This window comes from Crossiella sp. CA198, from assembly GCF_052078295.1.
GTDB lineage: Bacteria > Actinomycetota > Actinomycetes > Mycobacteriales > Pseudonocardiaceae > Crossiella.
In genome coordinates this window covers 1-115,343 of record NZ_JBQJIM010000009.1, presented here as the reverse complement: position 1 = coordinate 115,343, position 115,343 = coordinate 1, and the positions used below count along the sequence as shown (strand labels likewise).

Sequence of the window (115,343 nt, the reverse complement as noted above, 5' to 3'; positions counted from 1 at the left end):
AACACCGCGATCTGGCTGGTGCTCTTCGGCGGGATCTCGGCCGCGGGTGGGCTCGCCCTGGCCATGCTGCTGCAACGGGAACGCAAGGGCGTCGGCTTCTACCGCGCCGCCCTGTTCACCCCGGTGGTGTTCTCCCTGGTCGCGACTTCGCTGATCTGGCAAGGATTGTACCAGCCGGACGGCCTGGTCAACTCGCTACTGGACACCGTCGGCCTCGGCGAATGGCAGCGGTCCTGGCTGGCCGATCCGGACACCGCGCTGTACGCGCTGCTCGCCCCGGCGCTGTGGCGGCAGCTCGGGTACGTGATGGTGCTGTACCTGGCCGGGCTCAAGGGGATCGACCCGGCGCTGTACGAGGCGGCCAAGCTGGACGGGGCCAGTCCGTGGCAGCAGTTCCGCTACGTCACCTGGCCGCGGTTGCGCCCGGTCAACTCGGTGATCCTGTCCGTGATCGTGATCGACTCACTGCGCTCCTTCGACGTGGTGTGGTCGATGACCAAGGGCGGGCCCTACCACTCCTCCGAACTGCTCAGCACCTACATGTACAGCACCGCTTTCCAGACCCTGCGGCTCGGTTACGCCTCCGCGCTGGCCGTGGTGATCTTCCTGCTGGCCTTCGGCGTGATCGTCACCTACCTGGTCCGAGTGCTGCGCGAGGAGGAATCGTGATCTCCCGCCGGGTAAGGACATTCCTCTTCCACGCGGGCGCGGGCACGCTGTCCGTGCTGTGGCTGTTGCCGATCGCGCTGGTGCTGGTGACCAGCATCCGCACCTTCGACGACGTGGCCACCAACGGCCTGGGCAGCCTGCCCGGCTCGTTCACCCTCGAACCCTTCGCGCAGGCTTGGGGCGAGGGCGGGGTGGGCGGCGCGATGCTGAACAGCCTCCTAGTAACCGTGCCCACCGTGGTGCTGTCCCTGGCACTGAGCGCGGCGGCGGCCTTCGCGCTGAGCCGGTACGAGATCCCGTTCCGGCGCAGCATCCTCCTGGTCATGCTGGCCGGGAACCTGTTGCCGCCGCAGATCCTGCTGGTGCCGGTGGCCAAACTGACCGAGGTGCTGGGCATCTACGACACGCTGACCGCGCTGGTCATCGTGCAGGTCGGGTTCGGGCTGGGCTTCTACACCTTTGTGCTGCAAGGGTTCCTGCGCGCGATCCCGAACGAGATCCAGCAGGCCGCGGTGATCGACGGGGCCGGGCCGATCCGGATCTTCTGGTCGGTCATCCTGCCGCTGGCCCGGCCCGCGCTGGCCGCGTTGAGCGCACTGGCCTTCACCTGGGTGTTCAACGACCTGCTGTGGGCGATCACGGTGTTGCGCTCCGGCACGGTGATGCCGGTGACGCCCGCGCTGCTCGGCCTGCAGGGGCAGTACGTGTCGACCTGGAACGTGATCGCGGCCGGGTCGGTGCTGGCGGCCATCCCGACGGTGGCGGTATTCCTGCGCTTCCAGAAGCACTTCATCTCCGGACTGGCGATCGGCGCGGTGAAATGACGACCTGGACACTCCGGCTGGCAACGACCTCCTACACGGTCGCACTGGCCGCCGACGGACGCTGGGCGGAACTGCATTCCTGGGGCCCGCACGGCATCGAGGACGGGCCGTCGCCGTTGCGCAATACCGGTGCGGTGCACTTCATCACCGAGGCCGACGCCGCGCCGATCGAGTACGCGCCACGCGGACTGCGCGCCTTCGGCGGCGCGGACCTGGAGGTGGCGGGGGAGACCTGGTGGGCCCTGGTCGAGGCCGAGTCCACTTCGGACACTCTGCGGCTGACCTTCGCCGACGAGCTGTCGGGGCTGTGGGCCGAGCTGTGTTACCAGGCGGTGCCCGGCCAGGACGTGCTGCTGCGCTGGGTCGAGTTCACCAACACCGGTCAGGACGAACTCGAACTCACCCGCCTCGACTCGGCCGGAGTCTGCATCCCGACCGGATCCGCCGGGGCCAGGCTGACCTACCTGACCGGCCAGTGGTCCCAGGAGTTCCAGCGCCGCGAACTCCTCCTGCCCGCCGGGCGGTTCGGCCTGCACAGCCGCTTCGGCGTGCCTGGACACGCCGCCGTGCCCTGGCTCGCCGTGCAGGACGCCGCCGAACCCGACGGCCCGGCCTGGGGGATTTCCCTTGCCTGGTCCGGTTCCTGGCAACTGGAAGCGGAGATCGAACCGGCCGGGTGGACCCGGGTGCACGCCGGACGGCTGCCACACCCCGGCCCGATCCGACTCGCTCCCGGTCAACGGCTGTCGACGCCCGAGCTGGCGCTGGCGTCCAGTGTGGACGGTCTGGACGGGCTGTCCCGGGTCTGGCACGCCTACGACCGCAGCCTGTCCCGGCCATGCACCCGCCCGGTGCTCTACAACTCCTGGGAGGCCACCGGATTCGACGTCGAAGGGCCGGGTCAGCTGGCCCTGGCCAAGGTCGCCGCGGACCTCGGGGTCGAGCTGTTCGTGGTCGACGACGGCTGGTTCACCGGCCGCCACGACGACACCGGCGGCCTCGGTGACTGGACCCCCGACGAATCAGCTTTCCCTGAAGGCTTCGGCGCGTTCGTCCAGCAGATCCGGGCCCTGGGCCTGGAGTTCGGGCTGTGGGTGGAACCGGAATCGGTCAGCCCCAAGTCCAAGCTCTACGCCGAACACCCGGACTGGGTCTACCGGATCGACGGCCGCCCGGCCGCCCTGATCCGCAACCAGCTCCTGCTCGACCTGGGCCGCGAGGAGGTCTACCAGTTCCTCCGGGACACCCTCGGCAAGCTCCTGGACGACTACCCGATCAGCTACCTCAAGTGGGACATGAACCGGCCGCCCACCGAACGCGGCGGCCCGGCCGGTGACCTGGACGCCGCGCACGTGGCCAACTACCACCGCCTGCTCGACCACCTGCGCGCGACCTACCCGCACGTCACCATCGAGGCCTGCGCCGGTGGTGGCGCGCGCACCGACCTGGCCACCGTCGCCCGCGCCGACGTGCTCTGGCCCAGCGACAACACCGGACCCCTGGACCGACTGTCCATTCAGGACGGTTTCCTGCTGGCGCACGCCCCGCACCTGCTCAGCTCTTGGGTCACCGACGCCCCCGGAATATTTGACCCGCGCCCGCGCTCACTCAAGTTCCGCTTCGTCACCGCCATGGCCGGGGTGCTCGGCATCGGCGCCGACCTCGGCGAGTGGACCGCCGGACAACGTGCCGAAGCCACCGAACTCATCGCGCAGTACAAGAAGATCCGCGGCATCATCCACACCGGCGTGGTGCACCGGCCGCGCGCCGACCGGGACACCGAGGCCGTGCAGTACACCGCCGGTGACACGGTAGTCGTGCTGGCCTGGAATACCGGCCGCCTGGACGGCGCACCCCTGGTGCCCGGCCGCTCCGCCCGCGTCCGCCTGCGCGGGCTGAACCCCCAAGCGTCCTATGTGGACCGGAACACCGGCGCCCGCTACTCGGGCGCGCACCTGCTGTACGCCGGGCTCCCCTTCGACTGGACCCCGGCCGACGACGCCGCCGTCACCGTGCTGGACACCCACCAACAACGAGAGGTGACCCTGCCATGAGAACCCTGTTACGGCGCGGCACGGCACTGGCCGCCCTGGCCATGCTCGCCGCGACGCTGCCCGCCGCCGCGTCGCCCGAGGAGGCCGCGCACACCAGTGCCGCGGTCGACCAGGGCGCGCCCGAGTACTACGACAGCGGCCTGGCCGACACCCCGTACATGGGCTGGAACACCTACTACGGCACCGGCGCGCCCACCGAGGCCAGCATCCGCGGGGTCGCCGAGCACCTGGCGACCAGCGGCCTGCGCGACGCCGGATACAAGATCATCTGGATTGACGGTGGCTGGACCGCGCCGCAGGCCCGCAACGCCGCCGGTGACCTGGTGATCGACCCGGTCAAGTTCCCCAACGGCTTCGACCAGCTGGTGGAAGACCTGCACCGCAAGGGGTTCAAGGCCGGGATCTACACCGACGCGGGCGCCTGGGACGGCAAGAACTGCGGCGTCGGCAGCGGTGGGTACTACGAACGCGACACCAAGCAGTTCGCCCGCTGGAAGTTCGACGCGATCAAAATCGACTTCCTCTGCGGCATCAACCAGAACATGAAGCCCGCCAAGGCCTTCGCCGAGTTCTCCGCCGCGGTGCGCAAGGCCGGGCGGCCGATGCTGCTCAACCTGTGCAACCCGGTCACCGACGCCTGGAGCGTGCCGCACGGCCCGGACCAGGTGGCGGGCATCTCCTACAGCTTCGGCCCCACCGTGGCCGACTCCTGGCGGTCCTCCACCGATGTCGCCTTCGGCACCCCGTATGAGGGGATCTGGCGGGACATGCTGCGCAACATGGACGACAACGCCGCGCACCCGGAGGCCACCGGACCCGGTCACTTCAACGACCCGGACTATCTGATCCCGATGCGCCGCACCGAGAAGGGCACCCTCGAACTCAACGAGGAGGAGTCCACCACCCAGTTCGTGATGTGGGCGCAGATGGCCGCGCCACTGATCATCGGCTCCGATCCGCGCACCCTGCCCGAGTCGATGATCCGCACCCTGCGCAACCCGGAGATCCTCGCGGTCAACCAGGACCGCCGGGCCATCCAGGGCGTGCGGATCGCCAACAACGGCAGCACCGACGTCTACAGCAAGGTGCTCTCCCGCCCCGGTGAACGCTCGGTCGTGCTGCTCAACCGCGGTGATCAGCCCGCCGAGATCACGGTGAAGTTCGCCGACGCCGGACTTCAGGGCGAGGTCGCCATCCGCGATCTGCGGGCCCGCGCCGACCGCGGCAAAGCCACCGGCTCGTACACCGCCACCGTGCCCGCGCACGGCACCGCCATGCTCAAGCTGCGTGGCGCCGAACTGGCCCCCGGCGAGTCCCTCGCTGGCTCGGCCTCGGCCAGCCCCGCCCTGGTCCGCTTCGATGACACCACCGCGGTCGCCTTCCAGCGCAACGAACACGGCGTCCTGGAACAGCAGCTCCGCACCGGCGACAAGTGGTCGCAGCGCTGGATCCCGCTCGGCGGCCCCACCGGCGGCCGTTTCCTCGGCCAGCCCGCCGCCTACGCCAGCGCGGGCAATCGGATCGACGTGTTCGTGCGCGGTCTGGACAACGCCGCCTACCGCCGCACCTCCCGCGCGGGAGTGTGGGGGCCGTGGCAGCGACTCGGCGGCAGCCTCACCGACTCGCCCAGCGTGGCCTTCACCAGCCCGGACAACTGGAGCCTGTTTGGCCGCGGCGCCGACGGCAAGATCTGGACCCGCACGGCCGACTCCGCGTGGACCAGCATCGGCGCCCCCGGCGACAAGCCCACCTACGGCCGCCCCGGCGCGGCCGTGGTCTCCGACGGCACCTTCGTCGCGGTGCGCACCGCCGAGGACGCCGTCTGGGTCCGCCAGCGCGACACCGCGGGCAACTGGGGCGCGTGGACCGGCCTGGGTGGCGTGATCAGCGGCAGTCCGACGCTACTGTCCACACAGGACAGGATCTACCTGTTCGCCAGGGCAGGCGACTACACGCTGTGGCAGGTCAACCGGACCGACGGCAACTGGGGCGGCTGGTTCAAGCGAACCGAGTTCGCCAGCAACACCGTTGTCGGCGCGGTCGGCGCCGCCCCTGGCGCGAACGGCTCGGCCTGGCTGGTGCACCGCGGACCGGACAACCGCGTGTCCCAGTCCAGGCTGTGAAAGGGGAGTAGCCATGTCGGGACGGTCGCGGTGCGCGGTGGTCACCGGAGCGGCGGCGGGCATCGGCGCCGCGACCGCCCGACGTCTGGCGGCAGCGGACTACCAGGTCATCGGCGTCGACCTGGTCGCGTCCACAATGGACAACGGCACCCACCCGCTGGTCGGCGACGTGGCCGCCGAGGACACCTGGCGGCGGGTGCTGGAACTGGCCGATGACCTGGCCGGTGGGGTGGACGCGCTGGTGTGCAACGCCTTCACCGTCACCGTGCGCCCACTGCACGAGCAGAGCAGGGCCGAGTGGACCCGGCAGCTGGAGGTCAACCTCACCGGCGCCTACCTGGCCGCGCACACCTGCCTGCCCACGCTGATGCCCCGGCGCGGCGCGGTGGTGCTGGTGTCCTCGGTGCACGCGCACTTCGGCATTCCCGGCCACCCCGGCTACGCCGCCAGCAAGGGCGGACTGGTGTCACTGGCCCGGCAGCTCGCGGTGGAGTACGCGCCGGAGGTGCGGGTCAACGCGGTGCTGCCCGGCCCGGTGCTCACCGCCGCCTGGGACCGGATCAGCCAGGCCGACCGGGAACGCAGTGCCAGGGCCACCCCGGCCCGGCGGCTGGGCGAGCCCGCCGAGGTGGCGGAGGTGGTCAACTTCCTGCTCTCCCCGGCGGCCAGCTTCGTCACCGGGGCGGAACTGGTGGTCGACGGCGGCTGGTCAGCGGCCAAGGATTCATCATGAGGGGGATAGAGTGAAGATCACCGGGATCGAGACCTTCCTGGTCGCGCCGCGCTGGCTGTTCCTCAAGATCAGCACCGATGAGGGCCTCGTGGGCTGGGGCGAGCCGGTGGTGGAGGGCAGGGCGGAGACCGTGCGCGCGGCCGTGCACGAGCTGTCCGAACTGGTGCTCGGCCAGGATCCGCTGCGCATCGAGGACCACTGGCAGGTGTTGCGGCGCAGTGGTTTCTACCGCGGCGGCCCGGTGCTCTCCAGTGCGCTGTCCGGCTACGACCAGGCGCTGTGGGACATCGCGGGCAAGGCCAGGGACTGCCCGGTGCACGAACTGCTCGGCGGCCCGGTGCGTGACCGGGTGCGGGTCTACTCCTGGGTGGGCGGCGACCGGCCGGACGGCATTTTCGACGCCGTGACCCGGCAGGTCGAGGCCGGGTACACCGCGGTGAAGATGAACGTGGCCGGACCGCTCACCGCGATCGACACCCCAGCCCAGGCCAACGCCGCCCTCGACCGCGCCCGGCAGGCACGAGAAGCCCTTGGCCCGCACGGGGATCTGGCCATCGACTTCCACGGCCGCACCAGCCCGGCGATGGCCCGGCGACTGGTGCGGATGCTGGAGGAGGTGCAGCCGATGTTCGTCGAGGAGCCCGTTCTGCCTGAGCTGCAAGGCAATGCGCTGGCCTCGGTGGTGCAGGCCAGCACGGTGCCGGTGGCGGTGGGGGAGCGGCTGTACTCGCGCTGGGAGGTCAAACCCGCGCTGGACGCCGGAGTCGCGGTCCTGCAACCGGATCCCTCGCACGCTGGCGGCATCTCCGAGTTACGCCGGATCGGCGCGCTGGCCGAGATCTACGGCGCCAGCATCGCCCCGCACTGCCCGCTCGGCCCGATCGCACTGGCCGCCAGCCTGCAGATCGCCTTCGCCACCCCCAACTTCCTCATCCAGGAACAAAGCCTGCGCCTGCACTACAACACCGGCGGCGAACTCCTGGACTACCTCCTGGACACCACCCCGTTCGACTTCGTCGACGGCCACGCCCGCCGCCCGCTCGGCCCCGGCCTGGGCATCGAGATCGACGAGACCGCGGTCCGCCGCGCCGCCGAGACCGGCCACCAGTGGCGCAACCCGGTGTGGCGGCACGAGGACGGCAGCCTGGCCGAATGGTGACCGAGGCGATCTGGCTGGACAACGGCTTGCTGCGGCTGGGTTTCCTGCCCGCACTCGGTGGCCGCCTGCTCTCCCTGCGGCATGAGGGCGTCGAGGTGCTGTGGCGCAACCCGAGGCTGCTCGACGACGAGCTGCGACCCGTTGGCGGGCACCGGTTCGCGCCCAACTCCGGGGAGATGGGCGACTGGGTCAACTACGGCGGTGACAAGACCTGGCCCGCCCCGCAGGGCTGGTCCGGCGCGCACGAATGGCCCGGCCCACCCGACCCGGTGCTGGACTCCGGCCCGTACACCGCCGCCGTTGACGGCCTGTCCATCACTCTGGCCAGCGGCCACGACCCGCACACCGGCCTGCGCCTGACCCGCCGCTTCACCCTGCACCCCAAGGATTCCGGCTACTGCCTCGACCTCACCGCCACCAATTCCGGCGCGCACCCGGTCCGCTGGTCGCTGTGGAACGTCACCCAGCTCCCGGCCGGAACCGTCCACATCGGACTCACCGGCCACCCGGAACCCCGGGTCCGCGACCTGATCACCACCACCCACCCGGTCGAACACCGGATTGACGGCGACCTGGTGACCGTGCCCAGTCAGGCCACCGTCGGCAAACTCGGCTTCCCCGGCAGCGCGGGCTGGGTGACTCACCACGGCCGCCGCTCGCTCACCCAGCGGTTCACTGTGGACAGTGCAGCCGAGTACCCGGACGGCGGCTCACCCCTGGAAGTGTGGCTGGAATCCCCGCTGCCCGAACCGATCGCCGCCCTGGGCAACCTCAACCCACCGGATGAGATCGTGGAATGCGAGATCCTCGGCCCGCTCACCACCCTGGCGCCGGGCGCGTCCACCGGGTTGCGGATCGAGGTCAGCGTGGCGGATCCAGCCTGAAGCACACCATCCCGTCCCGCAGGGGGTGCGCACCGCCGCCTACCGCTGAGGTGACCTGGTTCACAGCGCGTGTCCGATGAGTTCTGCGCCGCAAACCCGTCCATGCTGGTGAAGGCGTCGAACAAGGAGATGGACCATGACCGGCACCACTGGCTACGCCCCGCTGTCCGACCTGGCCGTGTACTACGAGATCCACGGCGCGGGTAGCCCGCTGGTCCTGCTGCACGGCGGGGCGCTCACCATCGACCTGTCCTTCGGGTCGCTCGTGGGCTCCCTCGCGCAGCAGCACCAGGTGATCGCGATCGAGCTGCAGGGCCACGGCCACACCGCCGACCGGGAGGTCGCGGGCAGCATCGCAGGCTTCGCCGCCGACGTGATCGGTGTGCTGGACCACCTGGGCGTCGAGCAGGCAGACCTGTTCGGTTACAGCCTCGGCGGCCTGGTCGCCGCCCAGGTCGGCCTGGACTACCCGGACCGGGTGGGCAAGCTGGCGCTGGCCGCCACCCACTTCCACCCGGACGGGTACAAGCCGGAGATCACCGATCCGGCGCAGACCTCCGACCTGCTGCCCACCGAGGCGGACTTCGCCGCGATGGTCACCGCCTACCGAGCGGTCGCCCCCGACCCGGATCACTTCAACAAGTTCCTGGAGAAGCTCCAGGTCACCGTGCACGGCTGGGCGGGCTGGACGCCGGAGCAGCTCGGCCGGATCACCGCGGAGTCGCTGCTCATCGTGGGCGACAACGACTTCATCCGGCTGGACCACGCGCTCGAGTTCCACCGGCACCTGCCGAACGCGCAGCTGGCGGTGCTGCCGGGGACCACGCACATGGAGGTGGTGCGCCGGGTGGACCTGGTGCTGCCGATGCTGACCCGCTTCCTGGGCTGAGCGCGCAGGTCGCTCTCCTGAGCTTGCAGAAACGGACCGTGGTCCGCTACCTTCGGAATCAAGCGGACCACGGTCCGAATATCTGAGGGAGCGAACCATGACCGCATTGATCACCCGGGACGAGCTGCGGGCCGCGATCGAACACCGGTCCGTGCTCGTGCTGGACACCCTGGGCGGCGAGTACTACGCCCAGCAGCACCTGCCGGGCGCGCTCGAACTGGTGCTGGCCGACGTGGAGGCGAAGGCGGCCGGGCTGCTGCCGGACCGGGACGCGCCGATCGTCACCTACTGCACCGGTCCGACCTGCCCGAACAGCGGCCAGGTCGCCGACCGGCTGACCGCGCTGGGCTACACCAACGTGCGCAAGTACCGCGAGGGCATCCAGGACTGGGTGCGGGCCGGCCTGCCCGTGGCGAGCACCCGCGGCTGAGCCGTCCGCGCCCTGGCCGGGATTCGGACTAAGGTCCCCTTGCTATGGGAGAGCAACCGGAAACCGAACTGCTGCAGATCGGCCAGAGCCCGCCAAGGGAGCGCGCCGACGCCGCCCGGAACCGGCTGAAGATCCTGGCGGCCGCGGCCGAGTTGTTCGAGCGGCACGGCGTGCACGGCGTGTCCATGGACCAGATCGCCGCGGCCGCCAAGGTCGGCAAGGGCACCCTGTTCCGCCGCTTCGGCGACAAGGCCGGGATGGCGGCGGCCCTGCTGGACGCCAGGGAACGCGACCTCCAGGGCGCGATCATCAGCGGCCCGCCGCCGCTGGGGCCGGGTGCGGCGGCGGGTGATCGCCTGCTCGCCTTCCACCGCGCCTACGCCGAGTTCCTGGAGATCAACCTGGACCTGGTGCACCTGTCCGAGACCGCCAGTCCGGGCGCGCGCTACCGGGTCGGCGCCTACCGGTTCTGGCACCGGCACGTCGTCATCCTGCTGACCGAGGCCCGGCCGGCGCTGGATGCCGACTACCTCGCGCACGCCCTGCTCGCGCCGCTGGCGGCCGACCTGCGTCAGGCGACCAGGGCCGAGTTCGACCTGGCGCGGGTGCTCGCCGGTGGCGAGCGGTTGGTGCGGGCGGTGCTCGACGGCACGGTGTGACGACCCCACACCGTGTTGGCCGTTGTCGTACGGTGTGTTGGCCGTTATGGGCGGTGTGTTGGCCGATTGGTGTGCCAGTTCGGCCAAGACTGGGTACGACAACGGCCAACACGCCGGCGGGTTGCGGGCCGGGACTTGCTGTCCGGGCGGATTCGCCTAGCCCGTCCGGGCGGTCGGTAGGCGTGCTTGACCGGGAACGGCCACCGGGACGGACCGTTCGGGTAGGGGCGTATGACCGTTCGGACAGCCTCGTCCGCCGCGGGCCCGGGGCCGGGTTCGCCGGGACTAGGGTGGGGTTCGTGGGCGGCCACCCCACACGCCCGTCACCCGTGGTGGCCGCCTGCTTTTCCGCCGCGGGCCGGGATTCCCGCTCAGTCCACGATCGCGCCGCAGCTGATGTTGATCGGCGATCCGGTGATCGTGCGCGCGTGTTCCGAGGCCGCGAACGCCGCCACCCGCCCCACATCCTCCCGGGTGGCCGCCCGCTTGAGCATCGTCCCGTCCACCATGCCTTGCAGGATCTCGGCCATCGCGGGGTCGCCCGCCGGGACGGAGTCGATGATCCCCGAGGTCAGCAGGGTGACCGCGCGGATGCCGTATTTGCCCCACTCGTTGGCCATCGCCCGGCGCAGCGAGTCCACCGCGTCGAAGGCGACCTGCAGCCCGCCCAGGTGGTAGCCGGGCACCGGGTCGCCCTTGCCGCCGAAGGTGAGGATCACGCCGGAGCGTTGCCGGATCATGTGGCGGGCGGCGGCGCGGGAGGTGATGAAGGTGGTGCGCACCGCGGTGTCCACCACCGTCATGACGTCCACTGTGGACATCTGTTCCAGGGGGATGCCCTGGACGTCGCCGTGGGTGATCAGGTTGAAGGAGATGTCCAGGCTGCCGAACCGTGCGGCGACCTCGGCGGCGTGCGCGTCCACCGCGGGCTCGTCCAGCGCGTTGACCACGGCGGTCTCCGCCCGGCCGCCCTCGGCGCGGATGGTCTCCGCGAGCGCGTCCAGGCGGGACTGGGTGCGGCCGGTGAGGTGCACGGTGGCGCCCTGGCGGGCGAATTCGGCGGCCACCGCGCTGCCGATCTGGCCCGCGGCGCCGTAGATGACTGCCTGCTTGCGTTCCAGCAACATCAGGCCAACCTACCGCGCTGGCGGGCGAATGCCCCGGAACTCCCAGTCCCCGCCCAGCGCGGTCGAGCGCACTTCCTCGGACTCGGTCGGCTGCGCGCCCACATCGGCGCGTACCGGCTCCGGCCCGGTGACGATCCGGTTGCGCAGCACGCCGAGCCCCTCCACCTCGACCTCCACCACATCTCCCGGTTCGACCGGGCGGGAGTTGGCCGGGGTGCCGGTGAGCAGCACATCGCCGGGGATCAGGGTGATGGTGCGGGCGATGTCGGCGACCAGGTAGTGCATGTCCCACCGCATCTCGTCGGTGTTCCCCTCCTGCACCACCTCGTCGTTGACCAGGGTGCGGATCCGCTTGCCGTGGAAGTCCCAGTCCGGCACCACCCCCGGTCCGATCGGCGCCAGGGTGTCGGATCCCTTGACCCGCAACATGGATCCGGCGTCGGTGTCCCGGAAGTCGTGCAGCCCGTAGTCATTGGCCACGGTGTACCCGGCGATGTAGTGCCCGGCGTCGGCAGGCGCGATGTTGCGGCAGGTGCGGCCGATCACCACCGCGATCTCGCCTTCGTAGTTGAGGAATTTGCAGCCCGCCGGTCGCACCACATCGCCGCCGTGCGCGTTGAGCGCGGACACCGGTTTGTGGAAATACGTTGGCGCGTCAGGCAATCGGGTGCCGAACTCCTCGACCCGGCTGCGGTAGTTGAGGTGCACCGCGACGATTTTGCTCGGCTGTACCGGGGCCAGGTGCGCGGCCTCGGTGACGCTGATCGCGCGGCCGTCCCTGGACACCAGGCGGTCACCGATCCGGTGCACCTCGGTGACCACGCCGTCGAGCAGGATGCGGCGGTACTCCACGGTGCTCACCCTTCCGCTCCGTCGCCGGTCCAGCCGCCGGCCGGCCGGTCGAACCAGATGTGCGCCTGTCCGGTGCCGATGGCGTTCTCGTAGGCGGAGAACAGCCTGCCGGGCGCGGTCCACCGGTGCTCGCCGAGTGCCCCGGCCAGCATCAGATAGTGCGCGAAACCCGCCTCCGGCTTGAACTTGCGGAACTCGGCCATGGTGTCCAGCACCCGGGCGTGATCACCCGCGCCGAACCAGTCGATGCGCTCCAGATCGGCCTTGGCCGCCTCGGGGGTGAAGATGTGCTCGACCCCGGAGGCTTCATGATCGCGGAGTTGCCGCAGTGGCCAGAACCGGTGCGAGAGCGCGCCGGAGGCCAGTAGCAGCACCTTGCGGTCGGTGGCCGCGATGCCGTCGGCCAGCGCCCGGCCCAGCCGCAGGTTGTCCTCCTCCTCCGCGGTCTGGCAAACCCCGATGGAGATCCAGCGTTTCCCTGGCGCGCCAAGGTAATGCCACAGGTTGACGGTGGCGTAGTAGATCGGCAGGTAGTGGTCGGCGATCGGGGTGATCCAGGTGCCCCTGGACTCGCCGTGCGCCGCGATCGCCTGCGCCAGCTCGGGATCGCCGGGAAAGTCGTAGGGGATCCGGCACATGCCGCGGGGCAGTTCCTCGGAGGTGAACAGCCCGGCGCGGTGGTCCTGCGCGGTGACCACGAACTCCACCGTGGTCGCCCAGTGCGAGTCCAGCACCACCACGGTGTCGTAGTCGAGCACGTCGAAGACCTCGGCGCGCAGCCGGTGCAACCCGGCGACCAGCGTGGTGTCCTTGCCGTTGTTCAACTCCCGCCGGATGCTCTCCGCCAGCATGATCGTCGGCACGTGCGAGAGCAGGCCCGCGCCCACCACCTCACCCACTACTTCCCCCAGCCACTCGGTGCGAACACGGTGTTCTTGACATCGCAGAAGAAGTCGAAGCTCCAGTCGCCGCCCTCGCGCCCGATCCCGGACTCGCGGCTGCCACCGAAGGGCGCGCGCAGATCACGCACGAAAAAGCAGTTCACCCACACCGTCCCGGCGACCAGGTCGTGGGTGAGGCGTTCGGCGCGTTCCGGATCACCGGTGACCACGGCCGCGGCCAGGCCGAAGCGGGTGTTGTTGGCCAGCGCCACCGCCTCCGCCTCGGTCCGGAACCGTTGCAGCGTCAGGACGGGACCGAACACCTCCTCGGTGAGGATCTCGCTGCCGGGCGCCGCGCCGGTGAGCAGGGTGGGCCGGTAGTAGAGGCCGCCGAGGTCGGTGTTGGGGCCGCCGCCGAGCAACGCGGTCGCGCCCTCGGCCAGTGCGCGCTGGACGAAGCCGTCGATCCGGTCGAACTGCCGCTGGTGGATCTGCGGGCCGAGATCGGTCTCCGGCAACCGCGGATCGCCCTGCTTGAGCTGACCGGCCTTGGCCAGGAACCGGTGCAGGAACTCGTCGTGGATCTCCTCGGCGACCAGCAGCCGGACCGCGGACAGGCACACCTGACCGGCGTTGTCGTACTGGCCGACCGCGAGGTCCACGGCCAGGTCCAGGTCGGCGTCGGCGAAGACCAGCAGCGGCGATTTCCCGCCCAGCTCCAGCGACACCGGGGTCAGCGTGGCGGCCGCGTTGGCCGCGATGTCGCGCGCGGTGGGCACCGAGCCGGTGAAGCTGATCCGCCGCACGCCAGGGTGCCGGGTCAGCGCGTCACCGGCCTCCGCGCCCAGGCCCTGCACCACGTTGAACACGCCCGCGGGCAGTCCGGCCGCGGCGGTGATGTCGGCCAGCAGTGAGGCGGTGACCGGGGACCATTCGGCGGGCTTGTGCACCACGGTGTTCCCGGCGGCCAGCGCGGGCGCGATCTTCCAGGTGGCCAGCATCAGCGGCGCGTTCCACGGGGTGATCAGCGCGCACACCCCGGCCGGGTCCCAGCTGATCCGGTTGCGGTGGCCGCGGGTGTCCAGATCGTCCCGGTGCAGGCCGTCGGTGAGCCAGTCGGCGAAAAAGCGGAAGTTGTGCGCGGCCCGGGGGATCACCCCGCGCAGGTGCGAGCGCAGCAGTGCGCCGTTGTCCAGGGTCTCGGCCGCGGCCAGTTCATCGAGGCGGGCCTCGATGCCGTCGGCGATGGCGTGCAGCAGCCGGGCGCGCTCGGCCCTCGGCGTCCTCGCCCAGCCGGGGAAGGCCTGCTGGGCGGCCTGGACCGCCGCGTCGACCTGCGCGGCCCCGCCCCGGTCGAACTCGCCGATCAGCGTGCCGTCGATGGGGGAGCGGTCGGTGAAGGTCGCCGCGGAGCGTTGCCTGCGGCCGCCGATCCAGTGTCCCGGGTCCACCGCGAGCCCGGTCTGCTGTGGCATTTCGCTGCCTCCCGGAATATCGTTTGGATCCAAACGATACGGAGTGTGGCCGGGCCGGTCAAGAGTGGGAGGACGCGGTGCTGACACGGGATCGGTGGATCGAACGGGCCAGCGGGGTGCGGCATCCGGCGGGGGTGTTCCTCGGCGGGGAGTTCGTCCAGGCGGAGGAGTCGTTGCCGGTGTTCTCGCCGCGGGCGAACGGGTTGGTGGCCGAGGTCGGCGCGGCCGGAGCGTCCCAAGTGGACAGAGCAGTGCTGGCGGCACGCGCGGCCTTCGAGCGCTGGTCCCGATCGGGGCCCAAGGTGCGCGCAGCCTACCTGTTCCGCCTGGCGGAACTCATCGAACGGGACGCCGAGCCACTGGCCCTGCTGATCTCCCTGGAGATGGGCAAGCCGATCCGGGAGGCCCTGGACATCGAGATCCCGGCGGTGGCCCGGACTTTCCGCTGGTACGCCGAACTCGCGGGCAAGGAACCGGGCGAGGTCGCCGACACGGATCCGAGTGCGCTGGCCCTGGTCACCCGCCGTCCGGCCGGGGTGGTGGCCGCGGTGACCCCGTGGAACTTCCCACTCACCATGGCCGCCTGGAAACTCGCCCCCGCCCTGGCCGCCGGCAACACGGTGCTGCTCAAACCCGCCGAACAGTCCCCGCTCTCCGCCCTGCGCCTGGCCTCCCTGATCGCCGAGGCCGGTTTCCCGGACGGCGTGGTCAGCATCCTCAACGGCCCCGGCCCGGTCACCGGCGCCGCCCTGGGCCGCCACCCCCGCGTCGACGTGCTCACCTTCACCGGCTCCACCGCCGTCGGCCGGGAATTCCTGCGCTACGCCGCCGACTCCAACCTCAAACGGGTCTGGCTGGAACTCGGTGGCAAATCCCCGAACCTGATCTTCGCCGACGCCCCCGACCTGGCCGCCGCCGCGGACACCGCCGCCTGGGCGATCTTCTTCAACGCCGGCCAGATGTGCACCGCGGGCTCCCGCCTGCTGCTGCACCGCCCCATCGCCGAGGAAGTCCTGACCCGCATCGCCGAACGCGCCACCGACTACACCCCGGGCGACCCCCTGGACCCGGCGACCCGGATGGGCCCACTGGTCAGTGCGAAACAGCGGGACGCGGTCCTGGCCCACGTCGACCAGGCCGTCGCCGAGGGCGCGGAACTCGCCCTGGGCGGCACCCCGGACGGCCTGCACTTCCCGCCGACCGTGCTCACCGGTCTCCGCCCGGACCAGCGGATCGTGCGCGAGGAGGTCTTCGGCCCGGTGCTGTCCGTGCTCACCTTCGACACCGAGGACCAGGCCGTCGAACTGGCCAACGACACCGGCTACGGCCTGGCCGCCGCGGTCTGGACGGCCGATCTCGGAGTGGCGCACCGGGTGTCCCGGCGGCTGCGCGCGGGCACGGTATGGGTGAACTGTTATGAGGAAGGGGACGAAAGTGTGCCGTTCGGTGGGATAGGACTTTCCGGGCACGGCCGCGACAAATCCCGCCACGCCCTGGACAAGTTCACCGACCTGACCACCACCTGGATCTCTCTGCCATGAACCGACCGCGCGTGATCATCCCCGCTCGCTTCGCCGCGAGAGCCTCGGCGCTGCGCTACGCCGCCCTGGTCACCGCTCGCGCGCTGTCCGCCGCGGTGCTCCGGGCGGGCGCGGAACCCCTTGCCGTGCACCCGGATTCGCCGGATGACCTGGAGCAGCGGTTCGGTTTCGCCGACGGTGTGCTGCTGCCCGGCGGCGGTGATCTGGACCCGGGTTGCTACGGCCAGCGGGTGGTCAGCGACACCGTGTACGACGTGGACGCCGAACAGGACCTGTTCGACCTCGCCTTGGCCGAGTGGGCGCTGGCCAGCGGACGCCCGCTGTTCGCGGTCTGCCGCGGCCTGCACGTGGTCAACGTGGCCCTGGGCGGCACCCTGGAACAGGACATGGGACCCGGCGCGCACCGCAACCTGGTGCACGGCATCACCACCTGCGAGGGCCCGATGACGGTGTCCTGCTTTCACCACCAGCGCATCGCCACCCTGGGCCGCGGACTCTCACCGATCGCCTTCGCCAAGGACCGCACCATCGAGGCGGTGCGCGCGGTGTCGGCACGCGGCTGGTTCCTTGGTGTGCAATGGCATCCGGAGGACACCGCGCACACCGACCCGGCCCAGCAACGGCTCTTCGCCGAGTTCGCCGCGGCCTGTCAGACCCGCTCGGCCAGCACGCTGCCGCCGTCCCAGGTCGCGCCGAGCTGGTTGTAGTAGGCGCCGATCGGCTCCTCCACGGTCAGGTCGGCCAGTTCCTCGGTCGGGGCCTCGAACAACCGCAACTCCGCGGTGCCCCGCCAGGGCTGCCCGGCCTCGCCCGAGGCGGCCCCGGAGGCGACCAGCTGAGCCAGCGCGTCCGGCGTGCCGCGTTCGATCCCGGGCAGCCAGCGGTGGTGCGCCATCGGGTGGCCGTTGACAAAACCGTTGCGCTGCGCCGGTTCCACCAGTTCCACCACGGCCTCGGCCAGTCGCCGGTCCGCCGCGGCCAGCGTCGCGCCGAAGCGGGCCCCGGCCTCGATCCGCGGCGCCGGACCGTGCGGGTGCGGGCGGGTCTGGTGGATGCTGCCCAGCTTCTTCGGATAGCCCTGGTGCAGGCCGCGGGCGATGGCGAAGTCCTTGTCCACCCAGATGTAGACGCACCGCGAGTAGATCCGGCCGCCGAACTCGCAGCGCACCACCACGAAGCATTCCTTGTACTGACTGCGCACCGGGTCCAGCAGCTCGGCCCGACCGTCCGAACAGGACTGCCAGTCCGCCCAGATCACCGCCACCGCACCGGGATCCACCGGCGCTGGGTTCAGCGGCGGCGGGAGCAGGGCGGCGACCTTGGCCGGATCGGTGCGGTACTCCACGGTGAGCAGATCGCCGGAGTAGTGCCACGGCGGCGGCGGCACCAGCGCGGCCCGGCCGCTCGGCGTCCGCGGGTAGAGGAATCCCTGCATACCCCCGTTATATCGTTTGGACCCAAACGACACAACGGGGGTAAATGCGCGGACGCGGTGTCAGGGATGGGCGAGAATGCGACCATGACCACGGTGTCGATCACCAGCGGCGCTCTGCGCGGCGTCCTGAGCAGCGGCGTCCGCGCCTATCTCGGCATCCCGTACGCCGCCCCGCCGCTCGGCGAGCTGCGCTTCGCCGCGCCCGCGCCGGTGCTGCCGTGGACCGGTGTCCGGGACGCCACCGCCCCCGGCCTGGCCGCGGTGCAGGACCCGGCGCCGAGCAGGCTGGTGCCCAAGGCAGTGCCCGGCTTCGGCGAGGACTGCCTCACCGTCAACGTCTGGGCCCCGGAGCACGCCGAGGGCTTGCCGGTGCTGGTCTGGCTGCACGGCGGCCTGTTCCAGCTCGGCTCGGCCTCGGCCGCCTGCTACTCCGGCGAGCACCTGGCCCGCCGCGGCGTCGTCGTGGTCGGCGTGAACTACCGCCTCGGCGCGCTCGGTTACCTGCGCACGCCCAAAGGAGAGGGCAACTTCGGTCTCCAGGACCAGCTGGCCGCGCTGGAGTGGGTCCGGGCCAACATCGACGCCTTCGGCGGCGACCCGGACCAGGTCACCGTCGCAGGGCAGTCCGCGGGCGCCTACTCGATCCTCGCCCTGGCCACCCTGCCCCGGGCGAGGAGTCTGTTCCGGCGGGCGATCCTGCAGAGCACCCCGTTCGACGTGGACACCGGCCACGAGGACCGCGCCATCCTCACCGCCGGGTTGTTCCGCACCGCGGCGGGCATCCCGGACGGCGACCTGGCCGCGCTGCGCGCGCTCACCACCGACCAGGTCCTGGCCGCGCAACTCGCCGCCGCGCGGGAGTGGCGCACGATCGCACCCGGCAGCCCGACGTTCATCCCCCACGTCGACGGCCGGGTGCTGACCACGGCGCCGGGCGCGGCGGCCATCGCGGGCGGCCTGGACCACCTGGACCTGATGATCGGCTGCACCGCGGGCGAACGGGTCGAGGGCCTGCCGCCGCACATCCCGCCGGATGCCTTCGCCGCGCACTTCGTCACGGGCAGCCTCCGTCTGGCGGAGCATCGCGCCGAGGTCGGCAGGCCGGTCCCGTTCTTCTGGTGGCGCTGGCCGGAGGACAACGGCGTGTACCACTGCGCCGAGCTGCCGTATGTCTTCGGCACCCTGGCCGAGTTCGCCGGTTCGCCGCTGCTCGCGGGCACCCCGGACCAGCAGGCCCGCCTGGTCGAGGCGGCGCAGACCGCGTGGACCGGCTTCGTCCGCACCGGCGATCCCGGCTGGCCCGGCTACACCCTGGCCGACCGCCAGGCCATGGCCTTCGACCTGCCCGCCGAACTCGTGACCCTGCCCGCAGTGGCGGAGTCGTGACAAATTCACGACTGGTGCGAGCGTAACTCCACTGTTGCCGAAGTCGGGCTGTGGTCATGCTCAGTGGTGTGGCCAGGGGATCAACAGCGTCAAAAGCAGGAAATTTCCGTCGATGGTTGCCAAGGTTGTCTCTTGTCGCGGCCTTGATGGCGTTGAGTGGAGTGGTGACCTATTCGGAGGCGTCGGCGGGCGTCACTGTCAGCATCACTCCGCCGCCGGCCATCCCGCCCCCGGTATGCAAACCCGAGTCTCAGTTCGCCGGTCCGTTTCAGTGGGCCTACCGCACAACAACCGTCTGGCAGAAGAAGGGGAAAGCTCCTCGCCGGACGCACAAGTTCTGGATCTCCTACAGCAGCAACCTGAATCCGCTCGCCCTCTCTCGCGAGGTGACCTGCGCGGCCTGAACGGGTGTGGCCGGAGCGACCGGCCACACCCGCGTTCAGCGCTCAGCCCAGGCGATAGGCCCGGACAATCGTGTGCTCGATCGACTCACCGGCCTGGTCGACGGCCTTGGCCCGCAGTGAGACGAACCCATTTCCGTGTGGGTGCCGGACCCGGACGATGGCGTTCCCGTCATGTCCGACGATCTTCTCGGCGGTCGTCCAGGTGACCCCGTCGTCATAGGAGACCTCCGTCGTCAACTGGCGGATGGTCCGGGCCGGGGCGCCCAGTTGCTGTTCCACCCGCACCGGAATGAGGAAGTCCCGGTCCGCGGGCGCCCGGTTGTGCTCGTCCAGTCTCGGCGCGAATTTGATCAGGTGCAGCGGCAGTTTCGCCGGTTCGGTTCCCGGCACGTGTTCGGAACGGAATGTCCACGTGCTCAGCACCTTGGTGGAGAATCCGGTCATGCCCGTGCCGATGTGCTCGCTCTGCAGCCGGTAGTTCCCGGCCGAGGGCGGAACCCGCATCCGGAAGTTCCCGATCGAATGCCCCTCGCCGATCTCCTTGCCGTCCCGGAACAGGGTGGCGCGCTGGTGCGGCCCCGCGTAGTAGCCGTTGTGCCCGTCCTGATCGCTGTGCGGGTCAATACTGATCGTGAGGTTGTCGCCCTGCCGGGTCGCTCCCGCATACCAACGGTAGGAGGGCGAGAACGGCGCGCCATTCCAGGTCGTGACGTAGTTCTGGGCCCGATGGCGGGTGATCCCGGTCTGCAGGCTGTGCAGCGGATAGCCGGTCGGATCCGCGGCCCGGACCACATCGACGTAGTCGAGCGTCTCGAACTCCGCGTTGCGGTACTCGATCCGCTTGTGCGGCAATGGCAGGGTCAGCTTCAGGCCCAGGGTGTGCCTGCCGTTGGGCAGCACCTCCCACAGCAGTGCCCTGGCCGCCTGGCCGTCGCCGGTGGCCCGGTAGTTGGCCTCGAACCTGGCCAGCCCGGCGTGGTCGACCTTCCGGGTGAAACCGGTGGGCATGCGGCCGTTTTCCTGCCAGGACAGCGAATAGAAGTACGGAGCCCGCTCACCGCGCCCCGGCGTTTCCGGCTCCGCCCACTGGCCGTGCACGTTCATGGAGAACTCCGTCGCCGCGGCGGGCGGCCCGACGTGCCCGGTGTGCACACCGTCGAAGGTCGGCCCGACCCAGGCGTTCCACCACGGCCACTGCTGGGTTGCGCGGGCAGTGGCGATCTCGGCGTGCAGCAGCTTCGCGTTATCGGGCGGCACGGTCACCCGCACCGGTTTGCTGATGGCCGCGTCCAGGACCACCGTGGTGTCGCCGGTGAGATCGACGGTGGGCTGGGTGAGCAACGCGATGTCCCGGGCGGCCGGTGTTCGCGCCGGGCTCTCGATCATGGTCTCGACCAGGTACCGCCCCTGGGGCAACCTGACCTTCACGACCCCGTCCGCGCTGGTCGGCGAGCGATAGTCGTTGTGGGACAGGAACACCACGTGGGTCGAGTGCTTGGCGGTGTTCGCGCCGGCGCGGTCCCGGTGCACGATCGTGAGGTCGTAGCTGGGGACCTCCTGCTCGATCACGAACGGCGTCTGCACGGTCAGCGCACCGGCCTTGGCCACGAGCCGGCCGGTGTACTGGCCGTCCGGGCCGCCCTTCCTGGTGTCCGCGGTGATCGTCACCGGCGCTGACCCGCCGGCCGGCACCGTCACGGTCGCGGGCGAGACGGTGAACATGCCCGTCGGCGGCTGGACCCCACCCGGGCCGCGGACCTCGAACCCGGGAGTCAGCGTCACCGGCGTGGACCCGGCGTTGTGATAGGTCACGGCGCGCACCACGGGCTCGTCGTCGTGATGCGGGAACCGCTGGGTACCCAGGTTCAGCGCGGTCGGGGCGGAGGTGACCGAGGTGGTCACCGCGGCCGCCACGTCGACCCGCCCTGCGCCCTGCTCGAACACGGTCCGCTCCGGGTGCGGCCTGGCCGAGGCCATCAGCACCGACTTGATCCGGTCCGCGCGCCAGTCCGGGTGCTGACCGGCCAGGATCGCGGCCGCACCGGCCACGTGCGGAGTGGCCATCGAGGTGCCGGACATGGCGACGTGGCGCTCCTCCGGCTTGCCCTCACTGTGCTGGGACCGCGCCGCGACGATGTCCACGCCAGGAGCGGTGAGGTCGGGCTTGATCGCCCCGTCACCGGCCCGGGGTCCGATGCAGGAGAAGTCGGCCACCTGATCGGCGCGATCCACCGCGCCCACCGCGAGCGCGGCGTCGGCACTGGCCGGGGAGTTCACCGTGCAGCGGCCGTCGGCGTTGCCCGCGGCGGCCACGAACAACGTGCCGTGCCGCTCGGTGAGGGTGTTGACGGCCTGCTCCACCGGGTCCAGCCCCGGTGCGTCATCCCCACCAACACTGAAGTTGACCACCTTGGCCGCCTTTTCGGCCGCGGCCCACTCCATCCCGCGCAGGATCCCGTCCTCCGCGCACCCGTCCCGATCGCAGATCTTGCCGTCGAGCAGCGTGGCCTCCGGCGCGACACCCCGGTACTTCTCGCCACGCCCGGCCAGGATCGAGGCCACGTGCGTCCCGTGCCCGACGAAGTCCTTGGCCTCCTCAGCGGTGAAGTTCTTCGCCGCGGCCACCCGCCCGGCGAGGTCGGGATGGCCGGTGTCGATCCCGGTGTCCAGCACCGCGACCGTGACACCTTTGCCGGTGTGCCCGCCCTGCCAGGCAGCCGGCGCGCCGATCTGCGCGGTGCTCTTGTCCAGCAGTGGTGTGCGCTTGCCGTTCAACCACACCTTGGCCACGCCGGCGCCTAGCCCGGTGCCCCCGGTCAGCGCGGCCCACAGCGTGCTCGCGTCCCGTTTGGCGACACCGACGCTCAGCCCGGTGACACTGGACAGTTCGCTGTGCACGGTGACCCCGGCGACCCCAGGGAAGGTGCGTGCCCTGGCTCGTGGCCCGCTGCCCTGATAGCCGAGGATCAGCGGCAGGTCGGCGCGCTTGTCGTCGGTGTAGCCGAACCCGGCCAGCGCGGTCACGTCGAAGAGCCGCTGGTCGAGCTTGCCCTCGGCCAGCAGTGCTCGCGCGTCCGCCGGGATGACGTGGTGTCGTCCGTGCCGCCGCTGCACGCTGAAGGACATCTGTTCCCGGCCCGGCCCTCGGCGCACCTCGCGTGGTTCACCGTTGGGTTCGAGCAGCACCTGGTCCCCGGTCACCAGCGTCACCGATCGGCGCTCCGCCGACCGTTCCGCCAGCCGCTCGGCTGACAGTCCCGCTGCCGTTGCCGCCGGCAGTCCCGCAGCCGTTGTCGCCGACCTTTCCGCAGGCAGTCCCGCTGCCCCTGCCGCCAGCCGCCCCGCCGCCGCATCCGTCTGCAGCTCCGGTGGCCCTTCCGCTGGCTGGCCCGTTGGGTGCCCCGGTGCCCGTGCCACCGCCCGCTCTGCTGCCCGCCCCGTCGGGTGCTCCGGTGCCTGCCCGGCCAGCGCCGTGCCCGGCAATCCCGCGCTGACCAGCAGCGCGATGCCCGCGACCACTCCTGCCGACTGTCTGCGTTTCCGCATCGAGTCCCTCCCTGACGTCCACTGACCTTCAGCGGACGTACAGAACTACTCCAGCGTGGCCCGGAAAAGTTCGCGCCGGATCAACTGAACTTTTCGAGGGGTCAGGCGGGTAGTACGGGCAGCCGGAAGACGAGGAGCGAATGTGGCCATCCCAGCCTGGGAGCGGGACTACGCCGAGTACTTCAGCGCGCGTGCACCCTCACTCCGGCGGCTCGCATACGCGATGTGCGGCGACTGGCACCTGGCCGAGGATCTGGTGCAGGCCGCCTTCATCCGGCTGTACCGGTCCTGGCGCAAGATCCGCAAGGAGACCGTCGACGCCTACGCCCGCCGGGTGCTGATCAACGTCTTCCTCAGCGGAACCCGCACCAAGGGCAGGGAACACAGTGTCGCGGACGTGCCGGACCGGCCGACGCCACCAGCCCACGACAGCAACATCCGGCTCGACCTGGCCACCGCCCTGGCCGGCTTACCGCCCCAGCAACGGGCGATGGTGGTGTTGCGCTATCTGGAAGACCTGCCGATCGCCGAGGTCGCGGAATTGCTCAAGGTGGCCCAGGGCACGGTCAAGAGCCAGACGGCCCGCGGCGTCGCGGCCCTGCGCGCGGGTTTCGCCGAGTCGGCCCGCGCCGAGTCGGCCCTGGCCGCGGTGACGGAGGAGTGAAGGACGTGGAAGACCAGACCCTGCGCGAGGAGCTGCGCGCCTACGTGTTCACCGCCGAACCGCCACTGCGCCTGGACTTCCAGGAAACCCTGCGGGCCGCACGCCGGTCCCGGCGGCGCAGACTGATCGGCGCCGCGACCGCGACAGTGGCCGGGGTGGCCGCGATCGCGCTGGCCGCCGCGGTGCTGCCCGGGGTTCTTGGGGGCGGTAACGGGGTCACCCCCGCGAGCCGGTGCGGCACTCCCGGCAAGGACTGGGGCCCGCCCCAGCCACGCTGGGAGGAGCGCCTCAAGGAGAACTGGCTGATCCCAGCCGAGCCCACCCAACACGCCGAGAAGCGCCTCACCTGTGTGCTGGCCGAGGTGCTGCTCCCCAATCTGCCCGCGGGCGCGAAGCTCGCCCGCCCCAAACCAACCGATGCGCTGCGCGTCCCAGCAGAGGGTGCGGCAACCGATGTGTTCAGCTCCAACCAGACCTCCACGGTCTACTACCAGCTCCCGCTGGACGTGACCGATGCCAAGGGAACCGGCAGTGTGTCGGTGAACATCGGCCTGACCACCAAGAACTACACCGAACAACTGACCAAGAACTGCACGAACACCAGCACGATCCCCGTCCCATCCTGTGAGGTGCGCAAAGGCCCTCGGGGGGAGACCATCCTCGTGCGCACCGGCAGCGACAAGGGCCCCGGGGTGATCAGCTACGGCGTCGAGGTCTACCACCTCGGCACCAGGATCGTGCTGTACACCTCGAACACCGCTCACGAGCTGAAGCACGTCAGACCACCAACGGATGAGGACAAGGACCCCCCGGTGATCCCAGAACGGCCAGCCCCACCGATCACCCTGGACGACCTGATCGCCGCAGCCACCGCTCCGGAACTGACGCTGTTCCCTGCCCCGTGACCGGACGCCGCTGCCTGGCCGGGCGCGGCCACTGGCAACCCCAGCCACTGCGCGGGTTTTCCGCTGTGCCAGTTGGCCTTGCCTGCTAGGCCCGGCGTAGCCCAGCCCGGCGTCGCCCAACCCCGCCCAACCCAGACTGGCGTTGCCCAACCCAGACCGGCTCGGCCCGGCATCGCCCGACCCGGCCTAGCACCGCGGCTGGCTGTGACCAGCCGGATTCACAGGCATGCGATGGCGATCTGGGTAGCAACGTCGCCCATGCGGGTCAGTCGGTCATGCAGCGCGTCGGAGTACAGCCAGTCCCGGATACGGCTGCCGAGGTGTTCGGCCCAATGGCGTGCCAGGTGCTCGACCCCAGCCACCAGGGTGTTCAGATAGTTACGTCTTCATGTTCACTCCAATTCCGTTCTGCTCGATACCGTTCTGTCCGATCACCGGCCACCACGCCTCAACCCGAAGGCGCCAGGTCCCATCTAGCACCTGCCAGGTCGCGTCTGGCTTTTGCCGCCGGGCTCGGTCCTGGATGGCGTCCGAGACCGTGGGCAGGCAGCCGCCGGGCAGTTTTGGCAGGTCAGTTAGGCGATTCCGGGGCGGGTTGGGCACGTCGTCGGGTCGGCCATCCGCCAGCCGGCTCGTGCTGACGCACCACCAGCGGTGATCAACGCCAGAGCGCGACTGCCATCCTGCCCACGTCCGCTAGACCCCGCCTACCGCTCCGGCAGTGCACGCCTAGCGATCGCTAGAACTGTCCTGGCGCCTTCGGGCTGAGCGTCGACGGACGGCGTGGTGATGCGAAGAGGTGGCGAAGAATGACGATCCTGGTGGCTGGGGCGACTGGCACGGTGGGCCGACAGGTGGTGCGGCAGCTGCTGGCCGGGGGGCACCGGGTGCGGGCGCTGACTCGGAACCCGGAGCAGGCTGGGCTGCCCGCCGAGGTCGAGCTGGCCCGTGGCGATCTGAGCAACCCGGCGAGCGTGGAGCCCGCGCTGGAGGGTGTCACCGGTCTGCACATGATCACGGTGGCTGGGCACGGGACGGTGGAGACCGGGCACGAGCTGGTGGCGCTGGCGGCGCGGGCCGGTGTCCAGCGGGTCAGCGTGCTCGGTGGCTGGGAGGAGACCAGCGTCGAGCAGGCGCTCTCCGCCAGCGACCTGGGGTGGACCTGGCTGCGGCCGGTGGAGTTCATGGCCAATGCCACCGAGTGGGCCGAGGAGATCCGCACCGAGGGCCTGGTCCGGGTGTTCGGCAACGCGCCGAGCGCGGCCGTGCACGAGGCCGACATCGCCGCCGTGGCGGTGGCCGCCCTTACCCAGGACGGGCACGCTGGCCAGAGCTACCTGCTGACCGGGCCCGAGGCACTGACCGCGGCCGAGCGGATCGCCTTACTGTCCGCGGCGACCGGGCATGAGATCAAGGTCGTGCAGCAGACCGAGGAGGAGCTGCGGGCCGGGATGGCCGCGGCGGGCATGGACGCCGACTACATCGACTTCGCGGTCGAACTGGGTGCCAACCCGCCGGACATCGGCAAGCACCCGGTGCCCACCGTCGGCGAGGTCGTCGGGCGGCCCGCGCTGACCTTCGCCCAGTGGGCCACCGAGAACGCCGACCTGTTCCGGCCTGACAAGGGAAGTCAGTGACGATCTCCCCGTTCCGGATCGCCATCCCCGAGGTGGATCTGGTCGACCTGCGCGTCCGGCTGGCGGCCACCCGCTGGCCGGACGCGTTACCCGGCGTCGGCTGGAGCCGAGGAGTGCCGCCGGACTACCTGCGTGCGCTGGTCGAGTACTGGCGCACCACCTACGACTGGCGCGCGCAGGAGGCAGCGCTCAACGAGTTCCCGCAGTTCACCACGGAGATCGACGGGCAGACCGTGCATTTCCTGCACGTCACCTCCGCCGAGCCCGGGGCGACTCCGCTGATCCTCTTACACGGCTGGCCAGGCTCGTTCGTGGAGTTCCAGGACGTCATCGGTCCGCTGACCGATCCGGTCGCCCACGGCGGCGACCCGGCTGACGCCTTCCACCTGGTGATCCCGTCCCTGCCCGGCTTCGCCTTCTCCGCTCCGCTGGCCGAACCCGGCTGGAACAGCAAGCGGATGGCGGCCGCGATGGTCGAGCTGATGGCCCGGCTGGGCTATGCGCGATACGGGGTGCAGGGTGGCGACACGGGTTCCTGGGTCGGGCCGGACATCGGGCGGCTGGTCCCGGACCGAGTCGTCGGCGTGCACGTGAACGCCCTGATGTCCTTCCAGATCGGGGCCGAAGGCGAACTGGACGAGCTGACCGAGCCCGACGCGGACCGCTGGGCGAGGATGCAGATCTTCAACGACGGCTACCTCCAGATCCAGGCCCAGCGTCCGCAGACCCTGGCCTATGCCCTGCACGACTCACCGGTGGGGCAGCTGGCCTGGATCATGGAGAAGTTCAAGGAGCTGACCTTCCCGGAGAAAGGGCTGCCGGAGGAGTCGATCTCCCGGGACCGGATGCTGACCGACATCAGCCTCTACTGGCTGACCGGCACCGCGGGATCGGCGTCCCAGATCTACTACGAGAGCATCACCGCGGCCGCCTGGTCCGATGAGGACTCCGGGCACAGCACCACATCCAGTGCGGTGCCGACCGGGGTACTGGTGGGGCCCATGGATGTCACCGTCCGCCGGTTCGCCGAACGAGACCACAACATCGTCCGCTGGACCGAGTACGACCGTGGCGGTCACTTCTTCGCCATGGAAGCGCCGGAGCTGTTCAGCGCGGATGTGCGCGACTTCTTCCGCGGCCTGCTCCGGCCGTAAGCCGGGCGCAGTCCGGGCGTTCGGCACCAGTACGGGCGGACAGTCACAGCCGCCACTTCACCGGCGTCACCGGCCGATACCGGCAGGTGGCGCCGGTGAACACGGCCTCCCGGAGATGCCGGGCCAGCTCCGGATGCCGGGTGTCCAAGCGGCGCAGCGTGTCCCGGATGCGGTTGGTCACGGCCTTGCGTGCGCGTTCCGCCTCATCGCCCAGGCGGCGGGACCGTCCCAGCAGACCGGTGGCCGCGCGCAGCTCGTCGATCAACGCCTGTCGTTCCCGATCCAGCGCCATGGCCCGCCGATCGTCCACGGCATCCTCGATCTCCTCCTCCAACGCCACCAGCCGCCGCCGATAGGCCGCCTTGGCCGCGTCATCAAGCACGTCATCCCCGCCGAAACCGCGAGCAGCGGCCACCACCTCGCCACCCTCCGGCGCCAGCAACCGCACCGCGGACGCCTCCCCATCCGGTGCACTCAGCAGGAAGTGCAGATCCCGAAGCCCCTTGGTATCGGCGAGGTGGATGGTTCGGCCACCGAAGCTGAGCGTCCACACCCCGTCCTCGGGCCGGAACACGTTCTCCCCCAGCGGGGCAACGTTGGAAGGCTCAGCCGGCGTGCCGACAGGCTGTTCGCCCGGCGCGGCAAGGGTAGGGGCAGTGGGAGAGTTGTGGTCGGTGGTGGGGTTGCCGGTGCCCGGTGCAGCGGTGTGCCCGGCACCGGTTGGGTCTGGCATCGGGGACTGGTCAGCGCGGGGCGCGACTGGCGAAGCCGACGGTGCAGGGCCGCCTGCGTGCGGTGCGACGGGGTGACCACCCGGAGGTGTGGCGGGAGTGGCTGGGCTGCTGCCCGGAGACGGGGCTGCCGGTGTGGTTGGCTCGTTCTCGGCGGCGGGCGGCGGCGACACCTGAGCGGCGCCGGACGCCGCGGGCGGCCGATCGCGGTCGGCGGTCATCGCCCGCGTGGCCGTGATCGCCCGCGTGGCCGTGATCGCCCGCGTGGCCGTCGCCGCCTGTCCGGGCGGCACCGCCTGGCCCGGAAGCACTGCCTGCCCCGGAAGCACCGCCCGGCTGGGAAGTGCCGCTTGGCTGGGCAGCACTGCCTGGCCGGGCAGTGCTGCCCAGCTGGGAAGCGCTGCCTGCCCGGGAAGTGCCGCCTGGCCGGGCAGCACCGCCTGCCTTGGCAGCACCATCTCCATCCGCGCGGCCTCCTCCTCCGCGACCGCGAGCAGCGCCCGGCCCGTCTCGTCCTCGGCGTCCCTGGCCAGCAGGACCCGCGCGAGGTTGGCGCGGGCCTCCGCGACCCAGGGATGGGCGTTCAGGTGGGTGGCGGCTTCGATCACGGCGGTGTAGCCGGTGATGGCGGCCGGCCAGTTGCCCTCGGCAGCGTCCAGGGCGGCCAGCCAGCCGCGGACGGGGCCTTCGACCACCACGGTGCCGGTGAGTGCCCACTGGTCGGCGTAGGGGAGCAGGTCGGCGCGGATGGCGGCGATCTGGGCCGGGTTGGCGGACAGGATGGCGATTTGTGTGCGTAGGCGGAGCCAGAGGGCCTTGAACCAGCGGGACGGGGTGCCTTCCTCGGCCAGCAGGCGGGTGGCGGTGTCCAGGTCGCCGTGGTGGGTGGCGAGCACCGCGTCCAGCAGCGGCAGGAAGTGGGGGTCGCGGTGGGACAGGATGCGGAGCAGTTCCTCGGGGCGGCCCTGGCGCAGCGCGATGGCGGTGCGTTGCAGGGTCCAGAGGTCGTGGGCGTTGAAGTAGGGCTGGTCGCCGGTGTCCCTGGCCCGGTCGGCCTGGCTGCGGGCGGCGGCGAACTCGCCGCGCAGGGTGGCCAGCAGGGCGCCGCTGACTTCGGCTTCGTGGCGGTGGACCGGGAGGTTGGTGCGGGCGGCCATGACCTGGACTGCCTGGTGGGCGTCCTGGTGGGCGGGATCGCCCAGTTCCAGCAGGGTGCTGGCGCGCCAGGCGGTGGCCTCGAAGGTCAGGTTGCCGTCCTGGGTGCGGTGGGCCAGGTCCAGGAGTTCGACGGTCAGGTCGGCGCGGGCCTGGACGGTGTCCATGGCCCAGAGCGAGCCCAGGCGGGCCAGCAGCGCGAAGCGCAGCGAGCTGTCATCGCCGACCTGGCGGGCCAGGTTGGCGGCGTGGCGGCTGAGGTCGTTGCCGGTTTGCTCGTGATCGGCCGCGGCGTCCGGGACCAGCCGGTTGTGCACAGCCCGGATGAAGACCAGGTGCTCGGGGTCGGCGCGGTCCTGGCGGCTCAGCCAGAACAGGGTCAGGGCGGTGCGGGCCAGGAGTTCGGGGTCGTTCAGGTCGCGGGCGGTGGCCATGGCGGCGGTGAAGGCGGCACGGGCGGTGGCCCGGTCGCCCGCGAGGTGCGCGGACTCGCCGAGATGCAGCTGGATGCGGGCCCGGGAGAGCTGGCCGAGGGGCTGGGGCGACCGTGCGTGGCCGGTGTGGGACAGGGCGTTGCGGTAGTGGCGGGCGGCTTCGTCGAAGGCGAAGCGGGCGGTGGCTTCTTCGGCGGCGGCGAGTTGGTGGCGCAGGACTTCCGCCGTGGGTAGGGCGGCGGCGCCGTGGTGGGCGTGGTGGGCCAGTTCGGCGGGGAGCAGCAGCGCCGCCAGGGCTGGGTTGGTGGCGGCGTTGACCACTGCGGCATGGCGGGTGGCGGGAGTGGACAGTCCATTTCGGACTGTGTCGCGGAGCAGGTCGTGCTGGAAGCGGATGTGGTTGCCGTCGTGGCGGATCAGGCGGGCGGCCTGGGCCTGGTCGAGCAGGCGGGGTACGGGGGCGGTGGGGTGCAGGGCGGTCAGCAGGTCCCGGTGGGCGGTGTGGCCCAGGATCGCCACGGTGCCGAGCAGGTCCACGACCTGGTCCGGGAGGCGGGAAAGCCTGCGGTGCAGTAGGGCGCTGATGCCTGGGTCCAGGGTGTCCAGGGGGCTGCCGCCCTGCCAGAGGCGGGCGGTTTGTTCCACGAAGAAGGGGTTTCCCGCGGTGCGGTGGTGGATGTGGGTCACCAGGTCCGCGTCGGGGGTCACGCCGGTGGTGCGGAGGATGAGTTCGCCGACCGCCTTTTCGTCCAGGCCGCCGAGGGGGAGCTGGATTGCCTTGGCGGACAGGGCGGGCAGGGTGGCGGCCAGGGGATGCCCGGGGTCGTTGACCTCGCCGTCGCGGTAGGTGGCGACGATGACCAGGGTGCTGTGGCGGGTGTGCTGGACCACGAATTCGAGCAGGGTGATCGAGGCCGTGTCGGCCCAGTGCAGGTCTTCCAGGACCAGCAGCACCGGGCGGCGGGCGGCCAGGGTGGTCAGGAGTTCGGTGAGGGCGTCGGCCAGCGGGAATTCGGCTGGTTCGCGTTCGCCGAGCAGGGCTTCCAGGGTGGGGGCCGCGGCGGACCATTCGGCGGGGGTGGCGGCGGCGCGCAGGGCCCGGGTGATCTGCACCCAGGGCCAGCGGTCGGGCACGCCGGCATCGCCCCAGCAGGCGCCGGTGAGCACCAGGGCGTCGGTCTGCGCGGACACGGCGGTGACCAGGCTGGTCTTGCCGATCCCGGCCTCGCCGGTGACCAGCACGAAGCCACCTCGGCCCACGGCGGCACGCAGGGTGGCGATGGCCTCGGTGCGACCGAGTAGCTCTGGCACGAACACGCTTCGCAGTATTCCGGCGCGGGCCGACAAGCGCACTTGACCCCCTCGGCGGCGATGCGGGGGCGCTCGGGACGATCAGGTCTGCCTTCTCGGACGTTGTCAGCGGCGCGGGGACCTAGTTCACTCGGCCGGGCTGTCCTGGCGTCGTCCCATGGCTGGGCCTTCGCTGACCTGGAGGGGACGTGGTCGTGGGTAGGGCTGGAGGCGCGCGGTCGTTCGAGGGCAGGCACGTGGTGATCACCGGCGGGTCCAGCGGGATCGGACTGGCCACCGCCCGGCTGCTGGCCGCCAGGGGCGCGCGGTTGTCCTTGCTGGCCCGGACGCCGGAGCGGTTGGACGCGGCGGTCGCGGAGTTGCGGGAGCTGGGCGCGCGGGCACTGGCGGTGCCGGTCGATGTCCGCGATCAGGTGGCGGTGCAGGAGGCGATCAGGCTGGCGGGGGCCGAGTTCGGGCCGTGCGATGTCTTGATCACCTGTGCCGGGATTGCCCGGCCGGGGCACTTCGGCGAGCTGGCGGATCAGGTTTTCCGGGAGACCGTGGACGTGGACTACTTCGGCACGCTGTGGCCGATCCGGGCGGTGGCGCCGGAGATGGTGCGGCGGGGTTCGGGGTCGATCGTCGGGGTGTCCTCGATGCTGGGGATGATCGGGATTTTCGGGTACACCGCTTACGCCCCGGCCAAGTTCGCGGTGCGTGGCCTGCTGGAGACGCTGGGCACCGAGTTGCGGCCGCACGGGGTGCACGTGGGGTGCGTTTATCCGCCGGATGTGGACACGCCGCAGCTGGCGGATGAGAACCGGTTCAAGCCCGCGGAGACGCACGCGATCAGCGGCACGGTGCGCCCGATGACCGCCGAGGCGGTGGCCAGGGCGATGGTGCGCGGGATCGAGCGGCGGTCGGTCACGATCGTGCCGGATCGGCAGGCCGGGCTGCTGACCTACCTGGCCGCGGTGTGCCCGCCGCTGATCCGGTACCTGATCGATCGCAAGGTGCGCCGGGCTCGTCGGGGCTGACGGTGGCGCCGCCGGTCCACAGTGGAGCGGCAGCGTGTGCTGGATCGCGGGACAGCGCTGGCGGGCATCGACAATCCTGATCCAGTCCGGGTGGCCGATCTCACCGCACATCCCCGCGCCTGGCTGGTGCGGACTGCCCGGAACAGCGCCGGGCCTGCGCGGCCGGGACGCCGGACCGCTCGCCCGAGCCGCCGCCGGAGTGGGCTCCGGGGCAGTGATCCCATCCTCCCCTGACCTACCAGACAGGTGTGGCGGCAATCGGCCCCTAGGATGGGCGATTGCTGAGGGGTCACAGGAAGGACGGTAGGTGCCGCGGCCAGAGCTGCCAGTGGATCCGGACGCAGGAGAATTGCAGCGGTTCGCCTTCGAACTGCGGCGGTTGCGGGAGAAGGCGGGGAATCCGTCCTATCGGGACCTCGCCCGGCTGGTGCACTACTCGGTGAGCACGCTCTCCGAGGCAGCGCGCGGGCGTAAACTGCCCAGTCTGGCGGTGACCCTGGCCTATGTGCGCGCCTGTGGCGGCGAGGAGGCCGAGTGGGAGGCCCGCTGGCGGGAGCTGGCCAAGGAGATCGACCAGGACGCGCTCGCCGGGCTGGCCGCCGAGGAGCTGAACGCGCCCTACGTCGGGCTCACCGCCTACGGTCCTGGGGACGCCGATCGCTTCTTCGGCCGGGAAAGCCTGGTCAACCAGGTGCTGGAGCTGCTCGCGGTGCGGGCGCTGGTGGTGGTCGTTGGCGCCTCCGGCTCGGGTAAGTCCTCGGTGCTGCGCGCGGGGGTGCTGCCGCGGCTGGAGCACGGCGTGCTGCTCACTCCTGGACCGCACCCGATGGACGAGGTCGGGTTCCTGCTCGACGGGTCCCGGCCGGCCGAGGCCGGGCTGGTGCTGGTGGTGGACCAGTTCGAGGAGCTGTTCACCCGCTGCCACGACCCGGCCGAGCGGCAGCGCTTCGTCACCGCGCTGACCTCGGCCGCGGCCACCACCGACGGCCGGGTCAAGGTGGTCATCGGGCTGCGCGCCGACTTCTACGCGCACTGCGCCCGCTACCCCGAACTGGCCGAGGCCCTGCAGGACGGGCAGATCCTGGCCGCGCCGATGACGGTGGAACAGCTCCGGCAGGCGATCACCCGGCCCGCGGTCAACGCGGGCAACGCGGTGGAGACCGCGCTGGTCACCCGGCTGGTCAGCGAGGCGGCCGGGCAGCCGGGAGTGCTGCCGCTGCTCTCGCACGCGCTGGTGGAGACCTGGCGCCGCCGCCGCGGCAACACCCTCACCCTGGCAGGCTATGAGGCCAGTGGCGGGATCGAGGGCGCGATCGGGCAGACCGCGGAAAGCGTCTACGACAGCTTCACCGACACCCAGCAGGACCTGGCCCGGCAGGTGTTCCTGCGGCTGATCGAACTCGGCGAGGGCACCGAGGACACCAAGCGCCGGGTCGCCAGGACCGAGCTGGACACCGGCGAACCCGAGCTGACCGTGGTGCTGGAACGCCTGGCACAGGCCAGGTTGCTCACCCTCAACCAGGATCACGCCGACCTCGCACACGAGGCGATCATCCGCTGCTGGCCCAGACTGCGGGAATGGCTGACCGAGGACCGGGACGGCCTGCGCACCGCACGCCGGCTGGGCGAGGCCGCCGAGGAATGGGTGCGGCTGGACCGCGATCCGGGCGCGCTCTACCGCGGCGCGCAGCTGGCGCTGGCCACCGACTGGGCCCGGCGCGGGCCGGACCGGGTGCTCAACCGCGGTGAGCAGGACTTCCTGACCGCCAGCACCGCCGCCGAGCACAAGGAGGAGCGGGTCCGGCGGCACCGGGATCGGCGGTTGCGTCAGCTCGTCGCGTTGCTGACCACGTTGCTGCTGCTGACCGGCACCGCCACCGGGTTCGCGGTGTGGGCCGAGCAGCGCACCGCGGCGCAGCGCACCAGCGCGCTGGTGCAGAAGGCGGTGGTGCAGGCCGAGGCGTTGCGGGCGACCAACCCGGCGCTGTCCTGGCAGCTCCGGCTGGCCGCCTACCGCGCCGATCCGGTGCGCGAGTCCGCGGACAGCGTGCTCAGCACCTCGGCGGAAGCCTTCACCACCATCATCGGCCCGCATTCCCGGGCCACCTCGGCCACCCTGTTCCACCCCACCGAGCCGCTGCTGGTGATCGGCGGCGCCGACGACGACCGGGTGGTGCGGCTGTGGGATGTCCGCGACCGGCACCGGCCCAAGCTGCTGTCCACTATGGACGGACATCACGCCGGGCTGCACAACGCCGCGTGGAGCAAGGACGGCAAGCTGCTGGCCACCGCGGCGCTGGATCGCACGGCCCGGCTGTGGGACCTCACCGATCCGCGCCGGCCGCGGGCGCTCGGCCTGCTCACCGGGCACAGCGGCAACGTCGAGGACGTCGACTTCAGCGCGGACGGGAAGTTGCTGGTCACCGTCGCGGTGGACAAGACCCTGCGGATGTGGGACATCGCCAACCCGGAACGGCCCCAGCTGCTCAGCGTGACCGAGGCGCACACCGATCTGATCCACGCGGTCGGGTTCAGCCCGGTCCGCCCGCTGCTGGCCACCGCGGGCTGGGACGGGCTGGTCAAGCTCTGGGATGTCAGCGATCCGCGGCGGCCGCGGGAGATTCCCTTCCCCGGCAAGCATGCCGACGGGGTGCAGGACGCGGTGTTCAGCGCGGACGGCAAGCTGCTGGCCACCTCGGGCACCGACCGGCTGATCAAGCTGTGGGACATCCGGGATCCGGCCCGCCCGGTGGAACTGTCCACTATGGCCGGTCACACCCAGGCGGTGCACGCGGTCACCTTCGCCCCCGGCGGCACCGCGCTGGCCAGCACCAGCGGCGACGCCTCGACCCGGTTGTGGGACATCACCGATCCGCGGCGGCCGCGGGAACTGGCCGTGGTGCGCGGGCACACCGACGCGGTGTGGCGTGCCTCGTTCAGCCCTGACGGCATCACCCTGGCCACCAGCAGCGACGACCGCACGGTGAAGCTGGCCGATCTGCGCCGCCAGGGCCTGCCGCAGCACGCCGACTCGATCAGCGCGATGGCCTACAGCCCGGACGGCAAACTGGTGGTGACCAGCGGCTCGGACCGGGTGCCCAGTATCTGGCAGGTCACCGACGACAACCTGGTGGAGCCGGTGGCTCGACTGCCCGAGCACGGCGGCCCGGTGGACAGCGTGGTGATCAGCAAGGACGGCAGGCACCTGTTCACCGCGAGCCTGGACCGCCTGGTCCGGGTCTGGGACCTGGCCGATCCGGCACGCCCGAAGCTGCTCTCCACCCTGTCCGGGCACGAGAACGCGGTGGACACGGTGGCCGTGCACCCCGACGGCACCCTGGTCGCCACCGCCAGCTGGGACAACCGGATCGGCCTGTGGGACCTGCGGGATCCGGCCAAGCCCGGCAAGCCGATCATGCTGGTCGAGCACAACGGGGACGTGCTGGACATCAGCTTCAGCCCGGATGGCAAGCTGCTGGCCTCGGCCGGACTGGACGGCACGGTCCGCCTGTGGGACCTCACCGACCGCACCGCGCCCAGGGAGGTCGCCTCGCTGCGTGATCATCCCGGCGGCGCCACCGGGGCGGTGTTCAGCCCGAACAGCAGGAACCTGGTGACCTTCGGCAACGATCACCGGTTGCAGATCTGGGATATCAGCGAACCGGCCCGCGCCGCGGTGCTGGCCGAGATCGGCGACAGCGGCTCGACCGTGCAGTCGGTGGCCTTCAGCCCGGACGGGAACACCCTGGCGGTGGCGGGCAACGAGGGGGTCATCCGGCTGCACAACATCGCCGATCCGGCCAAACCGACCGAGTTCGCCACCCTCAGCGGCCACGGCAACACCGTCTATCAGGCCCAGTTCAGCCCGGACGGGAGGCGGGTGGCCAGTGTGAGCGCCGACCGCACGCTGCGGATCTGGGACATCGACACCGAGCGCGCGGCGGCGCGGATCTGCGCGATGGCCTATCCGCGGATCACCGAGCAGCAGTGGGAGAAATACCTGCCGGGACTGGACTATCAGCCGCCCTGCCCGGCCTGACCTTCAGCCGATCCGGCCTGGTGACGGCGGGCCGGACTCAGCCCCGGCGCGAAGTCGGTGTCGCCCAAGGCGATGAAGCGCACGTCGAGGTCGGCGAACATCAGTGGCGTAGTGCGTGCCGCGCGGGTGGCCGGACCCGGTCAGGATCAGTCCTGGGCCGCGCGCCGTTCCCTTACCCCGCGCCGGATCCCGGCCGCCACCGCCAGCAGGGCCAGCACGATCATGCCGATCTCGGTCCACTTCCCGAGCCGGTCGGCGATGGTGGTGGAGGTGCGCAGCGGCAGGGTCTCGGTGAGGGTGCCCGGGGTGTACATGGTCAGCGACTGCGTCACGGTGCCGTCCGGGCGGATGGTGGCGCTGACGCCGCTGGTGGCCGCCACCACCACCGCGCGGCCGTGTTCCACCGCGCGCAGCCGGGCCATGGCCAGCTGCTGGTAGGTCATGTCGCCACGGCCGAACCAGGCGTTGTTGGTGGGCACGATGAGCAGCTGGGCGCCGTTGTCCACGTCCTCGCGCAGCACGTAGTCGTAGGCGACCTCGTAGCAGATGGCCACGCCGAGCGGGGCGCCGGCGGCGGTGAGCACGCCGGGGCGGGTGCCCGCGACCAGGTCGGCGCTGTCGGCGAAGGGGGAGAACAGCCGGGCGACCTCGCGCAGCGGCATGAACTCGGAGAACGGGACCAGCTGCTGTTTGGCGTAGCGGGGGCCCTGGCCGGTGACCGGATCCCAGGTGACGTAGGCGTTCTCCTGGCCGCCGGGCACCCGGTACAGGCCGCCGATCAGGGTGGGCACGCCGAGTTCGGCGACGGCGGCGTCGATGGCAGGGTCGGGGCCGTTGAAGCCGGTGGTGGACTCGGGCCAGACGACCAGGTCGGGTTTGGGCGAGGTGCCCGCGCGGATGGCGGCGGCCAGTTCGCGGCTGGTCTGGAGGTGGTTGCGGCGGATGGTGGGCAGTTCGCCGAGCAGCCGGATGCCGACATCGGGGGCATTGCCCTGCACCACGGCGATGGTGCGGGTGCCGGTCTGGGCGTCCACCCCGACCAGCGGCCAGGCGGCCAGCGCGGCGACCACCGGCAGCACCACTGGGATGGCCAGACCAACCCAGCAGCGCGCCAGCACAGTCGTGCGGGCCAGCAGCACCAGCGCGGACAGGCCAAAACCGAGCAGCGCCACGGCGAAGGACACCAGCGGCACCCCGCCGAGCGCGGCCAGCCCCAGCAGCGGCCCCTCGACCTGCCCGAAGGCCAGCTTGCCCCACGGGAAGCCGCCATAGGGGAACCGGCCGCGGACCGCCTCGGAGAGCACGAACAGCAGCGCCAGCCACACCGGCGCGCCGGGCAGCCGGGCGACCAGCGGCATCAGCGCACCGGCCGCGGTGAGGTAGAGCGCCATCACCAGGGACAGGCCGAGCCAGGGCCACGGACCCAGGTCGCGGCCGAGGAAGTCCTGTAGCCACAACAGGTGCAGCAGGAAGAAGGACAGGGCGAACAGCAGGCTGTAGCCGGCGGCGGCACGCTTGGAGCGCTCGTGCAGGACCAGGCCGAAGATGGCCACCGCGATCGGGGCCAGCCACCAGAACTGGTGTGGCGGGAAGCTGAAGTAGAGCAGCACACCCGCGCCGATCGCGGCCGGTACCCGCAGCAGCCAGTCCCGCCGGGGTGCGGGCGTGCCGGAGGGCGGTGTTGTCCGCGCTGTCACTCGCCGCAACCCGGCAACCACACCGGCCACCTCCATTCCATGCCGGACACGATCACAGCACGCCGGAGCCGGGCCGGGCACACCGGGGCAGCCCGACGGCCCGTACGCCGGAGCGCACGGGCCGCCGTTCCCCCTGCCCGGAGGAGTCGTGGGTCAGCTGAAGCAGAACGCCTGCCCGGAGCCGAAGCTCCAGCACTGGACCTGCTTGCTGGTGGAGTTGCTGTTGCCGGTCTTGTCGGTCACGGTCAGCTTGACCGCGTAATTGGCCTGCTTGTTCGGGTAGCTGTGGCTGGTGGTCGGGCCGGTGCCGGTCTGGCCGTCGCCGAAGTCCCAGGCGTAGGCGTCGATGTCGTTGTCCGGGTCGGAGCTGCCGCTGCCGTTGAACGAGCACTTGTCGCGCTGGCAGGACACGGTGAAGGAGGCGGTCGGCGGCTGACCGGCCGGAGGCTTGCCCGCGCGCACCGACTTGGTGACCGGGGCGGAGGTGGCGCCCTTGTCGTCGGTGACGGTCAGGGTGACCCGGTACTCGCCGTCCTTGGTGTAGGTGTGCGCGGGCTTGGCGCCCTCGCCGGTGGCGTTGTCGCCGAACTCCCACTTGTAGCCGGTGATCGAGCTGCCGCCGGTGCCGGGCTTGGACGCGGAACCGTCGAAGGAGCAGGTCAGCGAGTTGGCGCAGTCACCGGTGAACTCGGCGGTCGGCTTGCCGGGCTGGGTGCCGCCGCCGAACTTGCTGACGTCGAGGAACTTGTTCGGCGAACCGGGGCCGATGTTGCGCACCACGCCGGACTGGGCGTTGTTCACGATCGCGTCCCGCACCTGCTGCGGGCTGGCGCCGGTGTTGGCGGCCAGGTACAGCGCCGCGCCGCCGGTGACGTGCGGGGCGGCCATCGAGGTGCCCTGCATGCCCTTGCTGCCGGTGTTGTTGGAGTTGCTGGCCGAGTTGATGTTGGAGCCGGGCGCGTAGATGTCCACGCAGGACCCGTGGTTGGAGTAGCCCGCCTCGGTGTTCTGCTCGTCCTGGGTGGCCGCCACGGTGATCGCCTCGGGCAGCTTGGCCGGGCTGACGTTGCAGGCGTCCTGGTTCTCGTTGCCCGCCGCCACCACCCAGGTGATGCCGGCCGCGATGGAGTTCTTCATCGCCCGGTTGATGCCCTCGGGGTCCGCGCCCGCGCCGCCGGAGGTCCAGCTCGCGTTGGCCACCGCGGGCTTGCGCGCGTTCTGGGTGACCCAGTCGATGCCCTTGATCGAGGCGGCGTCCGGGCCGTTGCCGTCGCAGCCCAGCACCTTCACCCCGATGATGGTGACGTCCTTGGCCACCCCGTAGGCCTCGCTGCTGGAGGTGCCGCCGGTGTGCGTGCCGTGGCCCTGGTCGAACTGGCCCTTGCAGTCGTTGACGTTGGCGTCGTTGTCGATGAAGTCGTAGCCGGACTTGGCCCGGCCCTCGAAGGAGACGTGGTCCAGGTTCAGCTCGGTGTCGGTGTTGTACACGGTGACGCCGGTGCCGGTGTTGGGGTACTTGTAGGTCCCGTCGTTGGCGCCGTCGACCTGGTCCAGGCCCCAGGGCGCGTTCGGCTGCTCACCGGCGGGCGCCTTGATCGCGGCCGCGCGGACCCACAGCGACTGCTGCACGAAGTCCACCTTCGGATCCGCGGCCAGCCGCTGCGCCTGCCGCGGCGACATCGCCACCGAGAAACCACGCAACGCGGCTGAGTATGTGTAACCAATCGTGCCGCCGTAGACCTGGGTCAGCGCGGCGGATTCGGCGCTCACCGCGGTGGCGGCGGAGGCGTCCAGCGAACCGGCCCCGTGCAGGCCCACGATGTACTGGCCGGGGATGGCCTCCGCCGCGCCCGCGTTGAGCACCACGCCGGTGGCCTCGGCCTGCGCGGCCTGACCGGCGGCCAAGGTCAGCGCGGTGCTGACGATCAGTGTTCCGAGTGTTCTTCGCATGCCGTGCTCCGTTTGTCTCGCAGGGGAAACGGATGCAGTGAGCATGGTCAGCACGGGGTAGCGGGAACAATCCGAGGACCTATCCGTAGCGGTACGGATTTATTGCCGGTCAACCTGGGTAGTTGACGCCGGGTTCGCGGGCTTCGGTAACCTCGGCCGCCGGTGATCATCACGATCGGGGGTTCGTGGACGATGGCGGAGGACTGGATTCCGAGTGGACTGGATCTCGGGCGGCCCAGCGCGGCCCGGATCTATGACTACCTGCTCGGCGGCGGGCACAACTTCGCGGTGGACCGGGAGTTCGCCGAACGCGCCATCGCCGCGCACCCCGGCGCCAGGGACCTGGCCCAGCTCAACCGCGCCTTTCTCTACCGAGCGGTCGGTTTCCTGGTCGGCCAGGGCGTCCGGCAGTTCCTGGACCTGGGCTCGGGCATCCCGACCCGCGGCAACGTGCACGAGATCGCCCAGTCCGCCGCGCCCGGCAGCCGGGTGGTCTATGTCGACTACGAGGACGTCGCGGTCGCGCACACCCAGTTGTTGTTGCGGCACAACGACAACGCCGAGGTCGTACACGCGGACGCGGCCGATGTGGACGCGGTGCTCAACGCGCCCGCGACCCGGCGGCTGCTCGACTTCAGCCAGCCGGTCGGCGTGCTCGCGCTGACCCTGTTCCACTACTTCTCCCCGGAAAAGGACCCGTTCGGGGTGGCCGCCCGCTACCGCGAGGCCGTGCCCCCCGGCAGCTACTTCGCGCTCACCCACCTCACCGACCACCTGGTCGGCGCGGCAACCGGCGAGATCACCGAGCGGATGCGCGGCACCCGGGATTCGGTGCACGTGCGCGACGCCGCGGCCATCGGCAAGCTCTTCGGCGACTTCGAGCTGGTCGAGCCGGGCCTGGTGCGGACCTGGGAGTGGCGGCCGGAGGCGTACCTCAACGCCGCGCCGCCGGCGGACGGGGACTGGCTGTGCGCGGGGGTCGCGCGCAAACCCTGAGCGGTGCGAGGCTTGACCTTGACGCTGCGTCAGGGTTACAGACTTAGGCAAGTCCTAGCCCTACCGAGGGGACACCGGTGCTCACGATCAGCCAGCTCGCGACGGCCGCGGGCGTCACCGTGCGCACCGTGCGCCACTACCACCACATCGGCCTGCTGCCCGAACCCGAACGGGACCGCTCCGGCTACCGGCGCTACAGCGCGCAGGCTGCGGTGGACCTGATCCGGATCAAGACCCTGGCCGACGCCGGGGTGCCGCTGGCCCGGATCGACGCGCTGATGCACGCCCAGCCGCCCGAGTTCGCCGCGGCCATCGCCGACCTGGACACGGAGTTGCGGCGCAAGATCGACCAGCTGGCGCGGGACCGCCGCCGGATCGCGGCGCTGACCAGCGGCGAGGGGCTGTACCTGCCGCCGGACATGGTGGCCAACCTGGACCGGGCGCGGGCGCTGGGGGTCAGCGAGCGGGCGGTGCGGCTGGAACGCGACACCTGGGTGCTGTTCCGGGCGCTGGCCCCGGAATCCCTGCCCGAGTGGATCCGGCAGAAGACGGCCAGTTTCGAGGACCCGGACACGGTCCGGCTCTACCTCACCGCCACCGCGGCGCTGGACTGGGATCCGCACGATCCGCGGGTGGACCAGCTCATCGAGGAGATGGACGCCTTCGAGATCGCGCGGGACCGGGACACCAGCCAGGACGGGCCGCTGCAGCTGGCGTTCACCCTGATCGCCGAGCAGTCACCGGCCTGGCAGCGGATGCTGGACGTGCTGGCCCAGCGGGCCGGACAACGCCGGGCCGCCGCGTCCGCGGACTGACCGGCGCAGGCGAAAATGGGGGCGGAAAGCCGCCCCCATCTCACCGCGTGCGTGGGTCAGACGCCGGTGCAGGAGAGCACCTTGAAGGCGCCGTCGCTGGTCTTGGTCGAGACGACCTTGCCGTCCACGGTGATTTTGCAGGTCGCCGAGCCGCCCTTGGCCCCGATGGTGACGACCAGCGAACCGCCCTTGAGCACACCCTTGTTCTCGGTCTGCTTGGTCCAGGGCAGCTTGGCCACCTTCTCCTCCTGCGGCTTGAGCACCTCGCCGTAGGTGACCTCGACGTCGGTGGCGGTGCCGGTGACCTCGTACTCCACCTTGGCCACCCGGTCCAGCTCAGCGCGCACGTTGTTCACCGCCATGGCCGCGACGACCGTCCAGGTGATGCAGATCCCGAGGCCGACCACCGCGGCGACCAGACCGGCGATCGTCAGGCCCTTGTTGTCGGCCTTGCCGTTCTTGATCCGCACCAGTCCGATGGCGGAAAAGATGATGCCGAGAATGACCAGCGGCCACGCGATCACGCCGAAAAGCGGGATCAGGGAGATGATCAGCCCTACCAGGCCGAGGATGAAACCGGTGGTGCCAATGCCGTTGCTCGGCTGCGGCGCGACCTGCATCGGCTGGACCGGCGGGTAGGGGTGCTGCTGGGACACGTGCGGTTTCCTCTCGCAAGAAAATCCAGGGATCCGGCGAAGGAAAAATGCTCGCCGTGGATTTGTACCGGGCAGACCTTAGAGGCGGCCCGGTCGTTTTTCCAGCCGCGTGGCGTCGTTTGGCTGACATATCGCTAACGCGCCGCGTTAGCCGCCTTGACATCGCAGTCGCGCAGGGCCCCGGCCAGCAGTCCGGCGTACTCGGGCAGCCCGTGCCCGTCCGCCTCGGCGATCGCCGTGACCAGATTGCCACATTCGGCGGCCAGCCACCGCTTGGCCGGTGCCGCCCCGGTCAGCGGCACCGGGCTGACCCCCGGCAGCGGGTCCGGCACGGGGGCGTGCGGGCGGTCCGGGAACAGCAGCCGGGCCGCGGTCCGGGCGCTGTGCAGCTGGCAGTCGAGCAATCGGTGCGCGGCGGCCTTGCGCTGTGCGGCGGTGTCCTCGGCCAGCGCGCGTCCGGCGGCGTACTCGCGCAGCAGATCGGGCAGGCCGAAGCGGTGCGGGCGGTCCGGCTGGACCAGGTGCGCGGCGACCAGGATGTCCAGCAGCCGTTGGGTTTCCGCGATCGGCAGACCGGCGATGGCGGCCGCGGTGGTGGTGGTCAGGTCGCGCACGGGCGCGATCGCGGTCAGCCGGAACAGGCGGCGCGCCGGGGGTGCGAGCCGGGTGTAGGACAGGTCGAAGGCGGCGCGTACCGAGGACCGCGGATCACCGTCCAGCGCGAGCCCACCGAGCCGGTCCCCGCCGCGCAACGCGGCCACCTGCGCGGCGATCGTGACGCCCGGCCGCCCCGCCAGGTCGGCCGCGGCGATCCGCAGGGCCAGCGGCAGCTGACCACACAGGTCCACCAGATCGGCCACCGCCTGCGGTTCTTCCGCCAGCCGCGCCGCCCCGAGCACCTCGCCCAGCAGATCGCGCCCAGCCTCGGCGGCGAGCGGTCCGAGTGGCAACACCGCCGCCGCGTCGGCCACCGGCAGCCCACGCATCCGGTCCCGGCTGGTCACCACCACCAGACAGCCGGCCGCGCCGGGCAGCAGCGGCCGGATGTGCTCGGCGTCGCGGGCGTTGTCCAGCACCAGCAACACCCGCCGGTCGTGCAGCACCGACCGGTACCGCGCGGCCAGCTCCGCCACGTCCTCGGGCAGCCCGTCCAGCGGAATCCCGAACGCCCGCAGCAGCCGGGCCAGCGCCGCGGCGGCGCTCAGCGGCGGGTCCTGGCTGTAGCCGTGCAGGTCCAGGAACAGGTGCCCGTCCGGGAACCGGTGCCCGACCCGGTGCGCCCACCGCACGGCCAGGGCGGTCTTGCCACAGCCCGGCGGCCCGGTGATCGCCACCACCGGCATGCCAGCCGACCGATCGGTCGGGAGAGCCGCGGTCAGCTCGGCGAGTTCGGCGGCCCGCCCGCACAGCGCGGCGTTGTCCCGCGGCAACTCCCGCGGCACCGGCACCGCGACCACCATCGGCCGGGCGAGCAGCGGGTCCCCGCGCAGGATGGCCTGGTGCAGCGTGCTCAGCCCGGCCCCCGGCTCCAGCCCGAGTTCGCGGACCAGCAGGTCACGCGCGACCCGGTAGGCGGCCAGCGCCTCGGTCTGCCTGCCGGAGCGGTACAACGCGAGCATCAGCTGCTGGTGGAACGCCTCCCGCAACGGCTGATCCCTGGTCAGCCCGAACAACTCGGCGACCAGATCCCCGTGCCGCCCCAACTCCAGATCCGTCTCGATCCGCCGTTCCAGGGCCCGCAGCCGCTCTTCCTCCAGTCCCGCGGCCAGGGTGTGCCGCAACGCCACCGAAGGCACCCCCGCCAGCGCGGGCCCGCGCCACAACTCCAGTGCCCGCCGCAACAACTCGTTCTCCCGCCGCACCTCCCCCGCGCCCGCGGCCTGTTCGACCAGCCGCCGAAACCGGCACAGGTCAAGCAGTTCCGGCTCGATCACCAGCGAGTACCCGTCCGGCCGGGTCCGCAGCACCCCCTCCGCCCCGTCCCCGAGCACCCGCCGCAACCGTCCGATGTAGACGTGCAGGGTCGCCCGCGCCCCGACCGTCGGCCGCTCCCACAACACCGCAACCAACCGATCGGTCGGCACGGTCTGATTGGCGCGCAGCAGCAAGGCGGCCAGCAGCACCTGGAGCTTCCCGGCGCTGACGTTGACCGGTCCAGCGGTCGAGTGCACCTCCAGTTCGCCGAGCAGTCGTAAGTCCGTGATCGTCCCCATTTGTTGGTTCTTAGCAGGAATCCACGGGTGTTCGTGACCGGCTAACCGCGGTGGGAGGGGGGCGCGTTAGCCAGGCAACAGGGCGGCGTTAGTGACATAGCGGCGTTATCGCCGAGTTGGGCCGTTGGAGCATTGCCCGGCTCGCGCGACTGCGGTAAGGCTGGCGGCATGGTGACCCGGGTGTTCCTGGTTGACGACCACGAGATCGTGCGCCGCGGGGTGATGCACCTGCTGGCCGCGCATCCCGATATCGAGGTGGTCGGCGAGGCGTCCTCCTGTGCCGAGGCGCTGGCCAGGGTGCCCGCGGTGGGGCCTGCGGTTGCGGTGCTGGATGTGCGGCTGCCGGATGGCAATGGGATCGAGTTGTGCCGGGAGTTGCGGTCGGGCACGCCGGAGTTGCGGGTGCTGATGCTGACCTCTTTCGGCGATGACGAGGCGTTGATGGACGCGGTGCTGGCCGGGGCGGCGGGTTTTGTGCTCAAACAGGTGCTGGGGCATGACCTGGTGGGGGCTATTCGCACGGTGGGGGCAGGCGGCTCGTTGCTGGACGCGCGGACCACCTCGGCGTTGCTGGCCAGGGTGCGGCGGGAGCGGGAGCAGGACGATCCGTTGAAGGCGTTGACACATCAGGAACGCACGGTGCTGGAGTTGATTGGCGAGGGGCTGACGAATCGGCAGATCGGGGATCGGATGTTCCTGGCGGAGAAGACGGTGAAGAACTACGTGTCGCATTTGCTGGCGAAGCTGGGGATGGAGCGGCGGACGCAGGTGGCGGTGTACGCGACCAAGCTGCGCCGGACGGAGTAGAGCGGCTGGCGGCCATGCGATAACACACAATCTGCTTGAGTAGGCACGGATCGCTGCCATTCACTGGTCGCGTTGGCCGAACACGACGCGGGCAGGACGGTGTGATGGGCGAGGTCGTTTCCCTGGGCGTGGAGGCCGGACCGCTGCTGTGGTGCGTGGTGGCCAACGTGGCGGCGGAGACCACGCACGGCCCTGGCGGGCAGGAGGTTCAGCAGGGGCTCAAGCATTTCGCGCCGGGGGCCAAAGTGTGGGTGCTGCCGCAACAATGGGGTGATGGCGGGGAGTGCGTCCTGGTCATCGGACGGCACCGCGGTCGCGGACCGGGGCGGCTCGTCCGGATCGTGGTGGCGCGGGTGCACCTGGTCAACTTCCGGGTCCAGGGTGTTTACCGCGGCGCCGTGCATCGCGAACTCGTCCGGCCGTGGCAGCCCACCCCCTACGCGCATTGGGACGGGCCACTGCACCAGTGGGAGTCCCGGGCGGAGGCCGAGGAGGTGGCCGCCTGGTGGAACACGGCGCACGCCCGGCGAGCAGGAGTGAGCCAGCCTCGACGGCGCGGCGATCTGCTCGATGTGCTGGCTATTGCCTCCGGGACCGTGGCACCGTGGTGGGAGCTGAGGTTCGTGGTCAGGCGCCTGGTTGAGGAGTTGTTCGGGAATCCGGCCGATGTCCCGGCCGCGGTCGGTGGGTTGTTGCGGGATCAGGCTGAGGTGGACGCGATCACTGGTCTGCTCGGACCGTTGCGGGCCATTGCCGACGAACTCGGCCTTGACCGCTCCGATGCTGACTATCTGGGTCACCGCGACTGGCCGAGCGTCACCGCCGCGGCCCGGCTCGCCTACCCGGTGCTGACCACCCAGTCGGCCGACTGACGCAGAATGGGCTGATGAACGAGGTCGCCGCCGAGGGCGTGGATGCCGGACTGCTGGCGTGGTGTGTGGTGGCCAACGTGGCTGCCGAGACCGCGCATGGCCCTGGCGGACAGGAGATTCGGCAGGGGCTCAGGCATTTTGTGCCGGGGGCGAAGGTGTGGGTGCTGCCGCCGCAGTGGGGTGATGGCGGGGACCTCGTCATGGTCATCGGGCGGCATCGGGGGCGCGGGCAGGGCCGCCTCGCCAGGATGGTGGTGGCCCGCGTGCACCTGACCGGCTTCCGGGCCCAGGGTGTCTACAACGGCGCGGTCCACCGTGAACTCGTCCGGCCGTGGCTGCGCAACCCTCCCCGGAACGGGGACGGACCGTTGCGTCAGTGGGAGTCCCGCGAGGAGGCCGAGGAGGTCGCCGCGTACTGGAACACGGTGTGCGCCCGGCAAGGCGGGGTGCGCCGACCACAACGGCGCGGCGAACTCATCGAGATTCTCCAGGTGCTCGCCGATGCCACGCCCAGGACCGTGCGACCGGGGCCACAGCTGACGTACCGGGTCAAGCGGCTGATCAGCGAGTTGTTCGAGAACTCGGACGATCTCCGGCCCGTCACCGGCGGGCTGTTGCGTGATCAGGTTGAGGCAGCAGCGCTCACCGACCTGCTCGGGCCGCTGCGTGCCTGCACCGACGAACTCGGACCCGGGTGGTCCGATGTCGGGCTGCTCAGCCATCGGCACTGGCCGAGGATCGCCCTCGCGGCCCGCGTTGCGCACACCATGCTGACCGACCAGCTGACCGATTAGCCCAGCGGCACCGTCCAGTGCAGCCGAGTGCCCTGGGGTTCGGTGTGGGTCAGTTCGACTGTGCCACCCCGGCATTCGGCTCGTTCCCGCAGGTTCGCCAGCCCGCTGTGCACCGCGTCGGCCGGGATGCCCACCCCGTTGTCGGTGACCTCCACGACCAGCTCCGGTCCCGCCTCCACCCGCACCAGCACCTCGGTGGCGTCCGCGTGCCGGACGGTGTTGCTCAGCGCCTCGCGCAGCACCGCGTCCACCTCGGGCGCCAGGTCCGGCGGGACCAGGGTGTCGATGGCGCCGGAGAGGCGGACCGCGGCGGCGAGGCGGGTTTGGCCGGTGACCTCGGCGACGGTGTCGAGCAGGCGGCGGCGCAGGCTGGTGGGGGTGGCGGTGGGTGGGGTGTGCAGGTCGAAGATGGAGGTGCGGATCTCGCGGACGGTCTGGTCGAGTTGTTCGACGGCTTCCTGCAGGCGGGCGCGGGCCAGGTCGTCGCCTGCCAGGTGCATGGTGCCCTGCAGGGTCAGGCCGGTGGAGTACAGGCGCTGGATGACGTGGTCGTGCAGGTCTCTGGCGATGCGGTCGCGGTCGGCGAAGATGTCCAGCTGGCGTTGGGTGCGGTGTTTTTCCGCCAGCTCCAGGGCCAGGGAGGCCTGGTTGGCGAAGGAGGCCAGGACCGGGACCTGGTCGGGCAAAAAGGCGGCGCGGTCGCGGTGGCGGGCGGCCAGCAGGAGGCCGGTGGCCCCGCCCTCGGCGCCCAGTGGGACGGCGAGGGACGAGGTGAGGTCGTGGGTGCGGGCGATGCCTTCCAGCACCGGATCGGTGGCCGCGGACAGGTCGGGGATGAGCACCGGGGTGGTGGCGGTGTACCGGGCGATCGGGCTGGAGACGGACCGGTCCAGGATGTCCGCGGCGCCGGTGCCCATCGCGGCGGCGACCACGTAACCCTCGGCGGGCTCGTCGGAGGTGAGCAGGATCAGGGCCAGGTCGGCGGCGGAGAGTTCCAGGGTGCGCTGGGCGATCAGGCGCAGCGCGTCCTGGGCCGAACAGCCGGACAGCAGCGCGGTGGTGATCTCGCTGGTGGCCTCCAGCCAGCGTTGCCGCCTGCGCGCCTGCTCGAACAGCCGGGCGTTGTCCACCGCCACTCCGGCCGCCGCGGCCAGGGCCTGCAGCACCACCTCGTCCTCGGCGGTGAACTCGGCGCCGTCGCGTTTCTCGGTCAGGTACAGGTTGCCGAAGACCTCGTCGCGGACCCGGATCGGCGCGCCAAGGAACCGGCGCATCGGCGGGTGGTTGAGCGGAAAACCCACGCAGGAGGGGTGGGTGGTCAGGTCGGCCAGGCGCAGCACGTGCGGGTCCTCGCTGAGCGAGCCGAGTAGTCCCTTGCCTTCGGGGAGGTGGCCCATGGCGGCGCGGGTGTCCTCGTCGATGCCGATGTAGATGAACTGGCTGAGTTCGTCGGTGGTGCCGAGCACGCCGAGGGCGCCGTACTGGGCGTCGACCAGCTCGGTGGCGGCCAGCACGATGCGGCGCAGCGTGGAGTCCAGTTCCAGTCCCGAACCCACCGCCATCACGGCGTCTAGGAGGCCCTGTAATCGATCCCGGGTTTTGACGATCTCGGTGAGCCGGTCCTGCACCTCGCTGAGTAGCTCGTCGAGCCGTAGGCCCGCGGTCACCGGCGTGCTGCCGGCCGGCCGCGGATTGCCGTGCTGCGGACGCATCTTGGGGGCTCCGTGGCGGTGTGGCGGTCAGTGGTCAGTCTGACAGAGTGTCACGGCTTGTCACGCGGAGGAATCGGGGAGATCACCCCTAACCGTAGTGCCGTTCTTTTGTGACCCACCGAGCACCAGGGACCTTGGACCGTGTCGGCGGCCCGGCCGGAGCGGCACCGTGGGGGCCCGGCGCACAGCGGGAGGCGGGTGGCGATGGCGGATCCGGCGAGACCGGCCGGGCTCAGTTCGGCCGAGGTGACGTTGCTGCGGACCAGGAACGGGCCGCGGGAACCGTCGCCGGTGGCGCGATTCCTGGGGGTGCTGTGCGGTCCGCCCGCGCTGATGCTGGTGCTGTCCGGGCTGTTCGACCTGCTGGGCTGGCGGCAGACCGGCAGCGGCCTGCTCACCCTGGCCGCCGCGATGCTGCTGGCGGGATGGTCGGCCGGGGTTGCCGCGCACGCCCTGACCGCGCCGGTGCGTTCGGCGACCGCGATGCGGGACGGCCGGGCGCAACCGGTTGCGGTGGGCGAGCTGGTGTGCGGGGATGTGCTGGTGCTGGCGCCGGGAGACATCCTGTCAGCCGATCTGTCCATTGTGGACGATCAGGGTCTGGTGCTCGACGGCGGACCGGTGGCCGGGGCGGTGGTGCTGGCCGGGTCGGGGCTGGGGCGGGTGCGTGCGCTGCCGGTCGGCCCAACCCTGGTGGACCCGGTACCGGCGCCGTTGCGGCTGCTGGCGGTGGCCGCCGCGCTGACCGCGGTGCTGCTCACCGCGCTGCTCAGCCTGCGTGCGCCGGGGGAGTGGCCGCACTGGCTGGTGCTGGGCGCGGTGCTGCTCGCCGCCGTCTGCGTCATCCGCCCGGCCACGGTGACCGCGCTGGCCCGGACCGCGGCGGCCCGGCGGATGGCGGCCGCCGGTGCGGTGGTGCGGGATCCGCTGGCTGTCGACGCGCTGGCCCGGTTGTCCGTGCTGTGCCTGGACGAGGGCCGGACCGGACTGCCCAAGCTGTCCGCGGTGATCCCGGCCCCTGGTCACGAGCTGGCCGGGCTGTGGCTGGCGGTGCTGCGGGTGGTCGGCGCCGAGGAGGAGGGCACGGTCGAGCACGCGGTGCTGCGGACGGCGGTGGGTGCGGTGCAGCAGAGGTTGCCGCCGGTGGGCCGTTTCCGGTACCGGCGGCAGGCGGCCTACGGGCGGGCCGCCGCGCACCGGCTGGGCCCGGCCACCGTGGTCACCGTGCTCGGCGACCCGGAATCGTTGCTGCCGCACTGTGCGCCGGACGAGCGGTTCGCCCTGGCCGTGGCCGAGCTGACCGCTGGCGCGCACCGGGTACTGGTGCTCGCGCAGTCCACAGTGGACATAGGAGGCGATCGGCCGCCGCCGGGGCTGGAAGTCGTGGGACTGCTGGGCTTCACCGACGCGACCCGGCCCGCCTGGCCGCTGGCCGAACTGCGCCGCAGCGGCGTACGGGTGGTGCCGGTGCGCGAGGCGGGTACGGCCGTCGGACTCGTCGCGGCGCACCGGGCGGCGGGCGAGGTGGTCGCCGTGGCCAGTGACCGGCTCACCTTCGCCCGCGCCCTGCTGACCGCCGACCTGGGCATCGCCGCCGACAGCCGGGCGGCCACCCTGCTGGTGCCGGGGCCGGGCGCGCTGCTCGCCGCGATCCGGCACAGCCGCCGGGCGGCCCGCAACCGGCACGCCGCCCTGACCTACCTCGCCGCCGCCGGACTTGCCCTGCTGCTCACCGTGCTCGGCGCGACCCTGCTGCTCCCGGCCCCGCCGCTGTACCCGGTGCACCTGGTCTGGCTGGCACTGGCCGCGGGGGTGCTGCCGGTGACCGCGCTGGCCGTGGACCACCCACCCGGCGACCCGCTAAGTCTGCCCCCGCAACGGTTCCGGCTCCTGCCCGCGCTACCTGACGCCGTCCTGCTCGCCGCGTTGTCCTTGCTGTGCGCCACAATCGGCGACCCGGCGGAGGCCAGGACCCGGCTGCTGCTGTCCCTGCTCGCCGGTCAGCTCGCCCTCGCCCTGGTGCGCCGCAGCGAACGCCTGCCGCTGGAATCAGGCTGGACCAGTGCCCGCCGCACCCCGCTGCTGCTGGCGGGCTCCCTGGCGGTTTCCCTTGTCCTGACGGCGGTCCCGGTGCTGCGGACCGCCGTCGGACTCACCTGGATCGGCCTGGACGGCCTTGCCCTGGTGGTGCTCGCGGGCCTGCTCGCGCTGACCCTCAGACGTCCGTGTGCCAGTGCACGCCCAGGGTGCCCCGCTTGGCCTGCCGGTTGGACGCCTCCACGCCGACCCAGCCGTGCAGGACGCCGTCGTCGTCGATGACCTGCAACTGCGGCTTGACGTGCGATCCCCCGTCGTAGCAGTCGGAGCCGGTGGCGCGCAGACAGGTGCAGTGGTGCTCGTAGTAGTTCTTCCGCCCGCCCTCCGACGCCAGGTAGTACCGGATCGCCCTGGTCTCACCGGGTTTGCAGGCGGAGCAGGCTTCCGGGGAGCCGACAGGCAGGCCCGCGCTGAGGCAGTCGCCGTTGCACTGCTTCCAGGCCGTCGAGGTGAGGTCCATGATCGAGGTGCCGGTGTCGGTCTCGATCTTGCCGGTCTTCACCACGTAGGTGATGGAGTTCTGCCTGCCCAGGTACTTGTGCCGCGGGACCTTGTTCAGCGGCACAAAGGTGTCGTGCGGGGCGTTGCTGCCGTAGCCCTGGCCGACGGTGGCGCCGTAGCTGGAACTCCGCAGACCGATCGAGCTGAGCTTCGCGGTCGGCTTGCCCACCGCCCAGGTCTCGGTCTGCCCGCCATCCCAGGTGATCACCACCTGGGTGCCGTCGTTGGTGTAGGTGCCGTTGAGCGATTTGGTCAGCGCACCGGCCTGGAACCCGCCGGAGGTGTGGATCTCGCAGGCCTTGCCCACGCAGCCCGCCGAGGTCGGCTTGATGTTGGCGTGCGGGTAGCCGATGCCCCAGTCCCAGAACCAGAACGACTCGGTCACCGTGCCGTTGCCGTTGAAGTAGTACATGGCCAGCCGGGCGAAGGACTGATTCCCGGTGCTGTCCGGGTGGATACCGCCAATGGTGACCGCGTAGATCCGCTTGCCGCCGGGGTAGTCCACCGCCTGCGCCGTCCCTGGCGCGGTGGCCGCGGTCGCGGTGAACACCAGCGTGAGTGCCAGCAGCAGCCGCCAGCAGGCCCCGAACATCCGTTTCATCGCCCGATCCCCTCATCCCACCAGTGAAGTCGGGGGAACCTACCACTCGGTCGGGATCAGAACAGCCGGGCGAACCGGGCCGCCGCCGGGGGTTCCACCTGACGGGCGACCCCGCCCACCGTCCAGGCGGTCACCTGCCCCGCCGGGCCGGGGGTGACCTCGCCGATGACGGTGGCCTGGCCGCCGCCGGGTTCGGCGCGCATGGCCGCGAGCACCCGCTCGGCCGCGGCCGGGCGCAGCAACGCGACCAGGCAGCCCGCGCAGGGCAGCTCCCATGGGTCGGCCTCGAAGACCTTGCCCGCCGCGATGACCTCCACCGGCACCGGCACCGCCGCCTCGAACAACTCGATGCCCACCCCCGCCGCGCCGGCCAGCCCGGTGAGCGCGCCGGCGAGTCCGCCGCGGGCGGGATCGCGCAGCGCGTGCACCCCGCCACCACCGGCCGCGGTCATCGCGGCGACCAGGCGGTGCAGGGGCAGGGTGTCGGAGCGGATGGAGACGGCCAGGCCCAGTTCGTCCCGGGCGTCCAGCATGGCCGCCCCGTGCAGGCCGATCGGCCCGGACAGCACCACGACGTCCCCGGGCAGCCCACGGCCCGCGGTGGGGGGCGCGTTGGTCAGGGTCACACCCAGGCCGGTCGCGGTGAGCTGCAACCCGTCCACCGCGCCCCTGGGCACGATCTTGGTGTCGCCGGTGACCACCGGCACCCCGGCGGACCGCGCGGCCCTGGCCGCCGAGGCGGTCACCCGGTGCAGTTCCGGTTCGGGCAGGCCCTCCTCGACCACGTAGGCCAGGCCCAGTGCCACCGGTCCGGCCCCGCGCATGGCCAGGTTGTTGATCGTGCCGTGTACCGCGAGCGAACCCAGGTCGCCGCCGGGGAAGAACCGGGGCGCGGCCACGTAGGCGTCCACGCTCAGCGCCACCGGCCCTGCGGTCACCGGGAACACCGCGGCGTCCTGCGGTGGCTTCGGCAGGCCCAGTTCGGCGCGCACCGTCTCGTCCAGCAGCCGGGCCAGGGCGAGTCCGCCGTCCTGGTCGAGCATGATCCGGGGTGTGTCCGGCGGGTTCACGAGGGCCTCCACTCATCGGCAGGCGTACAGCGTGACCACCGCGTCCGGGCCGGATCAGTGCCGAAAGACCCTGGCCGCCAAGGACTCAGGCGCTGTGCCGGTGGCCGGAGAGCAGTTCGATGCCGATCCGCAGGTAGTGCGGGCGCGCCCCGGAGGTGTCCGCGCACTGGTCCAGTGCGGTGACCGCGGTGCCGGGCAACGGATCCCGCACTACCCGTACCCGGCCCAGCGCCACCACGCTCCAGCCCGCGCAGTGCGTGCCGGTGAAGTGGTCGGCCTCGAAGGCCACCACCGCACCCCGCACCGCCCTGGCCAGCCTGCCCTCCGGGGCGGTGCGCAGGATGATTCCGCCGTCGCACAGCACAAAACGCACCGGCAGGATCGCGGGCAGCGCCTGCTCGGTGAACACGATCCGGCCGATCCGCGCGATGCCCAGCAGGTGCAGGCATTCCCGCTCGGACAGCGCCCACAGCCTGCCGGCCTCGAACATCACACCTCGTCTCGCCGCGCGACCCCGCCAGCCAGCCTGCGGCGCGCCCCAGCCTGCCCAGCAGGGTCCAAGGTCCCGGCCGGACCGCCGAAAGACCCGGTGCGGCAAGGCATCCGGCCTCATTCGGCGGCCAGCCGGGCCGAGGCGACCACCGCCTGGCCGTAGCTGAGCCCGCCGTCGTTGACCGGCGCCAGCGACCCGACGCAGGCCTGGTAGCCGCCCTCGGCGAGCAGGTCCAGCAGGGTTTCGGTGAGCAGCCGGTTCTGGAACACCGAGCCGCTGAGGCAGATCCGCCACACCCCGGTGCGGCGGGCGGCCTTGGCCAGCATGGCCGCGCTCACCTCGGCCACCGTGCTGTGGAAGCGGGCGGCGACCTCGCCGCGCGGGCAATGCTGGGCCTGGGCCAGCACCGCGCGCAGCGTGGGCACCGGATCGACCACGTGCAGCTCCTCCCTGCGGACCAGCCGCCAGGGCAGCGCGGGAGCCCGGCCGTAGCGGGCGGCGGCGTGTTCCAGGTGCAGCATCGCCTCGCCGGGGTAGCCGTTCTCGTCCCGGATGCCGAGCAGGCTGGCCACCGCGTCGAACAGCCGGGCCACGCTGGAGGTCACCGGGCCCGGTCGTTCCCGCACCATCCGGCGCACCGCGGCCAGCCGCCCTGGCGGGAACCTGGAGAGGAAGTTCTTGGTCAGCGGCATGCTCGGGCGGGCCGAGCCGAGCGCCTCGCTGCCGGTGAGGTAACCCAGGGCCATCTGCGCGGGGTGGCGCACCGCGCTGGGCCCGCCGGGTAGTGGCGCGTGGCCGAAGCGGCCCAGCCGCCGGTAGCCGGTGTAGTCGCACAGCAGCAGTTCGCCGCCCCACAGCGTGCCATCGTCGCCGAGTCCGATCTCGTCGTAGGCCAGGCCGAGGAACGGCGCGCGGACCCGGTGCTCGGCGGCGGTCGCGGCCAGATGCGCGTGGTGATGCTGCACCGCGATCCGGCGAGCCGATGGCCGCCGCAGGGCGTGCAGGGTGGAGGGGTGCCGGGGGTGCAGATCGTGCGCGAACACCTTGGGCGCCACGCCGAACTGGTGGCAGAGCAGCTCGGCCGAACGGTGCAGCGCGGTGAACGGCGGCATCGCCTCCAGGGCCCCGTGATGCGGGCCGAGCACCGCTGATTCGCCCAGTCCCAGGCACACGGTGTGGTCGGTGCGCGAGCCGAGCGCGAGCACCGGTTCCGGCGCGAGATAGGGCAGTGGCAACGGTTCCGGGGTGTGCCCGCGGCCGCGCCGCAACAGCATCGGCCGCCGCCGCACCAGCCGCAGCACCGAATCGTCCTGTCCCAGCGCGATCGGCAGGTCGTGGCTGAGCACCCCGGCACACCGCGGCCCCAGCTCCCGCACCGCGATCTCCTCCTCGGTGATCGCGCCCTGCCCCTCCCGCCTGCCCGCGGTGAGCACCAGCGGCCGCCCCAACTCGGCCAATAACAGGTGCTGCAACGGACTTTGCGGCAGGGTCAGCCCGATCTCCGGCAGATCCGGCGCCACCGCCACGGCGAACCCGTCCTCGGCGCCCCGCCGCAGCAACACGGTCGGCCGGCGCGGCGAGTACAGCAGCAACGCGGCCTCCGGCGGCACGATCGCACTGCGCCGCGCCGCCGCCAGATCGGCCACCAGCACCGCGAACGGCTTGGCAGGCCGCCCTTTCGCCAGCCGCAACGCGCGCACCGGCTCCTCCCGGTCGGCCACACACAGCAGCTGGTACCCGGCCACGCCCTTGACCGCCACGATCCCGCCGCGCCGCAACGCGCGCACCGCGGTGGCCAGCGGATCTCCGGTTTCGGTGCCGTGCCAGGACAATCGCGGCCCGCAGTCCGGGCAGCCCAGCGAGGGACAGCGGCGCCTGCGGCTGTCCGGATCGGTGTACTCCCCGGCGCAGGCCGGGCACAGCACGAACCGCGCGGTGGTGGCGTGGTCGCGGTCGCCGGGCACGCGTTCGGCGATGGCGGCCCGTGGCCCGCAGTCCGCGCAGCTGATGAACGGGTAGCGGTGGCGCCGGTCGGCCGGGTCGAACAGTTCGCGCAGGCAGTCCCGGCAGGGCGCCAGGTCGGCCGGGATCGAGTGCCGGGGGTCGTTGTCATCGAGGTGAAAGGCCGCGGCGGTCATGGGCGGACAGGCTGACAGCAACCCGGGCCGCACAGCAGGGTCGAAGGTCCCGGGCCGAGGGTGATCGGGACCGCTGCCAGGTGGCCTCGCGCAGCACGGCCTCCCCCTGCCCCGAACCGAGACCACACGGAGAGAGCCCTTCGACCCTGTCCGGCACCTCCCAGCGACTCTGCCCACCCCGGTTCCGGCGCGGCAGGCTGGCTGGATTGTCCCGCTGGAAGGGGATCGCGATGTCCGGGCCTGCCGCACGGGTTGTCGTCGGGGTCGACGGCTCCGAGTCCGCACTCAACGCGGTGCTGTGGGCGGCCAGGGAATGCCTGCGCCAGGACGGGGTGCTGCGCCTGGTCTTCGCCTTCCACCTGCCCGACTGGGGTCTGCCGGAACTCGACGGCACAGTGGCCGAGGTGCGGGCCAGCCTGCGCAGACACGCCGCCGACTGCCTGGCCGAGGCCGCCGAGGTGGCCAGGACGGTGTCGGCGGAGGTGCCGGTGGAGCAGCGGGTGCGGGAGCAGGGCGCGGCGGCGGCGCTGATCGAGGAGTCCGGCCGGGCCCGGCTGCTGGTGGTGGGTTCGCGCGGACTGGGCGGGTTCGCCGGGTTGTTGCTGGGATCCACGGCGCTGGCGTTGAGCACGCACGCGCGCTCGCCGGTGGTGGTGGTCCGGGGATGCGTGCCGGAGCACGGGCGGGTGGTGGTCGGCGCGGACGGCTCGCTGCCCGGCGAACAGGCCATCGGCTTCGCCTTCGCCGCGGCCGCCCGCCGGGGTGCGCCGGTGGTGGCGGTGCTGGCCTGGGCGGACGCGGTGCTGGACCAGGATCCGATGCCCGCGGACTGGACCGGACTGGCCGAGGAACACCACGCCCTGCTGGGCCAGCGACTGGCGGACTGGACCGAGCGGTACCCGGAGGTGCGGGTGCAGCGCCTGGTCGTGCGGGACCGGCCGGTGCGGGCGTTGCTGCGGGCCGCCGCGGACGCGCAACTGCTGGTGGTCGGCGCCCGCGGACTGGGCGGGTTCGCCGGCCTGCTGCTCGGCTCCACCAGCCGATCACTGCTGCTGCACGCACCCTGCCCGACAGTGGTCCTCCGCCCCGCCGAGCCCGGCTGAGCGACTCAGTGCGCGGCCCGCAGCACCGCCTGCGGCGTGCCAGCGCCCAGCGCCATCGCCCGCGCCAGCAATGCCCTGGCCCGCCACACCATCCGCCCGGACCCGAGCAGTTCGGCCCGCACCCCACTGGTCTCCGCCGCCAGCAACACCGCCGCCACCGCCTCACCGGTGGCCAGCCGCGCCGCCCGCCGGTCCGGATTCACCGTGGTCAGCGCCAGCAGCGTGTCCAGCCCGACGTCGAGTTCGGTCAACGCGTGCAACGCCACCCCGTACCGGCCCGCGATCGCGATCAGCGTGCGCAGCAACGTCGGCGACATCGCCCGCGTACTCCCGTCCCTGGCGGTCAGCCGGGTCAGCGCGGCCGTGGCCAGCACCACCGCGTCGGTGGTCGGCTCCCGCTGGTCCAGGGCTTCGACGGTGGCCACCCGGTTGGGCGCCAACGGATCCGGGAACCGGGTGACCACGGTGCCCCAGCCCTGGGCGGCCAGGGAGATCTGCGCGTAGTGCAGACCCGCGCCGCAGCCGATCAGGTTGGTCTCGGCGTGCAGGTGCAGGGCGGAATCACTGACCCGCCACTGCCAGCGCCGCCGCCCCGGCGAGGGCGCGCTGTTGGCCAGTTCGACCGCGTTGAGCAGGGCGGAGGTACGCGGGAACTCGGTGCTCATCAAGCGCTCCGTGGCGGCCGGGAACGGGTGGCAATCCCCTCCACGCTGCCAGGGTCACGGGTGCCAGGACAGGGACGAAAGTCCTAGGTCTAGACCAGCTTTGTCTATTGTGGACGGTTTAGGGGGTGGGGCAGGGGCGGTCGGTGGGGGCGTTCAGGTTGGTGAGCACGGCGCGCTCGGGTTCGGTGAAGTCCCGGTTGTTGTGCGCACACAACGATTTCCGCCATACCTCCGGGTCTAGCCGGACCGACCGCGGTGCGGGTGCGCTGAGATCGATCAGCTCATTGCCGGTCAGCAGCCAGGGGTCGTTGATGTCGCCGAAGCTGGTAAAGGTGCCCATCAGCTTGGCCGTGCCCGCATCCCACAGTTCGGCGGTGCGGTTGGCCAGCCCGCCCACGGTGGTGATCACCTTGCCGCCGGGCGCCGCGGTGAGCAGCCTGGCCGCTGAGCCGACCGGGATCGGCCTGCCCCGTTCGCGCGGCGGATTCAGTTCCCAGGACCGGATCGTGTTGTCCGCGGTGAGCACCAGCGCCCCCGGCGGGTCGGTGGTGAAGCGGACCACATTGGGCTCGGCCCTGGTGCGGCCGAGGATGCTGATCCGTTTGCGCTGGTCCAGGTGCCACAGCTCGACGTCGCCACTGCGCTGGATCACCGCCACCTCGACCGGATTGCCCGGCTGAACCGCCAGCATCGCCGCGGACGAGGCGTGTTGCGGTTCGGCGTGGTGGGGCCGGGGCACGAAGGACTCGCCAACCTGCTTGCCCTCGGCCAGTCCCCAGCGGCTGAGCTGGCCCGCGTGCAGGACGACGACCTGCCCGTTCCCCAGGTCGCGCAGGCTGCTCTCCCACGGCAGGAGTCGCTTGCCGTCCGGGGGCTTGGGCAGTTCGATCCGGCGTTCCACCGCGAGCGTGGGCACCGAGTAGCTCACCAGCGTGTTGTCCTCGATGGTCAGCAGCCGCTTGCTGTCGGCGGTGAACTCGACCGAGTTGCCCTGGATGGCATAGTCACGCCCAGCCGAGCCCGCGGTGCTGCTGAGGATGGTCCCGGTCCGGGCGTGCAGGATGATCCGACCAGACAGGTCGTAGGTGGCGGCGAATTCCCCGTCGTGGCTGCGGACGGTGTTCTTAGTGGGCACGGCGGGTGCCGGAGCAAGGCCGGTTTGCCGGTGCAGCAGGTTCCGGGCGCCGAACAGCACGGTGGGGCGGCCGTCCGGACCGGGGAAGATCGCGACCCTGGCCAGGACGTCGTTCAACTCGTCGCCGTCGTTGCTCAGCTTCAGCACCGGGATGGCGAGCTGGTGGTAGGCGCCGGTGCGCAGGTTGGCGACCCCGAGCACCTGATGCGAGTTGCCCGTGTTGGCCGAACCGGGGAACAGCGCGTAGTTCGTGGTGCTGTCCACTTCGAGGGTGAGACCGAAGCACTGGGGCACCGGGAACTCGCCGCGCAGCGCGCCGGTGGCGATCTCACGCACCCGCAGTTTCGTGTCGCCCGCGCACCCGATCAGCGCGGCGCCGTTCTCCGCCACCAGGCCTGGCTGCGTGCCCGTGGGCAGCACCTGGCCGGTGTTCAGGTCGTGGCTGGTCGCGCCGTTGCCCTCGTACACCATCGTGTCCGGCGTTGTCCCCAGGTAGGCCACAAATCCGGTCGGCTTGAGCGCATCGGGCAGCGATACCTGCCTGCGCTGCGGCAGGTCCCAAAGCTCCAAGAACGCCGGTCGCCCGGTCCGGCTGATCAGCAGTCGGTTCTCGTCAGCGGAGAAGCTGAGTGAGCGCACCCCCACGCCGGGTGGCTCCGGCAGTTTCGACCGCAGCACGACCACGTCCGGATTGTCCCGCCGCCACAACAGAACCGTGCCGTCCACGCTGGTGTAGGCGAGGGCCTTACCGGAGTTGCTGAGCTGGAAGACCCCGTCGGTCTCCGGGCGATCCAGTGCCCGGACCTGGACCGGGTGGTCGCCGTTGAGCCCCGTCCACCACGAGGGCTGGCCCTCCTCGTTGACCAGCACCGTGGTGCCCCCGTCGGTGCTGCTCAGCACCTGGCGCAACTTGCCTGGCCACAGCCCCTGGAAAAGCTTGTCCACCTCCTGGTACCGCACATACTGCTTGAACAGCGCGCCCCACGCCTCAGTGGTCGGCGCGATGTGCCAGGCAGTCTGGGCAAGTTGCAGTGCGGAGCGTGGATCGCTGCTCTGCAACGCGTCCGACTCGGCGGCCAGCGCCCGGGACTGGGCTGTCCGCAACTGTTCCTGGCTCTCCCAGTTCGCCCGGAGGGCCAGCACCGCCAGCCCACTGGCCACCAGCGCCAGTGCGGTGATCACACTGACCGCCGCTTGCCGGAGCCGCCGTCTCCGTCGTGCCCGGATCCGGCTCGCCCCAACGTACTCGCGTTCCTCCGCGGTCAGTTTCGGTTGCCACTGCTCGGCTCTGGCCAACGCCAGCCCGCGCAGCAACCCGTCCTCCTCCCGGCCATCCAGCTGCCACCGCCGCAGACTGTCCCGCAGTTGTTGCCGCCAGGACAGGAACTCCCGCTCCTCCGCCAGCCACCCCGCCAGTCGCGGCCACCGGTGCAACAGCGCCTGATGCGCCAGTTCGACGATCCTGGCCTGGCCGTCCACCACGACCAACCGGCCAGTGGAAAGCCTGCCCAGCACCGGAAGCAGCTCATCGTCCACATCGGACAGTGGCATCTGGCGGCGCTGGAACCCGCTGTCGTCCGGGCGGGCCAATCCGGTCAGCAGCCGCCGGGCCGCCTGCTGTTCCTCAACACTGAGCCGCCCGTACAGCCCCTCGGCGTACCCGGCGAGCGCGCCCGCCACCCCGTCCAGCTCGCCGTAGGCCCTGCTGGTGAGTTGACCGGCCTCGCGCTGTTCCCACAACCGGGCCAGGGTGAATTCCACCAGCGGCAGCGTGCCCGGTTCGGTGCCCGCGTCGTGCAGGATCCTTTCCACCAGGCCGTTTTCGAAGCTCACGCCGTCCGCGCGGACCGCCTCGGCGAGCTGGGCGCGGGTCATCGGCGGCACGAACACCACGCCGTCGCGCACCGCGTCCGCGCTCTGGCTGGTGACCAGTTCGTCCAGGGTGCCCGAGCGCAGGGTCAGTACCAGCACCAGCGCGGGTGAGCCGTCCCGTTGCCGGGGCGCGGCACTGACCAGGGTGAACAGCACGGTGAACAGCGTGCGCGCTTCCTCCGGCGGGATCTCCTCGAACTGGTCGATCCCGATCAGCAGTCCGCCCGGCCCGGCCCGTTCCAGCAGCCAGGGCAATGCTTTCTCCGGCGAATCGAGCCGCTTCGCCAGCTCCTCCGCCTCCACCAGACCGGCGTCCGGCCCCAGCAGAGCGAGCGCGAGCGAGGTCAGCGGATCCCCGGCCAGTACCCGGAACAGCACCACATCCATCCCACGCCGCCGCACCCCGGGCACCACCCCGGCCCGCACCAGCGAGGACTTGCCGCTGCCCGAAGGCCCGGCCACCACCACAACCGGCTGCGCCGCAACAACATCCAACACCTGACCGGTCAGCTCCGACCGCCCCCGGAACCCGTCGGCATGCTCCTCGCCAAAGGGCTCCAGCCCTCGGTACGGGCACACCTCCGCCGGATCCGGCGCCGCGATCCCGGGATCCGCGGCCAGTAACGCCGTCACCGGCAGTACGTACGCGGTGGTGGTCCCGGCGCCGCGTTCGGCCGCGACCACCATGCCGACCACCCCATCGGCCGCGGGGGAGTACACCGGCGAGCCGCTGAAGCCCGGCCCGACCCGACGCCGCCCTGGCGCGGACTCGATCTGCACCCAGCCCGCCGCGGTGGCCGCGCGCAACTCCGCCGCCACCCACACCCCGTGCTCCAGCTCCGGCGGGAACCCGAACACCCGGACCTGCGCACCCCAGCGCACCGGCTCGCGGGACAACCGCGCGGGCACCGCACCCGGCGGCGCGGCGTCCAGTCGCAGCACCGCGATATCCGCCTCGGCCATGGCGGCGACCACTCGCGCGGACACGGTGGAATCGCCGTCCAGCAGCGGGAAATCCAGCGTGATCGAATCCTGTTCACCCAGGACGTGCGCGCAGGTCAGCGCCAGTTCGCTGGTGACCAGGAAACCGGTCCCGGTCACCGCCCCAGTGGCGTCCAGGATTCGCACGATCGACGGTGCGTTGTCCACCCCGGCCCCCTCCCCGTGTTGACATGCTAACGCTGCGTGACAACACGGGACAGCTCAGGTTGGTCGGCGGTCCTCCGGTCGCAGCACCGCGGTGCCCCGGTCCAGGTCGATGCCCAGTGGTGGTGGCGCGCCCTGCACCTGGTCCTCGCGCATCATCGACATGGACTGCCGGTGGTCCAGCTCATCCCGCTTGGTGCCGTAGAACATCGCGGTCAGCTCGTTGACATAGGTCGCGGTGATCGGCGTGCCACCGCGCCTGCGCCGCCGGTGCCGGATCAGCTCGTACACCCCCACCGCGACCATCAGCAGCACCCCGCCCGGGATGGTCCACAGCATCGCGCTCTCCACACCGGACCCAACGCCGGGCCGCGCGGCCGGGTTCCCGTCAGCGGTCCGGGTCGTGCAGGTCCAGGCAGTGGCTCAGCTGGGTGGCCGAGTGCAGCATAGCCAGGCCGCGCTCGGTGAGTTTGCGCTGCCAGTCCGTCAGCGCGCGGGCGAGCGTGTCGGTGCCGCCGGCGGTCCGGATCTGGTGCACCACGGTGGAAATCCGGTCCAGCGGGTAGCCGCCGCGACGCAGCAGGTGGGCCAGTTCGGCATCGCGGACATCACTTGCCTGGAAGATCCGGTAGCCGGTCATCGGGTCGCGCGCGGGGGTCAGGATGCCCGCGTCCTCCCAGTTGCGCAGGGTCGCCGGGGTGACCTGGAGCTGGTGCGCGAGTTCGCCGACGGTCCGCGGCTCGGGGTCGGGCGACTCGGCGGGGGCGGTCTCGGAGGTCAGGTGGTCCACCGCGGTCCGCACCGCGGCCAGGGTTTCCCGGTCGCGGAGCAGCTGGGCGTGCCCGCGGTCGATGATCTTGAGAACCTGGTCGATCTCGCCCCGGTTGACCGCGTTCATGAGCTGGCCCGCGGTGGCGTGCCCGTAGGCCGGGATCAGCGCGAGGAAAGCACGCAGCGCGGCCGCGTGCGCCTCGGTGTAGACCCGGTAGCCGCTGGCGGTGCGCTCGGCGGGCGGCAGGAAGCCGTCCCGCTCGTAGTTGCGCACCGCCTGGGTCGAGATGCCGTGCTCACGCGCGAGGTCATGTGGGCGCAGGGTTCTCATCGGTTTGAGACTTTATCTCGGTGAAGCGCGTTCAGCAGGGTGGAAGTCTCAACAGGGCTTTCAGCGATACGCTTGAACCCCATGAGCCAGGACATTCGAGACTTCGTCACCGCCGCCGCCGACCTGCTGGCCTTCGGTGAGCCGACGCACCTGGAACCGGCCTTCGGGCAGATCCGCAACGAACTCCTCGTCCAACTGGCCGCGCACGGCTTCCGGTCGATCGCGCTGGAGACCGACCGGGCGGCCGCGCTCGTCGTCGACGACTTCGTCCAGGGCGGCGCGGGCAGCCTGGACCAGGTGCTGACCGAGGGCTTCTCGCACGGCTTCGGCGAGCTGGCCGCCAACCGGGACCTCCTCGCCTGGTTGCGTGAGTACAACCAGGATCGCGCGCCCGCCGACCGGATCGCCTTCCACGGCTTCGACCTGCCGACCGAGACGATGACCGCGCCCAGCCCGCTGCGCTACCTCGAACAGGCCCGCGACTACCTGGGATTCGGCCTCGACCTGGCCAGCCTGGCCGGTCCGGACGAACAGTGGAGCCGCACCGAGGCGGTAATGGACGCGGCCGAATCCATCGGCGCCACCGCCCAGGCCGACCGGCTGCACGCCCTCGCCCAGGAACTGCACACCGCACTGCACACCTACGCCCCGGAACTGATCGCGGGAACCTCCCGCGCGCGGTGGCACCGGGCGAAGATCCAGCTCACCGCCGGACTCGGCCTGCTGAGCTACCACCGCCAGTGCGCCAAGCCGATGGAGCAGAGCGCCAGGGTCTCCGCCCTGCTGGACAACCGGAGCGCGCACATGGCGCAGAACCTGTTGCACATCCGCGAGATCGAGGCGGACCGAGGCCCCACCCTGGTCTTCTCCTCCAACGCGCACCTGCAACGCAACCGGGCCAGCTGGCGGCTGGGCGAGATGGACCTCAGCTGGGTGACCGCGGGCGCCATCGTCAGCTCGCTGCTGGGTGAGCGGTACCGCGTCATCGTGGGCAGTCTCGGCCGCAGCGCCGCGCTCGGGCTGGGCGAACCCGAACCGGAGAGCTACGAGGGGCAGCTGCAACGCCAGTTCGCCGACTGGGGCCTGACCAAGATCAGCACGGTCGACCCGGCCCGCTGCCGCGCCGAAACGAACCCGCGGCAGGGCTACTTCCCGCTCGACCAGCCCACCCTGGACGGGGCGGACCTGGTCCTGCACATCAACGCCGGCGACCCGACCGCCCCACGCGCCACCCGCAGCTAGCCAGCTCCGCACGTCACCGGCGTGTTGGCCGTTGTCGTACGCAGTCTTGGCCGAACTGGTACGACTTGGGCCAACTGGTACGCCCACTTGGGCCAACTCGGCGTACCAGTTGGGCCAACTCGGCGTCCAGAACGGCCAACACGATGGCGGGGCCGCTTGCTTAGAGCGGCAGGTCCCGGAGCTGGGCGCGGCTGACGATGCCCAGCTTCGGGAACAGCCGGTACAGGTGCGAGCCGACCGTGCGCGGGCTCAGGAACAGGCGCTCGCCGATCTCCCGGTTGCTCAGCCCGCGGGCGGCCAGCCGCGCCACCGCCAGTTCTTGCGGGCTCAGCACCTCGCCCGCGGTGCCCCGGGCCGGGCTGCCCGCACCCGCCGCGCGCAACTCCGCGGCGGCCTGCTCGGCCCATGGGCGGGCGCCGAGGCGGGTGAAGGCGTCCACGGCGGTGCTCAGCGGTGGCCGGGCCCGCACCGGCTGACCGTCCCGGCGCAACCGGGCGCCCAGCTGGAGCGCGGCCCTGGCCAGCTCGAACGGTCGGTCCGCGGACTCGGCCATGGCCAGTGCCAGCTCATGGTCGGCGATCTCGCCGGTGGCCAGCGCGCGCACTCGCCGCACGGTCGCGCGCACCCACGCCACCCGGCTCAGCTCCGCGCCCACTCCCGTTGGCTCCGCCTCCGGTTCGCCGACCAGGCTGTTGAGCAGTTCCGCGCGATCCAGCCGGTTCGCCGCCTCGGCCAGGTCCGGCAGCGCGGACAGCGCGATCAGCCGGTGTGCCCGCGGCCCGTCCGGGGTGACCACCTCGATGAGCCGGTCCAGCGCCGTCGCCGGATCGCCCTCGGCCAGCGCCAGCAACCCCAGCGCGTGCGTGGCCACCGCCGCCGCGGCCCGCTGCCGCATCGGCACCGCCAGGGCCAGCGCGCGGTCGGCGTGCTCGCGGCAGGCCGCGGCCTGGCCCCTGGCGGCGGCGTAGCGGGCGAGCAGCGCGTGCAGGTTGGCCTGCTGGCCGCGCTGCCCGGTCTCGTGGGTCAGGCGCAGGCCTTCCTCGGCGGCGGCCACGCCCGCGTCCCAGTCCCCGGCCCGATAGGCCAGGTCGGCCTGCCAGAACAGCAGTTCCACCAGGGAGGCCGCCGAGCCGACCGCCCGGAGCTGGGTGCGGGCCGCCTCGGCCACGGCCAGTGCCTGGCGGGGGTCCGGGCCGAGCCAGCCGATGGCCAGCACCCACATCCAGGCCCGGCCGCCCACTGCTGGCTGGGCCGGGGCCAGCTCGGCGAGCAGTCCCCACAGGTCGCACCCGGTGTGCGGGGCCTGGGCGAGCGCCTCGCCCGCCCGCCGCACCGCGGGTGGCACGTCCAGCCCGGCGATCCGGGCGGCGGCGTCGTGCGCGGCGAAGACGTCGTCGGCGTGGTAGGCGCAGTTGGCGGCCAGCACCAGGGTCCAGGCCGCTTCCAGGGGATCGGTGAGCAGGTCGGCGCAGCGCAGGAGCTGCCGCCAGGCCAGGTCCGGGTCGCCGCTGTAGGCCTCGACGGTCGCGGTGAGCCGGGCCAGCACCGCGACGGTCGCGGGCTCGGCCATGATCTCGGCGGTCAGCGCGCGGGCCAGTTCGGGCTGACCGGAGTCCAGTGCCACGAACGCGGCGGCCAGCAGCCGGTCCCGGCGGCCCTCGGCGGTGCTGCTCAGGCGAGCGGCGTGCCGCAGCACGGCGGTGACCGCGGCCTCCCCGCCCCGGCCGCGCACCGACTCCGCGATCCGCTCCAGCTCACCGGCCAGTTCCTCATCCGGTTCAGTGGCCGCGACCGCGCGGTGCCACACCGCGCGCTGCCGGTCACCGCGTGCCGCGGCCTGCTCGGCCAGCGCCCGGTGCGCGGCGGCCCGCGCGGGAAAGGTGGCCTGCGCGTAGGCGACCGAGCGCACCAGCGGATGCCGGAACCGCAGCTCCGGCCCGGTGAGATCGACCAGCCCAGCCACGCAGGCCGCGTCCAGCGCGTCGGCGGGCAGGCCGAGCCGGGGCAACGCGCCGAGCACCACGGCGGTGCGGCCGGAATCCTCGGCGGCGGCCAGCAGCAGCGCCGACCGGGACGGTTCGGGCAGGGCGTGCAGGCGGCGCCGGTAGGCGGCCCGGATGCGCGCGCCGACCGGCACCGTGCCGTGCAGCGCCAGTTCGCCGGCGACCTCGCCCGGACTGCCCAGCGCGGCCAGTTCGACCAGCGCCAGGGGGTTGCCACCGGTGTGCCCGAGCACCGCCGCCCGCGCCGGCGCCGGCGCCGGCCAGTCCAGCTCGGCCAGCAGCTCCGCGGCCGCGTCCGCGGACAGGCCGGACAGCGGCAGCTCCGCCAGATCGGCGATGTCCACAGTGGACTCATCCGGCGACCGGACGGCCAGCAGCAGGGCCAGGTTCTCGGTGCTGAGCCTGCGCGCGGCGAAGACCAGCGCGGTCGCCGAGGACCGGTCCAGCCAGTGCAGGTCGTCGACGAGCACCAGCAGCGGGCGGGCCGCGGCGAGCGCGCCGAGCAGATCGAGCACCGCGGTGCACACCAGCAGTTCCGAACCCGGCGGCCCGTCCTCCTGGCCCAGCGCGTGCCGCAGCGCGGTCGCGGCGGCGGGGGAGAGCGCGGCCGGCGGCAGTGCGACGGGGCGCAGGAGCTGGTGCAGGCCGCTGAAGGGTTGCCGCACCTCGGTTTCCACCCCGGCACAGCGCAGCACGGTGAAGTCCTCGGCGGCCGAGGCGGTGTCCCGCAGCAGGGTGCTCTTGCCGATACCGGCCTCCCCGCGCAGCACCAGCGCCCTGGCCCGGCCCTCGCGGGCGTCCTGGAGCAGTCCGGTGAGGGCCGCGCGTTCGGCCTGCCTGCCGTGGATCACTCAGCCGAGGTTAGGTCGTGTCCACGGAGCCGCGAGGGCCGCCTCGACGGCGTGGCTCGCCGGGCCCCGGGCGCGCAACCTTTGGTGGGGCGTGCTCGCCTCGCTGGGCTGCGTCGTGGGCGCGGTGGTGCTCGTGGCGCGGCCCGGGCCGGGTGGTTGCCGGGCCTCCTCGTGCATCAAATGAATTTCAAGCGCAGTGTCGGCAGTGCCGAATGGGTGCCTCGCCTCGGATTTGGCGATCGGCGTTTCCGGGCAGGCCCGCCCATTCCTGGCAGTGTCTATTTCTATTCCCGTCGGCACTCTAGGTACCCTGTTTGATTGCGCAAGTTCACCTCATTGGAGGATCTCGTACGAGTGGCTGAGCGTCGGGCCGATGGACATGCCAGTCCTCTTCGGTGAAGACTTCTCGTTGGTCGCGCGGTGCAAAAACATGGTAGTCCGGAGGTTGTGATGAGCATACGTATTTACAGACTTCTTGTGGCGCTGTTCTCGTTCATGTTGATAGCCTCGATCGGCGGCCCAGCGGGGGCGGCGGCAGTGAATCCAGGCCCGCTGGAAAAAGTATGTGATTCCAAGGTCGACGTCGACCCGGAAGCTGACTTCAAGAAGGTGTGGGTCAAGCAGTGCCTGGAGACCGACGGTCACTACATGGAAGTCTCGGCGGAAGTCCAATGTAAATACGACAGAGACGACTGGACGACGTGCGGCAAGGGTAAAGTAACAATTTATACCCTGGAGAAGTCTGGAGTGGAGACTCGGAAGCAAGAGATTGATCAGGGATTTCCCTATCTTGGGCCAGGTGAATACAGGATCAGGAGTACTGTCGATGTCCGTGGGGAGGGTACCAGTTCGAGTGGCGCCTACTACGTTATCGAAGTGGCGTCCAAATGGGACGTCTCGTGGTCTCTCGTCGGTTCCAAGTCTCCGTTTGTTGATGTCCAGATCGGTGACGCACATCCGGATAACTGGGAGCGTGATGGAATTCAATTCTCGCTGACCAATGGATATGGCACTGCAAAACATGTCGGCCTCGAAATTCCGGAATCTGCAGGTTTCAAGTTCGTCGCGAAGGACGATCGTTGCGCCATGAATGAAGCAGATTTCATGTTCCGGTGCGATGGTGGGATGCTTGAGCCTGGGAAGTCGGTCAGTGTAACGGTGGGACTTGAGTTCAAAGATGGTTTCCTCCCTGGTTACGGGAGTATTGGGGACGAAGGCTGCGAAGGTTCCCCATTCTCGTTCGGGTCTTCGCTGATCGATGATGAATCGAAACACGCTCAAGATACAGACGGGTTTCAGCCTTACTGCTTGATTGGTGATGCTTAAGCATGTCGCACTCCTGGGTTTCTTCGCCTTCTGCCGAGAATTCTTCAATCAAGAATGTTGCCGACGTGTACGGCAAGGCCAAAGACCTGAGCACTTCAGGCGGTCTGGTAGTGCTTTTTAGGTAAGTGTGTCGTCGGGGCGTGGGACCGGTCCGAGTGGTTTCACGCCCCAATGACCTCCGACGAGCTTGTCCATGCCCGGCAACGGCCGGAGAACTTCACAGCGGAAGTATTCACCCCCCTTGCCCCGATCCGACCAGCGGGCCAACGGCGAAACCTGTTTGCGTGGGTTGCTGCTGCACGGACGCCTGGGGTGGACCATCAAGGGCTGCAACAGTTCGTGACCACCTCGGCCTGGGACGCCGACCCGGTGCGGGCGAGGCTGACCCAGCGGGCGGTGCAGGCCATCGATCCAGTGGTCTGGGCGGCCGATGGCAGCTGCTTCCCCAAAGACGGCACAAGTTCACCAGGCGTGGCCCGGCACGCGGTCGCCGCCGGCCGCCGGGCCGCACTCACCATCACCTGACGTGCAGGCAGCACAGGTCCACTGACCGCACAGTTTGTGTTCCTGCGGGTCCCGGCCCGCTGCGTCCCCCGCGAACCCGCCGACGGTGTTCTGCCGGAGCGATGGCTGATCGCGAATCACCCGAGAGCGAGGGCGACCCCCTCACCTGCTGGCTGTCCAGTGTTCCCGCCGCCACCAGCCTCGCCGACCTCACAAGATCCGCTGGCGGATCGAGCACGACTACCGCGAACTCAGGTGCAGTCGAATCGACTGAGGTCCGGGGGCAGTAATCCCGGCAGGGTTCCTGGTGCCGAGGCCGCGAGCACGCGGCCGGTCCGACTGGGGGGAAGTCACCGTGACCACGACTGTGCGCGCTCGCGCAACCCGGAAGCCGTGGTGGCGGCGTCCCTGGACCGTCCCGCTGCTCGCGGTCTCGGTGTTGTTCGTGCTGGTCTCGCTGCCGCCGTACCTGCAACCAGACCCCGCCCAGGCGCGCACGCCGTTGCGGCCCGGCGTGGACTGGCACTTCCCGCTGCTGGCCGTGCACGTGATCTTCGGCGCCATCGCGCTGCTGACCGTGTGCTTCCAGATCTGGCCCGCGATGCGTGCCTGGTCCCTGCCGGTGCACCGCTGGCTGGGGCGGGTCTACGTCTTCGGCGGCGTGCTGCCCGCGGGACTGACCGCGCTGGTGGTGGGGGCGCTCAGCGAACGCGGCCCGCTGACCATGGCGGGCAACCTGCTCGGCGGGATCGCCTGGCTGGCCACGACCGCGACCGCCTACCTGGCCGCGCGGCGGCGGCGGTTCCGGGTGCACCGGCGCTGGATGATCCGCAGCTTCGCGCTGACCGTCTCGATCATGCTGGACCGGGTGCTCGCCGTGCCGCTGTTGCATGTGCTGGAACCCAGGACGGCGCACGCCATCACCACCTGGGCGAGTTTCCTGACCTGCGTGCTTGTCGCCGAGTGGTGGCTGCGCCGGAGCGGGCATACTCCTCCGCGATGAAGCGGGTGACGATTCACGACGTGGCGCGGTCGGCCGGGGTGTCCCGGCAGACCGTGTCCCGCGCGCTCAACGACAAGGGCGAGATCGACGGCGGCACCAAACAACGCGTCCTGGACGCCGCCCGCACCCTCGGCTACCGGCCCAGCCGGTTCGCCCGCGGGCTGGTGCGGCAGGACACCGTCACCATCGGCCTGGTCATCCCCGACCTGCGCAACCCCTTCTTCACCGAGATCGCCGCCAGCGCCCTGGAAGCGGCCAGGGCCAGGGACTGGCACGTGGTCGTACACGACACCGCGGACAGCCCGGAGCAGGAGATCGGCACCCTGCGGGTGATCGGCTCCCAGGTGGACGCCGTGGTCGGCTACTTCAGCCAGCCCGAGGAGGAGATCGAACGGCACGTCGCCGGACTGCCGGTGGTCTTCCTCGGCCGCGAGCACCACAACCCCCGGTTCAGCTCCATCCGCATCGACGGCGAAGCCGGCATCGCCGCCGCGGTGGAGCACCTGGTCGCGGCCGGGCACACCCGGATCGGCATGCTCGACCACAACCGCCGCCACGAGCCCAGCATCCGGCAACGCTGGTTCCGCGCTGCCGCCACCAGCGCCGGACTGGTCCTGGACCCTGGCTGGATCCTCGGCGCCAACCAGTCCGTCGACGGGGGAGCGCTGGCCTTCGAGGCCCTCCACGCCGCCCACCCGGAGATCACCGCGCTGCTCACCTTCAACGACATCATCGCCATCGGCGCCCTGCGCCGGGCCCGCCAGCTCGGCCTGCGCATCCCGGCCGACCTGGCGCTGATCGGCTTCGACGGCCTGGAACTCGGCGCGCTGATCGAACCGCCGCTGACCAGCGTGGCCATCGACACCACCCGCCTGGGCGCCCTCGCCATCGAAGACGTGGCCCGGCTGCTCGCCGGTGATCGCGCCGCCGCCCCCGAAGACCTGGTCGTCCGGGGTGAGCTGCGGCTGCGCGGCTCGGCCTGACCTGCGACGCTGCTTGACAGCCCGGAGTGGCCGAGCCACACTTCCGCGCAGTCCGTGAACGTTCACGTGAACGTTCACGGCCCGGCTCGAAGGGTCCTCGATGACGCTGACCGGAAGTCGATCGGTGCAAGCCCGATCCAGCAAGGTGGGGATTGCCGATCCTTGCTTGTCCGGTCCGTGTAGCGGGCTGTCATGCCGGGCGGCGCTGGTTCTCGACGCACCTGTCCGGACACCGCGACCCAGGGCCGGTATTCGACGAGGAGGTATACGTGGTCGTCTTCCCCGTTGCGCTCGTTGAGGTGGGCTCCGAAGTTGGAGCACGCCTTCGTGAACACCTCGCAGTGGAAGTCATGGTGTTCTCCGGCGAGTACGCCACGTCGATTCCCATAGTCGTGCTTCTGGGGTCTGGGCGAACGCGATATTCTGATCGCCGTGCTGGTCAGGTACCGCTACCGGATCCAACCGTCCGAGGTTCAACGCGGAATGCTGGCGCGCACATTCGGGTGTGCGAGGGTGGTGTTCAACGACGCGATCCGCTACCGGGACGAGGCATACCGGGCGGGCGAGAAGCTGTCGCCGACGGAGCTGCAGCGACGGGTGATCACCGAAGCCAAGCACCGCGACGACCGGATGTGGTTGTCCGAGGTGGCCAGTGTGGCGTTGGTGCAGTCGGTTCGGGACGCTGGGCGGGCGTTCTCGAACTTCTTCGACTCGATGCAAGGCAGACGCAGGGGCCGGCGGGTCGGCCACCCGAGGTTCAAGTCCCGCAAGGACAACCGGCAGTCGTTCCGGCTCACCCGGAACGGATTCAGTCTGCGCCCCAACGGGAGGCTGTACCTGGCCAAGGTGGGGGAGGTGCGCCTGCGCTGGTCCCGCGAACTGCCGTCCGAACCCAGTTCCGTCACGATCATCCGGGAACCGGACGGGCACTACTACGCCTCGTTCGTGGTCGAGGTCGCACCGACGCCACTGCAACCGGTGGAGCGGGAAGCCGGACTCGATCTCGGGATCACGCGACTGGTGACGGTGGCGGACACCACTGGCAGGCGGGTGGATGTGCCGAATCCGAGATTCCTCGCCCGGAAGCAACGCAAGCTCGCCCGTTTGCAACGAGAAAAGGCACGACGTGCCAGGGGCGGTGCGAACCGGGAGAAGGCGCGCCGCAAGGTCGCGGTGCAACACGGCAAGGTGGCCCGTGCCCGGCGGGACTATCACCACAAGCATGCCCTCACGCTGGTCCGCGACAACCAAGCGGTCCATCTCGAGAATTTGAATATTGCCGGCATGGTGAGAAATCGGCGGCTCGCCAAGGCTATTCACGATGCCGGGTGGGCACAGTTCGTGCGGCTGATCGAGGAAAAGGCCGAGCGGTATGGCCGCACGGTGCACAAGGTGTCCCGGTGGCCGCCCAGCTCGAAGGCGTGCTCGGCGTGTGGGCATGTCATGGGCGAGATGCCGCTGAAAATCCGATCCTGGGTGTGTCCGGACTGTGGCACTTCGCACGATCGGGACCACAACGCAGCACTGAACATCCTCGCCGCAGGGCGTGCGGAGAGGCGAAACGCTTGTGGAGTCCGGGTAAGCCCTCCTCCCGGGGAGGCGCAGGACGATGAAGCAGGAAGCACACCAGACGCGGCTTAGCCGCGCGGGAATCCCCGCTCTTCATGGCGGGGGGCACGTCAATCGGAGAAGTTTCCTGGCCGCCGCGCTCGCTCTGGGCGCCACGGCCTGCGCCAGCCCGACCACGGCCAGTCCGGGCAGGCTGACCGTGCTCTACACCAAGAACGGCCTGGCCGACGGGGTGCTCGCGGACGCCGTGCGGCACTTCGGCGCGGACACGCTCAACCTCTCGCCAACCACCGACCTGCGGCAACGCCTGTTCGCCACGCTGTCCGGGCAGGCATACCTGCCCGACATCACCATGGTCGGCGACGACATCGCCCTGTACTTCCAGGACGCCGACCAGTTCGCCGACCTGCGCACCGTGGGCGCGCGGGCGGTGGAGCCGGAGTACCTGGGCTGGAAGTGGCAGTCCGGGGCCACCGCGAGCGGGCAGCAGCTCGGCTTCCCGATCGACATCGGCCCGGCCGCGCTCTACTACCGCCAGGACGTCTTCGCCGAGGCGGGCATGCCCAGCGAACCGGACGAGGTGGCCGCCGCGGTGTCCACCTGGGAGGACTACTTCGACTTCGCCGAACGCGTGCAACGCAAGCTCCCTGGCCGGTACCTGATCACCGACACCAAGATGGTCTTCACCTACGTGCTGGCCCAGCTGCCGCAGAAGTACTTCGACAAGCAGGGCCGCTTCGTCGGTGACCAGCCGCACGTGCGCCAGGCCTGGGACCGGGCGCTGACCGCGTTCCGGCGCGGCCTGACCGCCGGGTACTCCGGCTCGCAGGACCCCGGCAAGTCGGTGGACCGGCACGCCGCCTGGACCGGCGGCAAGGAGGTCAGCTTCGTCAACGCCTCCTGGGTGACCAGCGACCTGAAGAAGTCCGCGCCGGACACCGCGGGCAAGTGGCGGGTCTGCCGCAGTCCCGGCGGCGCGGGCAACCAGGGCGGCTCCTACCTGTGCATCACCCGGCAGTGCCCGCGCCCGGAGCAGGCCTTCGAGGTGGTGCGCTGGCTGATGTCGCCGGAGAACCAGGTGCGCGCCTACCTGGAGGCCGGGCTGTTCCCGTCCAGCCTGGCCGCCTACTCCGATCCGCGGCTGCTGGAACCGGAACCGTTCTTCGGCGGCCAGGCCACCATGAGCGTGTTCGGCAAGGCCGCCACCGAGGTCCGGCCCGCCTACTTCAGCGCCTACGACATCCAGCTCAGCGATATCTACACCGACGAGCTGACCAACGTCGAACTCGGCGGCAAGGACCCGGAACGGGCCTGGGACGACGCGCAGTCCACAGTGGACACCCTGCTGCGCAGGAAGGGGGCGCTCTGATGCCGGCCGCCACGCTGAGCAGGGGCCGCCGCGCGCGCCGCTACCTGCCCTACTACCTGGCCATCTCGCCGTTCTTCATCCTCTTCGCGGTTTTCGGCGCCTACCCGGTGCTCTACTCCTTCTACCTCGCGCTGCAACGCTGGAACGGCGTCGGCCCGATGGAGTGGGTCGGGCTGGACAACTTCGCCTTCCTGTTCACCGACCCCATCTTCTGGCACTCCATCTACAACACCCTGCTGATCTGGGCGATGTCCACGGTGCCGATGACCGCGCTGGCCCTGCTGGTCGCGCTCGGACTGAACTCCTCGATCCGCCTGCGCGGCATGTTCCAGGTGGCCTACTTCCTGCCGAATGTCACCTCGGTGGTGGCCATGTCGCTGGTGTTCGGCTCGATCTTCAGCAACGAGTTCGGCATCCTCAACTGGCTGCTCGGACTGCTCGGCGTCGGCCAGGTGGAATGGCTGACCAGCCCGTGGGGCATCCGGGTGGCCATCTCGCTGATGATCATCTGGCGCTGGACCGGGTACAACGCCATCATCTTCCTGGCCGGGCTGCAGGCCATCCCGAACGATGTGCTCGAAGCGGCCACAGTGGACGGTGCAGGCCGGTTGCGCACCTTCTTCTCGGTGACGCTTCCGTTGCTGCGCCCGGTGTTGCTGTTCTCGGTGGTGATGTCGGCCATCGGCGGCATGCAGGTCTTCACCGAGTCCCAGGTGCTGCTCGGTGATCGCGGCGGCACCGAGGGCGCGGGCATGACCATGGTGCTCTACCTGTACAACGAGGCGTTCGTGCACAGCGACTTCGGCTACGGCTCGGCCATCGCCTGGGGCGTGTTCCTGGTCGTGGTGATCTTCTCGATCATCAACTGGCGGCTGATCCAGCGCCCGGAGAGCGCCCCGGGAGGCATTCGATGACCCGCTCCGGCCGGATCCTGACCTACCTCGCACTCACCATCGGCGCGCTGGTCCTGGTCTTCCCGTACTACTGGCTGGCCGTGATGGCCTCCAACGACACCGGCGACATCTACTCCACCCCGCCCACGCTGACCTTCGGCGGCAAGCTGTTCGCCAACATCGGCGAGGTCTTCGCCCGGATCGACTTCTTCGGCTCGCTGCTGAACACGCTGATCGTGGCCATCGCGACCACGCTGCTGGTGCTGTTCTTCGACTCGCTGGCCGCCTTCACCTTCGCCAAGTACCAGTTCCCGGGCAGCTCTGTCCTGTTTGGACTCCTGCTGGCCACCTTCGTGGTGCCCACCCAGCTGGCGGCCATCCCGCAGTTCAGCATCATGGCCGGGATCGGCTGGGTCGGCGACCTCAAGGCGCTGATCATCCCGGCCGCGGCCAACGCCTTCGGTATTTTCTGGATGCGCCAGTACTGCCGCCAGGCCCTGCCGGATGAACTCCTGGAGGCCGCGCGGATGGACGGCGCCGGGTTCTTCCGGATCTACTGGACCATCGCACTGCCACTGCTGCGCCCGGCCCTGGCCTTCCTGGGCATCTTCACCTTCGTCAACGCCTGGAACGACTACCTGTGGCCGCTGGTGGTGCTCGTCGACGCAGGCAACGTCACCCTGCAGGTGGCGCTGTCCCAGCTCAAGGGCGTCTACGTGCAGGACTACAGCGTGGTCATGGCGGGCACCCTGGTGGCGATCGTGCCGCTGATCATCGTCTTCCTCTTCGGCGCCCGGCACTTCATCAAGAACATCGCCGCCGGCGCGCTCAAGGGCTGAGAAAAACACCTACCAGGAAAGGGAACCATGTCGTCGTCCTACGTCGAGGACCCCGCCCCCGGTCACGGCAGCCTGCGCCCGCGCGCGCACTTCCGCTCGGACGCGCGCTCGCTGGAGCTGGGCGGCGACTGGCGTTTCCTGTTGTCCCCCAACATCTCCTCAGCCCCCGCGGGCATCGAGTACCCGGAGTTCGACGACTCCGGCTGGACCGACCTGCCGGTGCCCGCGCACTGGCAACTGCACGGCCACGGCAAACCCGCCTACACCAACGTCAACTACCCGTTCCCGGTCGACCCGCCGCGCGTCCCCTCGGACAATCCGACCGGCGACTACCGGCGGCTCTTCACCCTGGACGGGGACTGGCTCACCCAACCCGCCGTGCTGCGCTTCGACGGCATCGACTCCTGCGCCCGGATCTGGCTCAACGGCAACGAACTCGGCGTCACCAAGGGCAGCAGGCTGCCCAGTGAGTTCGAGGTCGGCCCGCTGCTGCGCGCGGGGGAGAACCTCCTGGTCGTGCGGGTGCACCAGTGGTCGGCGGCCAGCTACCTGGAAGACCAGGACATGTGGTGGCTCTCCGGCATCTTCCGCGCCGTCACCCTGCTGGCCCGCCCGGCCGGTGGCATCCCGGACTACTGGATCCACGCCGGCTACGACCACCACACCGGCCACGGCACGCTGTCGGTGGACACCGATCCGGCCGTGCGCCTGAGCATTCCTGAACTCGGCCTGCGCGACCACCCGGCCACCCAGTCGATCAGCTTCGACGCCGTTGAGCCGTGGAGTGCCGAGGAACCCCGCCTGTACCAAGGCGAACTGGCCACCGACGCCGAACGCGTCCAGGTCCGCATCGGCTTCCGGACAGTGTCCATTGAGGACGGTCAGGTCCAGGTCAACGGTCGGCGGGTCTTCTTCCGCGGTGTCAACCGGCACGAGCACCACCCCGACCACGGCCGCGCCGTCCCGCTGGAAACCGCCCGCGCCGATGTCGAACTGATGAAGCGGCACAACATCAACGCCGTCCGCACCAGCCACTACCCGCCCGACCCGGCCTTCCTGGAACTCTGCGACGAGTACGGCCTCTGGGTGATCGACGAATGCGACCTGGAAACCCACGGCTTCGACCGGTTCGGCTGGGACCGCAACCCCGGCGACGATCCACAGTGGCGCGACGCCTACCTGGACCGCATGCGCCGCATGGTGGAACGCGACAAGAACCACCCCAGCATCATCCTGTGGTCCCTCGGCAATGAGGGCCACACCGGCGCCAACTTCGCCCGCATGGCCCAGTGGACGCGGGACCGCGACCCCGGCCGCCCGATCCACTACGAAGGCGACCACGACTGCGCCTACGTCGATGTGTACAGCCGGATGTACGCCGACACCCAGGAGGTCGACCGGATCGGCCGCGGCGAGGTCGACAACCCACGCCACCGCGAACTCCCGTTCCTGCTCTGCGAATACGCCCACGCCATGGGCAACGGCCCCGGCGGCTTGCTCGAATACCGCGAACTCTTCGAGCGGCACCCGCGCTGCCAGGGCGGTTTCATCTGGGAATGGATCGACCACGGCCTGCGCCAGCACACCGCGGACGGCCGCGAGTACTTCGCCTACGGCGGCGACTTCGGCGAAACCATCCACGACGGCAACTTCGTCATCGACGGCCTGCTCTTCCCCGATCGCACCCCCTCACCCGGCCTGACCGAACTCGCCAAGATCTACGAACCAGTGCGGATCACCGCCACCACCAACGGCATCCGCATCGAGAACCACCACGACCACCGCACCCTGGACCACCTGTCTTTCCACTGGACCCTGGAAACCGAAGGCACCCCGGTAGCCCACGGCGAACTACCCGTCAACACCGTCCACTCCGGACAGTCCATCGACCTGCCTCTGCCCGAACTCCCGGCCACCCAAGGCGAAACCTGGCTCACCGTCCACGCCACCCTCGCCGCCGACACCCGCTGGGCCAAGGCCGGACACGTGATCGGCTGGGGCCAGCTCCCCATCACCCCGGCCACTCCACCCGTGCGCACCGGCGCGGTCCGGATCCTGCACGCGCCCACCGAACTACGCTTGGGCCTCGGCGGTTTCGACCCGCACACCGGCAGACTGACCAGCCTCGGCGGCCACCAGGTCACCGGCCCGCAGGTGGACCTGTGGCGGGCCACCACCGACAACGACCGCGGCGAACACCACCCGGACGCCACCGCCTGGCGCGCGGCCGGACTGCACCGCGTCCAGCACCGCATCGCGGAAGTCCACACCGGCGACACCCAGCTCCTGGTCCGCACCAGGGTCGCCCCGCCCGGCCTGGCCTTCGGCCTGCTCGCCGACTACCTCTGGACCGCCGACGCCGATTCACTGCGGCTGCGTGTCGACCTGGCCCCCGACGGCGAATGGCCGTGCACCCTGCCCCGCCTCGGCCTGCGCCTGGCCATCCCCGCCGCGTTCGACCGGGTCCAGTGGTTCGGCGGCGGCCCCGGCGAGGCCTACGCCGACAGCCGCCAGGCCGTCCGCATCGGCCGCCACACCGCCACCGTGGACGAACTCCAGACCCCGTACGTCTTCCCGCAGGAGAACGGCAACCGGATCGACGTCCGCTGGGCCGAACTGTCCACAGTGGATGGCCAGGTGCTGCGCATCGAAGGCTCGCCCACCTTCGACCTCACCGCCCGCCGCTGGACCACCGAGGACCTGGAAGCCGCCCGCCACACCACCGATCTGGCGCCCACAAACCAGATTCACCTCAACCTAGACCTGGCCCAGCACGGCCTCGGCACCAGCTCCTGCGGACCCGGCGTGCTGCCGCAGTACCGCCTGCACCCACGCAAGGCCGCCCTGGAGCTGGTCTTCCGGCTCTGAGCACTCCGCACCCCACCGGCGTGTTGGCCGTTGTCGTACCCAGTCTTGGCCGAACTGGTACGCCACTCGGCCAACACACCGTCCACAACGGCCAACACACCGTACGACAACGGCCAACACACCGTACGACAACGGCCAACACGGTGACGGTGGGCCGCTTGCTCAGCCTCGGGAGGGGTCCCGGGGGCGGCGTGGCTGAATGCCGGTCCCGGGATCGAGGAGTGGGGGAGCGGCGATGGTGAACACGGCGCGCAGGCTGCGGGTGATGGTCGTCGGCTGCCTCGCGGCCGGCCTCGCGCTGCTGGTGATCACGCTGGTCTTGGTGCTGACCGACAGCGGACCGGTGGCGATCGTGCCCGGCCTGCTCGGCTTCGTGTTGCTGCTGGTCGGGGTGCTGGTGGGCTGGACGGCACCGGCCAGGAGCAGACCGGCGCGAGCCTTGGCGCCCGGCGAGGTCCGCCGGTTCCGCAACCAGCGCCACTACTTCACCACCCTTATCCTGGCCATGGCCGGACTGTTCGGGATCGCGGGCGGCGCGGTCTTCGCGCTGGCGGGTCCATGGGCCGGTGGCCTCTTCGCCGGTGGGGCTGTGCTGGGCAGGCTGGCGTTCATCGTCTGGGTGCCGCCCAAGGGTGGCTGGCGCGGTTACCAGGTCAGCGCCGAAACCCTGATCATCCGCACCCCGGAGGATCAGCTCACCATCCCGTGGCCCGCGATCGGGCACCTGGTGCACCGGCCGGTGGCCACCAGCCAGGGTTTTGGCACCATGACGACCTACCACGACTACCTCGAAATCCACCTGGCCGCCCCGGCCGAGGGTTTCCTGGTCATCCACGGCGTGCGCAGGCAGGCCGCGCTGTCCAGGCTGATCATTGATCAGTGCCGGGAGCGCGTCGTGCGGGCACTGTGCGCCAGGTTCGCCCGCGACGGCGAAGTGGCGTACGGCCAGTTCCGCTTCGCCCGCGACGGGGTGCACGCGCCGGACGGATTCCTGCCGTGGGGCACCGAGTGGCAGGCCCGGCGCTTCTTCCACGAGGACGGCGTCCGGCTGACCGTCTACGGGCCAAAGGGCGCGGGCATCAACGGCTGGGTGCCGGTGGAGATGATCGCGCTGGACCTGTTGAACGCGCTCGACTCGCGGCCGCGCGGCTGACAGCAACCGGCCAGCACGGCCCGTTCCGGGCCTCCCGCTTGCGAGGCTGGCCTTGCAAAACAGACGGGAGGTGGGAAGTGCCGCATGCCCATTCCTGAACCCGCTGACGCGCAACTGTGGCCCCCGGTCCGGGCGCTCAGCGGCTGGCCGGAGACCAACGAGGACGCCATGCGCGAGCTGGCCACCGCCTGGCAGCGCGCGGGCGGCAAGTTCACCGAGGCCGGGTCCTACTCCCTCGCCGGGGTCAGCGCGGCCTGGCCGGACGCGGCGGGCCAGGCCTTCGGCACCCGCGCCCAGGGCACCCTCGATTCCGCGACCAGCTCCGCCACCGCCATGACCGGACTCGGCGCGCGGTCCGCCGCGTTCGGCGCCGAGGTCGCCGGGGTCAAGACCGCGATCACCGCGCTGATTGAGGCCAACAGCACCCGGTATGCGCTGATCGGCCTGCTGCCGCCGCCGCGACGACCGTGGCGCTCGGCGCCCTGGCCGAGCAGGCGGCCGGCGCCGACCGGGTGGCGCCGCTCCAGGTCAACAGCTCGCAGAACCCGCCTGGCGCCAAGGGTGGCTGGAATTCCCGGCCCGCCGACAACGGCAAGGGCACGGTGTACCAGCGGCCCGGCGCGAAGGGGAACGCGGACATGTTCCGCGACGCGAACCCGACGCCGCAATACCCCAACGGTTATGTGCGTTACTACAATGAACACGGCCAGCCGGTCGGCCTCGACGGCAAGCCTGGACCGAATTCGGCGACGCACATCCCGAAGAATCCCGACGGCAGCTATCCCGCACCGAAAGGCTGGTGACTGTGGATCTGGGCTTCCGCGGTCGTGCGCTGAACGCGATCACCATTGATTACACGGTACTGCTGTCCTTCGACGGCGGGTGCGAGGTGCGGGTGGAAAGCGAGTTCGCCCTCTACGACGCCGGTGTGTGGCAGCAGATCACCCCCGGTCTTGATCTCGGCGCGCTGGGGGACCGGCTGCAAGCGCTCACCGGAACCGTGGTGCAGGCAGCCTCGGCCGCCGAATCCGGCCTGCTGCTCATCGAGTTCGGCGACGATGCGGTGTTGCGGGTGGAGCCGGATGAGAACTATGAGGCATGGTCCTTCGCCGGACCCGACGGTGACAAGGTGATCTGCCTGCCGGGCGGCGAACTGGCGGTGTGGGCCGGGCAGTCCGGGAGCTAGATGCCCCAGAAGCGGATCAGGTGCTGTGCGGCGCAGATGTTGACGTCCAGCAGGTAGGCGCCCGCCGTGCCGCACTGGGCCGGGTCGACGGGCTGGCCGTGGCCCATGCCGGTGATGGTGAACTGCTCCACGCTCTCGCCGTACACCCGGTGCGGATAGCCCGCCACGGTGTCGGTGCGGTCGGGGATCTGGTCGGTGCCGTGGGCATCTGTCCACTGCTCCACCAACTCGGTGGCGTTGCGCGGGGCCACGGTGAAGTCCGCGCTGCCCTGCCAGATCGACACCTTCGGCCGGGGGCCGGTGTGCGGACTGGCCGCGCGGACCTTGTCGCCCCATTGGGCCGGGGTGAGGTCGCGGCCGGGGTTCATGCAGCCGAACGCGGTGAGCACTGAAGTTGCGCACTGGTAAGGGATTCCGGCGATGATGCCGCCACCGGCGAACACCTCCGGGTAGGTGGCGAGCATGGCCGCGGTCATCGCGCCGCCCGCGGACAGACCGGTGACGTACGCGGTGCTGGAACCGTTGTCCTGCTTGGCCTTGTCCACCATTTGCTTGATGGACAAGGCTTCCCCTGCGTCGCGGCGGGTGTCGCCCGGCTCGAACCAGTTGAAGCACAGATTGAGGTTGTTCGCCGAGCGCTGCTGCGGGAACACCACGGTGAACCTCGCCCGCTCGGCCAGTTGCGGCCAGCCGGTGTTCGCGTAGGCGGCGGCGGTCTGGGTGCAGCCGTGCAACGCCACCACCACCGGACGGCCCGGCGGCAACCCGGCGGGCACGTAGCGGAACATCTGCAGATTCCCGGGATTGCTGCCGAATCCGGTGACCTCGGGCAGCGTGGCCGCGGCGGCCGGTCGGGGCAGGGTGATCAGGAACAGCGCGACGGCGGCCACTGCCGCGAGCACCTGGGTGACGGGACGGCGGTTCGGCATGGCACTCCTCCACGGTGCGGCGTGCTGTGATGGTAGGAAGGCCGAGGCCGGGTTGTCGCTGGTGCGGCACAACACTGTTCGGGCATCTTGGATGTGGCCGCGGCACAGGGTGATCGCGCCGGAAGTGTGTCGCGGCCACATGGCGCGGTGGACAACGGGTGCTTACCGTGGGGTCCCGCGTTGATGGAGGGTGGCCATGCGAAGGAACCTCGCCGTTGCGGTGCTGACCTTGGCACTGACCGCGACCGCACTCCCAGTCGCGCACGCGCAGTCCACCAGCTGTGCCGGACTGGTCGGCACCACCATCCCGGCACGGGTCATCGGCCTGCCCAGCTCCGGCGGCGAAGTCACCGCCGCACAACTAATCCCGCCTGCCGGGCCGGTCGGCGAATACTGCCGGGTCGAGGCCGCGATCCACCCGGTGGACCACGCGGCCCCGGACATCCGGTTCCGGCTCGGCCTGCCGACCCGGTGGAACCACAAGGCGATGATGTTCGGCGGCGGCGGGTACAACGGCACCATCCCCGACATCGCGGGCACCGTACCGTTCGGCCCCGCCGACCAGCCCGGCCCGCTCGCTCGCGGCTACGCCACCTTCGCCAGCGACTCCGGCCACCAGGCCGCGCCCGACTTCCAGCCGACCCGGTCCCTGGACGGCTCCTTCGGCCGCAACGACGAAGCACTGCGCAACTTCGCCGGCGACGCGCTCAAGAAGACCCACGACGCAGCCAGATCCGTTATCGCCCAGCACTATTCCGGCGCGCGGCCAGTGCACAGCTACTTCGCCGGCGGCTCCACCGGAGGCCGCGAGGCCCTGGCCGTCGCCCAGCGCTGGCCCGCCGATTTCGACGGCGTGCTCTCGGCCTACCCGGCCTGGAACGCCGCCAGCCTGGACCTATTCTTCGGCTACCAGGCCCAAATCCTGTCCCAGCCGGGCGCGTTTCCCAGTCCGGCCAAGCAATCCCTGCTGCACCGCGCGGTGCTCGACGCCTGCGACGGCGAGGACGGGCTGCGCGACGGGGTGGTGTCCAACGAAGCGGGCTGCCACTTCGACCCGCGTGCGCTGCGCTGCCCCGACGGTACCGATCACGGCGACTCTTGCCTGTCCGACAAGCAGATCCAGTCCGTGACAGCGATGTCCGCGCCACTGCGGTGGCACTACCGGATCGCCAGCGGCGAGACCGGCTACCCGGGATTCCCGTTCCGCTCCGGCGCGACCATGTCCACCGCCCTGCTCGGCCTGGGCAGCCAGGCCCCGGCCAACCCGATGCCCAAAACCAGCGGGTACGGCGTGCAGTTCTGGGACCAGTGGGTCCGGCATTTCCTCACCAGGGACCCCGCGCACAACCCGCTCGCCATCGACCCCCGGCAGCCCGGCCCGTGGCGGCACCGCATCAGCGAGCTGTCCGCGTTGCAGGACATCAACAATCCCGACCTGCGACCGTTCGCCCGGGCCGGTGGCAAGCTGATCCTGCTGCACGGCACGGCCGACGAGCTGGTCAGCCATCGGTCCACAGTGGACTACTTCAGCCGCGTGCAACGGGTCATGGGCGAGCAGGACGTACGTCGCTTCGCCCGGTTCTACCTGGTGCCGGGCGCCAACCACGCCAACGTCACCCCCGCGTTCGCGGCGGGCTGGGATTCGCTGACCGCCCTGGAGAACTGGGTGGAAGGCCACCGCCCGCCGCGGCATCCGGTGGTCAGCGACAAGAACCCGGCCGCCGCCGGGCGCACCCGTCCGCTGTGCGAATCCCCGGCCTGGCCCCGGTATCGCGGCGGCGACCCCGATGCCGCCCGCAGCTTCGAGTGCACCTGGCCCTAGACTGGGGGCACCTGGGGAGGTCGAGGCGTGTGATCAACGGTGACCGGGAACTGGCACAGCGAGTACAGTCGCAACTGGGCAGGCGGCACCCCGTCTTCGCCGTGGCCACCGTCAAGTCCGGCGAGATCAGCGTGGCCGGGGTCGGCGCGGACCTGACCGCGGACTTCGAGCTCGGCTCGATCAGCAAGGGCGTCACCGGCCTGCTCTACGCCGACGCCCTGGCCCGCGAGCAGATCGCCTCCGCCACCACCCTCGGCGACCTGCTGCCGCTCGGTCCGGCCCCGGCCGCCGGGCTGACCCTCGCCGCGGTCAGCACGCACCACTCCGGCCTGCCCCGGCTGGCGCCCACCGGTTCCCTGCTACGCAAGACGATCGCGCTGTGGCGGCACGGCGCCAACCCCTACGGCGAAACCCTGGCCGAGCTGCTCACCTGCCTCGACCGCGTCCAGCCTGCCAAACCGCGCTTCCGCTACTCCAACCTCGGCTACGAACTACTAGGCCACGCCCTGGCCCGCGCGGCCCGGACCAGCTATCCGGACCTGCTCCGCCAGCGGATCACCGAACCCCTTGGCCTGCAACACTTCTACCTACCCGAGACGCCCTACCAGATCCGGCCGGGAGCCGTGGTGGGCCGCAGTAAATCGGGGCGGCCGCGCGAGCCGTGGACCGGCGAGGCAGTCGGCCCCGCCGGGGGCATCCGCGCCTCGATCCAGGACATGGCGACGCTGACCGCCGCGCTGCTCGCCGGTTCCGCGCCCGGGATCGCCGCGCTGGACCCGGTGACCGACCTGGCCGGCCCCCGGGTCCGCATCGGCGCCGCCTGGCTCACCCAGCTGCACCAGGGCCGCGAGATCACCTGGCACAACGGCGGCACCGGCGGCTTCCGCACCTGGCTCGGCCTGGACCGCGCCGCGTCCACCGGCGTCGTGCTCCTCTCGGCAACCGCAGCCTCAGCAGACCGCACCGGCTTCGCCCTACTGACCCAGCTCGCCACCTAAACGCACCGTGTTGGCCGTTCCGGACGGTGTGTTGGCCGTTGTGGACGGCGAGTTGGCCCAACTGGTACGCCGGTTTGGCTGAAGTGGGCGTACCGGTTGGCCCAAGTGGTACAGGACGTCGCCAGTTCGGCCAAGACTGGGTACGACAACGGCCAACACGCCGGTGGGTCAGGACTGGCCGAGCAGGGTCAGCAGGTGCTGGATCTGGGCGGTGCGGGACTGCACGATCCGGTCCGCCAGTTGTTTGGCCTGCGGGTTGCGTCCGTCCTTGAGTTCGGTGCGGGCCATCTCCACCGCGCCGTGCTGATGTCCGGTCAGCACGTTGACCGCGTCCCGGTCGAAGGTCGGGCCGCCCTTGGCCAGGGCGTTGATGACCTCCTTGGAGGTCGCGGGCATGCCGCCGTGGTGGGCGTGCGCGTTCGGGTCGGTGTCCGCCTCGGCCGGTTTGCCCCAGGCCCGCAGCCAGGCGGTCATGCTCTCCGCCTCGCTGACCTGGGTCGCCTCCACCGCCGCGGCCAGGTCCCGGATCTCCTTGCGGGTGGCCTTGGTCTTGGCCAGCCGCGCGATCTCCACCGCCTGCCCGTGGTGCGGGATCATCATCTGCAGGAACATCACGTCGGCGTCGTTGTGGTCCGCGCCCGCGGCGGTGGGTGCGGCGGCCCGGTTCGACGACGACGGCGGTGCGGTCGGGCCGGGGCCGGGGCTCGCGCACCCGGCGAACACCAACGCGCCCAACAGGATCGGGACGAGCGTGGCACGGTTCACGATGACTGCCTTTCCTGGCGGGCCCGCGCCCCCGGCGGCTGGGGCGCGAGCCTGCGTGCCGTGATCAGACCTGTTGCCACAGGGCAGGGGTGTTCGGCGGTTCCCAGCCGGGCAGCGCGGTGTGCGCCAGCGTGCAGCGATAGGTCGAGCCGTTGTAGGTGACCTGGCTGCCCACCTGGTAGGCGGTGTTCGCCGCCCAGGTCCCGCCGGGCGGCGGCGTCGCGGTCGTGGTGGGAGTGGTGGTCCTGGTGGTCGGACTGGTGGTGGGCGTGCCACCGCCGCCGATCTGCAGGTCGACACAGGCGTAGAAGGCCATGGGCGTGTCGCCGATGTTCCAGATCGCCAGCAGCTTCTGCCTGCCGGTCGCGCCACCCAGGTTCACCGTGTGCGAGACGGTCGGCGGTGGTTGCGTGTTGCCGCCGTCGACCAGCGCGATCCGCTGGCCGTTGAGGTAGTACTCGTAGTCGCGGGTGCGGTGCCGGGCGGTGAAGGTCCAGGTGAAGTTCACCGTGTTGCCGACCGAGGTCGCCTTCCAGCCCTTGCCGTCATCGTCGAGGTCGGCGAACGGCGCGTTGCCACCACTGCAACTGCGCAGTCCCTTGGGCCCCTCCACACTCTGCGGTTCGTACTTGATCGGCCCACAGGGCACGGTGCCCTGCGCGCACTGGGCCTGCCGGCTCGGCGGGGAGGAGATGTAGCCGTGCGCGAAGGCCGAACTCGCGGGCAGGACCACGAGCAGGAACGGGGTGATGCCGATGGCGGCCGTGGCCATCGCGAGGAAACGTCTGAGCTTCATTGGATCAGCTCCCAGCGTCGCGGCCCGACCTACAGGGGTGATCGGGCCGCCGGTGCGCACAACGCCGTGTCCCGTCGCGCGCGGTCAACAGGTGCCTGCGCCGGTCGAACCGGCACCGCGGAACGGGGAACGCGGACACACACGCCACTCGCTCCGCTCTCGCGTCCGCGGCGACGGCCAAGGCCGATTGCCGGGACACGGACGGCGGCGGCGGGTCCGTGCGTCACTCAGTGTGACGTGGTCTAGACCATAAATGACCTGTGGGTTCACGTCAAGGAACAGCCCGGTCAGCCCGCTGGACGCCGACGGGGCTCACCACGGGATGGTCTGGTCCAGGGCATCCGGGCCGCGGAAGACGCCGGTGGGACCGTCCGCGGGGAGGGTGGCGAGCCCAACCGGGACAACGGCGCCCTCGGCCGGACCGCGGTTGCCGCGGGGGAAGGTCGCGGCGGCGTTGCCGTCGGTCCGCACCAGGCCGGGGCTGGTCGCGTTGACCTTGATGCCCTCGGCGCGCAGGGCGTCGGCGTAGCCCAGGGTCAGCGCGTTGAGCGCGGCCTTGGAGGTGCTGTAGGCGAGCAGATTCTTGGCGGAGAACGGGCTGGCCGGGTCGCTGAGCAGGCCGAGCGAGCCGAGGCCGCTGGACATGTTGACGATCCGCGGGTTCCCGGAGCGGCGCAGCAACGGCACACAGGCCGCGGTCACGGTGACCACGCCGAACACGTTGACCTCGAACACCTCGCGCAGCTGCGCGGCCGTGACCTCCTCGGTCCGGACACCCCACTCGACCACGATCCCGGCATTGTTGACCAGCACATCCAGCCGCCCCGCCACCGCCTCGATCCCGGCCACGGCCGCCCGGACCGAGTCCACGTCGGTCACATCGAGCCGCACGAACCGGATGTCCCCGCCCGATTCCCCCTGCTGTGCCACCAGTTCCGCCACCGCCGCCTGCCCACGCTCGGCATCCCGGGCACCGAGGTACACGGTGTAACCCTGGAGCGCGAGCTGCCGGACGATCTCCCGGCCGATGCCCTTGTTGGCGCCGGTCACCAGCGCTACCTCATTCGCCTGCATACCGCCCACTCCAGCCGCTCAGCCGCCGTAAGGCCAAGACCAATCCGGTGCCACGCCATACCCTGGCGGTATGCCCGACCCGGAGATCCGCGAACTGCGCTACTTCCACGCGGTCGCCGAGGACCGCAACATCACCCACGCCGCCGCCCGACTCGGCATCGCCCAGCCCCCGCTGTCCCGGGCCATGCGCCAACTGGAACGCCGGCTCGGCGTCGCGCTCTTCGACCGCACCGGCCCCCGCCTGACCCTGACCGAAGCCGGCGAGACCCTGCTCAAGGAAGCCACCGTGGTGCTCGGCGCCCTGGACGCGGCGGTCCGCCGGACCCGGCGCGCGGCCCAGTCCGGCCACGGCCTGGTGGTCACTGTGTACCCGGGCGTGGTCACCGAGTTGCTGCACCAGCTCAAGGTCCGGTTCCACGCCGACCCGGCCGCCCCGGAGATCGAGATCCTGCTCAGCGAGTTCGGCGCCCAGGCCGACCTGCTCCGGGACGGCCGCGCGGACGTGGCGATCGCCTCCTGCGTCAACACCCGAGGCCTGGACACCGAACCCCTGCACACCGAACCCCGCGTCGCCGCTCTCCCCGCCACCCACCCCCTGGCCCAGCGCGCCACCCTGACCACCGCCGACCTGGCCACCGAACCAGCACCGCGCTGGCGCGACCCGGCCACCATTGACCGCGACTACTGGCTGGGCAACCCCGACCGCCCGGCCGACGGCCCGGTGGTGCGGGACAGCGCGCAACTGCTGGAGGTGGTGGCGCTGGGACAGGCGCTGGCGCTGGTGCCGGCCTCGCTGGCGGCGCGCAATGTCCGGCCGGACGTGATCTACCGGCCGGTGCTGGACGCGGCCCCATACCAGACCCTGCTGCTCTGGCCGGAGAACAGCCGGTCGCCGTGGATCGCCCGGTTCGTGCGTATGGCACTGGAGCTGGCGGCGGCCCGGGACGTGTGAGCACGGTTGTGGTGCTGGGGTCAAGGGATGCTTCGCGCGCATCTACCGAACGGTTGGTAGCTGGGCAGAACCGCCAGGCGCCGGGCCGGGCTCGCGAGCACCGGTCGCCGCCGGACCTCCTGAGCGTTCGGGTGCTGCCTGGCGCAGCGGCTGTTCGGCGCCCCAGCCACCAGCACCGATCCGGCGAGCGCACCGCGTTGCTGATCTTCGGTACCCTCCGATGTCATGAGGTCACCGAATGTCACGTGAGCCCCAGCCCAACCAGCTCAGCACCACCCTGGCCAACCACACCATCCCCTTGCACAGCACCAACCCCGGCCACGCCCTCGACGACCTGACCCCCCTGACCGCCGCGCTCGACGGCGTCCGGGTCGTCGGACTCGGCGAGGCCACCCACGGCACCCGGGAGTTCTTCACCCTCAAGCACCGCCTGGTCGAATTCCTGGTGACCCAGTTGGGGTTCACCGTCTTCGCCATCGAGGCGGGCTGGTCCGCCTGCCGAGCCGTGGACGACTACGTGGTGCACGGCACCGGATCCGCCGCCGAGGTCCTCGCCAAGCTCGGCTACTGGACCTGGGACACTGAGGAGGTCCTCGCGCTGATCGAATGGCTGCGCGCGCACAACGCGGACCTGCCCCTCGGACAACGCGTGCGCTTCCGCGGGGTCGACCCGGTGCTGGAACGCGCGGGCACCGAGGCGATCGCCGGGTATCTGGACACAGTGGACAGTGCGCGGGCCACCGCGTTCCGGGGCGCGGTCAAGGCGTTGCGGGCGGAGTTCACCAAGCTCAGCGTCGGCCGGATCATCAGCGAGGCGTTCCGGCAGCTCTGGCGGAAGATCCCCGGAGTGCGGCCGGGTGCGGCCCAGTCCGAGGTGCTCGCGGCGCGGGCGGTGGTGGCCGAGACGGTGGCCTGGCTGGCCGCGCACCCCGCCGACAACGACGGGTGGCGGGAGGCCGAGTGGCATGCCTGGGCGGTGGACCGGGCCGCGGAGATCCGGACCTTGCCGACGCTGGGACAGGCCGGGGGACACCTGCGGGACCGGACCATGGCCGAGGCGTTGCGGCGGATCCTGGCCGAACCCGGCGCGCGGGCGATGGTGTGGGCGCACAACGGACATCTGGCTGCCGCCACCCGCTCCGGCAAGGAAGCCGCGCTCGGCGCCGAACTGCGCGACTGGCTCGGCGACGGCTACTACGCGCTCGCGCTGGTGACCAACCAGGGCGGGTTCCAGGCCATGAAACTGGGTACCAGCGAGCTGGCCGAGTTCGAGCTGGACCCGGCCGAGGCCGGCACCCTGGAATGGCAGCTCGCCCAGGCCGGGGGTGATCACCTCCTGGACCTGCGGGCCGCGGGCGCGGATCCGGTGCTGCGCGAGTGGCTGGACGGAAAACAGCGGATGCGCGCCTACGGATCGGTGATCGGGTTCTGGCCCGCGCTGAAGAAGGAGACCGTGTCCGTGCGGCTGGGCGCGGAGTTCGACGGCATCGCCTACCTGGACCGCACCACCCGCGCCCGGCCACGCACCGACGCCGACCGGAAATCGGGTGCGGACAGCCGAGGCGGTGGTGTCTGATCCGGGGATGGCGATCGTGATGGGCAGGCCGGATGTCGACGGGCTGAGGGCGGCCGTGCACGCGCTGCGGGACTGGCAGTACGACGGCGCGCCCATGCAACTGCACCCCGGCGACCTGGGCTGGTACTGGCGGTCCGGCGCCGAGGCCACCGCCGCGGCGGTGCGCGCCTGGCGCCGGGACGGACGACTGCTCGCCATCGGACTCCTCGATGGCCCGGACCTGTTGCGGCTGACCATCGAACCCTCGGCGCACCAGGACGAAAAGCTGGCCCGGCAACTGGTCGCCGACCTGGCCGACCCGGCCCGCGGCGTGCTGCCCACGGGCGCGGTCTACCTCGAAGCGCCCACCGCTCCACTGGTAAAGGACCTGCTCGCCGCGAACGGCTGGCACGCCGACGAGCCGTGGACGCCGCTGCGCCGCGACCTCACCGAGCCGGTGCCGGACCCGGGCGTGCGGATCGAGGTGATCGGACCGGAGCGGGCGCACGTGCAGGCCGCCGTGCTCCGGTCCGCCTTCGACAGCTCGAAGTTCACCGGCGAACGCTGGCACGCGATGGCCGCCGGTCTGCCTTACGCCGACGCGCGGTGCCTGGTCGCCCACGACGTCCAGGGCAACGCGGTGGCGGCGGTGACCGTGTGGTCGGCCGGTCCGGGCAAGCCGGGGGTACTGGAGCCGATGGGGGTGCACCGGGACCACCGCGGTCACGGCCACGGCACCGCGATCAGCCTCGCCGCGGCCGCCGCACTCCGGGAACTGGGCGCCAGCAGCGCGATCGTGTGCACCCCGGCCGCCAACGCCGGCGCGGTCGCCACCTACCGGTCAGCGGGCTTTCAGCCGCTGCCCGATCGCCTGGACCAACGCCGGGACGCCTGAAGTTCCGCCTCCGCCGTCGAGTTGGGCCAAGTGGTACGCCCACTTGGGCCAACTCGGCGTACGACTTGGGCCAACTCGGCGTCCACAACGGCCAACACACCGTACGACAACGGCCAACACGGGGTGGGTGGGTTAGCCGGCGCGTTGGGTTAGGCCGGGGGAGCGGTGGAACTCGGCTTCGAGGGTGGGGTCTTCCAGTTCGGCGAGGGTTCGGGCGTATTCCTTGACCAGGTCGTGTAGTAGGTAGCGGCCGGGGGCGGACTCGGTGAGCAAGTGGTTGTCGTACAGGCGTTCCAGGCCGTGCCGGGTTTCCGCCGCGGTCAGCCCGGCCAGCACCGAGGTGGTCGGCAGGTCCACCTCGACGCCGGCGGACAGGCCCAGGCAGCGGAACAGCCGCCGTCCTTCGGCGGGCAGGCCGCGGTAGGAGCGGTCGAACGCGGCGGTGAGCGTGACGTTCTCCGCGTGCAGCTCGCTGAGCCGGGTCCGCGCCGAGGCCAGCAGATCGGCCAGGTAGCGGTCGGTCCAGCGCGGGTGGTGGCGCACCCGGCCGGCCAGCAGGGTGATCGCCAGTGGCAGCCCGCCGCACAGCGACACCAGCTGCCGGGTCGCGGCCGGATCGGCCGGTTGCTCGCGCGGGCCCGTCAGGTGCTGGAACAGCCGGGCGGCCTGTTCCAGCGGCAGCGGGTTCAGCTCCAGCGACCGCACCCCCTCCAGTGCGCTCAGCCGCCGCCTGCTGGTGATCAGGACCTGGCAGCGGCCCGGCCCCGGCAACAGCGGCCGGACCTGCTCGTGCCCGGCTGCGTCATCGAGCACCAGCAGCATTCGCTTGTCCCGCAACGACTCCCGCCACAGCGCGGCCCGTCCGTGCTCGGTGTCCGGCATCGCCGCGGCTGGCAACCCGGCCGCGTCCAGCAGCCCGCCCAGCGCGGCGTGCGCGGACAAGGGCTCCTGACCGGTGGCAAAAGCGTTGAGCCGCAGGAAGATCGTGCCGTCCGGGTAGTCCGGGGCGAGCAGCCGGGCGGCCCGTACGGCCAGGGTGGTCTTGCCGATGCCGGGCATCCCGTCCAGCACGTGGATCTCCGCCTCGGCCGCGGACCCGGTGAGTCGCCGCAGCTCGGCGTCCCGGCCGGTGAAGGAGAGCGGGTCGGCAGGCAGCTGTTCCACCGCCACCGCCGGGGTGATCACCACCGGCGGGCAGGCCCGGCGCGGCGGCGCGGACAGTTCCGGATCCCGGGTCAGGATGCGCTGGTGCAGGCCGCGTAACGCGGGGCCGGGGTCGATGCCGAGCTGGTCGGCCAGTGCGGTGCGGGCCTCCTGGAACACACCCAGGGCCTCGGCCTGCCTGCCCGAGCGGTACAGCGCGAGCATCAGCAACTCCCGCAACCGTTCCCGCAGCGGATTGCGGGTCACCAGCGCGGTCAGCTCGGCCACCACCGAGCGGTGTTCACCACGGTCCAGCGACAGCGCCGCGGACAGTTCCTGGGCCAGCAGCCGGGACTCCCGTAATCGCAGCCGGTGCGCGTGCAGATAGGGACTGTCCAATCCGCTGAACGGCTCACCGCGCCAGCGGCCCAGCGCCGAAGTGACCGATTCGGTAGCCGCGGCCAGCCGCCCGGCCCGCTGGTGCTCCTGGGCGGCGTCCAGTTCCTGCTCGAAGACCAGCGCGTCCAGTTGATCGGGCGCGCCGCGCAACAGGTAGCCCGCGTCGGTGCGCAGCACCACCGAATCCCGGTCGTGCGTGGCGCCGGCCGGCCGCAGCGCGCGGCGCAACCGGCTGATGTTGGTCTGCACCGTGTTGCGCGCCCCCTGCGGCGGCGAGTCCGCCCACACCGCCTCCACCAGTGCCTCCACCGGCACCGGCTGGTTCATCCGGGTGAGCAGAACCGCGAGAACCGCCTGTTGCCGGGACCAGCCCAGCTCGATGTCCACCGGACCGCGGCGCGCGGCCAGCGCGCCAAGTACCTCGCAGTACAGCCTGTTGTCGCGTTCGGGCACGTCAAACCCCCAATTAGCACAGGAGGAGGACACCATAGCGCGCTGGTACTGGGGAAGGCACTACTCACAGTAAGACGTGGTCATCGGGTCACCGCAATCCTGTGACAGCGCTGTGTACGCGGCCCCACCTAGGGTCCGAAGTGAGCGCGAGACATTCGCGCCGGAATGTCATCCGGTCGACTGACCGGAGATCTGATGGAAAGGTGAAGTGTCCAATGGATGCCTTTGATCTGGATGCCAGGGTCAGCACTCCGGCCGCGGCCAATGGCCAGGCCCAGCCGCTGTCGATTACCAGTGTGATCACCCGACTGGCCTGCACCCGGACCCCGCTCTGCTCGAGGTTCACCTGCCAGTGCACCCAGGGCGCCTGCACCGCCGGCTGCCCCAAGCGCTAAAAAAGCGCAGCTCAACGGGCTGAAGGCGGGTGCTGCCGGGTGTCGACGACCCGGCAGCACCCGCCGCTCAACCTACCGCATCCTGCCCGTGCGCCGGGCGGTTGGAAAGCCGACGAACAGGGGTTGTCATGCGCGCAGAATCGGAGCGAGGTTCCGCTCCCAACCGGGTATTGGTGGCCGATGAATCCGTCGCCGCCTGGCATGGAGTTGTTCCGGGCGCGCTTGCCGCCAAAGCCCGGGAAGTCGCCTGCGAGGTCGCGCGGAGAACAGCGGATTCCGCCACCGTCATTGATCATGTAATGCGATTCACCGAGCAGACCAAGCATCCGATGGAATGGTACTTCCCCAGCTTCGGGTATGGCCACGCCGGAATCGCATTACTCCATGTGCACGCTTCGGCGGCCGCCCCCAATGCGGTAGAGAGCGCCCGCTCACTCAGTGCGGGTTTCGCCTTCATCCGGGAGGCGGTGGCGGGCACCCAGGCCCAGCCGCTGCTCGCGCCGGGGGTGTTCTCCGGCACCGGCGGCCTCGCGCTGTGCGTGGCCGGCTGCGCCGAGGCCGAGCCCCGGTTCGCACCGAGCCTGGGCAGGCTGCACGACCAGTTCGCCGCCCAGATCGCCGACCTGGACCTGCCCATGGTCGAGCGCGCGGTCAGCGACTCCGACTACGACATGATCAGCGGCGCGGCAGGCACGCTGGCCTACCTGTGCTCGATCGCCGAACCGGACCAGGCCCTGCACACCGCCGCGGACAAGCTCCTCGACTACCTGATCTGGCTCAGCGCCCCACCCCGCGATCTCACCCTGACCCGGCGCTGGCTGATCGCCCCCGAACTGTGCGCCCCGCTGGGCCGCGATCCGCGCGAGTTCCCCGGCGGCTACCTCAATCTCGGCATGGCGCACGGCATCCCCGGCGCGGTCGCCGCGCTGGCCGTGGCCTGGCAGCGCGGACTCCGGCGGCCCGGTCAGGAGCAGGCCATCCGGCGGATGACCGACTGGCTGCTGGCGGTGCGCCGCGCCGATCCGCACGGACCGGTGTGGGCCACCGAGATCCCGGTGGCCGCCACCGGCGAGGAGGTCCGGCCGAACCACCCGCACGACCAGATCGCCTGGTGCTACGGCACCGCGGGCGTGGCCGTGTCCCTGCTCGCGGTGGCCGACGCGCTGGGCGATGCCGCACTGCGCACCGCCGCGATGGCGGCGTTCGAGGGTGTGCTGCGGCGCAGTGCGGCCGAACCGGTGCTCTCGCCGACCTTCTGCCACGGCGTGGCCGGATTGCTGGCCATCTGCCTCGAATTCGCCACCGCGGGCAGCGCCCTGGCCCGCGAGCACACGCCCCGGCTGCTGACCGAACTGCTCGGGCACGCCGATCCGGCCAACCCGCTGGTCTTCCGCGATGAGGAGGAGCCGGGCGTGTTCGTGGACAGCCCCGCGCTGCTCACCGGGTCGACCGGGGTGGCGCTGACCCTGCTCGCCGCGGTCAGCCCAGTCCGGCCGTCCTGGCTGACCGCCTTCCTGGTGCGCTGACCATGGCCGGGCCACGCTACGAACCCGCCGACTTCTACCTGCTGCGCGCCCCCGCGCTGCCCGCCGGGGTCTACCAGGACCTGCTCGCCACCACCACCGAGGACCCGGACCAGGCACGCGCCGAGGTAAGGCAACGGTTGTATGCCTTCGCCGCCCAGCCCGCGGTGCGCCGCGCGCTCACCGTGGCCAGCGGCGACCTGGTGGACGCGCTGGACCGGGCGGAAAGCTCGGCCAGCACGGACAAACGCACCCGGCGGCTGCACTCCCGGCTGCTGCGCTACCTGATCCGGATGACCACCCGGCCCACCCCGTTCGGCGCGTTCTCCGGCGTCGCCGTCGGCGAGTTCGGGCCAGAGACCACTGCGTGCCTGGGCGAATCGGCGTTGCGGGACAACCGGATCCGCGCCGACATGGCCTGGCTGCTCACCCTGATCAAACAGCTGGAGACCGACGAGCAGCTGCGTCCGCACCTGCGGGTGGTGCTCAACTCCAGCGTGCACCGCAGCGGCGACCGCCTGGTGCTGCCCTACGCCGACATCTACGGCCACAACGACAATCGCGCGGTGCGGGTCCGGGCCACCACCGCGGCGCTGGCGGTGACCAGGCTGGCCGCCACCCCGATCCCACTGGCCCAGCTGCTCGCCGGACTGGCCGAGGAATTCCCCGGCGTCGACCCCGCCAGGGTGAGTGGCCTGGTCGAGGAACTGCGCACGCTCAACTTCCTCACCAGCGACCTGCGCCCACCGCTGACCGTGGCCCAGCCCGAAGCCCAGCTGGCCAAACAACTCGCCGGGATCGAGGCCGCCGGTGAGATCACCGAGTCCCTGCGCGAGGTGATCAACCTGGCCCACCGTGCCGCCACCGAACCCGACCCGGCCGCACTGGCCGAGCTGACCGCCGCCCAGCGTGCCCTGACGCCCGAGCACACCGGCCCGACCTACCAGCTCGACGCCACCCTGGACCTGCCGCGCACCCGACTGTCCAGTGCGGTCGGCGAGGCGGTGGCCGAGGCGGTGGACTGCCTGATGCGCCTGTCCGCCGCGCTGCCAGGGCACAACCACCACCTGGCCCAGTACCGGGACGCCTTCACCGAGCGGTATGGGCTGCTCGCACTGGTGCCGGTGCTGGAACTGCTCAGCCCCGAACACGGCCTGGACGCGCCGCCCACCTACACCGAACCGCCGCGCGGCTATCCGTTGCCGCACAACGTGCAAGAACCCTGGCAGCAGGACTTCGACCGGGTGCTCACCGAGTTCGCCGTGCAGGCCTGGTGCGCGGGCGAGCAGGAGATCGAGCTGACCGACGAGTGGCTCAACCGCTTCGCCCCACCGGAGGAGGCCCCGCCGCTCGCGCTGTACCCGGCCCTGGACGTCTTCGCGCAGATCTCTACCGACCGGTCGGTAGACAGCGGTGCGTGGCGCGCGGTGCTGCGACAGGAGGGCCTGGCCTTCGGCGGCCGGACCTCCGGGCGGTTCTTCGACCTGCTCGGCGAGGACGCGGTGGACCGGCTGCGCGGCTACGCCCGGCGCGAGGAGGAACTCAGCCCCGAGGTCGTCTACGCCGAACTGTGCTACCTGCCCAACCACGGCCGCGCGGCCAACGTGGCGCTGCGTCCGCTGCTGCGCGGGTACGAGGTGCCGGTGAACACCACGCCCTCGGTGCCGCCGGAGCGGGTGATCGACCTGGCCGACCTGTGCGTCGGCGCGAACGAGGACCGCTTCTTCCTGTGGTCCAAGCGGTTGGGCAAGCAGGTGGTGGTCTCCCAGAACCACATGCTCAGCCCGCACGTGGCGCCGAACGTGGCCCGGTTCGTGCTGGAGGTCTCCAACGACGGCTACGCCATGCCCTGCGGATTCCGCTGGGGCCCACTGGAATCCATGCCGTTCCTGCCCAGGGTCACCCGCGGCAAGGTCGTGCTGCGCCCCGCCCAGTGGACCCTGACCTCCTTGCCGGGCAAGGACTTCCCCGCCGACGTACGGGCCTGGCGGGAACGCTGGAACGTGCCGCGGCACGTGTACCTGGTGGAGGCGGACAACCGGCTGCTGCTCGACCTGGAGCACCCGATGTGCCTGGACGAGCTGGCCACCGAGTGCAACCGCGGCCCGGAACCGGTGACCCTGCACGAAATGCTGCCCGCCTTCGACCAGCAGTGGCTGCGCGATGCCGACGGCGCGGCCTACCTGGAGGAGATCGTCGTCCCGTTGATCGCGAAGAACAGCGCGGACACCGCGCGCAGCGAGGTCACCCTCACGGCGCCGACCGGCACCGCACCCGACATCATCCGGCAGCACCTGCCCGGCGGACAGTGGACCTTCCTCAAGCTGTACGCGGGCATCACCCAGCAGGACGAGGTCATCGCCACCCGGCTGCGCGACCTGGTCGCGATGCTGCGCGAACAGGGGCTCATCGACCGCTGGTTCTACATCCGCTACCTGGACCCGCGCCCGCACCTGCGACTGCGTTTCCGCGCGGCCGATCCCGAAGTGGCGCCGCAACTCCTGTGGTACCTGACTGTCTGGAGTGGACAGCTGGCCGAGGAGGACCTGGCCTTCGACACCGCCATCGCGGGCTACACCCCGGAGATCGAACGCTACGGCGGCCCGCCCGTCTTCGACACCGTGGAACCGCTCTTCGCCGCCAACAGCGAGGTCACCGCCGACCTGGTCACCTTGCTGCACAACGACAAGAGCGGCATCCGGCCGGAGTTCGCCGCCATCGCCGCGGTGGACACCCTGTACCGGCAATGGGGACTGACCCCGCGCGAGCGGATGGAGTTGCTGCCTGACAGCGGCGGCGCGGACGCCGAGGCCGCGCGCACCGAGTTCCAGCAGCAGCGCGCCTACCTCACCGAACTGCTCGTGCCCTGGGACTACCGCCCGCACGAACTGGGCCGCGACCACCACCAGCTGATCAGCGAAATCCTGGCCCCGCAACAGGAATCGGTCGCAGCCGCCGCGCACGCGGTGCGGGTGGCCGCGGCTGAGGGAGTGCTGTGGGGCGCCGAGTCCAGCGTGCTGGGCAGCCTGGCGCACATGCAGATCAACCGGCTGCTGCCGATCGACCTGCGCCGGGAATCGCACCTCTACGCCGTGTGGCGGCAGGCTTTGCGCGCCATCGGCGGCCGACCCGCACCGGAGGCACGGGCATGACCACCAAGAACCACTGGCTGCGGATCGCCAGGATGCTGTGGGACCTCAGCCCACTGCGGGTGCTGGCGCTGATCCTGGTCACCGTCGCGGTGTCGCTGGTGCCCGCGGTGCAGCTGCAACTCACCGCCAGTGCCGTGCAGACCGTGGCCGACGCGATCACCGCGGGCGGCGTGGGCGATCACGGTTCGGCGGTGCTCGCGGTGGGTCTGCTGATCCTGGCCGTGTCCGTGTTCGCGCATCTGCTCGGGGTGTGGCACGGCTATCTGGACTCGGTGCTGCGGCTGCACCTGTCCACCGCGGTGGGCGAGGAGGTGATGCGCAAGGGCACCAGGATGGACCTGCAGGACTACGAGAGCGCCGACTCCTACGACAAGTTGCAGCGGGCCTTCCAGGAGAGCAGCGGATCACGCATCCACCAGCTGTTCACCGACACCCTCGGCTTCGCCCGCGAACTGATCACCATCCTGTCCGTGTCCGCGGTGCTGTTCTCCTGGAACTTCTGGGTCGCGGTGCTGATCCTGCTCTCGCCGATCCCCTCGGCGATCGCGCAGATGTGGTACGGCAAGAAGATGTACGAGATCGAGTACGGCCGGGCCGCCGATCGCCGCAGGCTGTTCTATCTCCAGTACCTGACCACCACGGACCACTCGTTCAAGGAGGTCCGGCTCTTCCAGCTCGGCGAGCACCTCATCGGCGCCTACCGGGACCAGGTGCGCCGCTTCCTCAAGGTGGACCGCGATCTGACCCGCCGCCAGTCGGTCTCGCTCGGCGTGTTCGGTCTGCTCAGCGTGCTGATCTCGGCCGGTGCCCTTGTCTTCGCGATGCTGTCCACAATGGACACCGGTCGGCTGGGCGAGCTGGCCGGGTACCTGCAGGCGATCGGCATCGTGCAGGCCTCCGGGCACAGCCTGCTGGTCGGCGTGGCCAACCTGTTCGAGAACAAGCTGTTCGTGAGCAACCTGTTCGAGCTGTTCGACCTGCCCGAGCGGCAGATCCGCGGCGGCAACCGGAAATTCCCGGCGAAACTGCGGCAGGGCATCGAATTCCGCGAGGTCAGCTTCACCTACCCGGGCACCGAGGACCAGGTCCTGGACCGGGTCAGCTTCACCCTGCCCGCCGGGAACTGCGTGGCCCTGGTCGGGCAGAACGGCGCGGGCAAGACCACCCTGGTCAAACTGCTCACCCGGCTCTACGAACCCACCGGCGGCCAGATCCTCCTGGAAGGCGTGCCAATCGAGGAATACGACCTGGAGGAGTTGCGCCGCAACCTCGGAGTGATCTTCCAGGACTACATCAAGTACGAACTGCCGGTGCGGGACAATATCGGCTTCGGCCAGATCGAACACCGCGGCGACACCGCCCGGGTCCGCCGCGCCGCCGAGGCCAGTGGCGCTGACTCCATTGTGGACAGTCTCCCGGACGGCTACGACGCCATGCTGGGCCGTCACTTCGAGAACGGCAGCCAGCTCTCCGGCGGCCAGTGGCAGAAGGTCGCCCTGGCCAGGGCGTTCATGCGGGCCGCGCCGATCGTGGTGCTGGACGAGCCCACCGCCGCCATCGACGCCGAGGCCGAAACCGAGATCTTCCAACGGTTCCGCAGCATCGCGGACCGCTCCACCAGCCTGCTGGTGGCACACCGGTTCTCCACCGTCCGAATCGCCGACAAGATCATCGTCATCGAGGGCGGCCGACTGGTCGAACAGGGCACGCACGCCGAACTGATGCGCCTCGGCGGCCACTACGCCTACCTGTTCAACCTGCAAGCCGCCGGATACCAGCCGGAGCACACGTGAAAACCTCGATCTTCATCCCGGTGATGCCCGCCAGCCCGGCCGACCTCACCCCGTTCGCCGAACTGGTCCGCGACACCGCCGCGCACCGCTTGTGGCAGGGCCAGTCCCTCGGCCTGGAAACCCACCAGGGCTTCGCCTACCTGGCAGGCGCGGGCCTGACCGTGCCGGTCGGCACCAGCGTCACCCTGACCGCCCTGCGCCACCCCTACGAGGCCGCCCTGCACGCCCGTTCGCTGGCCAGTCTCACCGGTCACAGCCCGGTGCTGGGCATCGGCGCTGGCACCCCGGAACTCGTGGAATCCTTGCACGGCAAGCCCTATCCCAGCCCGCTCACCGCCATCGCCGACTACCTCACCATCCTGCGCGGCCTGCTCGCGGGCGAGGTCGTCAACCACCAGGGCCGCGAGTACCGCATGCACGGCGCCCTGCCCCCGCTCGACCACCCACCGGTCGAACTCGGCCTCGGCGTCCTCCGTCCCGCCGCCGCCCGGCTGGCCGGGGAACTCGCCGACGCCGCGATCACCTGGATGACCCCACCGGACTACCTCCGCACCGTCCTGCGCCCGGAACTCGAAGCCGGTGCGGCCAAAGCCGGTCGCCCCGTGCCCAGGATCGTCGCGGTGGTGCACGTCGCGATCCGTCGCTACGGCCGCGATCCGCACCTGGTGGCCCTGAACGCGGCCCGCGAACACCTGTCCGCCCCGCACTACGTCGACATGCTCCGCCGCGCCGGACTACGCGTGCACCCCGCCCAACCCGGCCTCAGCGCCCGCGCGCTGGTCGACGCGGACGTGGTCCTCACCGGCTCGGCCCGGGAGATCGCCACCGGGCTGCAACGCTATCGGGAGGCCGGAGTCGACGAGGTGGTGCTTAACACCGCGGGCGTCCGGATGACCGAGGACCGCGACGCCGCCCTGCGCGACCTGACCGACCTCCTGGCCCAGGTGATCACGCCGGAATCTCGCCAGCCAACCCCCGCCGGACACTCCTAACCTCGGCGGCATGACCGCCGAGATCGTGCGACAAGCCTGGCAGACCTTCAGCACCCGCGACCGGGACCGGATCGCCGCCGTCTTCACCCCCGACGCGGAATGGCTTGCCCCGGCAGGGAATGCCACCGCCCGCGCCCTGGACATCACCCACCACATGATCGGCCGTGAGCAGATCGCGGACTTCCTGGCCGTGGATTTTCCCCGCCTGTTCACCAGCGACATCGCGATCACCTTCCGCGGCTTCCACACTGCGGGCGACACGGTGATCGTCGAGGAGACGATGACCGCCACCCTGGCCGACGGCAGTCACTACGCCAACGACTACTGCCTGGTCTTCGAGGTCCACAATGGACTTATCCGCCGGGTGCGCGAGTACCTGGACACCGCTCGCGGCGCCAGCCAGCTGCACGCCGTGGCGCCGTTACCGAAGTGACCGAGCACACCCGGCCGCGCACATCACCTTCGCCGCCCTCACCCTGGGCGGCGCCCTGCTCGCCGCCGGTTGTACCGGTGGCGGCGCACCCGCGGCCCAGTCCCGGGTCAAGGCCGCCGAGGCCTCCGCCAAGGCCGCCGACCTGATGGCCAAGTCGGTCAAGATGCTCCCGGACTCCATCGACGTCCGGCTCCAGATCGTCCAGGAGAAGCGCAAGACCGAGGGCCCGCTCAAGGCTGTCGACGAGGCCAAGCTGAAGCTGGCCGACTGCCGCAAGTGACCCACAACTCGAAAATCAGGTGCCTGGCCTGCGCTGATCCCGGTTAGGGTGCGCAGGTCAGGGGAGGTCGGCGCGCGATTGACCCTGGGGGAGTAGTTCCAGCGCGCACCGAAGCAGAAACAGAGTGAACATGATGTCTTCCACCCGTCTCGCCCTGATCGCCCTCACCCTGGGTGGCGCGTTGCTCGCCGCCGGTTGCGGTGGCGGCGCACCCGCGGCCCCGGCCAACTGCGATCAGCAGCAGACCGCGGTCACCGCCGCGGAGAAGGCCAACACCGAGGCCGACGCCGCGGCCAAGACCGCCGAGGGCAAGCTCGCCGAGGTCAACAAGACCAAGGACACGGCCAACGCCGAGGCCGACAAGGCCAGCGAGAAGGCCAAGGAACTGCACGAGAAGGCCAAGAAGGGCGGCGCCGCGCAGGCCGCCGACTCCGCCGAGGCCGCCGCCAAGTCGGCCGACCTGATGGCCAAGGCCACCGGGCTGATCGTGGAGGCCATGGAGGCTCGGGAGAAGGCGGAGGCAGGCCGCACCAAGGCCAACGAGACCGCCAAGGCGCTCACCGAGGCCAAGCAGAAGCTGGCCGACTGCCGTAAGTGACCAACGCACCCGGTCCGCCACCCCCGAACCGGGTGGTGGCGGACTGGGCGGCTAGCGTGCACGCGTGACCCTGTACGACATCCCGCTGCAGACCCTCACCGGCGAACCCACCACCCTGGGCGAGCTGAGCGGCAAGGCCGTGCTGATCGTCAACGTCGCCTCCAAGTGCGGCCTGACCAAGCAGTACCTCGGCCTGGAGGCCATCCACGAGCGCTACGCCGAACGCGGTTTCGCCGTGGTCGGCTTCCCGTGCAACCAGTTCGGCGGCCAGGAGCCGGGTAGTGCGGAGGAGATCCAGACCTTCTGCTCGACCAGCTACGGCGTCACCTTCCCGATGATGGCCAAGATCGACGTCAACGGGCCGGACCGGCACCCGCTCTACGCCGAACTGAGCACCACCGCCGACGCCACTGGCGAGGCCGGCGACATCCAGTGGAACTTCGAGAAGTTCCTGCTCGACCCGGCAGGCAAGGTGGTGGCCCGCTTCCGCCCGACCACCACCCCCGAGGACAACGCGGTGATCGGCGCGATCGAAGCCGCCCTCCCCGCCTGACCACCCACCCGCACCGTGTTGGCCGTTGTCGTACGGCGTGTTGGCCGTTGTGGACGGCGAGTTGGCCCAACTGGTACGCCGAGTTGGCTGAAGTGGGTGTACCAGTTGGCCCAAGTGGTACCAGTTCGGCCAACGCTGTGTACGACAACGGCCAAGACTGGGTACGACAACGGCCAACACGCCGGGGGGTTAGGGGTATTCGTTGAGGTAGCGGACCTGGGTGGTGGTGTTGGCGGCGCCGCCGACGCCGTTGATGATGTTGCTGATCGTGCCCACCCCGCCCAGGGAGACCGCGGCCAGGTTGTGCATGCGCACGCCCGGTTTTCGCGGTACCTCGAAGGAGTTCGCGGTGACCACGCTCGGGTTGACGTTGTTGTAGCAGTAGCTGCCCAGGCCCCAGCCCTCGTGCCGGTTCACCGAATCGGCCACCTTGTACGCCGCCCAGCCCTGGGTCGCGCCGTTCATCCAGGACGCCTGGTCCGGCGGGTCGTAGGGCAGTTCGTTCTGGAACATGTAGGTGCGGCCGTTCTCGCCGTTCCACAGCACGTTGTACTGCTGGTAGTGCTCGGCGAACAGGCCGTAGGCGGTGACGTCGGCGCCGTTGACCACCACGCCGTTCGCTCCGGTGTTCACCGTCCAGCCCACGCCGTCGCCGTGGTCGCCGCGCCAGGCCCAGACGTGGTCGATGATCGTGTCGTGGCTGTTGACCCGCAGGCTCACCGTCGCCTTGCCGGGGCCCGCGCCGCCCACCCGCAGGAACAGGTCGTGCACGGACACCGGGTTGGCCGCGTGGTCCCGGCTTGATCCCGGCTCGCCGAGTTCGACCAGCACCGGCGAGTTCACCGGACCGGCGTCCACCAGCAGCCCTGCCAGCTTCACACCGTCCACATCGGACACTGAGATGGCCGCCTTGCCGGTGGTGGGAATGACGGTGGCCAGGCCAAGGCCGAGCACCACGGTGTCCGGGCGGGTGACCCGGATGGTGTCGTCGATCCGGTGCACGCCAGGGGTGAACAGCAGGTGCCTGCCCTGGTTGAGCGCGGCGTTGATGGTGGCCGCCGGGGTGCCCGGCTTGACCAGGTAGAACTGGCTCAACGAGATCGAGGACCCTGCGGTGCTGCCGCTGGCCCAGCTGGTGCCGGAAGCGTTGTGCCGCAACGAGGGCACGAACACGCCGTAGTCGCCCGCGGCGTTCACGTGCAGGAACGGCTTCTCCCGGATCACCGGGGTGGTGGGCAGCACCGTGTGCGAGGGGTTGGGGAAGTGCGGCGGCGGCGTGCCGGTGGAACCGACGAAGACCATGTTCCACACCGACCCGGCCCAGCCGTCCACGAGTTGGGTGTTGCGGGTCATGAACTGTTGCTGCGAGCCGGACACCACCACGCCGTCGATCTTGCTATCCGAGATCCAGCCGCCGCTGGCCCAGCCGTCGTGCCCGTTCCACAGGTGCAGTTGCCCGCGTACGTGCATCCGCCGGTACGGCGCGGCCTGCGCCACCGCCCAGCGCTCAATGGTGTTGGGCGGCAAGGTCACCGACATGTTCTCCGCGGACCGCCAGAAGTTCTGGGTGGCGTTGCCCAGGTTGTTCGGATCCTCGCCCTGCTGCAACCAGTCTGCCTCCACCCGCACGTGCCCGTTGATGTTGACGTCATCCGGGTGCAGGCCGAGGCCGGCGACCTGGGTGTAGAAGCGGAGATCCACATCGGCGTTGTAGTTGCCCGGCTTGAACAGCACCGCGTGCCGCTGCGGCCCGAACTGGTTGGTCCGCTGCTCCCTGGCGATGGCGTTCAACCGGTTCTGGGTGTCCACAGTGGAGGAACGCGGGTCGACAACGAGCACGTTCGGGCCGAAGTCCGGGTTGCGTGGATCGGTCGGCGGCAGCACTGGATCGCTGCCGTCGGTCACCGCGTACGCGCCGACCTCCCACAGCGAATAGCCGTACCCGGTGGCCCCCTGGGTGCCGTGCACCCGCAGGTACCGCCCGGTCCCGGCCACGTCGAGCTGCTGCGCGCCACCCGCGCTGTCGGTGGCGGTGTGCACGCTGCGCCAGGTGGCCGCGTCGTCGGAGACCTGGACCTGGAATGCCTTGGCGTGCGCGGATTCCCAGTTCAGGGTGACCCGGCAGAGCTGTTTCGGGCCGCCCAGGTCGAGCTGTAGCCACTGGGGATCGCTGAACGCGCTGGACCAGCGGGTGCCGGGATCGCCGTCCACCGCCGCGGCGGGTTGGGTGCCGCCGTTCTCGGTGGAGGAGCTACTCGCCGGGCGGTTCAGCGCGAGGTTCTGGGTGCCGCAGGCGGCCGCGCTGGCGGCCGGGGCGGCGATCGGACTGAGCAGGGGGGTCAGGCCGAGGGCCGCGGCGAGCACGGCGATTCGGCGCAGCCGGAGAGCTGACGCAGGGCTCATCGATCCACCTGGGGTCGGGGGACGCAGACGGTGAGAGAGCGCTCTCTTCGAGCGTAAAGCGCAAGTTTCCGGCAAGTCAACGCCAGTGCCCCGGCTGCCCGGGAGTGCTCGCGGAGCTTGTGTCTGTACCTACTAGTATGTATGGTCAGCAGGTGGACACCAGGGAGAAGCTCATCGAGAGCACGCGCGAACTGCTGTGGGAGCGCGGGTATGTGGGCACCAGCCCGAAGGCCATCCAGGAGCGTTCCGGCGCGGGCCAGGGCAGCATGTACCACCATTTCTCCGGCAAACCCGAGCTGGCGCTGGCCGCGATCACCCGCAGCGCCGAGGAGCTGCGCGAGCGCGCCAACGCCGAGTTCACCGCGCGCGGCACCGTGCTCGCCCGCATCACCGCCTACCTGCGCCGCGAACGCGAGGTGCTCAAGGGCTGCCCGGTCGGCCGCCTCACCCAGGACCCCGAGGTGATGGCCGACCCGGCCCTGCGCCGCCCGGTGGAGGAGACCTTCGCCTGGCTCACCACCCGCCTGACCACGCTGCTCGCCGAGGGCGTCCGGACCGGTGAACTCGCCATCCCGGACCCGGCCGCCACCGCCACCGCCCTGGTCGCCGTGGTGCAGGGCGGTTACGTGCTGGCCCGCGCCGAAGGCTCCGCCGAGGTGCACGCCCGCGCCATGGACGGCATTCTCGCCCTGCTCGGCGCCGCCGCCAACCCGGAAGGAAAGTCCTGACAATGCCCTTCGTTCGCATCGACGCCCTGCACGCCGACCAGTCCCGCCTGGACGCCCTCGGCAACGCCGTGCAGGACGCCCTGGTCGAGACCATCGGCATCCCACCGGATGACCGGTTCCAGGTGCTGGTGAGCCACGACGGGGTCAGCAGCACCCTGCGATACGACAATTTCCTTGGTATTCACAAGGATGAGGGGACTGTGTTCATTGCCATCACGTTGCGGTCGGGGCGGTCGGTGGCGTTGAAGCAGGCGCTGTACCGGCGGATCGCCGAGCTGGCCCAGGAGTACGCGGGCACGGAACCGCGCAATGTACTGGTGAACCTGATCGAGAACGAGCCGGTGGACTGGTCCTTCGGCAACGGCGTGGCGCAGTACGTGAGCTGATCTCCTGCTCCCGGATACTGGGAGCCCTTGCCCAATCCGTGGCCAGGCCGGATCATCAGGGCATGGCAATCGAGCGGAACGCGGGCGCGCCCTGCGCGTGGTCCCGCTGGTGTGGCGTCCGGACCGCCGCGCTGCTGGTTCGCCGTGGCCGGCTGGGATCGCCGCCCGCGTAGCGAGTCGCCTCGCGTCCGCAGCCGCTCGATCCCAAGGACTCCTGTCATGACCACACATGTGCCGATCCTGCGCGCCGCCAGCACCCCCGACGACGGCATCCTCGAAGGCCCGCGGCAACTCCGCCGCCTGCCCGAGGGTATCGAGGAACGACCCTACGAACTGTTCATCCTGCGCCCGCTGGGCCGGGTGATCGGCGCCCAGATCCACGGCGTTGACCTGGCCGAACCGCTGACGCCGGTGCTGCGCGAGGAGTTGAACCGGGCGTTGCTGGAGTGGAAGGTGTTGTTCTTCCGGGAGCAGCGGATCACGCCGGGGCAGCAGCGGGCCTTCGCCGCGCACTGGGGGGAGCTGGAGACCAATCCGTTCATCCCGCAGGGCGATACCGCGGAGGTGACCCGGTTCGAGCGGAGCGCGGCGATGCCGGGGCTGGAGAACATCTGGCACACCGACGTCACCTTCCGGCCCAATCCGGCGCTGGGTTCGGTGTTGCGGCTGATCACCGTGCCGCCGATCGGCGGGGACACCATGTGGGCGGACATGGCCGCGGCCTACGACAACCTGCCCGAGGAGGTCAGGGAACGGATCGAGGGGTTGCGGGCGGTGCACGACTACCTGCCAGGGTTCGCCCGCTTCACTGACCCTGAACTCCTTGTCCGCCACCAGGAACAGTTCCCGTCGGTGACCCACCCCGTGGTCCGCCGTCATCCGGAAACCGGCCGCCGCACCCTGTTCGTCAATCAGGCCTTCACCACCCATATCGTTGGCCTGCCCCGTGCGGAGAGTGACCGCCTGCTGCGCTACCTGTTCACCCAGGCGCACGTCCCGGAGTACCAGGTCCGCTTCCGCTGGCAGCCGGATTCGGTGGCGTTCTGGGACAATCGGGCAACCCAGCACTACGCGGTCAACGACTACCACCCGCATGCCAGGGTGGCCGAGCGGGTGGCGATCGCGGGGGACCGGCCGTACTGAGCGCCGCGGCTTGACCCTGCCCCGGGGGCCGGGTTCGAGGATGGCGGCATGAGCGGGAACTGGTCGACGGGGTGGCGACGGCTATTGGTGATCATCCCGGCGGTGGTGCTCGGCGGGGAGGCCGTGGCACTGTTGACCGGGCTGGTCAGCTGGCGGGACGCGGTGCTGCTGCTGGTGGTGCTGGAGCTTCCGCACCTCGCGCTGGTGCTCGGGTCGATGGGCTACGCCACGGTGCTCGCGATCCGGCGCTGGCGGGCGGGGGAACCGCGGTGGATCGCGTTCCGGCGTTCCTACTACCAGGTGCTGCCCGCGCCACTGGCCTGGGCGGTCACCAGGGAGCTGGCCAGTCTGATCGCGGTCGGCACGCTGATCCGGTGGCCACGGCCGGGGATCGGCGGGTACAGCGCGGGGCGGGGCCGGGTGTTCGCGGTGCTGCTGGTGGTCATCCTGGTCGAGCTGGTGGTGCTGCATCAGCTGATCCCGTGGCCAGGGGTGCGGCTGGCGCATGACCTGGTCGGGCTGTACTCGCTGGTCATCGTGGTGGGTTACTGGGCGGTGCCGCGCACCCACCCGCACCGGCTGCTGCCCGACCAGCTGGAGTTGCGGGCCGGACATGATGTGGTGGCGGTGCTGCCCTGGCCCGGAACCGTGGTGGCCGAACGGGAAACGCGGCCGGGGCGGGCGGCGATCACCAACGGCGTGCTGGTGCTGCCGAACGGGCGTGGCGTGACCACCCTGACCCTGCGACTGCGGGAACCGGCGACCGCGCGGCTGGGCCGGAGCGGCGGGCTGGTGCGAGTGGTCGAACTGGGTGTGGATGATCCGGACGGGTTCCGGGCGGCGGTGCCGGTGTAGCGTCCCGGGTATGGGGGATGACCTGTGGCGGCCGGGGCAGATTGTCCTTGACCTGTATGAGGTTCTGGCGGTGATCCGCACCGGCGGCATGGGCCTGGTGCACCGGGTGCGGCACCTCGGCTGGGAGATCGACCTGGCGGTGAAGGCGCCGCGGCGGGAGCTGGTGGCCTCGGCGTCGGGGGTGCGCGGGTTCGAGGCGGAGGCGGAGTCCTGGGTGGGGCTGGGGGCGCATCCGAACACCGTGGGCTGTGTGTACGTGCGGCGGCTGGGCGGGGTGCCCCGGGTGTTCGCGGAGTGGGTGGACGGTGGGGATCTGGCCACCGCGGTGCGCGAGCGGTCGATCTACCGGGACGGACTGGGGCGGTTGCTGGACATCGCGATCCAGCTGGCCTGGGGGTTGGCGCACGCGCACGATTCCGGTCTGGTGCACCAGGATGTCAAGCCCGCCAACGTGTTGCTCGGACTGGACGGCACGGTCAAGATCACCGACTTCGGACTGGCCAAGGCCCGGGTGGCGGCGGGAGAGATTGCTTCCAGTGCGAGCGGGCTGGTCAGTTGTGGTGGGCTGACACCCGCCTACTGCTCGCCGGAACAGGCGCGGGCGGCGGCGGGTGCGCAGGTGCGGCTGACCGGGGCGACGGATGTGTGGTCCTGGGCGGTGACCGTGCTGGAACTGTTCACCGGGAGGCCGCCGACCCGGTTCGGGCAGGCGGCGGGGGAGGCGTTCGAGGCTTACCTGGCGGGTGGATCCGCGGAGTTTCCGGTCATGCCAACGGGTTTGGTGCGGTTGCTACGGCGGTGTTTTCGGGTGGAGCCCGGGGATCGGCCGACTCGGCTGGCGGAGATCGCGGAGGAACTTGTTGGGGTATATGGGGATGAGGTCGGGGTCTATCCGCGGGTGACGCCGAGCGCGGCGACGTTGCTGGCCGATGGGTTGTCCAATCAGGCACTGTCCATGATGGACCTTGGGTTGACGGAGCGGGCGGAGGCGTTGTGGGAGAAGGCTTTGCTGGCCGATCCGCGGCATCCGCACGCGGTGTACAACCGGGGGCTGCACCGGTGGCGGGCGGGGCGGCTGACTGATAGCGGGTTGCTGGCGGAGTTGGCGGCCAGTCATCGGGCGGATCGGGTGTACGAGTACCTGCTGGGGCTGGTGCAGCTGGAACGGGGGGATGCCGGGCGGGCCGGGGAGCTGGCGTCGTCGGGAGAACCGCTGGGGCTGGCCGGGCAGGACGATGACGTCAGTGCGGTCGCGTTGAGTGCGGATGGGTCGGTGCTGGCTTCCGGTGGGCGGGAACGGGATCAGCAGTCGGCCACGGACGGTGGTTCGGTGCGGGTGTGGGACGCGCGCACCGGTGCGTTGCGGCATCGGTTGGCCGGGCTGGTGCGGGGCATCGCGGCGATCGGGTTGAGCGCGGACGGCGGGGTGCTGGCGGCGGGTGGCGTTGACGGGTCGGTGGTGGTCCGGGCGCCGGAGAAATCCTGGCGGTGGGCGGCGCATTCCGGGCGGGTGAACGGGATCGCGGTGAGTCCGGATGGGCGGCGGGTGGTCACCGCGGGGGTGGATGGGGCGGTGCTGTTGTGGTCGGCCGCCGGGGAACTGGTGCAGGTGCTGGAGCAGGCCAGTCCTGGTGATCACTACGGGGTGGCGGTGGTGATCAGCCTGGACGGGCTGGTGGTGCGCTGGCATCGGCAGACCCGGCGGATCCGGTTGTGGGACCTGGACAGCGGGCGGTTGGTGCGGTCGTTCGGGGTGGGCGGCGGGCAGGTGTCCTTCAGCGTGGACGGGCGGATCGCGCTGGTGGTCGGGGGCGGTGCGGTGTCGGTGTGGCGGACGGGAACCGGGGAGCGGGTGCGCACGCTGGACCGGGGGGACGGGTGGGCTGAGACGGCTGCGGTCAGTGCGGACGGGACGCGGGCGGTGGTGGTGGATTCGGTGGGGCTGCGGGTGTTCGACCTGGTCGGTGGGCGGTGTGTGCGGACCCGGGAGGACGCCGCGGGGTGGACCTCGGCGCTGGTGTTAAGCGCGGACGGGCGGGTGGCGTTCTCCGGGGGTGCGAAACGGCTGGTGCGGCGCTGGGAACTGCCGCCCGGTGGGCCATTGGCACCGTGGAGTTATCCGCGGCCGTTGCCCGCGGTGGCGTTGACCGATGCGGCGGACCTGGTCGCCTCGGCGATGGCGCGGGCGGATCGGCTGACGGGCGAAGGGCAGTGGGCGGACGCGGCGGCGGAGTTGCGGGCAGCGCTGGATGTGCCTGGTTACCAACGGAATCCGGAGTTGCTGACGCGGTGGGCGCGGCTGGGGCGACAGGGCCGGGCGAGTGGGTTGCTGGGGGCGCGGCTGGTGCGGGAGTTCGTGGGGGAGCGGAGTGTGTTGCGGGCTGATGGTGGGCTGGTGGTGTCCGCGGTGTCGCGCGTGGTGGAGGTGTGGGAGCCGGTGAGTGGGGAGCGGGTGCATCGGCTGGCCGGGCAAGGGGACGCGGTGACGGGGCTCGCGCTGGATCCGGCCGGGCGGTTCGTGGTCACCGGGTGCGCGGACGGGAAGGTCCGGGTGTGGGACCTTGTTACCGGGCAACGGATTCGGGAGTTCGGCGGGCATCGGGGTGAGGTGCTCGCGGTGGCGGTGAGTCCGGATGGGCGGCAGGTGGTGTCGGCGGGAGAGGATCTGACGCTCCGGGTCTGGGGGCTGGGCCGGTGGCGGCGGGGGCGGGTGCTGGGGCGGCAGTCCCACCGGGTCGGGCGGGTGCGGTTCAGTCCGGATGGTCGCCGGGTGTTCGCCCAGGACGGCAAGGGAATGCTGTCGATCTGGGACGTGGCGGGGCGGCGGCTGGTCAAGGTGCTCGGTGGTGCGGTGGGGCGGAGCAGCCTGGTCGCGGTGAGTGGGGACGGGCGGGTCGGGCTGTTGAGTGGGCCGACCCGGACGGCGTTCGTGTGGGCGCCGCCGACGGGGGAGTACCTGGGTGTGCTGGCCGGGCACGAGGCCCCGTTGACCGCGTTGGCGATCAGCGCGGATGGGCATACCGGCTACTCCGGGGCCGAGGACGGGTCGCTGTGGGTGTGGGATGTGGCCGCACAGCGGGGGATCCGGTCATTGGATGGGCACCGCGGGGCGATCACCGGACTTCTGGCGCACGGCCGGTTCCTGTTCTCCGTGGCGGCCGATCACACTGTGCGGGTGTGGGATCCAGGGGCGGGGCGCTGTGTGCAGGAGCTGGCGGGGCAGCCCGAACCGGTGGGATCGGTGCAGGTGAGTGCGGACGGGCGGATCGTCATCTCTGCCGGTCGGCGGAAAACGCTGCGGGTGTGGGAACTGGACTGGGACTATGACTTTCCCGCGGAGGGCTGAGCGAAGGGACTGCTTGTGCTGCTGGTGTGTTTCGGCTGGGGCTGCCAGCGGATGATCTCGGTGTCCAAGGCGCCCGGCGGCAACCCGGTGGCCCGCGCCGACCCCGAGCACTTCGCGATCAGCTTCCGGATCTGCCTGGACTGCCACCAGAACTACTGCGATCGCTGCCTGGCCGGGCGGGGCGGACTGTTCCGTGGACCGCGATGCGCCGGTTGCGGCGGCAAGCTCGCCGACGGCACGCGGCGGCCGGAGATCTGGAGCAGGCCCAAGGCCGCCGTGGCCGAACTGCACGCCGAGGGTGTGGCCCTGGCCGAGAGCGGGCGGTTCGCCGAGGCGCTGGCCGTGTTCGACCGGGTGCTGGGTCAGCGCGCCGGTTACCTCGACGCGCATTTCCGGCGCGGGCTGGCGCTGCGGGAGCTGGGTCGTTACGGCGATGCGGTGGCCGCGCTGGAGCAGGTGGCCCGGCTCGACCCGCACAACGTGCAGGCCCTGTTCGATCAGGCCAACCTCTGTCGGCTGTCCAACCAGCCCGAACGGGCCGTGCGCGGTTACGACCGCGCGCTGCGGATCCAGCCGCACTACCTGGCCGCCCTGGTCGGTAAGGCGCACACGCTGATCGATCTGGATCAGACCGAGGCTGCGCTGGCCTGCTGCGAACAGGCCATCCGGCTGGACGCGGCCGGGCAGGGCGCCGACCACACCGAACACCTGCGCGCGCACGCCCACGGCGCGCTCGGCGCGGCGCTGATCCGGCTGGCCAGGCCGGCCGAGGCGCTGGCCGCGATCGAGATCGCGCTGAGCGACGGCCCGGATGTGCCGGAGAACTACTACAATCGGGCGCACGCGTTGAAGGAACTGGGCCGCACCGAGGAGGCCAGCCTGGCCTACCGGGTGTACGAGGACGTCCGGGACCGCGGCTGACATGCGCACCACCATCACCCTCTCCGCGGACGATCTGGTGCGGGACAAGGTTTTCCGCGAACCCGCCAGCTGCGTGATCGGCCGCTCGCTGGACTGCGACCTGCGCCTGGGCACCGGCGACAAACGAGTCTCCCGCAGACACTGCGTGCTGGAGATCGACCCGCCCGAGGCGCGGCTGCGGGATCTGGGCAGCCGCAACGGAACCCGGGTCAACGGCGAGCCGGTCACCGGGGAAACGCGGCTGCTGCACGGCGATGAGATCAGCGTCGGCGCCACGGTGCTGCGGTTCTCGGTCGGGCTCAGCGGCTACGAGCTGGTGCGCACCCTCGGCCAGGGCAGTCAGGGCGTGGTGCACCTGGCCAAGGACCTGGCCGACGGCGCCCTGGTCGCGATCAAGACCCTGTGGGGCGAGGACGCGGTGGACCCCAAGGCCCGCAACGCCTTCCTGCGCGAGATCGAGAACACCCGCGCGCTGCGGCACCCCAACGTGCTGGAGTTCCGCGGCGCCGGTGCGGGCGGCTCGGCGTTCGTGCTGGCCAGCGACTACTGCGAGGGCGGCAGTGTGGCCGAACTGGTGGCCCGGCGCGGCACCCTGCCGGTCGCGGAGGCCGTCTCGATCACGCTGCAGGTGCTCGACGCCCTGGCCTACGCGCACCAGGCGCCCATCCCGTGGGTCAGTCTCGCCGACGGCGGCAGCGCCCCTGGGGTGGGCCTGGTGCACCGGGATGTCAAGCCGCACAACATCTTCCTCACCGGACCGGCCGACGACCCGATCGCCAAACTCGCCGATTTCGGCCTGGCCAAGGCATTCGACCGGGCCGGGCTGTCCGGTCACACCCGCACCGGCGCCCTCGGCGGCAGCGTCGCGTTCATGCCCCGCCCGCAGATCGTCGACTACAAGTACGCCAAACCCGAGGTCGACGTGTGGGCCGCCGCGGCCAGTCTGTACTGGATGCTGACCGGCGCCTCCCCGCGTACCTTCCCACCGGGCGAGGACCCGGTGCTGGTGGTGCTGACCGATCCGGTGGTGCCCATCCGGGACCGGGACCCCGCGATCCCGGCCGGGCTGGCGGCGGTGCTCGACGCGGCGCTGGTAGACACACCGGGGATCGCGGTGACGAAGGCCGAGGAGCTTGCCGCCGCGCTGTGGGCGATCTGAACCGGTAACCCGCCAACGTCATGGGGTGACCGCCAGCAGGATCTCCGGGCCGCGCCGATCCGCGCGGCGGCCCGCCACGCGCACCCCGGCCTCCGCCGCGGCCGCGGCCCACACCAGTCCCAGCGGCAGGGCCAGCCAGGCGCCGGCGGGGGCCAGCAGGGCCACGGCGAGCACCGGTGCGGCCAGGGCCAGGCCGCCGACCAGGCCGCCATAGGTGGCCAGGGCGGGCCTGGTCTGGCCGCCGGGTGGGGAGGAGAAGGGCTTGTCCGGGGGTGGGGGCACGAACGGGGTGGTGGCGGCCAGGATCGCGCACAGCCCGGCGGAGCCGCCGAACGCGGCCACACCGGTGCCCAGGGCGGGCAGCACGGCCGCGCTGTCACCGCGGTACAGGGCGAGGGCCACCGTGGCCAGTAGCACCACCGGAACGGCGATCATGGCGATGGCCAGCAGCCGGGCCCGCAGGTCGAGCCGGGCGGGCACGGCGGCGAGCAGGTGCGTCGCGTAGGCGGGACCGTCGTAGCCGAAGGTGTTGACCAGGTTCAGCCCCGCCGCGCTGCCGGCGATCGCGGTGATCACCTCGGTCGGGGCGGACCGCCAGGCCACCGCGAGGGCGACCGGGATGGTCAGGGTGCTGATCAGGGCGATGCGGAATCTGGTGTCGCGCAACCACATCCGCAGGATCCGGGCGAGTACGGCGCCGCCGGGCCCGGCGGGTGTCACCCGGCGCAGCCAGCGTGGGACCAGTTCGCCCGGGGTGCCCCGGGGCAGGGACGGGCCCGCGGCGCGGGGTGCGGTCATCGCCGAGGTCAGCAGCCGGCCCCAGCACCAGGCCAGCAGCAGCACGGTGACCAGTCCGACGTCCAGTTTCGCCAGTGCCGCAACGGGATTGCCGTTCGCGGCCTCCTGCCAGGCGGAGTACGGGGCGGCCAGCGGAGTCCAGGCCAGCAGCCGGGCGCCGGGCAGCCAGCCCGTCCAGGAACCGGTGAACAGGCGGTCGGACAGGGTGATCCAGGCCAGCCAGGCGCCTGCGCCGAGCAGGAACACCAGCACCGTGGCCAGGTCACGGGCCCGGCGGGCGGTGAGCAGGCGGGCGAAGGCGGTGCTGAGCGTCCGGCCGCCGAGCAGGCACACGGCCAGGCCGAGCAGCACGCCGAGCACCGCCACCAGTGCCGGGAACAGCCCGTACCCGCTGGCCGCGATGATCGTGCCGCTGGTGGCCACCAGCGTGGCCAGCGCGGGCACGCTGATGAGCGCGGCGGTCAGGAAGCCGGTGGCCAGTTGCCGGCGGGACAGCGGCAGCAGCGCGAACCTGGCCGGTTGCAGCGTCTCGTCGGTGCCGTAGATCAGCGGGCCGAGCAGCCACAGCACGGTGACCACGGTGCCGATCAGCGCGGTGCGCAGCAGCGCGTCCTCGGGGGTCCCGCCGCCCGCGTTGGCCAGCAGCACAAGTCCTTGCCCGCCAAGGTAAAGCCCGAAGATGACGCCGAGGACCAGCAGGACGACCCGCCCGCCGGCGCCCTCGGCGAAGGTGTTGCGCAGGACCCGCCACCTCAGCGCGAGGAATCGCCAAGCCACGACAGCGCCTCCGTTCCGCGCCTGGGGCCGCCGACCAGGTTGACGAACACCTCGTGCAACGGCCGTCCGCCGCGGATCTGGTCCAGGGTGCCGTCGGCCAGCACCCGGCCGCCGCCGATCACGGTGAGGTGGTCGCAGAGTTGTTCGGCGACCTCCATCACGTGCGTGGAGAAGATGACCGTGCCGCCGCCGTCGAGGTAGCGGCGCAGCAGGTCGCGGATGGTCCCGGCCGAGACCGGGTCCACCGCCTCGAAGGGTTCGTCGAGCACGAGCAGGGTCGGCGAGTGCAGCAGGGCGCTGGCCAGGCCGATCTTCTTCTTCATGCCGGTGGAGTAGTCGATGACCAGCTTGCGTCCGGCCTCGGCGAGGCCGAGCACCTCGATCAGCTGGGCGGCGCGGGCGTTGACCACCGCCGGGTCCAGACCGCGCAGTACACCGTTGTAGGCCAGTAGTTCCGGGCCGGTGAGCCGGTCGAACAGGTGGGTGGCCTCCGGCAGCATGCCGATCCGCCGCTTCGCCGCCACCGGGTCCCGCCAGACGTCCACCCCGCCGACGGTGGCGGTGCCCGCGCTCGGCCGGATCAGGCCGACGGCCATGGACAGGGTGGTGGTCTTGCCCGCGCCGTTGGGGCCGACCAGGCCGTGGAAGGAGCCGGTGGCGACGTCCAGGTCGATCCCGGCCACCGCGACCGAATTGCCGAACTGCTTGGCCAGTCCGCGTAACGCCAGCGCCGGTGGGTTGTCGTGCCTCATGACTGCCATGGGTAACCGACGGCGGATCCGCCGGACGAATCCTGGCGGCCCAGCGAGCCGAAGTGGTGTGAAAAAACTCGGCGGCCGACCCCGTGGGGGGACAACTAAGCACCTGGCCAGAAGTCTTGTCCGAAACCTTCGGGTAGCCAGGGGCTGGTCCAAGGGGCGGCAGTGGTGAGGTGCTGCTCGGTGGTTCGGCTGCGGAAGTAGGCGTGGGTCTGGCGGAGGCGG

At 71.0% G+C, this 115,343-nt stretch carries 91 protein-coding genes and 3 pseudogenes (1 of these 94 running past the window's edge); 62 read left to right on the top strand and 32 right to left on the bottom strand.

From position 1 onward, the window contains the following. The 10 genes from ACTOWY_RS16870 to ACTOWY_RS16825 form a co-directional block, all read left to right on the top strand. A protein-coding gene (locus ACTOWY_RS16870; RefSeq protein ID WP_441310568.1) for a carbohydrate ABC transporter permease crosses the window boundary here: on the top strand, positions 1-669 show its 3' portion. Its footprint begins 231 nt before the window's first position; 669 of the gene's 900 nt are visible here — the last part of the coding sequence; its start codon lies beyond the left edge, outside the window; it ends in the stop codon at positions 667-669. Then, the gene (locus ACTOWY_RS16865) at positions 666-1,493 is read left to right on the top strand and encodes a carbohydrate ABC transporter permease (protein WP_441310567.1); all 828 of its coding nucleotides are present in this window, start codon (positions 666-668) and stop codon (positions 1,491-1,493) included. The genes ACTOWY_RS16870 and ACTOWY_RS16865 overlap by 4 nt, the downstream gene beginning before the upstream one ends. Continuing rightward, a complete protein-coding gene (locus tag ACTOWY_RS16860; protein WP_441310566.1) occupies positions 1,490-3,547 on the top strand; it encodes an alpha-galactosidase in 2,058 nt (685 codons plus the stop codon). The genes ACTOWY_RS16865 and ACTOWY_RS16860 overlap by 4 nt, the downstream gene beginning before the upstream one ends. Continuing rightward, positions 3,544-5,670, top strand: a complete 2,127-nt coding sequence (locus tag ACTOWY_RS16855; protein ID WP_441310565.1) for a hypothetical protein — start codon at positions 3,544-3,546, stop codon at positions 5,668-5,670. Before ACTOWY_RS16860 ends, ACTOWY_RS16855 begins: the two co-directional genes overlap by 4 nt. A gap of 13 nt (positions 5,671-5,683) precedes the next feature. Next, a complete protein-coding gene (locus ACTOWY_RS16850; protein ID WP_441310564.1) occupies positions 5,684-6,403 on the top strand; it encodes an SDR family NAD(P)-dependent oxidoreductase in 720 nt (239 codons plus the stop codon). Positions 6,404-6,413: 10 nt separating this feature from the next. Next, entirely contained in the window at positions 6,414-7,562 is a 1,149-nt protein-coding gene (gene dgoD / locus ACTOWY_RS16845; protein WP_441310563.1) for a galactonate dehydratase, read from the top strand. Further along, positions 7,556-8,446 (top strand): DUF4380 domain-containing protein, encoded by an 891-nt coding sequence (locus tag ACTOWY_RS16840; RefSeq protein ID WP_441310562.1) that lies wholly within the window; start codon positions 7,556-7,558, stop codon positions 8,444-8,446. The genes dgoD and ACTOWY_RS16840 overlap by 7 nt, the downstream gene beginning before the upstream one ends. Before the next feature lie 136 nt (positions 8,447-8,582). Continuing rightward, positions 8,583-9,335, top strand: a complete 753-nt coding sequence (locus tag ACTOWY_RS16835; RefSeq protein ID WP_441310561.1) for an alpha/beta fold hydrolase — start codon at positions 8,583-8,585, stop codon at positions 9,333-9,335. Positions 9,336-9,432: 97 nt separating this feature from the next. After that, on the top strand, positions 9,433-9,765 hold the full coding sequence (locus tag ACTOWY_RS16830) for a rhodanese-like domain-containing protein (RefSeq protein WP_441310560.1): 333 nt from the start codon (positions 9,433-9,435) through the stop codon (positions 9,763-9,765). Between the two features lie 44 nt (positions 9,766-9,809). Then, complete coding sequence (locus ACTOWY_RS16825) at positions 9,810-10,424, top strand: TetR/AcrR family transcriptional regulator (protein WP_441310559.1); 615 nt, start codon at positions 9,810-9,812, stop codon at positions 10,422-10,424. 371 nt (positions 10,425-10,795) lie between these two features. Here the strand turns inward: ACTOWY_RS16825 and ACTOWY_RS16820 are convergent, their stop codons facing one another. Genes ACTOWY_RS16820 through ACTOWY_RS16805 form a run of 4 tightly spaced genes read right to left on the bottom strand, consistent with a single transcriptional unit; the run spans position 10,796 to position 14,759 of the window. Beyond that, positions 10,796-11,551, bottom strand: a complete 756-nt coding sequence (locus ACTOWY_RS16820) for an SDR family NAD(P)-dependent oxidoreductase (RefSeq protein ID WP_441310558.1) — start codon at positions 11,549-11,551, stop codon at positions 10,796-10,798. Between the two features lie 9 nt (positions 11,552-11,560). Then, positions 11,561-12,412 (bottom strand): fumarylacetoacetate hydrolase family protein, encoded by an 852-nt coding sequence (locus ACTOWY_RS16815; RefSeq protein WP_441310557.1) that lies wholly within the window; start codon positions 12,410-12,412, stop codon positions 11,561-11,563. Further along, positions 12,409-13,302: a catechol 1,2-dioxygenase gene (locus tag ACTOWY_RS16810; RefSeq protein WP_441310556.1), complete on the bottom strand. Its 894-nt coding sequence runs from the start codon at positions 13,300-13,302 to the stop codon at positions 12,409-12,411. Before ACTOWY_RS16810 ends, ACTOWY_RS16815 begins: the two co-directional genes overlap by 4 nt. Next, entirely contained in the window at positions 13,302-14,759 is a 1,458-nt protein-coding gene (locus ACTOWY_RS16805; RefSeq protein WP_441310555.1) for an aldehyde dehydrogenase, read from the bottom strand. The genes ACTOWY_RS16810 and ACTOWY_RS16805 overlap by 1 nt, the downstream gene beginning before the upstream one ends. Positions 14,760-14,836: 77 nt before the next feature. On the opposite strand from ACTOWY_RS16805, the gene ACTOWY_RS16800 reads away from it, so the two are divergent. Beyond that, entirely contained in the window at positions 14,837-16,300 is a 1,464-nt protein-coding gene (locus ACTOWY_RS16800) for an aldehyde dehydrogenase family protein (protein ID WP_441310554.1), read from the top strand. Further along, positions 16,297-17,007: a gamma-glutamyl-gamma-aminobutyrate hydrolase family protein gene (locus ACTOWY_RS16795; RefSeq protein WP_441310553.1), complete on the top strand. Its 711-nt coding sequence runs from the start codon at positions 16,297-16,299 to the stop codon at positions 17,005-17,007. Before ACTOWY_RS16800 ends, ACTOWY_RS16795 begins: the two co-directional genes overlap by 4 nt. Here the strand turns inward: ACTOWY_RS16795 and ACTOWY_RS16790 are convergent. Beyond that, on the bottom strand, positions 16,950-17,735 hold the full coding sequence (locus tag ACTOWY_RS16790; RefSeq protein ID WP_441310552.1) for an acetoacetate decarboxylase family protein: 786 nt from the start codon (positions 17,733-17,735) through the stop codon (positions 16,950-16,952). The genes ACTOWY_RS16795 and ACTOWY_RS16790 overlap by 58 nt on opposite strands. Before the next feature lie 84 nt (positions 17,736-17,819). On the opposite strand from ACTOWY_RS16790, the gene ACTOWY_RS16785 reads away from it, so the two are divergent. Further along, positions 17,820-19,121 carry a carboxylesterase/lipase family protein gene (locus tag ACTOWY_RS16785; RefSeq protein ID WP_441310551.1) on the top strand — a complete coding sequence of 434 codons (1,302 nt, stop codon included), beginning with the start codon at positions 17,820-17,822 and terminating at the stop codon, positions 19,119-19,121. Between the two features lie 164 nt (positions 19,122-19,285). Next, a complete protein-coding gene (locus ACTOWY_RS16780; RefSeq protein WP_441310550.1) occupies positions 19,286-19,525 on the top strand; it encodes a hypothetical protein in 240 nt (79 codons plus the stop codon). A 42-nt stretch (positions 19,526-19,567) separates the two neighbouring features. Here ACTOWY_RS16780 and ACTOWY_RS16775 read toward each other — a convergent pair whose 3' ends face one another. After that, entirely contained in the window at positions 19,568-22,735 is a 3,168-nt protein-coding gene (locus ACTOWY_RS16775; RefSeq protein WP_441310549.1) for a S8 family serine peptidase, read from the bottom strand. A 478-nt stretch (positions 22,736-23,213) separates the two neighbouring features. Here ACTOWY_RS16775 and ACTOWY_RS16770 point away from each other — a divergent pair, with 478 nt between their 5' ends. The 4 genes from ACTOWY_RS16770 to ACTOWY_RS16755 all read left to right on the top strand — a co-directional run bounded on the left by ACTOWY_RS16770 (position 23,214) and on the right by ACTOWY_RS16755 (position 27,431). Then, positions 23,214-23,735, top strand: a complete 522-nt coding sequence (locus ACTOWY_RS16770) for a SigE family RNA polymerase sigma factor (protein ID WP_441310548.1) — start codon at positions 23,214-23,216, stop codon at positions 23,733-23,735. A 5-nt stretch (positions 23,736-23,740) separates the two neighbouring features. After that, on the top strand, positions 23,741-24,640 hold the full coding sequence (locus ACTOWY_RS16765; RefSeq protein WP_441310547.1) for a hypothetical protein: 900 nt from the start codon (positions 23,741-23,743) through the stop codon (positions 24,638-24,640). A gap of 809 nt (positions 24,641-25,449) precedes the next feature. Further along, the gene (locus ACTOWY_RS16760; RefSeq protein WP_441310546.1) at positions 25,450-26,277 is read left to right on the top strand and encodes an NAD(P)H-binding protein; all 828 of its coding nucleotides are present in this window, start codon (positions 25,450-25,452) and stop codon (positions 26,275-26,277) included. Next, on the top strand, positions 26,274-27,431 hold the full coding sequence (locus ACTOWY_RS16755; protein WP_441310545.1) for an epoxide hydrolase family protein: 1,158 nt from the start codon (positions 26,274-26,276) through the stop codon (positions 27,429-27,431). The genes ACTOWY_RS16760 and ACTOWY_RS16755 overlap by 4 nt, the downstream gene beginning before the upstream one ends. A 43-nt stretch (positions 27,432-27,474) precedes the next feature. On the opposite strand, the gene ACTOWY_RS16750 is transcribed toward ACTOWY_RS16755, so the two are convergent. After that, positions 27,475-31,068 carry an AAA family ATPase gene (locus ACTOWY_RS16750; RefSeq protein WP_441310544.1) on the bottom strand — a complete coding sequence of 1,198 codons (3,594 nt, stop codon included), beginning with the start codon at positions 31,066-31,068 and terminating at the stop codon, positions 27,475-27,477. A gap of 188 nt (positions 31,069-31,256) precedes the next feature. Between ACTOWY_RS16750 and ACTOWY_RS16745 the strand changes: the two genes are divergently transcribed. Then, complete coding sequence (locus ACTOWY_RS16745; protein ID WP_441310543.1) at positions 31,257-32,081, top strand: SDR family oxidoreductase; 825 nt, start codon at positions 31,257-31,259, stop codon at positions 32,079-32,081. Positions 32,082-32,388: 307 nt separating this feature from the next. Continuing rightward, positions 32,389-36,120 carry an nSTAND1 domain-containing NTPase gene (locus ACTOWY_RS16740; protein ID WP_441310542.1) on the top strand — a complete coding sequence of 1,244 codons (3,732 nt, stop codon included), beginning with the start codon at positions 32,389-32,391 and terminating at the stop codon, positions 36,118-36,120. Here the strand turns inward: ACTOWY_RS16740 and ACTOWY_RS16735 are convergent. From ACTOWY_RS16735 to ACTOWY_RS16725, 3 genes are all read right to left on the bottom strand, one after another. After that, complete coding sequence (locus ACTOWY_RS16735) at positions 36,099-36,221, bottom strand: hypothetical protein (RefSeq protein WP_441310541.1); 123 nt, start codon at positions 36,219-36,221, stop codon at positions 36,099-36,101. The genes ACTOWY_RS16740 and ACTOWY_RS16735 overlap by 22 nt on opposite strands. A 45-nt stretch (positions 36,222-36,266) precedes the next feature. Continuing rightward, positions 36,267-37,817, bottom strand: a complete 1,551-nt coding sequence (gene lnt, locus ACTOWY_RS16730; protein ID WP_441310540.1) for an apolipoprotein N-acyltransferase — start codon at positions 37,815-37,817, stop codon at positions 36,267-36,269. 153 nt (positions 37,818-37,970) lie between these two features. Beyond that, entirely contained in the window at positions 37,971-39,767 is a 1,797-nt protein-coding gene (locus ACTOWY_RS16725) for a PKD domain-containing protein (protein ID WP_441310539.1), read from the bottom strand. Positions 39,768-39,959: 192 nt separating this feature from the next. Between ACTOWY_RS16725 and ACTOWY_RS16720 the strand changes: the two genes are divergently transcribed. Continuing rightward, positions 39,960-40,763 (top strand): SAM-dependent methyltransferase, encoded by an 804-nt coding sequence (locus ACTOWY_RS16720; RefSeq protein WP_441310538.1) that lies wholly within the window; start codon positions 39,960-39,962, stop codon positions 40,761-40,763. Positions 40,764-40,840: 77 nt separating this feature from the next. Next, positions 40,841-41,578 carry a MerR family transcriptional regulator gene (locus ACTOWY_RS16715; protein WP_441310537.1) on the top strand — a complete coding sequence of 246 codons (738 nt, stop codon included), beginning with the start codon at positions 40,841-40,843 and terminating at the stop codon, positions 41,576-41,578. A gap of 56 nt (positions 41,579-41,634) precedes the next feature. Here the strand turns inward: ACTOWY_RS16715 and ACTOWY_RS16710 are convergent, their stop codons facing one another. Both ACTOWY_RS16710 and ACTOWY_RS16705 read right to left on the bottom strand, forming a co-directional pair. Then, positions 41,635-42,234 carry an MmpS family transport accessory protein gene (locus ACTOWY_RS16710; RefSeq protein ID WP_441310536.1) on the bottom strand — a complete coding sequence of 200 codons (600 nt, stop codon included), beginning with the start codon at positions 42,232-42,234 and terminating at the stop codon, positions 41,635-41,637. Between the two features lie 134 nt (positions 42,235-42,368). Beyond that, positions 42,369-44,447 carry a BTAD domain-containing putative transcriptional regulator gene (locus ACTOWY_RS16705; protein ID WP_441310535.1) on the bottom strand — a complete coding sequence of 693 codons (2,079 nt, stop codon included), beginning with the start codon at positions 44,445-44,447 and terminating at the stop codon, positions 42,369-42,371. A 168-nt stretch (positions 44,448-44,615) separates the two neighbouring features. Between ACTOWY_RS16705 and ACTOWY_RS16700 the strand changes: the two genes are divergently transcribed. From ACTOWY_RS16700 to ACTOWY_RS16690, 3 genes are all read left to right on the top strand, one after another. Next, a complete protein-coding gene (locus ACTOWY_RS16700; RefSeq protein ID WP_441310534.1) occupies positions 44,616-45,254 on the top strand; it encodes a response regulator in 639 nt (212 codons plus the stop codon). Between the two features lie 104 nt (positions 45,255-45,358). Next, positions 45,359-46,126 carry an SCO4402 family protein gene (locus tag ACTOWY_RS16695; RefSeq protein ID WP_441310533.1) on the top strand — a complete coding sequence of 256 codons (768 nt, stop codon included), beginning with the start codon at positions 45,359-45,361 and terminating at the stop codon, positions 46,124-46,126. A 14-nt stretch (positions 46,127-46,140) separates the two neighbouring features. Beyond that, positions 46,141-46,920, top strand: a complete 780-nt coding sequence (locus tag ACTOWY_RS16690; protein ID WP_441310532.1) for an SCO4402 family protein — start codon at positions 46,141-46,143, stop codon at positions 46,918-46,920. Here the strand turns inward: ACTOWY_RS16690 and ACTOWY_RS16685 are convergent. Continuing rightward, positions 46,917-48,632 (bottom strand): GAF domain-containing protein, encoded by a 1,716-nt coding sequence (locus ACTOWY_RS16685; RefSeq protein WP_441310531.1) that lies wholly within the window; start codon positions 48,630-48,632, stop codon positions 46,917-46,919. The two genes, ACTOWY_RS16690 and ACTOWY_RS16685, sit on opposite strands and share 4 nt — an antisense overlap. Before the next feature lie 204 nt (positions 48,633-48,836). Here ACTOWY_RS16685 and ACTOWY_RS16680 point away from each other — a divergent pair, with 204 nt between their 5' ends. After that, positions 48,837-50,951, top strand: a complete 2,115-nt coding sequence (locus ACTOWY_RS16680) for a cation transporting ATPase C-terminal domain-containing protein (RefSeq protein WP_441310530.1) — start codon at positions 48,837-48,839, stop codon at positions 50,949-50,951. On the opposite strand, the gene ACTOWY_RS16675 is transcribed toward ACTOWY_RS16680, so the two are convergent. The 4 genes from ACTOWY_RS16675 to hypF form a co-directional block, all read right to left on the bottom strand. Continuing rightward, positions 50,848-51,831, bottom strand: coding sequence for a hypothetical protein (locus tag ACTOWY_RS16675; RefSeq protein ID WP_441310529.1), 984 nt, complete (start codon positions 51,829-51,831; stop codon positions 50,848-50,850). The two genes, ACTOWY_RS16680 and ACTOWY_RS16675, sit on opposite strands and share 104 nt — an antisense overlap. A 56-nt stretch (positions 51,832-51,887) precedes the next feature. Continuing rightward, the gene (gene hypE, locus ACTOWY_RS16670) at positions 51,888-52,901 is read right to left on the bottom strand and encodes a hydrogenase expression/formation protein HypE (RefSeq protein WP_441310528.1); all 1,014 of its coding nucleotides are present in this window, start codon (positions 52,899-52,901) and stop codon (positions 51,888-51,890) included. Between the two features lie 85 nt (positions 52,902-52,986). Further along, positions 52,987-53,391, bottom strand: coding sequence for a pyridoxamine 5'-phosphate oxidase family protein (locus ACTOWY_RS16665; RefSeq protein WP_441310527.1), 405 nt, complete (start codon positions 53,389-53,391; stop codon positions 52,987-52,989). Between the two features lie 119 nt (positions 53,392-53,510). Then, on the bottom strand, positions 53,511-55,532 hold the full coding sequence (gene hypF, locus ACTOWY_RS16660; RefSeq protein ID WP_441310526.1) for a carbamoyltransferase HypF: 2,022 nt from the start codon (positions 55,530-55,532) through the stop codon (positions 53,511-53,513). A gap of 230 nt (positions 55,533-55,762) precedes the next feature. On the opposite strand from hypF, the gene ACTOWY_RS16655 reads away from it, so the two are divergent. Then, on the top strand, positions 55,763-56,635 hold the full coding sequence (locus tag ACTOWY_RS16655) for a universal stress protein (protein WP_441310525.1): 873 nt from the start codon (positions 55,763-55,765) through the stop codon (positions 56,633-56,635). 5 nt (positions 56,636-56,640) lie between these two features. On the opposite strand, the gene ACTOWY_RS16650 is transcribed toward ACTOWY_RS16655, so the two are convergent. From ACTOWY_RS16650 to ACTOWY_RS16635, 4 genes are all read right to left on the bottom strand, one after another. After that, positions 56,641-57,300, bottom strand: a complete 660-nt coding sequence (locus ACTOWY_RS16650) for a hypothetical protein (RefSeq protein ID WP_441310524.1) — start codon at positions 57,298-57,300, stop codon at positions 56,641-56,643. A 118-nt stretch (positions 57,301-57,418) separates the two neighbouring features. Further along, positions 57,419-61,456, bottom strand: a complete 4,038-nt coding sequence (locus ACTOWY_RS16645; RefSeq protein WP_441310523.1) for an nSTAND1 domain-containing NTPase — start codon at positions 61,454-61,456, stop codon at positions 57,419-57,421. Positions 61,457-61,510: 54 nt separating this feature from the next. Further along, positions 61,511-61,792: a DUF6191 domain-containing protein gene (locus tag ACTOWY_RS16640; protein ID WP_441310522.1), complete on the bottom strand. Its 282-nt coding sequence runs from the start codon at positions 61,790-61,792 to the stop codon at positions 61,511-61,513. Between the two features lie 49 nt (positions 61,793-61,841). Next, complete coding sequence (locus ACTOWY_RS16635) at positions 61,842-62,555, bottom strand: TioE family transcriptional regulator (protein ID WP_441310521.1); 714 nt, start codon at positions 62,553-62,555, stop codon at positions 61,842-61,844. 81 nt (positions 62,556-62,636) lie between these two features. On the opposite strand from ACTOWY_RS16635, the gene ACTOWY_RS16630 reads away from it, so the two are divergent. Further along, a complete protein-coding gene (locus ACTOWY_RS16630; protein WP_441310520.1) occupies positions 62,637-63,797 on the top strand; it encodes an erythromycin esterase family protein in 1,161 nt (386 codons plus the stop codon). Positions 63,798-63,957: 160 nt separating this feature from the next. On the opposite strand, the gene ACTOWY_RS16625 is transcribed toward ACTOWY_RS16630, so the two are convergent. After that, positions 63,958-66,651, bottom strand: a complete 2,694-nt coding sequence (locus ACTOWY_RS16625; RefSeq protein WP_441310519.1) for an AAA family ATPase — start codon at positions 66,649-66,651, stop codon at positions 63,958-63,960. Between the two features lie 450 nt (positions 66,652-67,101). Between ACTOWY_RS16625 and ACTOWY_RS16620 the strand changes: the two genes are divergently transcribed. From ACTOWY_RS16620 to ACTOWY_RS16605, 4 genes and pseudogenes are all read left to right on the top strand, one after another. Beyond that, positions 67,102-67,977 (top strand): hypothetical protein, encoded by an 876-nt coding sequence (locus tag ACTOWY_RS16620; protein WP_441310518.1) that lies wholly within the window; start codon positions 67,102-67,104, stop codon positions 67,975-67,977. Between the two features lie 171 nt (positions 67,978-68,148). Next, positions 68,149-68,457, top strand: a pseudogene (locus ACTOWY_RS16615) (transposase); the annotation flags it as partial. Between the two features lie 379 nt (positions 68,458-68,836). After that, a complete protein-coding gene (locus tag ACTOWY_RS16610) occupies positions 68,837-69,484 on the top strand; it encodes a DUF2306 domain-containing protein (RefSeq protein ID WP_441310517.1) in 648 nt (215 codons plus the stop codon). Then, positions 69,481-70,467, top strand: coding sequence for a LacI family DNA-binding transcriptional regulator (locus ACTOWY_RS16605; RefSeq protein ID WP_441310516.1), 987 nt, complete (start codon positions 69,481-69,483; stop codon positions 70,465-70,467). Before ACTOWY_RS16610 ends, ACTOWY_RS16605 begins: the two co-directional genes overlap by 4 nt. 74 nt (positions 70,468-70,541) lie before the next feature. Here ACTOWY_RS16605 and ACTOWY_RS16600 read toward each other — a convergent pair whose 3' ends face one another. Beyond that, on the bottom strand, positions 70,542-70,889 hold the full coding sequence (locus tag ACTOWY_RS16600) for a transposase (RefSeq protein WP_441310731.1): 348 nt from the start codon (positions 70,887-70,889) through the stop codon (positions 70,542-70,544). A gap of 10 nt (positions 70,890-70,899) precedes the next feature. Here ACTOWY_RS16600 and ACTOWY_RS16595 point away from each other — a divergent pair, with 10 nt between their 5' ends. The 9 genes and pseudogenes from ACTOWY_RS16595 (at position 70,900) to ACTOWY_RS16555 (ending at position 80,344) form a co-directional block, all read left to right on the top strand. After that, the gene (locus tag ACTOWY_RS16595; RefSeq protein ID WP_441310515.1) at positions 70,900-72,108 is read left to right on the top strand and encodes an RNA-guided endonuclease InsQ/TnpB family protein; all 1,209 of its coding nucleotides are present in this window, start codon (positions 70,900-70,902) and stop codon (positions 72,106-72,108) included. Further along, positions 72,077-73,405 carry an ABC transporter substrate-binding protein gene (locus tag ACTOWY_RS16590; protein ID WP_441310514.1) on the top strand — a complete coding sequence of 443 codons (1,329 nt, stop codon included), beginning with the start codon at positions 72,077-72,079 and terminating at the stop codon, positions 73,403-73,405. Before ACTOWY_RS16595 ends, ACTOWY_RS16590 begins: the two co-directional genes overlap by 32 nt. Then, entirely contained in the window at positions 73,405-74,319 is a 915-nt protein-coding gene (locus tag ACTOWY_RS16585) for a carbohydrate ABC transporter permease (RefSeq protein ID WP_441310513.1), read from the top strand. The genes ACTOWY_RS16590 and ACTOWY_RS16585 overlap by 1 nt, the downstream gene beginning before the upstream one ends. Continuing rightward, the gene (locus tag ACTOWY_RS16580) at positions 74,316-75,137 is read left to right on the top strand and encodes a carbohydrate ABC transporter permease (protein ID WP_441310512.1); all 822 of its coding nucleotides are present in this window, start codon (positions 74,316-74,318) and stop codon (positions 75,135-75,137) included. Before ACTOWY_RS16585 ends, ACTOWY_RS16580 begins: the two co-directional genes overlap by 4 nt. 27 nt (positions 75,138-75,164) lie before the next feature. After that, positions 75,165-78,005: a glycoside hydrolase family 2 TIM barrel-domain containing protein gene (locus tag ACTOWY_RS16575; RefSeq protein ID WP_441310511.1), complete on the top strand. Its 2,841-nt coding sequence runs from the start codon at positions 75,165-75,167 to the stop codon at positions 78,003-78,005. A 235-nt stretch (positions 78,006-78,240) separates the two neighbouring features. Next, entirely contained in the window at positions 78,241-79,158 is a 918-nt protein-coding gene (locus ACTOWY_RS16570; RefSeq protein WP_441310510.1) for a hypothetical protein, read from the top strand. An 84-nt stretch (positions 79,159-79,242) separates the two neighbouring features. Next, positions 79,243-79,554, top strand: a pseudogene (locus ACTOWY_RS16565) (WXG100-like domain-containing protein); the annotation flags it as partial. A gap of 71 nt (positions 79,555-79,625) precedes the next feature. Next, the gene (locus ACTOWY_RS16560) at positions 79,626-79,961 is read left to right on the top strand and encodes a hypothetical protein (RefSeq protein WP_441310737.1); all 336 of its coding nucleotides are present in this window, start codon (positions 79,626-79,628) and stop codon (positions 79,959-79,961) included. Next, positions 79,958-80,344 (top strand): DUF6188 family protein, encoded by a 387-nt coding sequence (locus ACTOWY_RS16555; RefSeq protein ID WP_441310509.1) that lies wholly within the window; start codon positions 79,958-79,960, stop codon positions 80,342-80,344. The genes ACTOWY_RS16560 and ACTOWY_RS16555 overlap by 4 nt, the downstream gene beginning before the upstream one ends. Here the strand turns inward: ACTOWY_RS16555 and ACTOWY_RS16550 are convergent. Further along, a complete protein-coding gene (locus ACTOWY_RS16550) occupies positions 80,341-81,273 on the bottom strand; it encodes an extracellular catalytic domain type 1 short-chain-length polyhydroxyalkanoate depolymerase (protein WP_441310508.1) in 933 nt (310 codons plus the stop codon). The two genes, ACTOWY_RS16555 and ACTOWY_RS16550, sit on opposite strands and share 4 nt — an antisense overlap. A gap of 196 nt (positions 81,274-81,469) precedes the next feature. Here ACTOWY_RS16550 and ACTOWY_RS16545 point away from each other — a divergent pair, with 196 nt between their 5' ends. Then, a complete protein-coding gene (locus tag ACTOWY_RS16545; RefSeq protein ID WP_441310507.1) occupies positions 81,470-83,095 on the top strand; it encodes a tannase/feruloyl esterase family alpha/beta hydrolase in 1,626 nt (541 codons plus the stop codon). A 29-nt stretch (positions 83,096-83,124) separates the two neighbouring features. Then, a complete protein-coding gene (locus ACTOWY_RS16540; protein WP_441310506.1) occupies positions 83,125-84,093 on the top strand; it encodes a serine hydrolase domain-containing protein in 969 nt (322 codons plus the stop codon). Between the two features lie 168 nt (positions 84,094-84,261). On the opposite strand, the gene ACTOWY_RS16535 is transcribed toward ACTOWY_RS16540, so the two are convergent. The 3 genes from ACTOWY_RS16535 to ACTOWY_RS16525 all read right to left on the bottom strand — a co-directional run bounded on the left by ACTOWY_RS16535 (position 84,262) and on the right by ACTOWY_RS16525 (position 86,728). Continuing rightward, positions 84,262-84,858, bottom strand: coding sequence for a DUF305 domain-containing protein (locus ACTOWY_RS16535; protein WP_441310505.1), 597 nt, complete (start codon positions 84,856-84,858; stop codon positions 84,262-84,264). 64 nt (positions 84,859-84,922) lie between these two features. Beyond that, on the bottom strand, positions 84,923-85,654 hold the full coding sequence (locus ACTOWY_RS16530) for a lytic polysaccharide monooxygenase (protein ID WP_441310504.1): 732 nt from the start codon (positions 85,652-85,654) through the stop codon (positions 84,923-84,925). A 312-nt stretch (positions 85,655-85,966) separates the two neighbouring features. Further along, complete coding sequence (locus ACTOWY_RS16525; RefSeq protein WP_441310503.1) at positions 85,967-86,728, bottom strand: SDR family NAD(P)-dependent oxidoreductase; 762 nt, start codon at positions 86,726-86,728, stop codon at positions 85,967-85,969. Between the two features lie 70 nt (positions 86,729-86,798). Between ACTOWY_RS16525 and ACTOWY_RS16520 the strand changes: the two genes are divergently transcribed. The 3 genes from ACTOWY_RS16520 to ACTOWY_RS16510 all read left to right on the top strand — a co-directional run bounded on the left by ACTOWY_RS16520 (position 86,799) and on the right by ACTOWY_RS16510 (position 90,130). After that, complete coding sequence (locus ACTOWY_RS16520) at positions 86,799-87,680, top strand: LysR family transcriptional regulator (protein ID WP_441310502.1); 882 nt, start codon at positions 86,799-86,801, stop codon at positions 87,678-87,680. A gap of 238 nt (positions 87,681-87,918) precedes the next feature. Beyond that, positions 87,919-89,256, top strand: coding sequence for an erythromycin esterase family protein (locus ACTOWY_RS16515; protein ID WP_441310501.1), 1,338 nt, complete (start codon positions 87,919-87,921; stop codon positions 89,254-89,256). Positions 89,257-89,263: 7 nt separating this feature from the next. Then, on the top strand, positions 89,264-90,130 hold the full coding sequence (locus ACTOWY_RS16510; protein WP_441310500.1) for a GNAT family N-acetyltransferase: 867 nt from the start codon (positions 89,264-89,266) through the stop codon (positions 90,128-90,130). Between the two features lie 132 nt (positions 90,131-90,262). Here the strand turns inward: ACTOWY_RS16510 and ACTOWY_RS16505 are convergent, their stop codons facing one another. Beyond that, complete coding sequence (locus ACTOWY_RS16505) at positions 90,263-92,125, bottom strand: BTAD domain-containing putative transcriptional regulator (RefSeq protein ID WP_441310499.1); 1,863 nt, start codon at positions 92,123-92,125, stop codon at positions 90,263-90,265. A gap of 215 nt (positions 92,126-92,340) precedes the next feature. Here ACTOWY_RS16505 and ACTOWY_RS16500 point away from each other — a divergent pair, with 215 nt between their 5' ends. From ACTOWY_RS16500 to ACTOWY_RS16460, 9 genes are all read left to right on the top strand, one after another. Next, positions 92,341-92,520: an FDLD family class I lanthipeptide gene (locus ACTOWY_RS16500; protein WP_221490130.1), complete on the top strand. Its 180-nt coding sequence runs from the start codon at positions 92,341-92,343 to the stop codon at positions 92,518-92,520. Between the two features lie 299 nt (positions 92,521-92,819). Beyond that, on the top strand, positions 92,820-94,046 hold the full coding sequence (locus ACTOWY_RS16495; RefSeq protein ID WP_441310498.1) for a lanthionine synthetase C family protein: 1,227 nt from the start codon (positions 92,820-92,822) through the stop codon (positions 94,044-94,046). A 2-nt stretch (positions 94,047-94,048) separates the two neighbouring features. Then, the gene (locus ACTOWY_RS16490) at positions 94,049-97,195 is read left to right on the top strand and encodes a lantibiotic dehydratase (protein WP_441310497.1); all 3,147 of its coding nucleotides are present in this window, start codon (positions 94,049-94,051) and stop codon (positions 97,193-97,195) included. Then, positions 97,192-98,988, top strand: coding sequence for an ABC transporter ATP-binding protein (locus tag ACTOWY_RS16485; RefSeq protein WP_441310496.1), 1,797 nt, complete (start codon positions 97,192-97,194; stop codon positions 98,986-98,988). The genes ACTOWY_RS16490 and ACTOWY_RS16485 overlap by 4 nt, the downstream gene beginning before the upstream one ends. After that, positions 98,985-99,980: an LLM class flavin-dependent oxidoreductase gene (locus tag ACTOWY_RS16480; RefSeq protein WP_441310495.1), complete on the top strand. Its 996-nt coding sequence runs from the start codon at positions 98,985-98,987 to the stop codon at positions 99,978-99,980. The genes ACTOWY_RS16485 and ACTOWY_RS16480 overlap by 4 nt, the downstream gene beginning before the upstream one ends. A 10-nt stretch (positions 99,981-99,990) precedes the next feature. Then, a complete protein-coding gene (locus tag ACTOWY_RS16475; RefSeq protein ID WP_441310494.1) occupies positions 99,991-100,413 on the top strand; it encodes a nuclear transport factor 2 family protein in 423 nt (140 codons plus the stop codon). After that, complete coding sequence (locus ACTOWY_RS16470; protein ID WP_441310493.1) at positions 100,328-100,693, top strand: hypothetical protein; 366 nt, start codon at positions 100,328-100,330, stop codon at positions 100,691-100,693. Before ACTOWY_RS16475 ends, ACTOWY_RS16470 begins: the two co-directional genes overlap by 86 nt. Positions 100,694-100,826: 133 nt before the next feature. Then, positions 100,827-101,291: a hypothetical protein gene (locus tag ACTOWY_RS16465; RefSeq protein WP_441310492.1), complete on the top strand. Its 465-nt coding sequence runs from the start codon at positions 100,827-100,829 to the stop codon at positions 101,289-101,291. A gap of 64 nt (positions 101,292-101,355) precedes the next feature. Further along, positions 101,356-101,844 carry a glutathione peroxidase gene (locus ACTOWY_RS16460; protein ID WP_441310491.1) on the top strand — a complete coding sequence of 163 codons (489 nt, stop codon included), beginning with the start codon at positions 101,356-101,358 and terminating at the stop codon, positions 101,842-101,844. Between the two features lie 189 nt (positions 101,845-102,033). Here ACTOWY_RS16460 and ACTOWY_RS16455 read toward each other — a convergent pair whose 3' ends face one another. Then, positions 102,034-104,247: a discoidin domain-containing protein gene (locus ACTOWY_RS16455; RefSeq protein ID WP_441310490.1), complete on the bottom strand. Its 2,214-nt coding sequence runs from the start codon at positions 104,245-104,247 to the stop codon at positions 102,034-102,036. A 152-nt stretch (positions 104,248-104,399) separates the two neighbouring features. On the opposite strand from ACTOWY_RS16455, the gene ACTOWY_RS16450 reads away from it, so the two are divergent. The 7 genes from ACTOWY_RS16450 (at position 104,400) to ACTOWY_RS16420 (ending at position 112,785) form a co-directional block, all read left to right on the top strand. After that, complete coding sequence (locus ACTOWY_RS16450) at positions 104,400-104,975, top strand: TetR/AcrR family transcriptional regulator (protein ID WP_441310489.1); 576 nt, start codon at positions 104,400-104,402, stop codon at positions 104,973-104,975. A gap of 2 nt (positions 104,976-104,977) precedes the next feature. Continuing rightward, entirely contained in the window at positions 104,978-105,361 is a 384-nt protein-coding gene (locus ACTOWY_RS16445) for a tautomerase family protein (RefSeq protein WP_441310488.1), read from the top strand. Positions 105,362-105,580: 219 nt separating this feature from the next. Next, a complete protein-coding gene (locus tag ACTOWY_RS16440) occupies positions 105,581-106,504 on the top strand; it encodes a TauD/TfdA dioxygenase family protein (protein WP_441310487.1) in 924 nt (307 codons plus the stop codon). Positions 106,505-106,552: 48 nt separating this feature from the next. Then, positions 106,553-107,359 (top strand): hypothetical protein, encoded by an 807-nt coding sequence (locus ACTOWY_RS16435; RefSeq protein ID WP_441310486.1) that lies wholly within the window; start codon positions 106,553-106,555, stop codon positions 107,357-107,359. A 10-nt stretch (positions 107,360-107,369) separates the two neighbouring features. After that, positions 107,370-110,705: a protein kinase domain-containing protein gene (locus tag ACTOWY_RS16430; protein WP_441310485.1), complete on the top strand. Its 3,336-nt coding sequence runs from the start codon at positions 107,370-107,372 to the stop codon at positions 110,703-110,705. Positions 110,706-110,720: 15 nt separating this feature from the next. Then, a complete protein-coding gene (locus tag ACTOWY_RS16425) occupies positions 110,721-111,626 on the top strand; it encodes a tetratricopeptide repeat protein (protein ID WP_441310484.1) in 906 nt (301 codons plus the stop codon). Position 111,627: 1 nt separating this feature from the next. Continuing rightward, on the top strand, positions 111,628-112,785 hold the full coding sequence (locus ACTOWY_RS16420) for an FHA domain-containing serine/threonine-protein kinase (RefSeq protein ID WP_441310483.1): 1,158 nt from the start codon (positions 111,628-111,630) through the stop codon (positions 112,783-112,785). Positions 112,786-112,803: 18 nt separating this feature from the next. Here the strand turns inward: ACTOWY_RS16420 and ACTOWY_RS16415 are convergent, their stop codons facing one another. From ACTOWY_RS16415 to ACTOWY_RS16405, 3 genes and pseudogenes are all read right to left on the bottom strand, one after another. Next, positions 112,804-114,360, bottom strand: coding sequence for a hypothetical protein (locus ACTOWY_RS16415; protein WP_441310482.1), 1,557 nt, complete (start codon positions 114,358-114,360; stop codon positions 112,804-112,806). Beyond that, a complete protein-coding gene (locus ACTOWY_RS16410) occupies positions 114,336-115,112 on the bottom strand; it encodes an ABC transporter ATP-binding protein (RefSeq protein ID WP_441310481.1) in 777 nt (258 codons plus the stop codon). The genes ACTOWY_RS16415 and ACTOWY_RS16410 overlap by 25 nt, the downstream gene beginning before the upstream one ends. A gap of 104 nt (positions 115,113-115,216) precedes the next feature. Further along, positions 115,217-115,343 (bottom strand): annotated as a pseudogene (locus tag ACTOWY_RS16405) (IS630 family transposase); the annotation flags it as partial.

Coding starts and splice junctions, on each gene's coding strand:
- ACTOWY_RS16860 (WP_441310566.1), top strand. CDS start 1,490: ATGACGACCTGGACACTCCGGCTGGCAACGACCTCCTACACGGTCGCA.
- ACTOWY_RS16855 (WP_441310565.1), top strand. CDS start 3,544: ATGAGAACCCTGTTACGGCGCGGCACGGCACTGGCCGCCCTGGCCATG.
- ACTOWY_RS16850 (WP_441310564.1), top strand. CDS start 5,684: ATGTCGGGACGGTCGCGGTGCGCGGTGGTCACCGGAGCGGCGGCGGGC.
- ACTOWY_RS16840 (WP_441310562.1), top strand. CDS start 7,556: ATGGTGACCGAGGCGATCTGGCTGGACAACGGCTTGCTGCGGCTGGGT.
- ACTOWY_RS16835 (WP_441310561.1), top strand. CDS start 8,583: ATGACCGGCACCACTGGCTACGCCCCGCTGTCCGACCTGGCCGTGTAC.
- ACTOWY_RS16830 (WP_441310560.1), top strand. CDS start 9,433: ATGACCGCATTGATCACCCGGGACGAGCTGCGGGCCGCGATCGAACAC.
- ACTOWY_RS16825 (WP_441310559.1), top strand. CDS start 9,810: ATGGGAGAGCAACCGGAAACCGAACTGCTGCAGATCGGCCAGAGCCCG.
- ACTOWY_RS16820 (WP_441310558.1), bottom strand. CDS start 11,551: ATGTTGCTGGAACGCAAGCAGGCAGTCATCTACGGCGCCGCGGGCCAG.
- ACTOWY_RS16805 (WP_441310555.1), bottom strand. CDS start 14,759: ATGCCACAGCAGACCGGGCTCGCGGTGGACCCGGGACACTGGATCGGC.
- ACTOWY_RS16795 (WP_441310553.1), top strand. CDS start 16,297: ATGAACCGACCGCGCGTGATCATCCCCGCTCGCTTCGCCGCGAGAGCC.
- ACTOWY_RS16790 (WP_441310552.1), bottom strand. CDS start 17,735: ATGCAGGGATTCCTCTACCCGCGGACGCCGAGCGGCCGGGCCGCGCTG.
- ACTOWY_RS16785 (WP_441310551.1), top strand. CDS start 17,820: ATGACCACGGTGTCGATCACCAGCGGCGCTCTGCGCGGCGTCCTGAGC.
- ACTOWY_RS16760 (WP_441310546.1), top strand. CDS start 25,450: ATGACGATCCTGGTGGCTGGGGCGACTGGCACGGTGGGCCGACAGGTG.
- ACTOWY_RS16735 (WP_441310541.1), bottom strand. CDS start 36,221: ATGTTCGCCGACCTCGACGTGCGCTTCATCGCCTTGGGCGACACCGAC.
- ACTOWY_RS16725 (WP_441310539.1), bottom strand. CDS start 39,767: ATGCGAAGAACACTCGGAACACTGATCGTCAGCACCGCGCTGACCTTG.
- ACTOWY_RS16720 (WP_441310538.1), top strand. CDS start 39,960: ATGGCGGAGGACTGGATTCCGAGTGGACTGGATCTCGGGCGGCCCAGC.
- ACTOWY_RS16705 (WP_441310535.1), bottom strand. CDS start 44,447: ATGGGGACGATCACGGACTTACGACTGCTCGGCGAACTGGAGGTGCAC.
- ACTOWY_RS16700 (WP_441310534.1), top strand. CDS start 44,616: ATGGTGACCCGGGTGTTCCTGGTTGACGACCACGAGATCGTGCGCCGC.
- ACTOWY_RS16695 (WP_441310533.1), top strand. CDS start 45,359: ATGGGCGAGGTCGTTTCCCTGGGCGTGGAGGCCGGACCGCTGCTGTGG.
- ACTOWY_RS16690 (WP_441310532.1), top strand. CDS start 46,141: ATGAACGAGGTCGCCGCCGAGGGCGTGGATGCCGGACTGCTGGCGTGG.
- ACTOWY_RS16685 (WP_441310531.1), bottom strand. CDS start 48,632: ATGCGTCCGCAGCACGGCAATCCGCGGCCGGCCGGCAGCACGCCGGTG.
- ACTOWY_RS16680 (WP_441310530.1), top strand. CDS start 48,837: ATGGCGGATCCGGCGAGACCGGCCGGGCTCAGTTCGGCCGAGGTGACG.
- ACTOWY_RS16675 (WP_441310529.1), bottom strand. CDS start 51,831: ATGAAACGGATGTTCGGGGCCTGCTGGCGGCTGCTGCTGGCACTCACG.
- ACTOWY_RS16665 (WP_441310527.1), bottom strand. CDS start 53,391: ATGTTCGAGGCCGGCAGGCTGTGGGCGCTGTCCGAGCGGGAATGCCTG.
- hypF (WP_441310526.1), bottom strand. CDS start 55,532: ATGACCGCCGCGGCCTTTCACCTCGATGACAACGACCCCCGGCACTCG.
- ACTOWY_RS16655 (WP_441310525.1), top strand. CDS start 55,763: ATGTCCGGGCCTGCCGCACGGGTTGTCGTCGGGGTCGACGGCTCCGAG.
- ACTOWY_RS16650 (WP_441310524.1), bottom strand. CDS start 57,300: ATGAGCACCGAGTTCCCGCGTACCTCCGCCCTGCTCAACGCGGTCGAA.
- ACTOWY_RS16640 (WP_441310522.1), bottom strand. CDS start 61,792: ATGCTGTGGACCATCCCGGGCGGGGTGCTGCTGATGGTCGCGGTGGGG.
- ACTOWY_RS16635 (WP_441310521.1), bottom strand. CDS start 62,555: ATGAGAACCCTGCGCCCACATGACCTCGCGCGTGAGCACGGCATCTCG.
- ACTOWY_RS16630 (WP_441310520.1), top strand. CDS start 62,637: ATGAGCCAGGACATTCGAGACTTCGTCACCGCCGCCGCCGACCTGCTG.
- ACTOWY_RS16620 (WP_441310518.1), top strand. CDS start 67,102: ATGAGCATACGTATTTACAGACTTCTTGTGGCGCTGTTCTCGTTCATG.
- ACTOWY_RS16605 (WP_441310516.1), top strand. CDS start 69,481: ATGAAGCGGGTGACGATTCACGACGTGGCGCGGTCGGCCGGGGTGTCC.
- ACTOWY_RS16590 (WP_441310514.1), top strand. CDS start 72,077: ATGAAGCAGGAAGCACACCAGACGCGGCTTAGCCGCGCGGGAATCCCC.
- ACTOWY_RS16585 (WP_441310513.1), top strand. CDS start 73,405: ATGCCGGCCGCCACGCTGAGCAGGGGCCGCCGCGCGCGCCGCTACCTG.
- ACTOWY_RS16580 (WP_441310512.1), top strand. CDS start 74,316: ATGACCCGCTCCGGCCGGATCCTGACCTACCTCGCACTCACCATCGGC.
- ACTOWY_RS16575 (WP_441310511.1), top strand. CDS start 75,165: ATGTCGTCGTCCTACGTCGAGGACCCCGCCCCCGGTCACGGCAGCCTG.
- ACTOWY_RS16570 (WP_441310510.1), top strand. CDS start 78,241: ATGGTGAACACGGCGCGCAGGCTGCGGGTGATGGTCGTCGGCTGCCTC.
- ACTOWY_RS16550 (WP_441310508.1), bottom strand. CDS start 81,273: ATGCCGAACCGCCGTCCCGTCACCCAGGTGCTCGCGGCAGTGGCCGCC.
- ACTOWY_RS16545 (WP_441310507.1), top strand. CDS start 81,470: ATGCGAAGGAACCTCGCCGTTGCGGTGCTGACCTTGGCACTGACCGCG.
- ACTOWY_RS16530 (WP_441310504.1), bottom strand. CDS start 85,654: ATGAAGCTCAGACGTTTCCTCGCGATGGCCACGGCCGCCATCGGCATC.
- ACTOWY_RS16525 (WP_441310503.1), bottom strand. CDS start 86,728: ATGCAGGCGAATGAGGTAGCGCTGGTGACCGGCGCCAACAAGGGCATC.
- ACTOWY_RS16520 (WP_441310502.1), top strand. CDS start 86,799: ATGCCCGACCCGGAGATCCGCGAACTGCGCTACTTCCACGCGGTCGCC.
- ACTOWY_RS16515 (WP_441310501.1), top strand. CDS start 87,919: ATGTCACGTGAGCCCCAGCCCAACCAGCTCAGCACCACCCTGGCCAAC.
- ACTOWY_RS16510 (WP_441310500.1), top strand. CDS start 89,264: ATGGCGATCGTGATGGGCAGGCCGGATGTCGACGGGCTGAGGGCGGCC.
- ACTOWY_RS16500 (WP_221490130.1), top strand. CDS start 92,341: ATGGATGCCTTTGATCTGGATGCCAGGGTCAGCACTCCGGCCGCGGCC.
- ACTOWY_RS16495 (WP_441310498.1), top strand. CDS start 92,820: ATGCGATTCACCGAGCAGACCAAGCATCCGATGGAATGGTACTTCCCC.
- ACTOWY_RS16490 (WP_441310497.1), top strand. CDS start 94,049: ATGGCCGGGCCACGCTACGAACCCGCCGACTTCTACCTGCTGCGCGCC.
- ACTOWY_RS16485 (WP_441310496.1), top strand. CDS start 97,192: ATGACCACCAAGAACCACTGGCTGCGGATCGCCAGGATGCTGTGGGAC.
- ACTOWY_RS16475 (WP_441310494.1), top strand. CDS start 99,991: ATGACCGCCGAGATCGTGCGACAAGCCTGGCAGACCTTCAGCACCCGC.
- ACTOWY_RS16470 (WP_441310493.1), top strand. CDS start 100,328: ATGGACTTATCCGCCGGGTGCGCGAGTACCTGGACACCGCTCGCGGCG.
- ACTOWY_RS16465 (WP_441310492.1), top strand. CDS start 100,827: ATGTCTTCCACCCGTCTCGCCCTGATCGCCCTCACCCTGGGTGGCGCG.
- ACTOWY_RS16455 (WP_441310490.1), bottom strand. CDS start 104,247: ATGAGCCCTGCGTCAGCTCTCCGGCTGCGCCGAATCGCCGTGCTCGCC.
- ACTOWY_RS16445 (WP_441310488.1), top strand. CDS start 104,978: ATGCCCTTCGTTCGCATCGACGCCCTGCACGCCGACCAGTCCCGCCTG.
- ACTOWY_RS16440 (WP_441310487.1), top strand. CDS start 105,581: ATGACCACACATGTGCCGATCCTGCGCGCCGCCAGCACCCCCGACGAC.
- ACTOWY_RS16435 (WP_441310486.1), top strand. CDS start 106,553: ATGAGCGGGAACTGGTCGACGGGGTGGCGACGGCTATTGGTGATCATC.
- ACTOWY_RS16430 (WP_441310485.1), top strand. CDS start 107,370: ATGGGGGATGACCTGTGGCGGCCGGGGCAGATTGTCCTTGACCTGTAT.
- ACTOWY_RS16420 (WP_441310483.1), top strand. CDS start 111,628: ATGCGCACCACCATCACCCTCTCCGCGGACGATCTGGTGCGGGACAAG.
- ACTOWY_RS16410 (WP_441310481.1), bottom strand. CDS start 115,112: ATGAGGCACGACAACCCACCGGCGCTGGCGTTACGCGGACTGGCCAAG.